The sequence below is a fragment of the Streptomyces sp. NPDC006798 genome (genome assembly GCF_040635975.1).
Taxonomy (GTDB): Bacteria; Actinomycetota; Actinomycetes; order Streptomycetales; family Streptomycetaceae; genus Streptomyces.
Genome location: NZ_JBEYIS010000016.1, coordinates 57,347 through 138,231 on the forward strand (window position 1 = coordinate 57,347; position 80,885 = coordinate 138,231).

General features: G+C 72.3%; 73 protein-coding genes and 1 pseudogene. 31 read left to right on the forward strand and 43 right to left on the reverse strand.

Features of this window, described 5'->3' with window-relative positions:
• Positions 1 to 132 precede the first annotated feature (132 nt).
• The 3 genes from folB (at position 133) to ABZ714_RS13685 (ending at position 1,646) form a co-directional block, all read left to right on the forward strand.
• The gene (gene folB, locus ABZ714_RS13675) at positions 133 to 492 is read left to right on the forward strand and encodes a dihydroneopterin aldolase (protein WP_358825378.1); all 360 of its coding nucleotides are present in this window, start codon (positions 133 to 135) and stop codon (positions 490 to 492) included.
• Complete coding sequence (folK, locus tag ABZ714_RS13680; protein ID WP_358825379.1) at positions 489 to 1,076, forward strand: 2-amino-4-hydroxy-6-hydroxymethyldihydropteridine diphosphokinase; 588 nt, start codon at positions 489 to 491, stop codon at positions 1,074 to 1,076. Before folB ends, folK begins: the two co-directional genes overlap by 4 nt.
• An 84-nt stretch (positions 1,077 to 1,160) precedes the next feature.
• Complete coding sequence (locus tag ABZ714_RS13685; protein WP_358825380.1) at positions 1,161 to 1,646, forward strand: DUF3180 domain-containing protein; 486 nt, start codon at positions 1,161 to 1,163, stop codon at positions 1,644 to 1,646.
• 454 nt (positions 1,647 to 2,100) lie between these two features.
• Here the strand turns inward: ABZ714_RS13685 and folE are convergent, their stop codons facing one another.
• The 6 genes from folE to dacB all read right to left on the reverse strand — a co-directional run bounded on the left by folE (position 2,101) and on the right by dacB (position 10,268).
• Positions 2,101 to 2,703 (reverse strand): GTP cyclohydrolase I FolE, encoded by a 603-nt coding sequence (gene folE, locus ABZ714_RS13690; protein WP_358825381.1) that lies wholly within the window; start codon positions 2,701 to 2,703, stop codon positions 2,101 to 2,103.
• A gap of 136 nt (positions 2,704 to 2,839) precedes the next feature.
• Positions 2,840 to 4,879 carry an ATP-dependent zinc metalloprotease FtsH gene (gene ftsH / locus ABZ714_RS13695; protein WP_358825382.1) on the reverse strand — a complete coding sequence of 680 codons (2,040 nt, stop codon included), beginning with the start codon at positions 4,877 to 4,879 and terminating at the stop codon, positions 2,840 to 2,842.
• Positions 4,880 to 5,197: 318 nt separating this feature from the next.
• Positions 5,198 to 5,737 carry a hypoxanthine phosphoribosyltransferase gene (hpt, locus tag ABZ714_RS13700; RefSeq protein WP_006347516.1) on the reverse strand — a complete coding sequence of 180 codons (540 nt, stop codon included), beginning with the start codon at positions 5,735 to 5,737 and terminating at the stop codon, positions 5,198 to 5,200.
• A gap of 87 nt (positions 5,738 to 5,824) precedes the next feature.
• On the reverse strand, positions 5,825 to 7,153 hold the full coding sequence (tilS, locus tag ABZ714_RS13705) for a tRNA lysidine(34) synthetase TilS (RefSeq protein ID WP_358825383.1): 1,329 nt from the start codon (positions 7,151 to 7,153) through the stop codon (positions 5,825 to 5,827).
• 236 nt (positions 7,154 to 7,389) lie between these two features.
• Positions 7,390 to 8,517 (reverse strand): zinc-dependent metalloprotease, encoded by a 1,128-nt coding sequence (locus ABZ714_RS13710; RefSeq protein ID WP_358825384.1) that lies wholly within the window; start codon positions 8,515 to 8,517, stop codon positions 7,390 to 7,392.
• A 311-nt stretch (positions 8,518 to 8,828) separates the two neighbouring features.
• Positions 8,829 to 10,268 carry a D-alanyl-D-alanine carboxypeptidase/D-alanyl-D-alanine-endopeptidase gene (dacB, locus tag ABZ714_RS13715; protein ID WP_358825385.1) on the reverse strand — a complete coding sequence of 480 codons (1,440 nt, stop codon included), beginning with the start codon at positions 10,266 to 10,268 and terminating at the stop codon, positions 8,829 to 8,831.
• A 202-nt stretch (positions 10,269 to 10,470) separates the two neighbouring features.
• On the opposite strand from dacB, the gene ABZ714_RS13720 reads away from it, so the two are divergent.
• Both ABZ714_RS13720 and ABZ714_RS13725 read left to right on the forward strand, forming a co-directional pair.
• Positions 10,471 to 10,962, forward strand: a complete 492-nt coding sequence (locus tag ABZ714_RS13720) for an inorganic diphosphatase (RefSeq protein ID WP_006347521.1) — start codon at positions 10,471 to 10,473, stop codon at positions 10,960 to 10,962.
• 649 nt (positions 10,963 to 11,611) lie between these two features.
• Positions 11,612 to 13,357, forward strand: coding sequence for a threonine/serine exporter family protein (locus tag ABZ714_RS13725; RefSeq protein ID WP_358825386.1), 1,746 nt, complete (start codon positions 11,612 to 11,614; stop codon positions 13,355 to 13,357).
• A 75-nt stretch (positions 13,358 to 13,432) separates the two neighbouring features.
• On the opposite strand, the gene ABZ714_RS13730 is transcribed toward ABZ714_RS13725, so the two are convergent.
• Positions 13,433 to 14,143 (reverse strand): VTT domain-containing protein, encoded by a 711-nt coding sequence (locus ABZ714_RS13730; protein ID WP_358825387.1) that lies wholly within the window; start codon positions 14,141 to 14,143, stop codon positions 13,433 to 13,435.
• 414 nt (positions 14,144 to 14,557) lie between these two features.
• Here ABZ714_RS13730 and ABZ714_RS13735 point away from each other — a divergent pair, with 414 nt between their 5' ends.
• Both ABZ714_RS13735 and ABZ714_RS13740 read left to right on the forward strand, forming a co-directional pair.
• Entirely contained in the window at positions 14,558 to 14,929 is a 372-nt protein-coding gene (locus ABZ714_RS13735) for a YbjQ family protein (RefSeq protein ID WP_358825388.1), read from the forward strand.
• Positions 14,930 to 14,964: 35 nt separating this feature from the next.
• On the forward strand, positions 14,965 to 16,398 hold the full coding sequence (locus ABZ714_RS13740) for a glutamate decarboxylase (RefSeq protein WP_358825389.1): 1,434 nt from the start codon (positions 14,965 to 14,967) through the stop codon (positions 16,396 to 16,398).
• Between the two features lie 470 nt (positions 16,399 to 16,868).
• On the opposite strand, the gene ABZ714_RS13745 is transcribed toward ABZ714_RS13740, so the two are convergent.
• The 4 genes from ABZ714_RS13745 to ABZ714_RS13760 form a co-directional block, all read right to left on the reverse strand.
• Positions 16,869 to 17,558 carry an SMI1/KNR4 family protein gene (locus ABZ714_RS13745; protein ID WP_358825390.1) on the reverse strand — a complete coding sequence of 230 codons (690 nt, stop codon included), beginning with the start codon at positions 17,556 to 17,558 and terminating at the stop codon, positions 16,869 to 16,871.
• Positions 17,559 to 17,668: 110 nt separating this feature from the next.
• Positions 17,669 to 18,448 carry an ABC transporter permease gene (locus ABZ714_RS13750; RefSeq protein WP_358825391.1) on the reverse strand — a complete coding sequence of 260 codons (780 nt, stop codon included), beginning with the start codon at positions 18,446 to 18,448 and terminating at the stop codon, positions 17,669 to 17,671.
• Positions 18,445 to 19,464 (reverse strand): ATP-binding cassette domain-containing protein, encoded by a 1,020-nt coding sequence (locus ABZ714_RS13755; protein ID WP_358825392.1) that lies wholly within the window; start codon positions 19,462 to 19,464, stop codon positions 18,445 to 18,447. Before ABZ714_RS13755 ends, ABZ714_RS13750 begins: the two co-directional genes overlap by 4 nt.
• A 136-nt stretch (positions 19,465 to 19,600) precedes the next feature.
• Positions 19,601 to 20,242, reverse strand: coding sequence for a PadR family transcriptional regulator (locus ABZ714_RS13760; RefSeq protein ID WP_358825393.1), 642 nt, complete (start codon positions 20,240 to 20,242; stop codon positions 19,601 to 19,603).
• Between the two features lie 84 nt (positions 20,243 to 20,326).
• On the opposite strand from ABZ714_RS13760, the gene ABZ714_RS13765 reads away from it, so the two are divergent.
• Together ABZ714_RS13765 and ABZ714_RS13770 are read left to right on the forward strand one after the other, a co-directional pair.
• Positions 20,327 to 21,043: a VOC family protein gene (locus ABZ714_RS13765; RefSeq protein WP_358825394.1), complete on the forward strand. Its 717-nt coding sequence runs from the start codon at positions 20,327 to 20,329 to the stop codon at positions 21,041 to 21,043.
• Between the two features lie 924 nt (positions 21,044 to 21,967).
• On the forward strand, positions 21,968 to 23,134 hold the full coding sequence (locus tag ABZ714_RS13770) for a hypothetical protein (protein ID WP_358825395.1): 1,167 nt from the start codon (positions 21,968 to 21,970) through the stop codon (positions 23,132 to 23,134).
• A gap of 27 nt (positions 23,135 to 23,161) precedes the next feature.
• Here ABZ714_RS13770 and ABZ714_RS13775 read toward each other — a convergent pair whose 3' ends face one another.
• Entirely contained in the window at positions 23,162 to 24,475 is a 1,314-nt protein-coding gene (locus ABZ714_RS13775) for an ABC transporter substrate-binding protein (protein ID WP_358825396.1), read from the reverse strand.
• Positions 24,476 to 24,665: 190 nt separating this feature from the next.
• On the opposite strand from ABZ714_RS13775, the gene ABZ714_RS13780 reads away from it, so the two are divergent.
• Together ABZ714_RS13780 and purU are read left to right on the forward strand one after the other, a co-directional pair.
• Positions 24,666 to 25,112, forward strand: a complete 447-nt coding sequence (locus ABZ714_RS13780) for a hypothetical protein (RefSeq protein ID WP_358825451.1) — start codon at positions 24,666 to 24,668, stop codon at positions 25,110 to 25,112.
• 138 nt (positions 25,113 to 25,250) lie between these two features.
• Positions 25,251 to 26,102, forward strand: coding sequence for a formyltetrahydrofolate deformylase (gene purU / locus ABZ714_RS13785; RefSeq protein ID WP_358825397.1), 852 nt, complete (start codon positions 25,251 to 25,253; stop codon positions 26,100 to 26,102).
• 82 nt (positions 26,103 to 26,184) lie between these two features.
• On the opposite strand, the gene ABZ714_RS13790 is transcribed toward purU, so the two are convergent.
• Both ABZ714_RS13790 and ABZ714_RS13795 read right to left on the reverse strand, forming a co-directional pair.
• Positions 26,185 to 27,531, reverse strand: coding sequence for a maleylpyruvate isomerase N-terminal domain-containing protein (locus ABZ714_RS13790; RefSeq protein ID WP_358825398.1), 1,347 nt, complete (start codon positions 27,529 to 27,531; stop codon positions 26,185 to 26,187).
• Complete coding sequence (locus tag ABZ714_RS13795; RefSeq protein ID WP_358825399.1) at positions 27,528 to 28,112, reverse strand: sigma-70 family RNA polymerase sigma factor; 585 nt, start codon at positions 28,110 to 28,112, stop codon at positions 27,528 to 27,530. Before ABZ714_RS13795 ends, ABZ714_RS13790 begins: the two co-directional genes overlap by 4 nt.
• A gap of 408 nt (positions 28,113 to 28,520) precedes the next feature.
• Between ABZ714_RS13795 and ABZ714_RS13800 the strand changes: the two genes are divergently transcribed.
• Positions 28,521 to 29,036, forward strand: coding sequence for an EF-hand domain-containing protein (locus tag ABZ714_RS13800; protein WP_358825400.1), 516 nt, complete (start codon positions 28,521 to 28,523; stop codon positions 29,034 to 29,036).
• A 69-nt stretch (positions 29,037 to 29,105) separates the two neighbouring features.
• Here ABZ714_RS13800 and ABZ714_RS13805 read toward each other — a convergent pair whose 3' ends face one another.
• Positions 29,106 to 30,281 carry an epoxide hydrolase family protein gene (locus ABZ714_RS13805; RefSeq protein ID WP_358825401.1) on the reverse strand — a complete coding sequence of 392 codons (1,176 nt, stop codon included), beginning with the start codon at positions 30,279 to 30,281 and terminating at the stop codon, positions 29,106 to 29,108.
• Between the two features lie 30 nt (positions 30,282 to 30,311).
• A complete protein-coding gene (gene fxsT / locus ABZ714_RS13810; RefSeq protein WP_358825402.1) occupies positions 30,312 to 32,369 on the reverse strand; it encodes an FxSxx-COOH system tetratricopeptide repeat protein in 2,058 nt (685 codons plus the stop codon).
• A gap of 229 nt (positions 32,370 to 32,598) precedes the next feature.
• Here fxsT and ABZ714_RS13815 point away from each other — a divergent pair, with 229 nt between their 5' ends.
• Complete coding sequence (locus tag ABZ714_RS13815) at positions 32,599 to 32,838, forward strand: hypothetical protein (RefSeq protein ID WP_358825403.1); 240 nt, start codon at positions 32,599 to 32,601, stop codon at positions 32,836 to 32,838.
• On the opposite strand, the gene ABZ714_RS13820 is transcribed toward ABZ714_RS13815, so the two are convergent.
• From ABZ714_RS13820 to ABZ714_RS13835, 4 genes are all read right to left on the reverse strand, one after another.
• Positions 32,828 to 33,028 (reverse strand): hypothetical protein, encoded by a 201-nt coding sequence (locus ABZ714_RS13820; protein WP_358825404.1) that lies wholly within the window; start codon positions 33,026 to 33,028, stop codon positions 32,828 to 32,830. The two genes, ABZ714_RS13815 and ABZ714_RS13820, sit on opposite strands and share 11 nt — an antisense overlap.
• 67 nt (positions 33,029 to 33,095) lie before the next feature.
• Positions 33,096 to 33,248 carry a hypothetical protein gene (locus ABZ714_RS13825; protein WP_358825405.1) on the reverse strand — a complete coding sequence of 51 codons (153 nt, stop codon included), beginning with the start codon at positions 33,246 to 33,248 and terminating at the stop codon, positions 33,096 to 33,098.
• Positions 33,245 to 33,490, reverse strand: coding sequence for a hypothetical protein (locus tag ABZ714_RS13830; RefSeq protein WP_358825406.1), 246 nt, complete (start codon positions 33,488 to 33,490; stop codon positions 33,245 to 33,247). Before ABZ714_RS13830 ends, ABZ714_RS13825 begins: the two co-directional genes overlap by 4 nt.
• Entirely contained in the window at positions 33,480 to 33,686 is a 207-nt protein-coding gene (locus tag ABZ714_RS13835) for a hypothetical protein (protein ID WP_358825407.1), read from the reverse strand. The genes ABZ714_RS13830 and ABZ714_RS13835 overlap by 11 nt, the downstream gene beginning before the upstream one ends.
• 105 nt (positions 33,687 to 33,791) lie before the next feature.
• Between ABZ714_RS13835 and ABZ714_RS13840 the strand changes: the two genes are divergently transcribed.
• Genes ABZ714_RS13840 through ABZ714_RS13855 form a run of 4 tightly spaced genes read left to right on the forward strand, consistent with a single transcriptional unit; the run spans position 33,792 to position 35,300 of the window.
• Entirely contained in the window at positions 33,792 to 34,628 is an 837-nt protein-coding gene (locus ABZ714_RS13840) for a helix-turn-helix transcriptional regulator (protein WP_358825408.1), read from the forward strand.
• Positions 34,625 to 34,840: a DUF397 domain-containing protein gene (locus ABZ714_RS13845; RefSeq protein WP_358825409.1), complete on the forward strand. Its 216-nt coding sequence runs from the start codon at positions 34,625 to 34,627 to the stop codon at positions 34,838 to 34,840. The genes ABZ714_RS13840 and ABZ714_RS13845 overlap by 4 nt, the downstream gene beginning before the upstream one ends.
• 50 nt (positions 34,841 to 34,890) lie before the next feature.
• Entirely contained in the window at positions 34,891 to 35,097 is a 207-nt protein-coding gene (locus ABZ714_RS13850; RefSeq protein ID WP_358825452.1) for a DUF397 domain-containing protein, read from the forward strand.
• On the forward strand, positions 35,094 to 35,300 hold the full coding sequence (locus tag ABZ714_RS13855; RefSeq protein WP_358825410.1) for a DUF397 domain-containing protein: 207 nt from the start codon (positions 35,094 to 35,096) through the stop codon (positions 35,298 to 35,300). The genes ABZ714_RS13850 and ABZ714_RS13855 overlap by 4 nt, the downstream gene beginning before the upstream one ends.
• A gap of 3 nt (positions 35,301 to 35,303) precedes the next feature.
• Here ABZ714_RS13855 and ABZ714_RS13860 read toward each other — a convergent pair whose 3' ends face one another.
• The 3 genes from ABZ714_RS13860 to ABZ714_RS13870 all read right to left on the reverse strand — a co-directional run bounded on the left by ABZ714_RS13860 (position 35,304) and on the right by ABZ714_RS13870 (position 38,376).
• Entirely contained in the window at positions 35,304 to 36,149 is an 846-nt protein-coding gene (locus ABZ714_RS13860; protein ID WP_358825411.1) for an alpha/beta fold hydrolase, read from the reverse strand.
• A 113-nt stretch (positions 36,150 to 36,262) separates the two neighbouring features.
• On the reverse strand, positions 36,263 to 37,756 hold the full coding sequence (locus tag ABZ714_RS13865; protein WP_358825412.1) for an MFS transporter: 1,494 nt from the start codon (positions 37,754 to 37,756) through the stop codon (positions 36,263 to 36,265).
• Positions 37,757 to 37,914: 158 nt separating this feature from the next.
• The gene (locus tag ABZ714_RS13870) at positions 37,915 to 38,376 is read right to left on the reverse strand and encodes an SRPBCC domain-containing protein (RefSeq protein ID WP_358825413.1); all 462 of its coding nucleotides are present in this window, start codon (positions 38,374 to 38,376) and stop codon (positions 37,915 to 37,917) included.
• A 137-nt stretch (positions 38,377 to 38,513) separates the two neighbouring features.
• Here ABZ714_RS13870 and ABZ714_RS13875 point away from each other — a divergent pair, with 137 nt between their 5' ends.
• Both ABZ714_RS13875 and ABZ714_RS13880 read left to right on the forward strand, forming a co-directional pair.
• A complete protein-coding gene (locus ABZ714_RS13875) occupies positions 38,514 to 38,837 on the forward strand; it encodes a nuclear transport factor 2 family protein (protein WP_358825414.1) in 324 nt (107 codons plus the stop codon).
• 70 nt (positions 38,838 to 38,907) lie between these two features.
• On the forward strand, positions 38,908 to 40,239 hold the full coding sequence (locus ABZ714_RS13880) for a hypothetical protein (RefSeq protein WP_358825415.1): 1,332 nt from the start codon (positions 38,908 to 38,910) through the stop codon (positions 40,237 to 40,239).
• 265 nt (positions 40,240 to 40,504) lie between these two features.
• Here the strand turns inward: ABZ714_RS13880 and ABZ714_RS13885 are convergent, their stop codons facing one another.
• Positions 40,505 to 41,701 (reverse strand): hypothetical protein, encoded by a 1,197-nt coding sequence (locus ABZ714_RS13885; RefSeq protein ID WP_358825416.1) that lies wholly within the window; start codon positions 41,699 to 41,701, stop codon positions 40,505 to 40,507.
• Positions 41,702 to 41,816: 115 nt separating this feature from the next.
• Complete coding sequence (locus ABZ714_RS13890; protein ID WP_358825417.1) at positions 41,817 to 42,869, reverse strand: WYL domain-containing protein; 1,053 nt, start codon at positions 42,867 to 42,869, stop codon at positions 41,817 to 41,819.
• 149 nt (positions 42,870 to 43,018) lie between these two features.
• Here ABZ714_RS13890 and ABZ714_RS13895 point away from each other — a divergent pair, with 149 nt between their 5' ends.
• From ABZ714_RS13895 to ABZ714_RS13905, 3 genes are all read left to right on the forward strand, one after another.
• Positions 43,019 to 43,414, forward strand: a complete 396-nt coding sequence (locus ABZ714_RS13895) for a RidA family protein (RefSeq protein ID WP_358825453.1) — start codon at positions 43,019 to 43,021, stop codon at positions 43,412 to 43,414.
• Between the two features lie 487 nt (positions 43,415 to 43,901).
• Positions 43,902 to 44,510, forward strand: a complete 609-nt coding sequence (locus ABZ714_RS13900; RefSeq protein ID WP_358825418.1) for an ATP-binding protein — start codon at positions 43,902 to 43,904, stop codon at positions 44,508 to 44,510.
• A gap of 454 nt (positions 44,511 to 44,964) precedes the next feature.
• A complete protein-coding gene (locus ABZ714_RS13905; protein WP_358825419.1) occupies positions 44,965 to 45,360 on the forward strand; it encodes a hypothetical protein in 396 nt (131 codons plus the stop codon).
• 267 nt (positions 45,361 to 45,627) lie between these two features.
• Here ABZ714_RS13905 and ABZ714_RS13910 read toward each other — a convergent pair whose 3' ends face one another.
• On the reverse strand, positions 45,628 to 46,230 hold the full coding sequence (locus ABZ714_RS13910) for an XRE family transcriptional regulator (RefSeq protein WP_358825420.1): 603 nt from the start codon (positions 46,228 to 46,230) through the stop codon (positions 45,628 to 45,630).
• An 88-nt stretch (positions 46,231 to 46,318) separates the two neighbouring features.
• Between ABZ714_RS13910 and ABZ714_RS13915 the strand changes: the two genes are divergently transcribed.
• Together ABZ714_RS13915 and ABZ714_RS13920 are read left to right on the forward strand one after the other, a co-directional pair.
• A complete protein-coding gene (locus ABZ714_RS13915) occupies positions 46,319 to 46,945 on the forward strand; it encodes a methyltransferase domain-containing protein (RefSeq protein WP_358825421.1) in 627 nt (208 codons plus the stop codon).
• Positions 46,945 to 47,445 (forward strand): DinB family protein, encoded by a 501-nt coding sequence (locus ABZ714_RS13920; RefSeq protein WP_358825422.1) that lies wholly within the window; start codon positions 46,945 to 46,947, stop codon positions 47,443 to 47,445. The genes ABZ714_RS13915 and ABZ714_RS13920 overlap by 1 nt, the downstream gene beginning before the upstream one ends.
• Before the next feature lie 445 nt (positions 47,446 to 47,890).
• On the opposite strand, the gene ABZ714_RS13925 is transcribed toward ABZ714_RS13920, so the two are convergent.
• Positions 47,891 to 48,925 (reverse strand): helix-turn-helix domain-containing protein, encoded by a 1,035-nt coding sequence (locus ABZ714_RS13925; protein ID WP_358825423.1) that lies wholly within the window; start codon positions 48,923 to 48,925, stop codon positions 47,891 to 47,893.
• 38 nt (positions 48,926 to 48,963) lie between these two features.
• Here ABZ714_RS13925 and ABZ714_RS13930 point away from each other — a divergent pair, with 38 nt between their 5' ends.
• Positions 48,964 to 50,355: an MFS transporter gene (locus ABZ714_RS13930; protein ID WP_358825424.1), complete on the forward strand. Its 1,392-nt coding sequence runs from the start codon at positions 48,964 to 48,966 to the stop codon at positions 50,353 to 50,355.
• Between the two features lie 40 nt (positions 50,356 to 50,395).
• Here the strand turns inward: ABZ714_RS13930 and ABZ714_RS13935 are convergent, their stop codons facing one another.
• Positions 50,396 to 50,920 carry an FBP domain-containing protein gene (locus ABZ714_RS13935; protein WP_358825425.1) on the reverse strand — a complete coding sequence of 175 codons (525 nt, stop codon included), beginning with the start codon at positions 50,918 to 50,920 and terminating at the stop codon, positions 50,396 to 50,398.
• A 312-nt stretch (positions 50,921 to 51,232) separates the two neighbouring features.
• Here ABZ714_RS13935 and ABZ714_RS13940 point away from each other — a divergent pair, with 312 nt between their 5' ends.
• Positions 51,233 to 51,730, forward strand: a complete 498-nt coding sequence (locus tag ABZ714_RS13940; protein ID WP_358825426.1) for a hypothetical protein — start codon at positions 51,233 to 51,235, stop codon at positions 51,728 to 51,730.
• 24 nt (positions 51,731 to 51,754) lie between these two features.
• Here the strand turns inward: ABZ714_RS13940 and ABZ714_RS13945 are convergent, their stop codons facing one another.
• A complete protein-coding gene (locus ABZ714_RS13945) occupies positions 51,755 to 53,992 on the reverse strand; it encodes an acetate--CoA ligase family protein (protein WP_358825427.1) in 2,238 nt (745 codons plus the stop codon).
• Positions 53,993 to 54,602: 610 nt separating this feature from the next.
• On the opposite strand from ABZ714_RS13945, the gene ABZ714_RS13950 reads away from it, so the two are divergent.
• The gene (locus tag ABZ714_RS13950) at positions 54,603 to 54,746 is read left to right on the forward strand and encodes a hypothetical protein (protein WP_358825428.1); all 144 of its coding nucleotides are present in this window, start codon (positions 54,603 to 54,605) and stop codon (positions 54,744 to 54,746) included.
• A 257-nt stretch (positions 54,747 to 55,003) separates the two neighbouring features.
• Here the strand turns inward: ABZ714_RS13950 and ABZ714_RS13955 are convergent, their stop codons facing one another.
• The 4 genes from ABZ714_RS13955 to ABZ714_RS13970 form a co-directional block, all read right to left on the reverse strand.
• Positions 55,004 to 56,233, reverse strand: a complete 1,230-nt coding sequence (locus tag ABZ714_RS13955; protein ID WP_358825429.1) for an NAD(P)/FAD-dependent oxidoreductase — start codon at positions 56,231 to 56,233, stop codon at positions 55,004 to 55,006.
• Between the two features lie 331 nt (positions 56,234 to 56,564).
• Complete coding sequence (locus ABZ714_RS13960; protein ID WP_358825430.1) at positions 56,565 to 57,278, reverse strand: pyridoxal 5'-phosphate synthase; 714 nt, start codon at positions 57,276 to 57,278, stop codon at positions 56,565 to 56,567.
• Positions 57,279 to 57,378: 100 nt separating this feature from the next.
• Positions 57,379 to 57,720 (reverse strand): DUF5713 family protein, encoded by a 342-nt coding sequence (locus ABZ714_RS13965; protein WP_358825431.1) that lies wholly within the window; start codon positions 57,718 to 57,720, stop codon positions 57,379 to 57,381.
• Between the two features lie 123 nt (positions 57,721 to 57,843).
• Positions 57,844 to 58,716: an aminoglycoside phosphotransferase family protein gene (locus ABZ714_RS13970; RefSeq protein ID WP_358825432.1), complete on the reverse strand. Its 873-nt coding sequence runs from the start codon at positions 58,714 to 58,716 to the stop codon at positions 57,844 to 57,846.
• Positions 58,717 to 59,057: 341 nt separating this feature from the next.
• Between ABZ714_RS13970 and ABZ714_RS13975 the strand changes: the two genes are divergently transcribed.
• Complete coding sequence (locus ABZ714_RS13975) at positions 59,058 to 64,052, forward strand: SpaA isopeptide-forming pilin-related protein (RefSeq protein ID WP_358825433.1); 4,995 nt, start codon at positions 59,058 to 59,060, stop codon at positions 64,050 to 64,052.
• A gap of 291 nt (positions 64,053 to 64,343) precedes the next feature.
• Positions 64,344 to 65,177 (forward strand): L,D-transpeptidase family protein, encoded by an 834-nt coding sequence (locus ABZ714_RS13980; RefSeq protein WP_358825434.1) that lies wholly within the window; start codon positions 64,344 to 64,346, stop codon positions 65,175 to 65,177.
• A 325-nt stretch (positions 65,178 to 65,502) separates the two neighbouring features.
• Here the strand turns inward: ABZ714_RS13980 and ABZ714_RS13985 are convergent, their stop codons facing one another.
• Both ABZ714_RS13985 and ABZ714_RS13990 read right to left on the reverse strand, forming a co-directional pair.
• Positions 65,503 to 66,150 (reverse strand): TetR family transcriptional regulator, encoded by a 648-nt coding sequence (locus ABZ714_RS13985; RefSeq protein ID WP_358825435.1) that lies wholly within the window; start codon positions 66,148 to 66,150, stop codon positions 65,503 to 65,505.
• 235 nt (positions 66,151 to 66,385) lie between these two features.
• Positions 66,386 to 66,559 (reverse strand): hypothetical protein, encoded by a 174-nt coding sequence (locus ABZ714_RS13990; protein WP_358825436.1) that lies wholly within the window; start codon positions 66,557 to 66,559, stop codon positions 66,386 to 66,388.
• 238 nt (positions 66,560 to 66,797) lie between these two features.
• Here ABZ714_RS13990 and ABZ714_RS13995 point away from each other — a divergent pair, with 238 nt between their 5' ends.
• Positions 66,798 to 69,242, forward strand: coding sequence for a PQQ-binding-like beta-propeller repeat protein (locus ABZ714_RS13995; protein ID WP_358825437.1), 2,445 nt, complete (start codon positions 66,798 to 66,800; stop codon positions 69,240 to 69,242).
• Positions 69,243 to 69,718: 476 nt separating this feature from the next.
• Entirely contained in the window at positions 69,719 to 70,885 is a 1,167-nt protein-coding gene (locus ABZ714_RS14000; RefSeq protein WP_358825438.1) for a serine hydrolase domain-containing protein, read from the forward strand.
• Positions 70,886 to 70,957: 72 nt separating this feature from the next.
• On the opposite strand, the gene ABZ714_RS14005 is transcribed toward ABZ714_RS14000, so the two are convergent.
• The 8 genes and pseudogenes from ABZ714_RS14005 to ABZ714_RS14040 all read right to left on the reverse strand — a co-directional run.
• Entirely contained in the window at positions 70,958 to 72,214 is a 1,257-nt protein-coding gene (locus tag ABZ714_RS14005; RefSeq protein ID WP_358825439.1) for a cytochrome P450, read from the reverse strand.
• Positions 72,215 to 72,312: 98 nt separating this feature from the next.
• Positions 72,313 to 73,686, reverse strand: coding sequence for a cytochrome P450 (locus ABZ714_RS14010; protein WP_358825440.1), 1,374 nt, complete (start codon positions 73,684 to 73,686; stop codon positions 72,313 to 72,315).
• The gene (locus tag ABZ714_RS14015; protein ID WP_358825441.1) at positions 73,683 to 74,432 is read right to left on the reverse strand and encodes an ATP/GTP-binding protein; all 750 of its coding nucleotides are present in this window, start codon (positions 74,430 to 74,432) and stop codon (positions 73,683 to 73,685) included. The genes ABZ714_RS14010 and ABZ714_RS14015 overlap by 4 nt, the downstream gene beginning before the upstream one ends.
• A pseudogene (locus ABZ714_RS14020) lies at positions 74,407 to 74,649 on the reverse strand (DUF742 domain-containing protein); the annotation flags it as partial. The pseudogene ABZ714_RS14020 and the gene ABZ714_RS14015, both read right to left, overlap by 26 nt.
• A 386-nt stretch (positions 74,650 to 75,035) precedes the next feature.
• Entirely contained in the window at positions 75,036 to 75,470 is a 435-nt protein-coding gene (locus tag ABZ714_RS14025; RefSeq protein WP_358825442.1) for a roadblock/LC7 domain-containing protein, read from the reverse strand.
• Positions 75,467 to 77,077 carry an ATP-binding protein gene (locus ABZ714_RS14030; RefSeq protein WP_358825443.1) on the reverse strand — a complete coding sequence of 537 codons (1,611 nt, stop codon included), beginning with the start codon at positions 77,075 to 77,077 and terminating at the stop codon, positions 75,467 to 75,469. The genes ABZ714_RS14025 and ABZ714_RS14030 overlap by 4 nt, the downstream gene beginning before the upstream one ends.
• Before the next feature lie 486 nt (positions 77,078 to 77,563).
• A complete protein-coding gene (locus ABZ714_RS14035) occupies positions 77,564 to 78,058 on the reverse strand; it encodes a hypothetical protein (RefSeq protein WP_358825444.1) in 495 nt (164 codons plus the stop codon).
• A 586-nt stretch (positions 78,059 to 78,644) separates the two neighbouring features.
• A partial coding sequence (locus ABZ714_RS14040) for a tetratricopeptide repeat protein (protein ID WP_358825445.1) occupies positions 78,645 to 80,885 on the reverse strand: 2,241 nt, incomplete at its 5' end.

The following is an 80,885-nucleotide window of genomic DNA, read 5'->3' on the forward strand; positions in this document are numbered from 1 at the left end:
CGAGACCGGAAGACCAGACGTAGAGCAGACGCAACAGACGTAGCAGCAGACGGACGACAGACCGACGGCCCCGCGGACCGCCAGCCGGACCTGGGGCCGACCGATGACTTACGGACAGCAGGAGTGATTCGCGTGGATCGTGTCGCGCTGCGCGGCCTCAAGGCCCGCGGGCACCACGGCGTCTTCCCCCGGGAGCGCGAAGAGGGCCAGACCTTCATCGTCGATCTGGTGCTCGGACTCGACACCCGGCCCGCCGCGGCCGACGACGACCTGGCGAAGACCGTCCACTACGGCCTGGTGGCCGAGGAGGTCGTGGCGATCGTCGAGGGCGACCCCGTGGACCTCATCGAGACCCTCGCCGAACGGATCTCCGCGGCCTGCCTCAAGTTCGACGGCGTCGAGGAGGTGGAGGTCGTGGTGCACAAGCCGGACGCGCCGATCACCGTGCCCTTCGACGACGTCACCATCACCATCCGCCGGAGCCGGACATGAGCGACCCCACGGTGCAGCCCGTACCTGCCTCCGTCGTCGAGCAGGTCGACGCGGCGGACACCACCCTCTCCAACCCCCGCCGCGCGATTCTCGCCCTCGGCTCCAACCTGGGGAACCGCCTGGAGACCCTCCAGGGCGCCGTCGACGCGCTGGAGGACACCCCCGGCGTCCGGGTCAAGGCGGTCTCCCCCGTCTACGAGACCGAACCGTGGGGCGTCGAGCCCGGCTCCCAGCCGTCGTACTTCAACGCGATCGTCGTCGTCCGCACCACCCTGCCGCCGAAGTCCCTGCTGGAACGGGGCCAGGCCATCGAAGAGGCGTACGAGCGGGTCCGCGACGAGCGCTGGGGCCCCCGGACCATCGACGTCGACATCGTGGCGTACGCGGACGAGGTCTCCGCCGATCCCGTTCTCACCCTGCCCCACCCGAGAGCCCATGAACGGGCCTTCGTCCTCGCGCCCTGGCACGACATCGACCCCGCCGCCGAGCTGCCCGGACACGGCGCCGTCGCCGATCTGCTGGCCGCCGTCGGACGGGACGGCGTCGCCGTCCGGGCCGACCTGGAACTCCGCCTGCCGGAATAGTCGTTAGGCTCGTGCCGACGGCCCCGCGGACGACCGCGCGCGCCGTCGGCCGACGAGACCGTACGGAAAGGACGTGGACGCCCGGTGAAGCAGCTACACCTCGGGGTGCTGGCCGGGATTTTCGTCGCGGCCGGAGTGCTGTCGTGGGCGGCGGCCCGGCTGTGGGACTCCTTCGGCACCCTGCCCGCCGTGCCGCTGGCCGCGCCGATCGTGCTCGCCGTCATCGCGGCGGTCCTCGCCGCGACGGCGCTCTCCATCCGCTCCCGCCTCAAGGCCCAACGCGAACGGCGCCCCGGCGCGAAGGGCGTCGAACCGCTGATGGCCGCGCGGGCGCTGGTCTTCGGCCAGGCGAGTGCGCTGGTGACGGCGCTGGTCAGCGGGATGTACGGCGGAGTGGGGGTCTTCCTGCTCGGCTCTCTGGACGTCCCGGCCCGCCGCGACCAGGCGATCTACGCGGGGGCGTCGGTGGTGGCGGGTATCGCGGTCATCGCGGCGGCGCTCTTCCTGGAGCGCGTCTGCAAACTCCCCGACGACCCGGAGGGCCTGGCCCCGGGCACGGCCCCGCGCTAGGGCTTCCCGGGCTTGGGAAGCGCCTCCCCTGGGGACCCTGGCACCCCCGGCTACCCGGGCCCCACCCAGTGCCTGATCTTGTTCGCGGTCTGCGAGCCGTCTGTGGCTGTTCGCGCGGTTCCCCGCGCCCCTGGTTGCCCTCCTGACCGCCCTCGAAAAGAGACCGGCCCCTCGTACCAGGGGCGGGACCCTTTCCAGGGCCAGCGCTCGGGAGAGCATTCAGGGGCGCGGGGAACTGCGCGACCAGCCACGGACGGCGCGAGGTCGCCGAACGACACCCGCCCGGCAGAGCATTCGGCGCAGATAGTCTCACCCGGAGGGCCAAGGCGCCGGGGTGCGAGGCAGCCTCCCATCGCGGCGCACCCCACAGCGGGAGGCGGCTCCGCGGCGCACCCCACAGCGGGAGGCGGCTCCGCGGCGCACCCCGCAGCGGGAGGCGACCCCGCGGGAGGGGTTACGCGATGATCAGGCTCATCGCCTCGTTGCGGGTCGCGGGGTCGCGGAGCTGGCCGCGGACCGCGGAGGTGATCGTCTTCGCGCCGGGCTTGCGGACTCCGCGCATCGTCATACACATGTGCTCGCACTCGACCACCACGATGACGCCCCTCGGTTCGAGGATCTCCATCAGGGAGTCGGCGATCTGGGTGGTGAGGCGCTCCTGGACCTGGGGGCGGCGGGCGTAGACGTCGACCAGGCGGGCCAGCTTGGAGAGCCCGGTGATCTTGCCGTCGGCGGAGGGGATGTAGCCGACGTGGGCGACGCCCACGAAGGGCACCAGGTGGTGCTCGCAGGAGCTCATCACCTCGATGTCCTTGACCAGCACCATCTCGTCGTGGCCCAGGTCGAATGTGGTGGTGAGGACGTCCTCCGGCTGCTGCCAGAGCCCGGAGAATATCTCGCGGTAGGCGCGGGCCACCCGGCCCGGGGTCTCGCGCAGGCCCTCGCGGTCGGGGTCCTCACCGACCGCGATGAGCAGCTCGCGGATCGCGTTCTCGGCGCGCTTCTCGTCGAACTCGCCGATCGGGCTCGCCCCGCTCAGGGTCACCGGGTCGGTCATCTGTGCCTCGTTCCTCTTGCTCCGCATCCGCACGGTCATGCGAATGCCGCGTCCCCCCAGGCTAGAACCTGGGGGGACGCGGCAGCCATCCCGGGACGGGTGTGACGCGGGAGACATCCCGGTCGCACCCGGGGTGTCAGCTGGTCTCGGGGCGGTCCTCCGGGGCCACCTCGAGGCCGGGGCCCTTGGTGGTGTCCGTCGGGGCCGGGGTGCCGTTGGCTCCCGTGGCGCCGTTGGTGTTCGTCAGTGCCAGCTCCTTGGGGGAGAGCACCGGCGGACGGGTGGAGGGTGTACGGCGGGAGGAGCCGGTCCACGCGGGGCGGGCCGGGCGCTTGACGATCGGGGCGAAGATCTCGGCGATCTCCTCCTTGCCGAGCGTCTCCCTCTCCAGGAGCTGGAGGACCAGGTTGTCGAGGACGTCCCGGTTCTCCACCAGGATCTCCCACGCCTCGTTGTGCGCGGTCTCGATCAGCTTCTTGACCTCTTCGTCGACGAGCGCCGCGACCTCTTCCGAGTAGTCGCGCTGGTGCGCCATCTCACGGCCGAGGAAGGGCTCCGTGTTGTCGCCGCCGAACTTGATCGCGCCGAGGCGCTCGGTCATGCCGTACTGGGTGACCATGGCCCGCGCGGTGGCGGTGGCCTTCTCGATGTCGTTGGCCGCGCCGGTGGTCGGGTCGTGGAAGACCAGCTCCTCCGCCGCGCGTCCGCCCAGCATGTAGGCCAGCTGGTCGAGCATCTCGTTGCGGGTGGTGGAGTACTTGTCCTCGTCCGGCAGGACCATCGTGTAGCCGAGGGCCCGGCCGCGCGACAGGATGGTGATCTTGTGGACCGGGTCGGAGTTCGGCGAGGCCGCCGCGACCAGGGCGTGGCCGCCCTCGTGGTACGCGGTGATCTTCTTCTCCTTGTCCGACATGATCCGGGTCCGCTTCTGCGGGCCCGCGACCACCCGGTCGATCGCCTCGTCCAGCGAGTGGTTGTCGATCAGCTTCTTGTCGCTGCGCGCGGTGAGCAGCGCGGCTTCGTTGAGCACGTTCGACAGGTCGGCGCCGGTGAAGCCGGGGGTCCGCCGGGCGACGGCACCCAGGTCGACGTCGGGCGCGACCGGCTTGCCCTTCTGGTGGACCTTGAGGATCTCCAGCCGGCCCTGCATGTCGGGGCGGTCGACGGCGATCTGCCGGTCGAAGCGGCCGGGGCGCAGCAGCGCCGGGTCGAGGATGTCGGGCCGGTTGGTGGCGGCGATCAGGATGACGCCGCCCTTGACGTCGAAGCCGTCCATCTCGACGAGGAGCTGGTTGAGGGTCTGCTCGCGCTCGTCGTGGCCGCCGCCGAGGCCCGCGCCGCGGTGCCGGCCGACGGCGTCGATCTCGTCGACGAAGACGATCGCGGGAGCGTTGGCCTTGGCCTGCTCGAAGAGGTCGCGGACCCGGGAGGCACCGACACCGACGAACATCTCGACGAAGTCGGAGCCGGAGATCGAGTAGAAGGGGACGCCCGCCTCACCGGCGACGGCACGGGCCAGCAGGGTCTTGCCGGTGCCGGGCGGGCCGTACAGCAGCACACCCTTGGGGATCTTGGCGCCGACGGCCTGGAACTTGGCCGGCTCCTGGAGGAACTCCTTGATCTCGTGGAGCTCCTCGACCGCCTCGTCGGACCCGGCCACATCGGCGAAGGTCGTCTTCGGGGTGTCCTTGGTGATCAGCTTGGCCTTGGACTTCCCGAAGTTCATCACCCGGGAGCCGCCGCCCTGCATCTGGTTCATCAGGAAGAGGAAGACCAGCACGATCAGTACGAAGGGCAGCAGCGAGAGCAGGATCGACAGGAACGGGCTCTGCTTGGAGGGCGAGACCGTGTAGCCCTTCTCGATCTCCCCGGACTCGAACTTCTGCTGCAGCTTCTCGGCGAGATCGGCGCCCTGGCTGCCGATATAGCTCGCCTGGATCTTGGAGCTGCCCTTGATCTTCTGGCCGTCCTTCAGTTCGGCCTTGATGATCTGGTCGTCGCCGGTGGTCAGCTTGACCTGTTCGACCTGGTTCTTGTCGATCGCCTGAATGACCTGGCCGGTGTCCACCGTCTTGTAGCCGCCCGAGGAGCCGACGACCTGCATCACCACGACCACGGCAAGGACGACCAGCACGATCCACATGACCGGCCCACGGAAGTATCGCTTCACGTCCATCCATACGGGGCGGTGTCGCCCCGTTCCTCCTGCCCGTAGGTAAATGCTGCTGTGGGAAAAGACTGTTCTTCGGAAGGTACCTCAGCTTGACAACCGCGACCGCACGGTACGGCGACAAACCCGCCCTCCCACGCATCAACGGCGCGAGGGGCCGGTTGGTTCCCGCCGGGATTCCACCGGTATCGGACCGATACCCGGGAACGCCCTGGGAGTACGTGCCCGAAGGCCCGGCGGCCCGTGGCCCGGGGGCCCGTACGAGAAGGCCCGGGAGGGCCCGTACGAGCCGCCCCGGGCCCCGCGCGGGGCCGCCGGAACGGTTCAGCCGCCGTAGACGTGCGGCGCCAGGGTGCCGACGAACGGCAGGTTGCGGTACTTCTCCGCGTAGTCGAGGCCGTAGCCCACGACGAACTCGTTGGGGATGTCGAAGCCGATCCACTTGACGTCGATCGAGACCTTTGCGGCATCCGGCTTACGCAGCAGGGTGCAGACCTCGATGGACGCGGGCTCGCGGGAGCCCAGGTTCGACAGCAGCCAGGAGAGGGTCAGCCCGGAGTCGATGATGTCCTCGACGATCAGGACGTGCCGTCCCTTGATGTCGGTGTCGAGGTCCTTCAGGATCCGCACCACACCGGAGGACTGGGTTCCGGCGCCGTACGACGACACGGCCATCCAGTCCATGGTGACCGGGCTGGACAGGGCGCGGGCCAGATCCGCCATCACCATCACGGCGCCCTTGAGCACCCCGACGAGCAGCAGATCCTTACCCGCGTACTCCGCGTCGATCTTCGCCGCCAGCTCGGCCAGCTTCGCGTCGATCTCTTCCTTGGTGATGAGCACCGACTGGAGGTCGGTGCCCATGTCCTTCTCGTTCACGCGGTCGCTTTCTGTCTCGCCGGGGTGAGGCGCCGGTGGCGGCGGTCTGGATCGCCGGGCGCCTCGGCCTGGTCAGCCTTGCCGGATGACAAGTCTGCCACTCTGCCGTCGCGCCTCGACGCGGCCCGGCAGATTGATGGCACCCTGGCCGCGCCAGCCGGTGATCAGCCGGTCGACCTCCTCGACATGACGGGCGAACAGCGACCCGGCGGGCGATCCGGCGTCGATCACAGCCCGGCGCAGCACCCGGCGGCGGACGGCGGGCGGCAGCGCGTACAGCTTGGCGCACTCCAGCTGCCCGGACTCGTCCCGTACGGCGGCGTCCGCGTCGGCGGCCCAGCTGTCGAGGGCGTCGGCGTCGTCACGGGAGAGCTGCGCGGTCCGGGCCAGGGCCTCCACGACGCCCTTGCCGAGCGCCTTCTCCAGCGCCGGAAGGCCCTCGTGGCGCAGCCGGGAGCGGGTGTAGGCGGGGTCGGCGTTGTGCGGGTCGTCCCAGACCGGCAGCGCCTGGACCAGGCACGCCTTACGGGCGGTCTGGCGGTCCAGCTCCAGGAAGGGGCGGCGGTAGCGGCGGTGGGCGCCCGAGACGGCGGCCATGCCGGACAGGGAGCGGATGCCGGAGCCCCTGGCCAGTCCGAGCAGGACGGTCTCGGCCTGGTCGTCGCGGGTGTGGCCGAGGAGTACGGCGACGGCGCCGTGCCGTTCGGCGGCGGCGTCGAGGGCGGCGTACCGGGCGTCGCGGGCCGCCGCCTCGGGGCCGCCGCCGCGGCCGACCCGGACGGAGACGGCCTCGACCGGGTCGAGGCCCATCGCGGCGAGCCGGTTGGCGACCTCGGCGGCACGGGATCCCGAGCCGTCCTGGAGGCCGTGGTCGACGGTGACGGCACCGGCGCGGATATCGAGCTTGCGGGCCTCGAACGCGAGGGCGGAGGCGAGTGCCATCGAGTCGGCGCCGCCGGAACAGGCGACCAGCACGAGGGGGCGGCCGGGGGCGTCGGCGGAGGCCGGGCCGGAGGCGGCGGGGGACGCGGTGGCGGACGCGACGGGGCGCGGCACGGGGGCGTCGGGGAGCCGGGAGGCGGGGGCCGGGGGGTGGCCGAGCCGTACGGGCCGCTCGGAGTGGGTGGTGCGAGCGGCGGGCGATCCCGGGGCGCCGGGGGCGGGGAAGGAGCCGGGGTTCGGGCCGTGGGGGGTGGGGTGGGGGGTGCCCGGGGTGGTGCGGGGGGTGAGGTGGCTTCCGGGGTCGGTGGCCGATCCGGCCGCCGCGATGCCGGGGCGGGCGGCGGTGGCGCCGACCTCGGTACCGGACCACTCGGGGTGTCCGGCGTATTCGGTCAGGATGTCGTGGAGTACGCGGCGGACCGCCAGGCGTATCGCCGCGACCGCTGGATGGGGACCCATATCCGGTGCCCTTCGTGAAAGAGGATGTCGGGAGGGTTGCCTCTGGGGCGCTCCGGGTGGCGTGCTGGCTCGGCGGCTCAGAAGTCGTCACTCAGAGTGCGTCGATGGTGACAGAAGCGGGCCGTTCCCCGAGCATTGCACGCCTAACCCTGGCCATACGGTCCCTCGGACGGGTGACGTGATGCCCTCCAGGGGGGCGTCTCCCGCCCCCCTGACGGCGTACGCCCCCGGCGCACTCACGGTTCCGGCCTACGGTGCACCCGCGCGACCCAGTCCGCGGGTTTGGCGATCTCCGCCTTGGTCGGGAGCGTGTTCGGCGACGTCCACACCTTGTTGAAGCCGTCCATGCCGACCTCCTCGACCACGGCCCGGACGAACCGCTCGCCGTCGCGGTACTGGCGCAGCTTCGCGTCCAGCCCCAGCAGCTTGCGCAGCGCCACGTCCAGCCTGCTCGCGCCGCGCGCCCGGCGCTGCTGGAACTTCTCCCGGATCTCGGCGACGGACGGTACGACGGAGGGGCCGACACCGTCCATCACGAAGTCCGCGTGGCCCTCCAAGAGGGACATCACCGCCGTCAGCCGGCCCAGGGTCTCCCGCTGCGCGGGCGTCTGCACCAGCTCCACGAACGACCGGCCGCCCTCGTCCTCCTCGCCCTCCGGGCGGGCGCCCGCGAGGGACTGCGCGGCCTCCCGCAGCCGCTCCAGCACGGTCATCGGATCCACGTCCGTCTGCGCGAGGAACGACTGGATCTCGCCCTCCAGATGGTCCCGCAGCCACGGGACGCCCGTGAACTGGGTCCGGTGCGTCTCCTCGTGCAGACAGACCCAGAGCCGGAAATCGTGCGGATCGACCTCCAGCTCCCGCTCCACATGAACGATGTTCGGCGCCACCAGGAGCAGCCTGCCGCCGCCGTTGCCCGCGGGCAGATCCCGGGTCGGCGGGGCGAACGTCTCGTACTGGCCCAGCACCCGGGACGCCAGGAACGACAGCAGCATCCCCAGCTCCACCCCCGTCACCTTGCCGCCGACGGCGCCCAGCACCGCGCCGGTGGGGCCGCCGGGGCGGCGGTCCTGCATCTTCTCCAGCAACGGCCGCAGCAACTGCCGGAACCCGGCGACGTTCGCCCGGACCCAGCCCGCCCGGTCCACCACGAGTACGGGGGTGTCCTCGGGCTCATGGCTCAGCGGGATCATCCGGGTGAACCCCCGGACGTGCTCCTCGGACGCCTTGGCGTGCCGGCGGAGCTCGGCGACGACGGCCCGGGCCTCGTCCCTGCTCACGTCGGGACCGGGCCGTACGAAACGGGTCGCGGTCGCCACGGCGAGGTTCCAGTCGACCATGTCGGTTCCACCGATGCGCGTCATGCGTCAACGGTACGTGCTCGCCCCGGAGCCGTCCGCCCCTGCCGGACGGGGGCGCCCTCGCCCCGCGCGGTCCCGTCGCCTCGGCCCTTGGGGGCGCCGTCCACTACCCGGGCCGCGCCCGGCGACCGCGCGTTGCCGGCGGCCCGCGGACCGCCCGTGGCCTGTCGCGCAGTTCCCCGCGCCCCCGGGTTGCCCTTCTGATCGCCCTTGAAATGAAACGGCCCCTCCTACCAGGGGTGGGGCCCTTTTCAGGGCCAGCGCTCGGGAGAGCGTTCAGGGCCGCGGGCGCAGGGGGACCGAGGGGGCCGGTGTCACGGGGTGAGGGCCGTGGCGAGGCGGTCGAGGGCCGGTTGGGCCGCGGTCGGGGACGGGGTGCCGGTCGCCAGGAACGCGAAGGCCAGCAGCCCGCCCTCCGGCGTCGCCACCGTTCCCGAGAGCGCGTTGACGCCCGACAGCGTGCCCGTCTTCGCCCGGAGCACCCCGCCCACAGGGGAGTCCCCCGTCAGCCGGGACTCCAGGGTGCCGGTGAAGCCGCCGATCGGGAGGCCGGTGAGGATCGGCCGCAGTCCGGGCCGGACGGGTTCCGCCGCCCGGGCCAGCAGCGCCGTCAGGAGCCGGGGCGCCACCCGGCCCCGCCGGTCCAGCCCGCTGCCGTCGGCGAACCGCGCCCCGGCGAGCGGTACCTTCAACGTGCCGAGCTGCCGTTTCACCGCCCGGCCCGCGCCCGCGAAGCTCGGCTCCTCCCCCAGCGCGATCGCGGTCTGCCGGGCGAGGGACTCCGCGATGTCGTTGTCGGAGCGGGTCAGCATCCGTTCCACCAGCGCCGACAGCGGCGCCGAGACCACCTCGGCGAGCGGCTTCGCCCCCTTGCCGGGCCGGCCGGGCGCCGGGTCGCCGGTGACCTCGACACCCCGGCCCTCCAGCAGCTCCCCGAACGCCCGCGCCGCCTCCCCCGCCGGGTCGGCGGTCCGGTCGCCCGGACCGCCGGACCCGGAGCCGGTCCGGCCCTGGTCGACCATGAGCGGCGTGACCCGGGCGATGTTCGGGTTCACACCGATCGGGTGCAGGTCCGGGCCGCGATAGGCGGAGGTGTCGTACGCCAGCGTCACCGCCCGTACCTTCCGGCCGCGCAGATCCCCGGCCGTACGGTCGGCGAGCGTCGCCAGCCGCTTCCGGTCGAGCGTCGCGTCACCCCCGCCGACGAGGGTCAGTTTCCGGCCGTCCGGGGACGCGCTGACCGTCGTCGGGATCCGGTGGTACGGGCCCAGCGCCGACAGCGCCGCCGCGGCCGTGGCGATCTTGACCGTGGAGGCGGGGACGACGGCCCGGCCGGGTTCGCGGCCGTACAGCTCGCGCCCGGTCGACAACTCCACCACCGACACCCCCGGCCGCTTCCCCAGGCCGGGATCGCGCAGCAGCGGTTCCAGGCGGCGGGCCAGCTCCGCATCCGCTCGTACGGCGCCACCGGCCTCCGCCGCCGCCTCGCCGCGGCCCGCTCCGGCGGACGCGCCGAGCGCCTTCAGCACGGGGAGGGCGCTGGGCGCGGGGGCGGGTGCGTGTTCGTCGCCGGGGTGCCTCCGGCCGCCGTCACCGCCGCGACCGCCTCCGGCGCGGTCCGCGGCGGCCAGGTCACGTTCCGCCGTACGCTGGCCGGATTCCCACGGTCCCGCGGCGACGACCGTCCCCGCGGCCAGAGCCAGTCCCAGGGCCGCGGCACCCGTCGCGAGCTGCCACGTTCGGATGTCGGGCACCTCGTACCAGCCCCTTTCGCGATCACACACCTGCGTGAGGGACACTTAACCACCAGAACTGCGTCTTGCCGCGAACATGGCACTCCGGACGGTGGCGACAGACGGCCGACCGGGGGTCCGGGGCTCACCCCCCCGGGAGGGCGCAGCGCCACCCTGAATACCCAAGTACCTGACATATGTGTTGATCATGGAGGAGCCACCCGTGGAGTTCGACGTCACTATCGAGATCCCGAAGGGTTCGCGGAACAAGTACGAGGTCGACCACGAGACGGGCCGCATCCGCCTGGACCGCCGACTCTTCACCTCGACCAGCTACCCGGCCGACTACGGCTTCGTCGAGAACACCCTCGGCGAGGACGGCGACCCGCTGGACGCGCTGGTCATCCTGGACGAGCCGACCTTCCCCGGCTGCCTGATCAAGTGCCGCGCGATCGGCATGTTCCGGATGACGGACGAGGCCGGCGGCGACGACAAGCTGCTCTGCGTCCCCGCGTCCGACCCGCGGGTCGAGCACCTCCGCGACATCCACCACGTCTCCGAGTTCGACCGCCTGGAGATCCAGCACTTCTTCGAGGTCTACAAGGACCTGGAGCCCGGCAAGTCCGTCGAAGGCGCGGACTGGGTCGGCCGCACGGAGGCGGAGGCGGAGATCGAGGCGTCGTACAAGCGCTTCGAGGCGCACGGCGGGCACTGACGCGGTACCGGGCCTCTTCTCGGGGCCCGCGCCCCGTCGGTACGGGCGGGACACCATGCCGGTGTCCCGCCCGTCCTGCTGCCCGGCCCGGGGGGGGCGACGGCGGTACGTCTCCGGAGGCCCGGCCCCCGGAGCGCCCTGCCCTCCGGCCGAGGCCCACGCCGTGCGCCCGGCGGGGCGGATGTTGTCGGGCGACCTCGCGCCGTCGGTGGCTTGTCGCGCAGTTCCTCCCCCTGTGCCTTCGGCGACGGGGGGACCCCCAGCGCCTTGGCCCATCGGGTGAGGCCCGCGCCATCCGCCCGGCCGGGCGGATGTTGTCGGGCGACCGCGCCCGGTGGGTGGCTGGTCGCGCAGTTCCCCGCGCCCCTAGGTTGCCCTCCTCAAAGCCCTGGGAAAGCGACCGGCCCCTTCCCAAAGACGGTGCCCATTTCCAGGGGCGGCGAGACGGAGAGCGTTTAGGGGCTCGGGAACTGCGAGACCAGCCAGCCACGGTCCGCAGACCGCGAACAAGCTCAGGGCGCCGGGCGCGGCCCGGCCCCCCTGAGACCCCGGAGGGGAAAGGCGTGGGGCTCGGGGTCGTCGGGTACGCGCTACCCGCACATACTGATCGCGACGGACGTGATCGACTCGGCAGGAAGGGAGGGGCCCGGTGTCAGGCGGCACAGGCGGTACGGGCGACGACAACGGAAGCCGCGGCGGCGCGGGCGGCAAGTCCGGCGCCGATGCCTACCGCTCCCGGCCCCCGGCCGACGCCCCGCCGCCCGCCGACGAGCACCCCTCGTCCGAGTTCGCGGTCCCCGACGGCATCGCCCCGCCCGAGGCCGTCGAGGAGGATCAGCCGACCTCCGAGTTCGCCGTCCCCGACGGGGTCGTGGAGCCCGTACAGCCGGAGCAGGAAGGTTCCGCCTTCGCGACGCCCGCGACCTATCGGGCCCGTAGTTCCCCGACCGCCTTCACCCCCTCCGACGGCGTGCCCAAGGTCGTTCTGACCAAGGACGCCCCCTGGCAGGACCGGATGCGGGCGATGCTCCGGATGCCGGTCGGGGAGCGGCCGGTACCGGAGGTCGTACAGCGGCACGACGAGGAGACGGGCCCTGCCGTGCCCCGGGTGCTCGACCTGACGCTCCGGATCGGCGAGCTGCTGCTCGCGGGCGGCGAGGGCGCCGAGGACGTCGAGGCGGCGATGTTCGCGATCTCGCGTTCGTACGGGCTCGACCGCTGCGAGCCCACCGTCACCTTCACCCTGCTGTCGATCACGTATCAGCCGTCCCTGGTGGACGATCCGGTGACGGCGAACCGGACGGTACGCCGCCGGGGTACGGACTACACCCGGCTCGCGGCCGTCTTCCGGCTGGTGCACGACATCAGTACGCCCGATACGGAGGTGTCGCTGGAGGAGGCGTACCGCAGGCTGGCGGAGATCCGCCGGAACCGGCACCCCTTCCCCGGCTGGGCGCTGACGGTGGCGGCCGGGCTGCTGGCCGGTTCCGCGTCCGTCCTGGTCGGCGGTGGGTTCCTGGTCTTCGCGGCGGCGGCGGTCTCGGCGATGCTCGGCGACCGGCTGGCCTGGCTCTGCGCGGGGCGCGGACTGCCGGAGTTCTACCAGTTCGTGGCCGCCGCGACGGCCCCGGCCGCGATGGGTGTGGCGCTCTCGCTCTCCCCGCTCGACGTCCGGGCGTCCGCGGTGATCACGGGTGGCCTGTTCGCCCTGATCCCGGGGCGGGCGCTGGTCGCGGGGGTGCAGGACGGGCTGACCGGGTTCTACATCACGGCCGCCGCCCGGCTGCTGGAGGTCGGGTATCTGGTCGTCGGGATCGTCGCGGGCGTACTGAGCGTGCTGTATCTGGGGATCGGGCTGGGCGCGGCGCTGACGCCGGAGACGGTGCTCCATCCGGTGGAGCGGCCCGAGGTGCAACTGCTGGCGGCGATGGGGCTGTCGTTCTGCTTCGCGATCCTGCTCCAGCAGGACCGCGACACCGTACTGCTGGTCACCCTGAACGGCGGGGTGGCCTGGTCGGTCTACGGGGCGCTGGCGCTGACCGCGGAGATCAATCCGGTGGCGGCGACGGCGATCGCGGCCGGGCTGGTGGGGTTGTTCGGGCAGATGCTGTCGCGGTATCAGCACGCGTCGGCGCTGCCGTACATCACGGCCGCGATCGGGCCCCTGCTCCCCGGTAGCGCCACCTACTTCGCCCTGCTGTCGATGGCGCGCGGGGAGCTGAACGCCGGGCTGGCGTCGCTGTCGAAGGCGGCGGCGCTGGCGCTGGCGATCGCGATCGGGGTGAACCTGGGCGGGGAGATCTCCCGGCTGTTCCTGCGGGTGCCGTCGGTCGCGGGCGCGCTGCCCGTACCCGCGTTCCGCCGCCGGGCGGCGAAGCGGACGAGGGGCTTCTAGGGCGCCTGGTCGCCTCCCGACGGTCGTACGGGATGTACGGGCTGTCGCGCCGGGCGGCCCCGTACCGTACGGGGGTCAGCGCTTCGCGTGGCGGCCCCGGTGCGACGACGCGTCGCCGGGTGTGCCGGGGCCGGTCTCCTGGGGCGCGTCACCCGACCGGCCGACACGGTGCTTACGGGCCCGGAGCAGCTCCACCACGATCGGCAGGACCGAGATCACCACGATCAGGATCAGGATCGCCTCGATGTTCTCGTGGACGAGCCTCACATTGCCGAGGGCCGCGCCCAGCAGCGTCACTCCGGCGCCCCAGAGGACCCCGCCGACGATGTTGTAGGTGATGAAGGAGCGGTAGTTCATCCGGCTGACGCCCGCGACGATCGGGGTGAATGTCCGCACGATGGGCACGAAGCGGGCCAGGACCAGCGACTTCGGCCCGTACTTGGCGAAGAAGTCATGCGCCTTCTCCACGTTCTCCTGTTTGAAGAACCGGGAGTCGGGGCGCTTGAAGAGCGCCGGGCCCACCTTGCGGCCGAAGAGATAGCCGACCTGGTCGCCCGCGACGGCCGCCAGCACGATCAGGGCGCAGACCGCCCACAGCGGCAGGGTGTCCAGCTTGCCGCTGGTCACCAGGAGTCCGGTGGTGAAGAGCAGGGAGTCGCCCGGCAGGAAGAAGCCGATGAGGAGGCCGGACTCGGCGAAGACGATCAGCAGCACGCCGATCAGTCCGAAGGTGCCGATCAGATAGTCCGGGTCGAGCCAGCTCGGTCCGAGCGCGAGGTTGGTCACGAGGTCCTGGCTCCTGTACGAGTCGTCGGAGGTGAGGGACGGGCGTGCGTACCGGAGCGGGCGGGCGCGGGGGCGGCGGGCGCGGTACCGGACGGGAGCCGTACCGGGACCACCCGCGCCGACACCCTCGTACGAGCCGTACAAGCTCTTACGGGCCCTGACGAGCCCTGACGGGCGAGTCCGTACCCGGTCCGGTGTTCCTGCGGCCCTCCCAGGATGCACACCTCCCGCCGCCCGGCAAAGCTGGTGTGACACGGGAGAACCATTCCGTCGAACACAGGTGGACACCGGTCGTACACCGATCGCACACCGGTACGGACTGGCCGGGCCGCCGGGTCACCGGGGCCGCCGGTCACACCACCGGCCGCGCCGCCGGAACCGACGGCCGGGTCATCGAGCGGAAGGGCTGAGCGGATGGGCATCGCGGACTACGGCGGCGGACAGACCCCCCAGTCGGACGTCCTCGTCGTGACCACGAACGACGTACCCGGCTATCGGGTACGCCAGGTCATCGGCGAGGTCTTCGGGCTGACCGTCCGCTCCCGCCATCTGGGCAGCCAGATCGGCGCCGGACTGAAGTCGATGATCGGCGGCGAGCTGAAGGGGCTGACCAAGACGCTGGTCGAGACCCGGAACCAGGCGATGGAACGGCTGGTGGAGCAGGCCAGGGCGCGGGGCGCCAACGCGGTGCTGATGTTCCGGTTCGACGTCACGGAGGCGGCGGACGTGGGGACGGAGGTCTGTGCGTACGGCACGGCCGTGATCATCGAACCCCTCGACATCTGACTCCGGCTGGATCCGAGAGAAGGCGGCGAAGACGGATGCCACTCCACCAGGGCACGGATACCCACAGCGGTGACTCGCCGAAGGAACGGCGGCGGCGCGCGCTCTCCCTCAACCCGTTCTACGGGGAGGCCAACCCGGTCAGCGGAATGGACGAGGCGCCGCCCACGCACCGGCTGCCGGACGGGCCGCTGCCGCCGACGACGGCGTACCGCCTGGTCCACGACGAGCTGATGCTCGACGGCAACTCACGGCTCAACCTCGCCACCTTCGTCACCACCTGGATGGAGCCCCAGGCGGGGGTGCTGATGGACGAGTGCCGGGACAAGAACATGATCGACAAAGACGAGTACCCGCGCACCGCCGAACTGGAACGGCGGTGCGTGGCGATGCTCGCGGACCTGTGGCACGCGCCGGACCCGGCCGCCGTCGTCGGCTGCTCCACGACGGGATCGAGCGAGGCGTGCATGCTGGCGGGGATGGCGCTGAAACGGCGCTGGGCGAAACGGAATACCGACCGCTATCCGGCCTCGGTCCGGCCCAATCTGGTGATGGGCGTCAATGTGCAGGTCTGCTGGGAGAAGTTCTGCGCCTTCTGGGAGGTCGAGCCGCGGCTCGTACCGATGGAGGGCGAGCGGTTCCATCTCGACCCGGAGGCCGCGGCCGAACTCTGCGACGAGAACACGATCGGCGTCGTCACCGTACTCGGCTCGACCTTCGACGGATCGTACGAGCCGGTGGCCGAGATCTGCGCGGCCCTCGACGAACTCCAGCGGCGGACCGGGCTCGACGTCCCCGTCCACGTCGACGGCGCGTCGGGGGCGATGGTGGCGCCGTTCCTCGACGAGGACCTGGTGTGGGACTTCCGGCTGCCGAGGGTCTCCTCCATCAACACCTCCGGACACAAATACGGGCTGGTCTATCCGGGAGTGGGCTGGGCGCTGTGGCGGTCGGCCGCCGAACTGCCGGAGGAACTGGTCTTCCGGGTCAACTACCTCGGCGGGGACATGCCGACCTTCGCCCTGAACTTCTCCCGGCCCGGCGCGCAGGTCGCGGCCCAGTACTACACCTTCCTCCGGCTGGGCCGGGACGGCTACCGCGCGGTCCAGCGCTCGGCCCGCGACATCGCCACCGGGCTGGCCGCGAGAATCGGCGCGTACGACGACTTCCGGCTGCTGACACACGGCAACGAACTGCCGGTCTTCGCGGTGACGACCGCGCCGGACGTCACCGCGTTCGACGTCTTCGACGTCGCGCGGCGGCTGCGGGAGTCCGGCTGGCTGGTACCCGCGTACACCTTCCCGAAGAACCGGGAAGACCTGTCGGTACTGCGGATCGTCTGCCGCAACGGCTTCTCGGCGGACCTGGCGGAGCTGCTGATGGAAGACCTGGACCGGCTGCTGCCGGAGCTGCGGGAGCAGTCGGGCCCGCTGACGAGGGACCAGGCGAAGGCGACGGCCTTCCACCACTAGCCTGCGGCGCCTCGCCACGTTGAGGGCCTTTCTGGGGGGGGAACCTCAGCGCCTCGGCTCTCCGGGTGAGGCCCGCGCCCTCCGCCCGGCGGGGCGAGCTTGTCGGGCGACCGCGCGCGGTCGGTGGCTTGTCGCGCGGTTCCGCCCCCTATGCCTTCGGCAATGGGGGGACCCCCAGCGCCTCGGCCCTCCGGGTGGGGCCCGCGCCCTCCGCCCAGCCGGGCGAATGTCGTCGGGCGACCGCGCTCCGTCGGTGGCTTGTCTCGCAGTTCCCCGCACCCCTGAATGCTCTCCACCCTTACCGAACCAGAGGGGGAGGCCCTCCCTTGGTAAGAGGGGCCGCCTCTTACCAAGGGCGGTCAGGAGGGCAACCAGGGGCTCGGGGAACTGCGAGACAAGCCACGGGCGGGCCGCAGGCCGCCGACAACGCCCGGCCGGCTGGGCGGAGGGTCAAGACGACACGCGCGGCGTCACCACGGGTCAGGCGGAGTCTCTCCCGCCAGCCACTCAGCGAACGTGCCCGGAGCGGCGTCCTTCTTCAGGGGGAGGATGCGGTCGCAGGTCGCGCGGGCGTCGAACCACATGGTTCCGGCCAGCGGGCCTGAGACGGCCAGCAGGGTCGAGAAGCCGCAGCCCCCGTCGCGGAGCACCACCGCGCCCGCCGTCTTGGCCGCTTCGAACGCCTCCGCCTCCCGCTCCCAGGCGATGTACGCCGTGTCGAAGGCGGCCGGGTCGGGGAAGTCGGTCTGGCGCGGCTCCCGGGCGTCGAGGGCGGCGTCCTCGGCGGTGTAGGAGTCGGGGTGCGGGAAGTCGGTGGCGAGGGAGTCGTAGGCGATCGTGTACTCGGTACGCCAGCGCCAGCCGTCCGCCGTCCGGGTCAGCGGGTTGACCGGGCCGCCTTCCTCGGGGCCGCCTTCCTTCGGCGGGTCGAGGAGGAACGCGCGGTATTCGGCCGGGAGCGCGATCCCCAGCTCCGTCTCGGCTTCGGCGAGTTGTTCCGCCGTGAGGGGCCGCTGCCGGTCCGGATGGCGGAGCCGTTCCTTCCGCCGGGTCGGGTCGCGTTCCTCGTCCGGGGTCGGTCCGACGGCCTCCCAGAGCCGTACGGCTCCCCGCGCCGCCCAGCCCGCACCGCGCGCGGCCGCCCGGTACAACTCCTCCATATCCGCCCCCATGTCCCCCGAAGGTGCCGTTCCGGGGGTCACGATAGGCCAGCCGTCCCGTATCCGCGCAGGTGGGACCCCGTGTCACCGGGGCCGCCGGAGGCCCGGGGTCAGCCGCTCAGCCCACGGAAGCGGTTCACCGCGAGCGGGAAGAAGACCGCCAGCAGGACCAGCGGCCACCCCACGGCGAGCAGTGCCGCGTGGTCCGCCGCCCAGGAGCCGCCGGTGTCGAGACCGGCCAGGTCGCGGGCGGCCGTCGCCGTCGCGGAGAGCGGGTTCCATTCCACGGCCGCGCCGAGCCAGTCCGGCATCTCCGTCGGGATCGCGAAGGCGGTGGAGAGAAAGGCGACCGGCCAGATCAGGATCTGGACCGCCGTCACCAGCTCGGTCCGCCCGGCGACCATCGCCAGGTAGATGCCGATCCAGAGCATCGAGAACCGCAGCAGCAGAAGCAGCCCGGCTGCCGCCGCGAACCCGGCCGCGCCGCCGTCCCAGCGCCAGCCGAGGGCGAGGCCGGTCCCCGTCATCACCAGCAGGGAGACGGCGGACTCCAGCAGGTCGGCGGCGCTCCGGCCGACGAGTACGGCGGAGTCGGCCATCGGCAGCGAGCGGAACCGGTCGATCACGCCCTTGTTGAGGTCCTGGGTGACCGCCGTCATCGTCGATTCCAGGCCGAACGCCATGGTCAGGGCCAGCATTCCGGGCATCAGATAGCTCAGATAGTCGCCCTCGATCCCCCGGCCGCCGCCGAGGAGATAGCCGAACATCAGCAGCAGCATCACCGGGAAGGCGATCGCGATCACGACCTTCCACGGCATCCGCGCCCAGTGGGCGAGTTCGCGGCGGGTCATCGTCCAGGCGTCGGAGAGGAAGAGGGTCGCGGTCGTCATACGGTCTCCTTCACGGTCGGGGAGTCCTGCGAGGTCCGGGGGTCCGTGCCCGGCAAAGTCCGGGTCTCCCGCGCGTCCCGCGCGGGGCCGTCACCGGTCAGATGGAGGAACACCTCGTCGAGGGTGGGGCGGCGGACGGCGATGTCCTCCGCCTCGACCGACGCCTCCCGCAGCGCCCGTACGGTCTCGGTGAGCGCGGCCATCCGGTCCGCGACGGGCGCGCTGAGCAGCCGCCGGTCCGGGTCGATGGCCGCCTCCCCGCCGAACGGCAGCAGGGGCGCGAGCCGGGCCAGGTCGGCGGCGTCGCGGAGCACGATGTCGATCCGGTCGGCGCCCAGGTCGGCCTTGAGCCGGTCGGCGCTGCCCTCGGCGACGACCCGGCCCCGGTCGACCACTGAGATCCGGTCGGCGAGCTGGTCCGCCTCCTCCAGATACTGGGTGGTCAGCAGGACCGTCGTACCGCCGCCGACGAGGGAGCGCACCGCCTCCCAGACCTCCGTACGGCCCCGGGGGTCGAGCCCGGTGGTGGGCTCGTCCAGGAAGAGCACGGCCGGTTCGGTGATCAGCGACGCGGCCAGGTCGAGCCGTCGCCGCATGCCGCCGCTGTACTTCTTCACGGCCCTCGGCCCGGTGTCGGCCAGGTCGAAGCGGGCCAGCAGTTCATCGGCCCTGGCCCGGGCGGAGCGGGCGCCGAGGTGGTGGAGACGGCCGAACATCTCCAGGTTCTGCCAGCCGCCCAACTCCTCGTCCAGCGCCGCGTGCTGGCCCAGCAGGCCGATTCTGCGGCGGACCTCGGCCGGGTCGGTCCGGACGTCGTACCCGGCCACCCTGACCTCGCCCGCGTCCGCCCTGAGCAGGGTGGACATCACCCGGACCGCGGTGGTCTTGCCCGCGCCGTTGGGCCCGAGCACGGCATGGACGGTGCCCTCGGCAACGGCCAGATCGAGACCGTCGAGCGCCGCCTTGGCGCCGTAGACCTTCCGTACGCCGTCGAGTGCGATCACGTGTTCCGGCATGCGCGGCCCCTTCCGAAGCGTGTAGTCAAAATTGACCAGCAGGAGGGAGGAAAGCACAGCCGGAGTGATTGGTCAAACTTGAATAGCATTGCCCGCGGCCACGGGGCGGGGCGCCTGGCGGCCCGGCCCGGCCCGGCTATTCGGCGTCGCCCTTGTGCGGGACGCCGGTCGCGTACGGGTTCTCCTCGCCCTCCAGCAGCACCCCCCGGAACGGCTCCCCCTCGCCCGCGAAGGTGTACGCGCCCTCCTCGATCCGGCGGATCAAATCGAGGGTCCACTCCTTGCCGAAGTCGGCCGAGGAGAGCCAGAGATGCATGATCTCGCCGATATGCCCGAACTGGGCGGGCCCCCGCTCCGGGTCGTAGTACTCGGTCACCGAGGAGCGCCAGCCCTCCATCTGGGCGATCCGCTCCCGCAGCAGAGCGACCACCTCGGCACGCTCCAGCTCGACCATGAAGCCGAGCCCGGCGGAGAGGGAGTCCATCTTCTGGTCCCAGCCGGTCAGCGACTCCCTGAGCAGGGCGAAGAACTCCGTCGAGCCCTCCTCGGTGATCTCGTACTCGACCCTCGGCGGGCCGCCCGCCGTCGACGGCGCCACCTCGTGGGCGATCAGCAGTCCCTGCTTCGCCATCTGCTTGAGCGCGTGGTAGATCGAGCCGGGCTTGGCATTGGACCACTCGTGGGCGCCCCAGTACTCCAGGTCGTTGCGGACCTGATAGCCGTGGGCCCGGCCGTGCTGGCGCACGGAGCCGAGGACGAGCAGCCGGATCGCGGACATGACGGGGCCACCTCTTTCCCGTCCCCCGCCGGACGGGAGACATCAACTTTGACTAGAGTACTCAATTTTGAATACCCTGCCATCATGACCGAGACGACCATCCCGCTCCTCCCGTGTCAAACCACCCTCATGGACGACGTCGTCGCCTTCTACGAAGCCCTGGGCTTCGAGACGACCCTCCGCCAGCGCAGCCCCTACCCCTACGCCGTGGTCGAACGCGGCACCGTCGAGCTGCAGTTCTTCGGCATGAAGGAGTACGACCCGGCCGCCTCGTACTCCGGCTGCTACGTCCTCACCGACGACGTGGAAGAACTCCACACCGCCTTCCGGACAGGCCTGAAATCGGCATACGGCCGGATACCGACCCGGGGGCTGCCCCGGATCGGGCCCCTCAAAGACATGCCCTACGGGGTACGGCAGTTCCTGATGACCGACCCCACCGGGAACAGCATCCGGATCGGACAGCTGACCGGCGCCGAAGACACCGACGGCACGATCGGGCCCGCCCCGAAAGAGACCTTCGAACGGGCGCTGCATCTCGCGATCCTCTTCGCCGACTCCAAAGAAGACCTGCCCGGCGCGGCCCGGATGGTGGACCGCGCACTCGCCCGCGACGACCGGAAACCGACCCCCGTACAACTGCTGCGGCTCCTGATCCTGCGCGGCGACATCGCCCACCGGCAGGGCGACGACGACCTGGCGCGGCGGACGCTGGCGCGGGCGGCCGAGGTGACGCTGTCGCCGGAGGAGCGGGCTTCGGTACGCGACGACTTGTCGCGCCTCGCGGACCTGACGCGGTAGCGCCTCCCGCGGGGGCGCCTCCCGCTGTGGGGTTCCTGGTGCCGGGGGCCCTTCGCGCTCGGGTTGCCTGTGCCAGGCGGGTCGCTTGGCCTCGCGCCCCGGGCGCCTGGTGCCGGGGTTGCCTGTGGCCAGGCGGGGCCGTTCGCGCCTCAGGCGCCGGCGGGGCTGAGGGAGATGTGACCGTTGCTCCAGCGGTATGCGGGCGGTCTTGTGCAGTGTCGGGAGGGTCGGTGGCCTCCGGGCTCACCTCCTCACGGACGGCGGAAGTGAGGGTCTTCTTTAGGAGCCCCGTTTCTTGTCCGCCGTCCTCCCCCAAAGCTGCCTTTGGGGGGACCCCCAGGGGGCGACCCCGCACCCCCCGACCACGCCGACTGGTCATGTCTCCTGGGGCTGGAGCCCGTCCCGGGGAGGGGAACGGTGCCGCCTGGGGTTGGTGGTCCACCCGCTGGCCGGTGGCTGGCTGGTCGCGCAGTTCCCCGCGCCCCTGACGGGGCCCGTCCTCCTTTACGAGGTCGGCGAGGGGGAGGTGGTTAGGGGCGCGGGGAACTGCGCGAACGGCCCACGACGGCGCGCGGTCGGAACACTTCCTGTGGAGGCACTACCTATCCGGCCCGGAGGGCGCCCCCATCCCGAGGGCGATGAGGAGGGCAACCAGGGGCTCGGGGAACTGCGAGACGAGCCCACGACGGCGCGCGGTCGGAACACCACCGGCGGAGGCACTACTCCCTGCCCGGAGGGCGCCCCCATCCCGAGGGCGATGAGGAGGGCAACCAGGGGCTCGGGGAACTGCGAGACAAGCCCACGACGGCGCGCGGTCGGAACTCCTCCGGGGGCGGCTCTATCCCTGCCCGGAGGGTGCCCCGCGCGGGGGCGCGATAGATTGAGGGGTTTGGAGAGACCCGCGCGGCTTGGACGGAGGTTCCGGTGACGCACAGCGCAGGCGCAGGCGGCGGCGACCGCGGAAACGGGTACGGGCCCGGATCCGGGGCGCAGCCGCCTCGTGAGGGTGACCCCTGGATACCCGATACGCCCGCGACGGGGCAGCCCTGGGGCCCGCCGCCCCCCGGCGCGCACATACCCCTGCCCCCGGAGCAGACGCCGCCCGGCGCGATGGACGCCACCACGTTCCTTCCGCCCGTCCCGACCCGAGGCCACCCGCAGGGCGACGCGGACGCCACCACCGTCCTCCCGCCCGTCCCCGCCCCCGTCCCGGAGGACCCGCCGACCACCAATCTCGGCATCACCGCGCCCCGCCAGGCTCCGCCCGGCCACGCCGATACCCGGCTCATGGCCCCCGTGCCGGGCGAGTTCGACAATCTGTTCCGGCAGGGCGAGCGCCCGGAGCGCGCGGAGGAGCGGGAGGCGCGGCGTAAGACGTCGCAGTACGCGGTGATGGGCGCCGTGATCGTCGGCTGTGCCGTACTCGGTCTGGGCCTGAGCGCCGCGATCTACGGCGGTGACGGCGACGGGGACGACAAGCCGTCGTCGCCGGTGGCCGCAGATTCCGCGAGCGGCGCGCCGGAGCGGTCGAAGGAGCCCGCGGCCTCCCCGTCCCCGAAGGAGTCCCCGTCGCCGTCCGCGTCGGCGGATCCGGACGAGGACGAGGAGGACGACGCCGAGAAGAAGAACCATCCGGCCTACCCGCAGGCCGAGGCGTTGGACAGGCTTCTCGCGGACAGCAACAGCAGCCGTGCCGCCGTGGTGCGTTCCGTGGCGAATATCCGGAAGTGTACGAATCTGGATCAGGCCGCGTCGGATCTGCGTTCCGCCGCCGAGCAGCGCCGGACGATGGTGGCCCGGTTGCAGTCCCTGCCGGTGGACAAGCTGCCGCGGAACGGGGAGTTGACGGCGTCGCTGATCCGGGCGTGGAATTCGTCGGCCGCCGCGGACGACCACTACGCGGCCTGGGCCGAGCAGGTCAAGAACGGCAAGAAGGGCTGCCAGGACGGCCGGGCCCGGTCCACGAAGCGTGCCGTGGAGGGCAATCGGGCGAGTGGTGACGCGACGGCGGCGAAGCGGCAGGCGTCGGGGATGTGGAACGCGATCGCGAAGGACTTCGATCTGACGTCGCGCCGCGCCGAGCAGCTCTGAGAACCCCCGGCGGTCCCCGGAGACGCGTCAGCGGGGTGTGTACGCCAGCACCTCCGAGACCCGCGCGGACGCCCGCTGCTGGGAGGTCAGTCTGCCGTCCCGTACGACGTGGAAGGTGACCGAGCTGTTGACGGCCCTGGGGTAGCCGGGGATGCCTTCCTGGTCGCCGTATTTCCAGCGGAGTGTGGGGGTGAGTCCCCCGGTGGAGACCGCGAGGCCGCCGTCCAGGGCCCGGATCAGCTTGCGGGACGTGATCTCGTCGGAGTCGACGGCGCGGATCGCGGAGTTCAGTACGGAGAATGCGATCCAGGTGGTCTGGACGCCCGAGTCCGTGGGGTCGATCCGGTTGTCGCCGAAGGCGTGCTCGCCGACGACCTCTTTCATGAGGTTCCACCGGCTGTCGTCGCTGCCGGGGTACCAGCCGGTGACGAACGCGCCTTCGTACGGGCCGTCCCGGCCGCCGGTGCGGTTGATCAGGGACTGGCCGACGCTGCCGGTGACCGAGGAGAACCTGATCTCGCGTCCGTCGTCGGGGAGTCGGCGGTAGGAGTCGACGAAGGTCTCGGTGCGTTCCCCGAGTGCGGCGGTGACACAGCCGGGCCGGTCGCCGTTCCCGGCCCGGGTGCCGATTCCGGTACGGGTCTCGGCGCCGACGGCCGCCCGTGCCTTCCGGGCCTCGCGGGTGTAGTCGGAGGCGTTGTCCGGCGCGAGGACGTCGGCGGGGGCGTCGTGGTCGCCGTGGGCGAGCCCCGCGCCGAGGAGCCGGGGGAGCCGGTCGCCCGCGGCGGAGTCGGGGCGGACGATGGCGACCTCGCGGCAGGCTTCGGCGAGCTGGAGGCCCTGTCCGGCGAGGAGCGCCGCCTGGCCGCCGTTGACGGGGTAGGAGACGTAGGAGGTGAACTCCTCCTCGGCGAGGCCGTAGCCGCCGATGAAGGGGATCGCGGCGGCTTCCAGGGGGGCCATGAAGGCGCCGCCGTGCTGGCTGTACGAGCCGACGACGGCGTCGACGCCCTCGTCGACGGCCCGGCGGGCGCATTCGGACGCTCCGGCGGGCGTATTGCCCTCGTTGCAGGTGATCACGCGGAGCCGGTGGCCGTCGATGCCGCCGGTGGCGTTGGCCCAGCGTTCGTACGCCTTCGCCATCGCGGGCATACCGGGCATGTTGGTCGCGTCGGTGTTCTCGGGGGCGAAGGTCATCACGGTGACCGGTTCGGGGGAGCCGCCGCCGATGCCGGGGAGCCGCCCGCAGCCGGTGACGAGCAGGGCGCCCACGACGGCCGTGATCACCGCCGAGCCGGTACGCGCGCCGCCCGGACGGGGATGTCGCCTGGTATCCGTCATGGGCCGTCACGTTTCCGCCACCGAGGTAACGGCGGTGTGTGTGGTGTCGGCCACGAGATGGCGGGCCGGTGAACTCCGCGGATCGCCCCCGCCGGGGCCCCGGGCGGCCCGATCGTCCGGTGAACGTACGATCGGAGGTGTGCAGCCCGCCCCGAATCCCCCTTCCCGTCGCACCCGTCGCTCCTCCACCATGGGCGGTATGCCGCTCAATGACATGCCCTGGTGGCGTTGGCGCAGCAACGTGCGCTCGGCGCTGCACATGCTCTCCGACCCCGCCTTCCACCAGGACACCTGGCTCGCGGGGAGGGAGGGCTTCGGCGATGTGACCGATGCCGTCTACCGGCTGGTCGAGGACACCTGGCTCGACAACTGGTCCGCCGAGAAGTACGTCGGGACGATATTCCGGGACGCCGCGGAGGCGTCGGCGGTGGATCTCGCGGTCCTGCGGGTGCTGCGGATCATGCATCAGGTCGGCCCGGACGCCCCGGTCTCCGCCTATCTGGAGCACCCCGGCTGGCCGGAGGCGGTCTACGCGGCGCGTGAGGCGCACGTACGGCTGGCGTCGAACGACGGGGAGGACCCGGACACGCCCCCGAAGTCGCTGGACGTCCTGAGGATCATGACCCGGGCCGCGTAACGGACCGGGTGGGCGCCCGGCGGGGCCTGCGGGACGGCTGTGACCTGCGTTACGGCCCTGCCGCCCGACGCCCGCCCGGCCCGTCCGGTCAGCGGACGATCACCCCTCGCGCGACCCGTGATATGGCACCCTACGAGGATGACCGAACAGTACGTCCTGACGCTCTCCTGCCCGGACAAGCAGGGCATCGTGCACGCCGTGTCGAGTTATCTCTTCATCACCGGCTGCAATATCGAGGACAGCCGGCAGTTCGGCGACCAGGACACGGGTCTCTTCTTCATGCGCGTCCAGTTCTCCGCCGAGGAGCCGGTGACCGTGGAGAAGCTGCGGGCCGGCTTCGCCGCCGTCGGCGACGCCTTCCAGATGGACTGGCAGATCCACGGGGCCTCCGAGCCCATGCGGATCGTCCTCATGGTCAGCAAGTTCGGTCACTGCCTCAACGATCTGCTCTTCCGGTCGAGGATCGGCGCCCTGCCGGTGGAGATCGTCGCCGTGGTCTCCAACCACACGGAATTCGCCGAGCTGGTGGGCTCGTACCAGATCCCCTTCCACCACATTCCGGTCACCCGGGACAACAAGGCGGAGGCCGAGGCCGAGCTGCTGGAGCTGGTCCGGCGGGAGGACGTCGACCTGGTGGTCCTGGCCCGCTATATGCAGGTCCTCTCGGACGACCTCTGCAAGCAGCTCAGCGGCCGGATCATCAATATCCACCACTCCTTCCTGCCGAGCTTCAAGGGCGCCAAGCCGTACCACCAGGCGCATGCCCGCGGGGTGAAGCTGATCGGCGCGACCGCGCACTACGTCACCGCCGACCTGGACGAGGGCCCGATCATCGAGCAGGAGGTGGAGCGGGTCGGCCACGAGGTCACCCCGGACCAGCTCGTCGCCATCGGCCGCGATGTGGAGTGCCAGGCGCTGGCGCGTGCGGTCAAGTGGCACGCGGAGCACCGGATCCTGCTCAACGGGCACCGTACGGTCGTCTTCAACTGACGGCGTGCGGATCCGTACGGGGCGTCTACGGCTCCGTGAGCGCCGCCCATCCGCCTCCGTACGCCCCCGGCTCAGAGCATGCTCAGAGCCTGCTCAGCGACGCCGCCGCGAAAAGAACGTCCCGGATCGCCTCCCGGTCGCCGTCCTGACCCGCCGCCGCTTCCTCCGGCGGTACGTGCCCGGCGACCAGCTTGCAGAACTCCGCCGCCTCCAGCACCACCTGCGCCACGGTGAGCTCGGGCGACCCCAGCGCCGCCGGGGAGTCCAGGGCGATGTACCAGTCGCCGCCGCCCGCGCCCTCCACCTCCAGATGGACCGAACGCCCGGGTGAGCCCGCCGTCACCAGCTGGCGGATCGGTCCTGCGAGTCCCGCCCTGCGCCGGTCCGCGAGCGCCGCGGGCAGCAGCCGGGCGGCCAGATCGATCATCCGGTTGAGATGCGCGCCGCGCGGCGGATCGTACGGATACGCCACCGCGCCCGCGATGTCGTCGGCGTGGATCCAGCACTCGAACGCGCGGTCGATCATGGCGTCGCGGAGCGGGAGGGAGAAGTCGCCGTACGAGACGGACAGATCGGCGGAGCCGGGTCCGGCGAAGGAGACCGTACGGAGCAGGACATGGCTCTGGTCGCGCCAGGCCGTGTGGATCCCGCTGCCGGTGGGCCGGGACTCGGCCCGCCAGAACTTCTCGGTCCGCTCCGTCGGCATCCTCGGCGCCTCCCGGCCGACCGGGTCGTCCAGTCCCAGCGCGCCCGCCACCAGGCCGTCGACGCCCATCAGATGTCCGATGACCCGGCTGACGGTGGTGGTCTGCCCGACCGCGCGCCGCCCGTCGAACCAGCGCAGCGGTACCGGCGCGTGCCAGTCCCGTTCGCCTATGTCCCGCAGCAGCGCGTCGAGCCTGGCGGTCTCGGCGTCGTACGGAGCGGCCCAGTCCGGCAGCGGGATCCGGGGCGGGCGGCGGACCAGGCAGTTGTCCAGGACCCGGGTCCGCAGGGACGCGGGCAGGTCGAGATCGCGTTCGGTGTGGAGGAGTTCGACGGCGCCGCGCAGCCGCCGCGCCTCGTCGGCGCAGGAACCGCAGTCGGTGAGATGGGCTTCGACGGCCGCGGTCTCCCCGGCGGAGCAGACGGCCAGGGCCCAGGCGCCGAGCAGGGACCTCAGAACGTCGTGGCCGAGCGCGTCGGCGCCGCCGTCATCGGTGGGCAGGTGGGATGTGTGGGGCATATCGGCCTCGGCCGGGTGGTCGGCTGGCGGAGTGCCGTACGCGCGGTACGGGTACGGCTCCGGGCTGTCTCTCGGTCGGGGCACCGCCGTCTCGTCGGGTGCCCTGCGGCGGCCGGGCGTCTCCCCGGGCCGCCTGGGCCCGGGTATCCGCGGTGCCCCCAGTACCTCCTCGGGTTCGTCGTCGCTCTCCGCCGCCCCGGTCACAGCGAGCGTCCGTGCCCGGGGGGCGAGCCGCCGCCGTCCGCCGGGCGGGTGTGGGCGGTCGACAGCAGTTGCAGTCCGAGCCGGAGCCTGCGCCGGGCCTCGTCCTCGGTCACCCCGAGGTCGGCGGCGGTCTGACGGTAGTTCCGCCGCTCGAAGTAGGCCAGCTCCAGGGCCTGCCGGAGCGGGGCGGGCATCGAGGTGCGTATGTAGTCGGCCCTGGCCTCCGCCGACGCCCGGCGGACCCGCGCCTCCAACTCCTCCGTCGTCCCGGCCGCGCCCCGGGCCAGGGCGGCGGCCCCGGTCCTGCGCAGCCGCTCGACGGCGATCCGGTTGGTCACCCGGGCGACCCAGGAGCGCATCGAGCCCTGCCGGGGATCGAAGTCGCCGGGGTTCTCCCAGAGGTAGCCGAAGACGTCCCGGGTGGTCCGGTCGGCGGCCTCGTCGTCGGCGAGCACCCGGTGGGCCAGGCTGTGGACGAGGGTGGCGAACCTGTCGTACAGCTCACCCAGTGCCGCGGCCTCGCCGCGCGTGAGCCGCTGCTGCATTCTGCGGTCCCAGCGCGGCTGAGTCTCCTTCGCCATCGGTCCCGGCCCCCCACCTGTCCCGTTTCGTGTCCCGTACGGACTGTGTCGCTGTCGCTGTCGCTGTCGTGCCGTCGGCCGGATCCGTCGAGCCGTACCGGTCCCGCGGCTCAAAGCGGTGGCATCCGACCGGTCCGGCGGGTCGGTTCCGTCCGCGGTCGTACCCCTACCCCCGTGAGCCTCCACGAATGTAATGCGCGCACCGGCCAACGCACGCCCCTTTGCGCCAAGTGCGCCCCTGGAGGGGGGTTGAGGTGGTAATGGGGCCCTCCGCCGGGGCCTGTTTCCGCACCCCGGGGCGGCGCGATCCGTTCACCGGCCCGTCACCGGGGGTTCGTTTTCCGCCCGCGCGGGGTCAATTAGCGGGTAGTTGCACGCGTCAGCCTCCCGGGGCCTTACGCTCCCGGCATGGACAGCGCAGAGTACGAGCGCAAGATCGCGTCTCGATTCGCCGCATTCGATCAGGACGGCAACGGCTACATCGACCGTGAGGACTTCAGCGGTGCGGCGGCGCGGCTGCTCGCCGAGTTCTCCACCACTCCCCGCTGCGACAAGGGCCAGGCCCTCTACATCGGCGCGGAGGCGTTCTGGCAGGGCATGGCCGGGATCGCCGATGTCGACGGCGATCAGCGGGTCAGCCGTCAGGAGTTCGTGACGGGCGCGGTGAAGCGGCTGCGGGACAACCCGGAGCGCTTCGCCGAGATCGCCCGCCCCTTCCTGCACGCGGTGATCGCGGTCGCCGATCCCGACGGGGACGGCATCACCCCGAAGGCGGCGGAGCGGGTCATGAAGGTCCTGGGCGTGCCGCCCGAGACGGCTTCGGCGGCGGCCCACGCCCTGGACACCGACGGCGACGGCCGGATCGACGAGGACGAGGCCCTGAAGGCACTCGCCGCGTACTACGTCACGCCCGAGCATCCGTAGGCCGGGTGACCGGCCGGCCCCGGAGCCGTAGCGGTACGGCTCCGGGAACCACCCCGTTCCCGCCCGGTCTCACCCCCGGTCCTGCACCTGGTACGCGGAGAAGAAGTCCCGGATGTCCGCCAGCAGCAGGTCCGGCGCCTCCATCGCGGCGAAGTGCCCGCCCCGGTCGTGGTCGTTCCAGCGGACCACGTTGTTGATCCGCTCCTCGTCCCGGCGCAGCGCGATGTCCTGGACGGTGAAGAGGGAGACGGCGAGCGGTACGTCCGACGCCTGCTCCTCGCCCCAGGCCCGCGCCTCCTCGAAGTAGAGGGCGGCGGACGAACCGGCGGTACCGGTCAGCCAGTAGAGCGTGACATGGGTGAGGATCATGTCCCGGTCGATGGCCTCGTGCGGAAGTTCCTTCGCCAGATCGGTCATGTCGCGGAACTTGTCGACCATCCACGCGAGCTGCCCCACGGGCGAGTCGGTGAGCCCGTACGCCAGTGTCTGCGGCCGGGTCGACTGGATGGCGAGATACCCGCCCGCCTCGTTCATGAAGGTGTTCATCCGCCGCACCCGGGCCCGCTCCCGGTCGGTCAGGGTCGGATCGTCCTCGGCCGCGCTCGGATAGGTCGTCCCCCCGTTGACGTGCACCCCGACCACCCGCTCCGGCTCGGCCAGCGCCAGGGCCCGGGAGATCCCGCTGCCGAAGTCGCCGCCCTGCGCGCCGTACCGCTCGTACCCCAGCCGCCGCATCAGTTCGGCCCAGGCGGCGGCGATCCGCCCACTCGACCAGCCGGCCTCGGCCACCGGCCCGGAGAACCCGAACCCGGGGATCGACGGAATCACCAGATGGAAATCGCGCGCCAGCGGCTCGATCAGCTCCACGAACTCCACCACCGACCCGGGCCACCCGTGCGTCAGCACCAGCGGCAGCGCGTCCGCCCGCCCGGACCGGATGTGCAGGAAGTGGATGTCCAGCCCGTCGATCTCGGTGACGAACTGGGGATACGCGTTGAGCCTGGCCTCCCAGGCCCGCCAGTCGTAGCCGTCGGCCCAGTACTCCGCCAACTCCCGCAGATACCCCACGGGCACCCCCCGCTCCCACCCCTGCCCGCCGACCTCGACCGGCCACCGCGCACTCCGCAGCCGCGCCCGCAGATCATCCAACTCGGCCTGCGGGACAGCGATCCGGAAGGGTCGTACGAGGTCGGGGGCCGGGGCGGGGTCGGTGGGGTTGGTGGTGTTGTTCGTGTCCGTGTTCATGGCATCACCGTAGAAGCCATTGCGGACGGATCACGTCCTATATGTCTCGCGGGCGCGGGCGAGGAGGTCGCGGGCGAGTTCGGTGAAGTGGTGGCCAGGCCCGAAAAGTCGTACGCGATCGGCGAGGACGCGTTCATGGAGTGCGATCGCCGCGTCCGGGTCCCCGGCGAGCTGGAGGGCGTACGCCAGATTGCTCCGGGCCGTCACGGTCTCGGCGTGATCGGGGCCGTACACCCGCTGACAGGCGGCGACGGTCTCCTCGTGCAGGGGTACGGCCTGCTCCGGCTCCCCGAGTTCGCGATGGGCGGCGGCCAGATTGGCGCGGGCGTTGATGGTGTGCGGATGGTCCGGGCCGTGGAGGCGGCCCAGGTCGGAGAGGTTCCGCCGGTGCAGGTCCCGGGCCCGGGCGGGCTCTCCGCGCAGCGCGTGGAGGTACGCCAGATTCGCGCGGGCGACCAGGGTGTCCGCGTGCTGTGGCCCGAGGACCCGTTCGCAGTCGGCGAGCAGCAGTTCGTGCAGGGGCCCGGCGGTCTCCAGCTCCCCGGCGAGCCGGTGCGCGCTGGCGAGGAGGCTGCGGGCGGTGAGGGTGTCGGGGTGGTCGGCGCCGTTGATCCGGGTGTGGATGTCGACCGCGCGGTGGGCGTATCGTGCCGCCGCCGTGCCCGCGCCGTCGCCCTGGAGGAACAGGGACGCGGCCAGCAGCAGACCGGCAGTGTGGATGTCCTCCTCGCAGCGGGCCGGGTCGGCGAAGGCTACGACGTGCGGCAGCAGTTCACGCCAGCGCGGCCAGCCGGACACATTGGTCAACGGGCTCTCCGGCAACGCCCCCACCAGCAGCTCGACGGCGTGCAGCCGGGCGGCGGCGACGGCCTCGGGGGTGCGGAGGGGATCATCGGGGTCGGCGGTACGCGCCACGGCCTGGACGAGCCCGTGGACCGTCACCGTCTCCCGAGTGAGAGTGATCATGCTGTAGCCGTGGAGCGCGGCCAGCGCGTCGTCCACGGCCAGGGGGTCGTCGGCCAGTTCGGGCGGCAGATGCCGGAGCACGTCGCGCGGCAGCGGATCGGGGGCGAGCCAGGCGAGCAGCCGCAGCAGATCGCCGGCCAGCGGCTGCCGTTCCGTGATCGTCCGGAGTGATACGCGCCAGATCCGGTCGATGGTCCGCCGGTTGTCGGCGTCGTCGGCCATTTCCGCACCTCCCGCCGATACCGCCGAGGACATGGCGTACATACGTGCCGGATGGCGGCGAAGCCGCTCCCGGTAGGCGGCCGGGCCGATGGCGGTGGCCTCCATGTAGGCGGCGGCCTGCTCCAGGGCCAGCGGCAGATGTCCCAGTTCGTCGGCGAGGCGCCGTAGCTCTTCCGCCTCGTCGGCTCCGTTGTCGGGGTCGTACGGCTCGACGGCGTGTGCGAGGAACTCCGCCGAGGCGTCCGGCGGCAACGGGTTCAGCGCCAGGGGTTCGGCCAGCCGCCGCCAGCCGGTGGCGCGACGGCTGGTGATCACACAGCGCCCGGTCGCCAGCCCCAGCATGGCGGCGAGATCACGCGGCGCCCCGGCGTCGTCGAGCACGAGCAGCCAGTCGTCATGCGCCCGCAGCCAGTCGAGCGCCCACGCGGCGCGTTCCGTACCGGTGGTCGCGGAGAGGAAGTGCTGCGGGGCGAGCCGCGTCGCGAGGTCGGCCAGCGCGTGGGTGACGCTGGTGGGGGAGTCGGCCGTGACCCACCACACCGGGTTGTAGTGGTGCCGCTGCCGGTGGGCGGCCTCCAGCGCGAGGGCGCTTTTGCCGATTCCCCCGAGGCCGCATACGACCAGGGGTAATCCCGGTTCGGCTCGCCCGAGGGCGGATTCCAAGCGCATCAGGGGTTCTGTACGGCCGACGAAGTACGGATCCGCGGGTCCGGGCAGATTGTTGGTCCCCGGGGGCGCAGCAACATCGGCGGGAGGTCGGAGGGTATGGGCGGCAAACTGGGCAGTCCGCGCGTCGATTGTGGCGTAGGTGCCCGTGGACACGATGCCGGTATTGGCGCCGACAGCCGCCGCCCGGTGTCCTGACGTCTCGAACCGGGGCGTCTGATTCGCTCTGTGCATTGCGGCCGTTGCGTGGGCAGTCAAGGCAGCGGTGATGTGCGACGCCAGGTTGTCGGCCTCGTTCAAACCGTCCACAGTACTCCTCTTCATGTTCCCTATGACTGATTAAGCCGCAGCTCTCCCACGGTCTGCTGAACCGAGAGCGGGGATCCCAACAGGCGGATCAAGCGCTGCCAACCTCCACGTGATGGGCAGTTACACAGTGACAGTCGGCCAAATAAGGACAGCAGTGCTGTCTTTCGCAGGTGCGCAGGCTGTGGTGATGGAGGGTGTGACCGGGCTGGTGGCACTCGACCCGGAGGCCGCTTCCCAAGGCGCCCTGATGGCCAACCGGGCGTTCGCGGCGGGGACGGTCGCGCAGGTGCTCAAGCGCCATGGCGTCTGGCGGACGGTCGTCACCGCCGGGGGCGAGCAGATCGAGATCTCGATCGCCAAGCGCTCGTGGTGGCGACGCGGGGCTACCGGCTGACGTCTTCGTCGGGGGTGGGTCCGGCGGTGTGGCGGAGTACGCAGTGGGGGCAGGCGTAGAGCACGGTGGCCGGGCCGGTGGTGGGGTCTATGACGCCGACTTCGACGGGTGCGCAGGTTCGTTGGCCGCATTGGACGCAGGTGGCGTCGGGGGGTTCGGGGGCCTGGGCGAGCAGGGCGTCGCGGGTCATGGCGGGGTTCTCCACGGTTCCCCCGGCGGGCGGTCGGCGGGTCCGCCGGGGGAGTTCATCGTGCGGGTCAGTCCCGGGGGCGGTGGTGTTCGGCGTCCCGGTGGCGTTGGAGGAGTACGCGGCAGTCGACGGCCAGGGATTGATCCCCTGCGGCCTTCGCCTCCCGCTCCTGTCCGATCAGCTCACGGCACCGGGAGCACCCGGCGGGTTCGCCGGTCATCCGAGGTCTCCTTTGCTGGAGCGCTCGTTGGCCTCGGAGACCGCTTCGGCCAGCAGTTCGGCGGTGGTGACCGGGCGGAGGTCGGCGGCGGGGACGTCCCATTCGATGCCGCCGCCGATGGGCCGGAGCCAGTAACGGCCGTACGTACGGTCCATGATCCGGCCGACCTTGTCCCGAGACGCGTCCCGCGCGTTCCCGCCGATCTGGGGGGTCCAGTCGGGGGTGTTGTTGTCAGTGCGCATGGGTCCGTCCCCTCCGCAGCCGGGCCGTCTCGTTCTGTACGAGCCGCCGCAGGGCGGCCAGGACCGTGATCAGGGTGTCCCGGTCACGGGCGTATCCGGTACGGGGTACCCAGTCCGGCGCGAGCCCCCAGTAACCGCCCGCGACGAGCAGTGAGTTGAGCTGAGACTGAAGCGTTGAGCCGTGGACTGCGGGCATGGCCGCTCCTTTCTGTAGCGTTTCCACTACACGGAGCATCAGAGTCCCCTAGGGTTGAACCACCTTCAACGTGTCGCAAATGGAGGAAGGGGCGGTCGTTGCCTTATGAACCGCAAGGAACTCAACCCTGGTAGGAGCCCGCAGGCGGCTTTCGGTGCGCGGTTACGCAGCACCCGAGAGGCCCGTAGCTGGACACAGGAGGACCTGGCCGAACGGACTGGTTACTCCAGCAAACATATCTCGGCAGCCGAAACTGGTCGAAAGCCGCCGACCCTCCGGTTTTCGCGGAATCTCGATCTGGCGTTCGGATTCGAAGGTACGTCCGAGGCATTCGAACGTGCGTACCGCGAGCTGCGGAACGGTGTACTGCTGGAAGGGTTTCCAGAGTACGTCGAATACGAGGCGCAGGCGGTTGAAATCCGCTTGTACCAGATCGGCATCATCCCGGGCTTGCTGCAGACCCCGGAGTACGCCCAGGTGCTGGCAGACGCGGCCGTCCAACGAGGCGCTATCGAGTCAGAGCTGGCTGAGGAGCGAGTCGCGTTCGTGGCGCAGCGCCAGCACGCTATCGCCCGCCCTCGGGGGCCCATCGTGATCGTGGTCCTGGACGAGAGCTGTATCCGTCGCTTGGTTGGTGGCCGGAAGGTCATGGAGGGGCAGCTCGATAAGTTGATCGAGTTCGCCGAGCGCCCGAACACCGTGCTCCAGATCGCTCCGTTCGCGATAGGAGAGCGCCGAGCCATCAATCTTCCGGTCAACTTGCTCACGATGGCGGATCGGTCGCTGATGGCCTACGCCGAGTCTCAGATGCAAGGCCACTTCGACCGCCATATCCCGTCCGTGGTACCTCAGTTGACGGCCTACCATCAGCTACAGGCCGTTTCCGCCTCCCAAGCGGAGTCCGTGGCCATGATCCACGAGCTACGAAAGGGCACCCCGTGACGACCACGACCGAATCCCCCCTGTGGTTCACGTCCTCCTACAGCGATAACGGCGGCGATTGCGTCGAGGTCGCCGCCAACCTGGTCATATCCCGTGGCGTCGTCCCCGTCCGGGACTCCAAGAACCCCACGGGCCCGGCCCTCGCCCTCCCTGCGCAGGCGTTTTCGGCCTTCGTCACGGGCGTGAAGTCCGGTGACTTCAAGGCCGTCTGAGGCCGCCGTACGCTGGGCCGGGTAGCTCCTTGACCGCTGCGGAAGGGGTCATCGTGACCGAGCCCGAGTTCTTCACGTCCTCCTACAGCGACAACGGCGGCGTCTGCGTCGAGGTCGCCGTCAACCTGGCCCATGCGTACGACATCGTGCCCGTCCGGGACTCCAAACTCCCGGACGGGCCCACCCTGAACCTCTCCACCAGCGCCTTCACGACCTTCCTCGTGGGCGTCAAGTCCGCCGATCAGGTGCCGCGATGACGGGCGTCCCGAGCTGGTCCAAGTCCTCGTACAGCAACAACGGTGGCAACTGCGTCGAGGTGGACGCCAATCTGGTCGCCCCCGGCGGCGCCGTGTCCGTACGGGACTCCAAGGTTCCGGACGGGCCCGTGCTCGCCGTGCCCGTCGAGGCGTTCTCCGCCTTCGTCGGGGGTGTGAAGTCGGGCGGCCTCGACGCGGTCTGAGAGTTACACCGAGCCCACGGCCGCCGCGATCGCTCCGGCGAGCGCGGCGGGCTGGGACAGGAACGGAGAGTGCGAGCAGTCCAGCTCCGTGACCGTCGTCGGCGCGGTCGACACGGCGTCGATGTCCCGGACGAAGCGGCGCTGGAGCGCCACGGGTATCGCGTTGTCGCGGGCGCAGACCACATAGGAGTGCGGCACGCTGCCGTAACGCTCCCTGGTGACCGTCAGCCGCTCGCCGGGGATACCCCTGGGCGCGTCCGTGGTCAGCAGGGCGATCGTCGCGTCCACCGTAGGGTCGTCGACGTCGTGGTAGAAGGCTTCCTTCACTTCGGCGCGCCGCGTCGCGTCACCGGGGTCGATCCGGGCCGCGCGCAGGGTCTGCGGGTCGCCCACGATCAGCCGGCCGACCTTCTCGCCCGCGTTCTCCGGCAAGGTGGCGTAGTAAGAGGCTGGTTGCCCGCCGACCGGGGCGATCGCCGTGACATAGACGATTCCGGCGACGAGTTCGGGGGCGCGTTCCGCGACGGCGGTGGCGACGACCCCGCCCATGCTGTGGGCGGCCAGGACGCAGGGGCGGCCGGCGCCTATCGCCCGTATCTGCTCGATGAGGAGCGCAGCCGCCGACGACGCGGTGACATGCGCGACCGGCGACGGCGCGGTGGCGAAAGCGGCCGCGTCGAACGGCCGGGACCAGCGGGCGCTGGGCGATGGGCCGCGCAAGCCATGGCCTTCGAGATCGACCGCGACCGACGAGATGCCCCGGGCGGCCAGGCGCTCGGTGACCGGGCTCCAGCACCAGCTTCCGTGCCACGAACCGTGCAGCAGGACGACAGGCAGGGAGTTGCTCATACGTTCCTCTTACGTTGCGGGGGCGGGCAGTTGCCTTCGCAGCGTAAGCAGGCGGCAAGCGATCACGCGGTGGTACGAACGGCTGTTCTCGGCCGTTTCCGGACCGGGCCCGCTCAGTGCGCGGACGTCGCCGTGAAGCCGCGCGGGACCAGCGCCGCCACCAGGATCGTGACCGTGCCGACGATGCCGACCGACACCCATGACGTCGTCGTCAGCGCCGAGTCGAACGCCGCGCGGGCCGCCGCCAGTACCGCCGGGTCGCCCAGCTCGGCCGCCTCGCCGATGGAGTCGCGGGCCTTCGCGGGCCGGCCCGTCATATGGGCCGCGTACGCCGCCGCGTGGACCGAGCCGAGGAACGCGACGCCGAGGCCGACGCCGAGTTCGTACGAGGTCTCGGAGACGGCGCCCGCCTGACCCGCTCGCTCGGCGGGGACGGCGGAGACCAGGACGGCGGCGGCCGTGGTGATGGCGATGCCCTCGCCGAGGCCCATGGCGACGAAGATGACGGCGACGTACGGATAGGTCGTCGGCTCCGGGGAGAGCGCGAGGATCAGGAATCCGGCGGTGATCAAGGCGAGGCCGGAGGTCATCGTGGCCCGGACGCCCGCGTGCCGCATCAGCCACGGCGCCGACAGCGACCCGAGGAGTCCCGCGAGGGCGACGGGCAGGGTGCGCAGGCCCGCTTCGGACGGGGAGTAGCCGTGGACGTACTGCATCCACAGCGACAGCAGGAAGAGCGCCGCCCCGATCGCGAGCATCGCCATCAGGGTGGCGAGGGCGGCGGCGGTGAAAGCGGGCCGCCGGAAGAGACGTACGTCCAGCAGCGGATCGGCGAGGCCGAGCTGGCGGCGGGTGAAGAGGGCGATCAGGACGAGCCCGGCGGCCAGGGTCAGCAGGCCGCCGATCTCGGGGCCGTTCTTGGCGAGGTTCTTGATGCCCCAGGCGAGGGCGATGATCCCGGCGACCGAGAGCGCCGCGCCCGCCCAGTCCAGCGGGCCGTGGCCCGCGTCCTTGAACTCGGGCAGCAGGAAGACGCCCGCGATCACGGTGACCACGACGACGGGGACGTTCAGCCAGAACGCGGCCGACCAGTCGTACTTCTCGACCAGGACCCCGCCGACCAGGGGGCCGATCGCGGCGCCCGCGCCCGCGACGGCCGCCCAGACGCCGATCGCGAGGGTCCGCTCGCGGGGGTCGTGGAAGATATTGCGGATCAGGGAGAGCGTGGACGGCATCACCATCGCGCCGCCGATGCCGAGCAGTACGCGCCCGGCGATGAGCTGCGCCGACGAGTCCGCCGTGGCGGCCAGCACCGACGCCACGCCGAAGAGGACGAACCCGGCGAGGAAGAGCCGCTTTCGGCCGTAGCGGTCGCCGATCCCGCCGGTGGTGACCAGCAGGCCGCCGAGGACCAGCCCGTAGATGTCGATGATCCAGAGCTGCTGGAGGGCGTCCGGCTGGAGATCCTCGATCAGGGACGGCAGGGCGACATTGAGGATCGTGGCGTCCATGGCGACCAGCAGCAGGCTGGAGCAGAGGACCGCGAGCATGGTCCAGCGCCGCCCGCGCCCGGGTCCCCGTACCGCGTCGTCGTTCGTGTCGTGCACCTTGATACGCCCCTCGATCCCGATCGCGGTCGCGGTACCGGTCCCGGTTCGTCGGGTCCGACGGGTGCAGACTGCCGGGTACGGGCGGGCCGGGGCGCGCGGCGCCGCGCCGGGTACGCCGAACGGCGCAGCGGGCTCGCGGCGGGCGGCCCGGCCGCCTACCGCTCGACGAACGCCGCGAGGTTCGAGAGGGAGGAGGCCAGACCCTCGGCGTGGTCGGCGGCGGAGACGCCGTCGGGGACTCCCTCGGCGACGATGTCGACCCGGGTTCCCTCCTCCACGGCCGTGACGGCCCAGGTCATGGTCATCGTGCCCGCGAAGGCGGGGTCGTCGGAGACGAAGTCGACCGCCTGGACGACCCGTACGCCCGGGACGACGTCGACGAACCGGCCCTCGACCACATCCGTGCCGGGGGTGGCCTTGCCGGGCGCGCCGGACGCGTCCGGATAGGTGAGGACCAGGCGGTACGAGCCGCCCGGCCGGGCGTCGAAGTGGTCGAAGCGGCCGGTCATCCCCGCCGGGGGCAGCCAGGCGGTGAGGGCGTCGCGGTCGACGAGGGCGGCCCAGACGCGGGCGGGCGGGGCGGTGATCAGCCGGGATGCGCGGTCCGTACGGGGCATGGCCGGGACCCTAACAGGGCGGTCGCCGCCCGGGTGGCGGCGAGCGGTGGCGCGGGGCGGCGGTGTGCGGTGTGCTGGCGGGCGGGGGCGGATCCGCAGCCGTAGCCCTGGCTCTGGCCCTGGCCCCTGGAGAGATCATGACGATCGCCCTCGACAAGCTCACCGAACCGGCCGTACGCGCCTTCGTCCGCGCGCTCAACGCCGGGGACCGCGAAGCCTTCGCCGCCGCCCTGGCGCCCGGGGCCACCATGTCGGACGACGGTTCGGACCGGGACGTCGGGGACTGGACCGAGCGGGAGATCTTCACCTCCGGCGGCCATATGGACATCCAGAAGCAGACCCACGACGGGCTCGGCCTGGTCGCCGACTACCGCAACGACACCTGGGGCGAGATGCGTACGGCCTGGCGGTTCACCGTCGACGGCGGGAAGATCAGCCGCTTCGAGACGGGGCAGGCGTGAGGGCCCGGGCGGGAACGGGGGCGCGGGCGGGTGTGAGGGCCCGTACCGTCGCCGCCGGGAGCCCGGTCTCATGAGCGAGCCGCTCCGGAAAGCCGCCGAGCCGCCCCGGGAAGCCGCCGAGCCGTCCGCGCGGCCGTGGGACCGGTGGCCGATGACCGTGGCGACCGCCGCCGGACTGGCCGTGGCCGCCGTCCTGCTCCTGTGGATCGGCCGGGCGGACGTCCTGGGGGCGCCGACCTTCGCCGGTCGGCTCACCGGACTTCTCTTCGTCCTCTTCGGAGTGCTGGCGGCGGCGGGGACGGTGGCGTCCTTCGACTACTGGGACAGGCGGAGATTCCGCTACTCGGGCCCGATCGTCCTGGCCGGGGTGCTCAGCGCGTTCATCACGACCAGCCTGCTCTGTCTCCTCTGGCTTCCGAGGACGGAGTTCACCCCCCACTCCTTCGTCTTCATCCCCCTGTGGTTCTGGTCGCTCTGGGCGCTGTGGCTGCTCGGCCGCCACCGGGCCTGGGAGGGCATCCGGCACCCCAAGGGCTTCACCGCCGGTCTGACCGTCACCGCCCTGGCGACGGCGGTCAATCTGGGGTACACGACCGTCTACCAGCCGCATTTCGCGCCGGTGGCCCTCGCGGTGGACACCGCGTTCGGTACCCCCGTGGCGGATCCGGTGAAGCCCGTGATCCACCTGCCGCTGACCATCACCGTCCGGAACCCGGGTACGGTCCCCGCCTACGCGCTCGAGACCAGATACCGGGTCCTGGGCCGGACGAGCGACTTCCACTCCGATCTCCGCTCGGAGAGCCCGGAGGAGTGGCAGAGCGATCTGTCGACGACCACCGAGCGCGAGGGCTATGCCGACAGAGCCGAGTTCTACAGTGTGAACTCGGGTTCGTTCATCCCGGCCGGGGAAACGCTCCAGCCCAAGGAGAAGCGGGTCAAGGAGACGGTGGTCCAGATCTCCAGGGACGCGGATTTCAACGAGATCGTCGCCCTGGCGGAAGTGTCCCTCCTGCGCCACGACCGCGGACGGCTCGGCAGCGGCTTCTCAACCGCCCAGGCCTCATGGGCGCAGGCCGAGGGCGAGAAGGACCTGGTCGCCTGCGGCCAATGCCAGTACTTCGCGCACTACGGGACGCTGTCCCCCGCCACCTATGTCGCCGCGGTGACCCGGCACCAGCGGTATCTCACCACCTGGATCGAGCTGGACGACACCGACCAGGAGAGCCTGCGTTTCCGGATCTCCCAGGTCTCCCGGAGTTCCCAGAAGGACCTTCCGGTGGGAGGGGAGGACCTGGCGAAGCACAACATCGTGACCGCTTCGACCCGCGAGTCCGCCATCCCCTTCGCCGCCCTGCTGGCCGCCGAGTCCGGATCCGAGTCCGGGTCCGGCGCTACGGGGTGACCCGGGCCCGGGGTCTCGTACCCCGGCGGCGGTGCGTCCCGCCCCGGTCATGGGATAAGATCATCGTGTTGAGCCGGTCACCGGAACTCCCGGTAACCAGCCGCGCGTTGGTGGTCCAAGGAAAGGCGCCCCACTTCCTGTGGGGAGATGCAGGTGCAAGGCCTGCCCAGCGCTCTTGATGAGGGTGCCGCTTCGCTTCCGCGAAGCGGCACCCTCTTTTTGCCGGGCCCGGGCCCCGGGCCGTCATCTCCGGGCGTCGGAAGAATCAGAAGAAGCTGCGGACGAAGACGTCCGACTTGCCGTTGGTGTCACCGGGCACGATGTCGGTCGCCGTCGAGTGGAAGACCACGTCCCGGCCACCCGCACTGACCGCGTCCGTCCGGGCCGTCGCGGGCTGGGCCGACACGACGTCGTCGGTACCGGTCCGCAGATCGCGCAGGGTCAGCGACGGGGTGTTCGGGGCGTGTGCCGTGTACAGCAGATAGCGGCCCGTCGGATCGATGGCCACGCCCTTCACCCCGGCGACCAGTTGGGACGTGGCCGTACGTACGTCGTAGACGTAGGTGTCCGCGCCCGACAAGTAGACGACCTTGCCGCCGCCGTCGCTGATCTGGACGACCGTCGCCGGCTGGGACGCGCCCTCGATCGGGCCCGTGGTCGTACCGGCGGTCCGGTCGCGGAGGAAGACATCGCCCGCCTGGGCGTCCTGATAGGCGACATAGCGGCCGTCGCCGCTGATGGACGGCAGGGAGTACTGGGTGTGGCCGAAGGTGGCGACGGTCGTCGTGGTGTACCCGTCCTGGACCTCGACGCGCTGGCTCGGCGTCGGGGTATGGGCATAGGTGACCAGGGCGATGGAGTTCCCGTCGGCGTTGATCGACGCCTGGTTGCAGCTCCAGGCCGCGCAGTTCGAGGCGATCGAGGCGCCGGTGCTCACCTGGAACTGGCGGAGCCGGACATTGCGCATCCACTGCACCGGATAGGCGGCGTACTCCCCGTCGCCGCTGATCACCGGCGGCTGGAGCGGCGACAGGGTCCCCAGCCGCTGGGTCCGGCCGGGGCGCCGGTCGTGGACGAACGCCTGGTTGTCGCCGGTCGGCGCGTCGGCCGTGAGGTTGGTCGCCGACGAGGCGAAGACGATATGGCGGCCGTCGGGTGTGATCGAGGCGCCGGTGGAGTCGTTGTCGCCCTGGGTGCCGTCGGCGGCGACACTGATCCGGTCGACACCGGCCGTACTGACGGCGACGGCGCCCGCGCCGCCCGGTCCGGCCGCCCCGGGCCCCCGTACGGCGGTCGCTCCGTCGTTCGATCCGGCGGCAGGCCCACTGGCGGCAGCGGCGTTCGCGGCGGGCAGCGCCGAGGCCGCCCCCGGCAATAACGCCGTGACCGCGCAGATCACCACCACCGCACCCGTAGCCGCCCGGGCGCGCCGATGGGCGCCCCGGTTCGTGATTCCCCTCATTTTCTCCCCAGCCAGGTCTTTCCCCCGGTTATCTACCGGAGGACCCCCACATGCAACCGGTGACGGTGTCGTGGGGTCAATGCGTCATATGACGGATCGATCCGGGCGGCTTCGATCAGGAATTCTCATCCTCGGCGGGTCCGCCGATGCCACCGTCGGCGTAGCGGGCGGCGATCGCGGCGGCCCGGTCGCGCAGAGCCGTACGCAGCCACCGCGGGGAGAGCGCCTCGGTCTCCGCGGCGTACCGCCAGAGCGCCCATTCGGCGTGCTCCCGGTCCTGGAAGGTCAGCTCCAGCAGCGGACGGCCGTCCGGGCCCGGCTCCTCGGCGCGTACGGCGAGTGCCGTGGCCGCCAGTTCGTCGCGGCGCGCCGGATCGACCCGTACCCGGACGGCGATCTGCCGCCCGCCACCGGTCCGGAACCGGGTACCGCGATCCCGCCAGGTCTGCGCCAGATCGACCCGGTCCGGCCGGTCGGCGGGCGTGTCGGTCTCCTCGGCGGCCGACACCCGGTCCAGGCGGTAGGTGCGGTCGGCACCGGCCCTGGTGGCCAGCAGATAGCCCTGTCCGCGTACGGTGACCAGCCCGATCGGGTCCACCGTGCGCCACTCCGGGGCCCGGTCGGCGGCGACCGCGACCGGGCCCGCGGTGGCCGTTCCCCCGGCGGCGGGCGCGTACCGGATCCGCAGCTTGCGGCCGGTGAGCACGGCGCGCCGGATCTCGGCGAGCACACCGTCCGGTACGTCGTCGACGGTGGCCACCGGGCGGGAGAGGAGATCGGTCTCGGGGTCGACCAGCAGCCGCCGGGCCGCGTCGGACGAGGCCGCCCGGTAGTCGTCGGGCAGCGCGTCGACCACCTTGAGCATCGCGGACGCCAGCGCCGAGCCGAGCCCGAAGACCTGGGCGCCGCGCCGGGACCCGGCGACCAGCAGGGCCAGCGCCTCGTCATGGCTGAGCCCGGTCAGCTCGGTCCGGAAACCGGGCAGCAGGGCGAAGCCGCCGTTCCGGCCGCGTTCGGCGTAGACGGGGACGCCCGCCGACGACAGCGCCTCGATGTCGCGGAGCACGGTCCGGGTGGAGACCTCCAGCTCACGGGCGAGGGCGGCGGCCGGCATCCGCCCGCGTTGGCGCAGCAGCAGGACCAGGGAGACCAGCCGGTCGGCACGCATCCGGGAACCGTAGCCGAATACCTGACACAAGGTGTCACGTCAGTCCGGGAGTCTGGTCGTACGACCTGAAGGACGGGCGGCGGCCGCGACGGCGAACGGCGGACGCGGACGTACGCCCCGGGAAGCAAGGAGCCGAAATGACGGCGGAAGTGGTACGCGCGGCGGTCAACCCGGTGACATGGTCCGTGCCGATGGGCTTCAACCAGGGCGAGTTGGTCTCGGGCGGCACCCGCACCCTGTACGTCTCGGGCCAGGCCGCGACGAGCGCAGACGGCAAGCCGCTGCACGAAGGCGATATGGCGGCCCAGACGGCGCTCAGCCTGGACAACCTGGAGGCGGTACTCGCCGAGGCGGGCATGGACCTCACGCACCTCGTCCGTCTCAATGTCTATACGACGGACGTGGATCTGTTCTTCGAGCACTACGACGTCATGCTGTCCCGCCTGAACGCGGCGGGGGTGGCTCCGGCGTCCACCCTGCTCGGCGTGGACCGGCTGGCCCTCCCGGCCCTACTGGTCGAACTGGAGGGCACGGCGGTGTCCTGACGCGGTCGTGCGGGCGGGGTCCCGTCCGGTGCGCGGGTGGGACCCCGGCACGTCACAGGAGGTATCCGAACCACCGCGGCGCTATAGCACCATCCGGCGTCACGTTGCGTCGATATCGGGTTGTGTCCTTCGGATGACTCGTCACGGGCCGTCGTCGGCCGCTCACTCCGGTACGCTGCGTGAAATGCGAGTCGTACCGAGGCGTGACGGCCACGGTGGTGCCCCAGCGGCATCCCCGTGCCAGGTAATGCGCGCCGCTCACACCACGGGTGAGCGGGTCACGATCCCCTGTTCGACTCGCCGCGGCAGGTGTCGCACAGTGTGTACCCCGCGTCATCCTTCGCGCTGGAATATGCCCGAAGCGCTTGTTGCGGTGACTGTGCGTCAATCATGCTGTCCCGTAAGGGAGTCACGTTCCGTGACCCCGCCGGGAAAGACCCAGTCGAGGCGCGAGGCGTTGTGTCCGCCGGTTCGGATGGTGTGAGCGGTGCAGGTGCTCCAGGTTCAGTTGGAGGTCGGTCCCGATCCCGCGGAGGTGGGACGGGCCCGTAGGTGGGCGCGGTCCCGGCTCGTCGGATCCGGGATACGGCACGACGAGCCACTGGCGGAGACCCTGATCCTGCTGATCTCCGAACTGGTCACCAACGCGGTCGTCCACACCGGCTGTCCGGCCGTCCTGCGGATGCTCTTCGGGCTCGGCAAGGCCGAGGCGGGCACGGTCAGGGTCGAGGTCGCGGACCACTGCTCCCGGCCGCCCCGGCGGCGTACCGCCGAGGACGACGAGACCAACGGCCGCGGCCTGGAACTCGTCGACGGCCTCGCCGACCGGTGGGGCTGGCGGCAGGAGGGCAACGGCAAGGCCATCTGGTGCGAGGTCGACCGGGCCGTACCGCTCGGCGCCGCCTCCCGCCCCGGCGACACGCGCGGCGCGCGGCACGCCGCGGTCGTACGGGAGATCGCCGCCGCGGTATCGGCCGCCGGGGCGCGGGACGCCGGGCGCGAGGCCGTCGTCCGCGACGGCGCGCGCGGCGGGGCCGCGCGAACGGGCGCGACGGGCCTGGGCCTGGGTCTGGGGCTGGCGGCGGTTCGCCGCTGACGGACACGCGGGACGCGGGGGCGCCGACGGTCACATGCCGTCGGCGCCCGCGTCCTGTTGCGGGCCCGTCCGTGTGCCTCCGTACGGCCGTACGGCCCGGGTCGCGTGTCGCCGTCCACAGGCTGTGGACAACTTTTCCCGATTTCGGCCGGGAGAGGGGCGGCCTTCCCTCCCCCCCGGGGGGCCTCCCTGAGCTTCGAACCTTCCTGACCCGACCCGATCACTTAGTAATCGCCCGTGCCGGACACTTCGGCGAGGCGCGATTCCTCCGTAGCGAACCCGGTGTTTGGTGATAACGCCCCCGGGTATTCGCTCCTGTATTCCACCCGCTTTGCCATGGTGTCGGCGGAATCCAGGCCCGAGGCCTTTTCGGCCACGTTCCGATCCCTCATTGCCGATGGTCCCGAGCCGGGAATAGCGTCCCGAACCGTCGCCGTCGTCATCATCGAAAGGGATGGGTGAGCACCCCATGCTGAAGTCTTCTCCCCTGAAGCGCGCGGTCGTTGCCCCTGCGGTGGGCGCCCTGATGGCGGGCCTGTTCTCGCTCGGTGCCGCAGCCCCCGCATCTGCTCTGACCTCGGCTCCCGTTGCCGGTTCGGTGGGTGCCAAGGCGCATCCGACCGGCTGTTCGTACGGCATCAGCCACCGCTCGGGCTCCTGGGCCAGCTGTTCCAGCCACAACGGTGGCTCCTACCGGGCCATCACCATCTGCCAGGAGGAGCGAGGCACTCGCAAGAAGAATGTGAGCGCCACCACCTGGAAACAGAGCGGCATGTCCTACTCCTACTGCGGCGCGGGCTGGGTCCCGGATTCCGCGGGGATCGAGAGCTCGGCCTCCAACAAGTCCTGACCCCTCGAAAGTTCGAATCCCCGAGGATCCGAGAACGAAGCCATGCTCACGGTGGCTTCTGCCGGGCCATCGTCCAATGCGGGAAAGACGGTTCGGGGCCTGTCCGGGAGTTCGTCGGCAACTGGCCCCGGAGCGGCGTGTCTTACCGCGCGGCGGGCTACACCCCCGGCTCCCCGGGCGTCGAAAGCTCCTCCTGCGACAACAACTGCTCCCCCGCCTCCCCCCGGCGCCCCGTCGACCACCGGCGGGGCGTCGTGGCGTCGTGGGTCAGGTCTCGTTGTGGTGGGCGGGGGTGTGCGGGGTCGTGCGGAGGTGGGCGCGGGTGCCCTGAGGGCCGAAGAGGATGAGGAGTTCGACCGTCGCGCCGTCCCGGCTGCCCAGCCAGTGGGGGATCGAGGTGTCGAACTCCGCCGCCTCGCCCGCCGAGAGCGTCAGGTCGCGGTCGCCGACGACCAGGCGGAGCCGGCCGTTGAGTACGTAGAGCCATTCGACGCCCTCATGGGTCTGCGGGGTCGGCTCCAGGGGCTCCGGGCGGGCCGGGATGATCATTTTGAAGGCCTGGGTGCCGCCGGGGCGGCGGGACAGCGGGACGAAGACCATGCCGTAGCGGTGGACCGGCTTCAGATGGATCCGGGGATCCCCGGTGCGGGGCGCGCCGACTAGGTCGTCGAGGGGGACGTCGTAGGCGCGGGCCAGGGGGAGCAGCAGTTCCAGGGTCGCCCGGCGGCCGCCGCTCTCCAGGCGGGACAGGGTGCTCTCGGAGACCCCGGTCACCGTGGCCAGGTCGGCGAGGGTGATGCCGCGCGCCCGGCGCAGGGCGCGCAGCCGGGGGCCCACGGAGTCGAGGACGTCCACCGTTTCGGGGTCCATTCGGTCATCTTGCCAGAACGGCAAGATTCCGTGCCGGACGGCGTGGGCCGGTCGAGAGTGGGCCGTACCCCGACCCGAGGAGTCTTCGATGGGCAGTACCGATCCGGCCGCCTTCTGGGACGGCGTCTACGCCGACCGGCCCGCCGCCGCCGACCCCCGGCCGAACGTCCGGCTTGTGGAGCACGTCACGGGCCTGCCGCCCGGCGACGTACTCGATCTGGGCTGCGGCGAGGGCGGCGACGCGCTCTGGCTGGCCCGGCAGCGCTGGCGGGTGACCGCCGTCGACGTGTCGGACGTCGCGGTACGGCGCCTCGCCGGGCTCGCCGGGGCCCACGGGCTCGACCGGCTGATCACCGCCGAGCGGCACGATCTGGCCGCGACCTTTCCGAGTGGTGCGTACGACCTGGTCTCCGCGCAGTTCTTCCAGACCCCGCTCGCACTGGACCGGGCCGGAGTGCTGCGGACCGCCGCGTACGCGATCCGGCCCGGCGGAGTGCTGCTGGTCGTGGACCACGGGTCGGCCGCGCCCTGGTCGTGGAACCAGGACCCCGGGATCCACTACCCGACCCCGGGCGAGGTCCTCGGCGGGCTGGCCCTGGACCCGGCGGAGTGGACCGTCGAACGGGCCGATGTCCTCCGCCGGACCGCCACCGGCCCCGGCGGGGAGACCGCCGAGGTGGCCGATCACGTACTCGCCGTACGACGGGCCGTCTGATGCCGGGCCCCGGATCCACCCGGCGCCGCCGGGACACCCCGCCGCCCCGGACCGGCGGTACCGAGACCCAGGTGCTTCGCGGATTCCTCGACTATCTGCGCGACTCCGTCGCCGCGAAGGTCGAGGGCGCCCCCGAACCCGGGGTCCGTACCGCCGCGGTGCCGTCCGGGACCCAACTGCTCGGACTGCTGAACCATCTCACCCACGTCGAGCGCGCCACCTTCCTCGGCGACCGGGTCGAGGACTGGCCGGCCACTTTCCGGGCCGACCCCGGCGACGGCGTGGCCGAGGTCGTGGAGCGCTACCGGGCCGCCGTCGCGGCGGCGAACGAGGTACTCGACGGTTGTCCGGACCTCGCGGCGCCCGTACCCCGGCCCCGGCCGAACGTGACGGCGCCCACCGTCCGCTGGGCCCTGGTCCATCTGATCGAGGAGACCGGTCGGCACGCCGGTCACGCCGACATCCTCCGTGAACTGCTGGACGGTACGACGGGGCGCTGACGGGCTGTACCCGGGCCGCGCCTCGTCGTACCGTCCGGGGGGCGGGTGTTGTCGGGCGACCGCGCGCCGTCTGTGGCTTGTCGCGCAGTTCCGCCCCCTATGCCTTCGGCGATGGGGCCCCAGCGCCTTGGCCCTCCGGGGCGCCGCCCCGAACCCGGGTCTCGCCAGGCGAGCTGATGTCGTCGGCGGCCCGCGGCCCGTCTGTGGCTTGTCGCGCAGTTCCCCGCGCCCCTAAACGCTCTTCCTCGCGTCGTCCCTGAAAGGGGGCCGCCCTTGGGCAGGGGCCCGTCTCTCTCCGAGGGCGGCGAGAAAGGCACCCCAGGGGCGCGGGGAACTGCTCGACCAGCCACCCACGGTCTGCGGACCGCGAACAAGACCAGGCTGCCGGGCGCGGCCCGGGTCGTGGCGCTCGCCCGGAGGGCCCAGGCGCTGCGGCCGGACCGCGTCAGATGGCGACGCCCTCGCCGCGGAACGTGCGGCGGTACGCCGTCGGGGAGACCCCCAGCGCCGACTGGAGATGCGCTCGCATCGACTGGGCCGTGCCGAAGCCCGCGTCCCCGGCCACCTGGTCCATGGGGAGTTCGGTGGACTCCAGGAGCTGGCGGGCGCGTTCGACGCGCTGGGCCGTGAGCCACTGGCCGGGGCTGACGCCGACCTCCTCGCGGAAGCGGCGGGTGAAGGTGCGGACGCTCATCGACTCGCGGTCCGCCAGGTCGCGGAGGCGGATCGGTTCATGGAGGCGGGTCAGGGCCCAGGCGCGGGCCGCCGATGTGCCGTGGGCCCGGTCGTCGGGGACCGGGCGGTGGACGTACTGGGCCTGGCCGCCGTCGCGGTGCGGCGGGACGACACTGCGGCGGGCCGTGTCGTTGGCGACGGCCGCGCCGTGGTCCCGGCGGACGATATGGACGCAGAGGTCGATGCCCGCGGCGACCCCCGCCGAGGTGAGGACGTCGCCGTCGTCCACGTACAGCACGTCCGGATCCAGCCGGACCGAGGGGAAGAGGCGCCGGAAGTGGTCCGCCCACCACCAGTGCGTGGTGGCCGGGCGGCCGTCGAGGAGGCCCGCGGCGGCCAGGAAGAAGCTGCCGGTGCAGATGGACGCGATCCGGGTGCCGGGCCGGATCCGGGCGAAGACGTCCCGCAGTTCGTCCGGCAGCCGGCCGTCCCGGTAGACCTCCGACGGTTTGTACGCGGCCGGGACGATCACCGTGTCGGCCTGCTCCAACTCCTCGGGGCCCCGCTCGACATGGACGTCGAAGTCGCCGTTGGCCGGGACCCGGCCCGGTACGGGCGTACAGCTCACGACCTCGTACAAAGGCTCGCCCGACGGGCCGTGGGCCCGGCCGAAGATCCGGGGCGGGATGGACAGCTCGAACGGGATGACATCGGGCAGGGCGAGGACGACCACCCGGTGCCTGCCCGGGGCCGGGGTGCCGGGCTCCGGAGTGCCGGGCGCGCCCGGGGTCGCGACATCCGTCATGGCCCGATCCTAGCGAATGCTGTCCTTCGGGCCACTCGATGCGCCGCCCCGGCCGCCGGAAGCTGGTGCCCGTGACCGATGTGACGCACAGACCCGCCCCGCCCCGCTCCCGTCCCCGCCGCAGGCCGCACCGCGCCTGGTCCGTGGCCGCCGTCACCTTTGTGACGATCATCGGCGCGGCCGGTTTCGCCTCCCTGCCCGGACTGCTGATCGATCCGCTGCACCAGGAGTTCGACTGGTCGCGCGGCACCATCGGCTTCGCGGTCTCGGTCAATCTCGCCCTCTACGGGCTGACCGCGCCGTTCGCCGCCGCCCTGATGGACCGGTTCGGGATCCGCCGGGTCGTCGCCTTCGCCCTCACCGTGATCGCGGCCGGGTCGGCGCTGACCGTCACCATGACCGCCGCCTGGCAACTCGTCCTCTTCTGGGGCGTACTGGTCGGCCTGGGGTCCGGCTCCATGGCCCTCGCCTTCGCCGCGACCGTCACCAACCGCTGGTTCGTCGCCCGGCGCGGACTCGTCACCGGCGTCCTCACCGCCGCGGGCGCCTCCGGCCAGCTCGTCTTCCTGCCCCTGCTGTCCTGGCTGGTGGAGGAGCGCGGCTGGCGGCCGGCCGCGATCACCGTCGCGCTCTGCGCGCTCGCCGTCGTACCCCTGGTCTGGCTGCTGCTGCGGGACCACCCGGCGGACATCGGCGTCTCCGCGTACGGCGCCGAACACTTCACGCCCAAGCCGCCGCCGGTGAGGGGCGCGGCCCGGCGGGCGATCACGGTCCTGTTCGACGCCGCCCGTACGGGGCCCTTCTGGCTGCTCGCCGGAACCTTCGCGATCTGCGGCGCCACCACCAACGGGCTGGTGAAGACCCACTTCGTACCGGCCGCCCACGACCACGGGATGGCGATCACGGCCGCCGCGTCGCTGCTCGCCGTGATCGGGGTCTTCGACGTCATCGGGACGATCTTCTCCGGCTGGCTCACCGACCGCTACGAGGCCCGGCGGCTGCTCGCCGTCTACTACGCCCTGCGCGGTGTGAGTCTGATGTTTCTGCCGATGCTGCTGGGGCCCAGCGTCGAACCGCCGATGATCTTCTTCATCGTCTTCTACGGACTGGACTGGGTGGCCACCGTCCCGCCGACGATCGCGCTCTGCCGCGCGTACTACGGCGACGACAGCGCGATCGTGTTCGGCTGGGTACTGGCATCGCACCAGGTCGGCGCGGGAGTCGTGGCCTTCGCGGGCGGTTTGGCGCGGGACGCCTTCGGCTCGTACGACGTCGTCTGGTACGCCTCCGGGGCGCTCTGCGCGGTGGCCGCCCTGATGGCTCTCGTCTTCCGGCGCCACCGGCCGGACGAGCCGTCGGCGGAGCTGGAGCCGGAGCCGGTGGCTGAGGCGGAGGCCGCCGGGCCGGGAGAGCGGGCGCCTGCGGGCTGAGACCCGGGGCGCGGGAGGCCCCGGGGCGCGGCGGCGCGGCTCAGTCGGCCAGGACCTTCTCCACGAACGCGGCGAGATTCCCCGACATCCGGGCCGCCTTCTCCTCCGTCGTCAGGCTCTCCTCGTGCTGCCGGGTCCGCAGCTTCGGCTGCCGCTTGCCGCGGATGTAGAGGGAGCAGGCCAGATCGGCGCAGAAGTAGATACCGACCGTGCTGCCCTCCCGGCCGCGCGGGCCCGCGAGCGGCGCGACGAGCAGGGAGACCCCGGAGGACGCATGGCCGGTCAGACAGATATTGCAGAGGCTCGACTTGAACGCGCTGGTATTGCTGCTGCCCGGCACCCGCAGGCTCAGTCCGAGCGGGGCCGGGTCGTCCCGGCCCGGGAGCAGCTCGCCGGGGACGACGAGATAGGCGCGCTGGGGCGCGCCCGGGTCGATCCAGCCCAGGAAGTCGAGGTCCGCCCAGGGGGTGTCGCCGAACTCCGCCGGAAGCCGGAGCCGCTTCGCCTCCCCCTTCGTACAGTTCACGAAGGACGAGCGGATCTGTTGATCGGTGAGCGGTTCCATGAGACCGACGATAGGCAGCCGGGGCGCCCCGGGCATCCCGATTTCCGGTGGACCGTCTCCCCGGCCACCGGGAACGGCCACCGGAAACGGCCGTCGGAAGCGGGTGGGGAGGGCACCCGAGGGGGGCCGATCCGTGCGGCGTATTGTCCGGAGTGACGGGGTCCGGTCAAGGACTCCCGGCGTACGAGGGGTCGTCGTCCTGTGTCCGTCTGCCTGCTCTCACGGCTTACTTCGGTCTCTGCGGCTCCGACGGCTTCGTTCCCGTATCTCCGGCGTTATCTGCGCCCGGCGACCACGGGCTACGCCTCCGCCGTGGCCCAGCTCGCCGTAGTGGTCGTCGCCGGATCCCTCATGGCCGCCGGGCAGGAGGGCAGCCCGGCGCTCGCGGTGGTGCTGGCCCTGGCCGCCGTGGTCTACCTCCCCGTCGTCGCCCTGATCGGCGGGGCCCTGGTCGCCCTGGCCTACGTACTGCCCGTACTCGCCTTCGCCGAGTGGGCCGCCGGCCACCGGGGCGGATCCGTACCGGCCTGGCGGGCCGGGGCGGTACTGGGGCTCGGGGCGCTCTACGCCGTACCGTTCGGCGTCGGGGACCCCTCCGGCTACCTCCTGACCTGGGCGCTGGTCTGCCTCTCCGCCGTACTGCCGCTGACCGTCGCGGACCGGACGGACCGGACGGACCGGGCCGGAGGTACGGCCGGGGGCGGGACCGGGCGGGCCGGACGCCTTCGGCTCGCCCCCTGGGTCTGGGGCTTCGCCCTGTTCTGGCTGGCCGGTGTCGTCATCGGCTGTGCGGCGCTCCTGGCGCCCTGATCCGGGGCGCCGTTCTGGCGGGGCTCACCGGCAGACCGCCAGGGCGTCCAGCGCCACCGCGCCCTGACCGCGCGGCAGCACCATCAGCGGGTTGATCTCCAGCTCGGAGAGGTGATCCCCCAGCTCCAGGGCCATCCGCTGGACCCGCAGCACCACCTCCACCAGGGCGTCCACATCCATCGGAGGGCCGCCGCGCACCCCGTCCAGCAGGGCCCGGCCGCGCAGTTCGGCCAGCATGGCACGGGCCTGGGCCTCGCCGAACGGCGGTACGCGGACGGCCGTTTCCCGCAACACCTCGGCCAGCGCCCCGCCCGGTCCGACGGTGACCGTGGGGCCGAAGACATCGTCCCGGCCGACGCCGACGACCAGCTCCGCGCCCCGCTCCACCAGTTGGCAGACCAGAACACCGTCCAGGTCGGAGCCCTCGTGCCGGGCGATGTCCGTCAGCTCCCGGTAGGCGTCCCTGACCTGGCTCGCCGCGGTCAGCCCGATCTTCACCAGACCCAGCTCGGTCCGGTACGCCAGGCCGCTGCCCGATGCCTTCATCACCACCGGGTAGCCGACCTGTCCGGCCGCCCGGACCGCGGCCGCCGCGCTGGTCACCAACTGCTCGCGGGGGACCCGTATCCCATAGGCCCGGAGCAGCTGCTTCGCCGCGTGCACACTCAGCCGGGCGCCGGGTCTCAGCAGTTCCCGCGCCTTGCGGAACGAGGGCGACGGGGTGCGGGGCGCCTCGTCGAACGGGGAGCGGTAGCACGCGCTGAACCGGTGGTGGTCGAGATAGGCGCGGACGGCGGTCACACAGTTGGCGAAGGTACGGAAGGTGGCCACCCGGGAGGAGCCCAGCAGGGTCTCCCGATAGGCCGCTTCGGTGCCCACGGGGGAGCCCCAGACCACACAGACCAGCTTCTCCGTCGTCTCCGCCGCCGCCACCAGATCCCGCGCCAGCCGGTCGCTCACCGGCGGGCAGGGGCCGGGGACCGGGCAGATCAGTACCCCGACGTCCGGGTCGGCCAGAAGCGCGTCGATCGTCTTCCGGCCGTCGCCCCGGCCGTCCGTCCGGCGGTCGGCGTCGTCCGCCGGATCGGCCGCCCCCGCGGACTCCGGGACCCATAGGCGCGGCTCGGGCTCTCCCCCCGACGTGAGCGAAGACAGCCGCAGCCCGGCGGCGGCGGCCAGACCGGCGAAGTGCGCGCCGGTGCCGCCGGAGACCGAGTGGACCGCGATACCGTCGGCGAGCGGCGGCCGGGCCCGGGCCAGCAGGGCCGAGACGTCCTGGAGTTCGTCGGGTCCTTCGACCCGGATCACCCCGAACTGCCGCATCGCCGCGTCCACGACCCGCTCGGCACCGGGCGGCTTCCCCGGCCGCGAGGCTGCCGTCCCGGCGCCGGGCTCCGTACCGCCCACCCGGACCGCGACCACCGGGACCCCGCGCCGGGCGGCCCGGTCGGCGGCGAGCAGAAAGGACCGGCCGTCCCCGAGCCCTTCCACCTGGCAGGCGATGGCGCCGACCTCCGGCCGCTCCGCGAAGTAGGAGATGAAGTCGGCCGTCTCCAGATCCGCTTCATCGCCCGTGGTCGCCCAGTGGGAGACCCGGATGCCCAGCTCTTGCAGGGCGAGGACGGGCCGCCCCTCGGGCCCGCACCGGGTGACCAGGGCCACGGCCGGACCTTCGAGGTCGTCGCGGAACTCCTCGAAGGCACCGAGACCGGCGCCGGGGCCGAGCAGCCGGATCCCCGCCCGCCGCACCGCGTCCGCCGGCCGGGCCCGGGCCGCCGCGCCCTCCTCGCCGGTCTCCGCGTACCCCGGGGCGGGGGCGGGGACGACCGCGAACCGGACTCCGGCCCCGGCCAGTTCGCCGACGAGCGGCAGCGGATCGCCGGCCAGCAGCACCGCGACGTCGACCGGCTCCGGCAACTCGCCGACCCGGGGGACGCAGGGCAGACCGAAGACCTCGGCCCGCTCCGGATGTACGGGATGGAGCCGGGCGCCCGAACGCGCCGCCCAGTCGATCAGCCGGCGGGTGATCGCGGCATTCGGCCCGCCCTCGGCGTCGGACGCCCCGACGACGGCGATCGCGGCCGGGCGGAAGAAGCGGTCGAGATCGGGCACGGGCGCGTGCAGCGGGCGACCGCCGGCATCCGTCTCCCCGGCCGACGCGGCGCCGGGGCCGGTGTCGGGTACGGCGCCGCCGTGTTCCCCACAGGCGACGACGCGTGCGCGGAGATCGGAGGTGAGGGTGCCATGAGTGGATCCAAGCATCGGTGAGCCCCGCTCCTGCTCGTTGTTCCGACCCGTTGCCGGGCCGGAAGGGGTCGGGTAGGACCGGGTCGTCGGGTGCGCGCCGGGCGCACGTGCTTCGGAATCTCGCCGACCCTTTGCTGACTCGAAGTCAGATCAACGGCCCGACGCCGTGCCGGAAACAGGCGTACAGGGAAAGGGCGGTGCCATCGTGCTCGTCATGACCCTTGCCAATTCTTTACCCTCCGGACCTGTTCTCAGCCGCCGATATTCGGACGGAGTGTTCTGCGCCCCATCCGCCCCGTGCCTGCGGACCCGTCGATCACCAGCGGTGGGGCCGGGTCCGGCAATGGCCGGAACCCGACCTCCCGTACTCCGGCGCGGTGGCGGACCGCCCCCGGCCCCCGGGGGTGGAGCCTCGCCCGCCCCGGGCCCGGCGTCCGCACGCCGGTGCCGGGGCCGGAGCCGGGCGCCCGGACCGGCCCCTCCGAACCGGCGGCGCTGAGCTGCGCCGTAATAGGGGAGAGATGATGAATCGCTCTCACGTACGATGCCCAGGCTGACAACAACGGGGTGGGGGCCGCCGGATGGCGCATGGTCACACCCTTGCGATGAATCCGGAGGAAACGCAATGAGTGTGTTCAAACGACCGCTGGGCCCGCCCCTGGCCGGAAAGGGTGGGAACGAGGTCTTCCCGGCCTCGGTGGACCCCGAATGGGAGCCCGGTACGGCCTCCGCCGACCCCGAATGGGAGCCCGGCAACCACTCGTCGTGAGCCACGGCGACCGTAGTTGACGTACCGCCGCGCCCCGCGCGGTAAGGCAGAGAACCGGTGACCGGACGCGGCCGGCGCCGGATACTCAGCCTCTACGTCCCGCGGCCCGCCCAGGCGGGGAGATGTTCCGGAAGACGCGCGGTGAGGGCGAACCCGCGCGCACGGGAACACGACGCGGAAGAAGTACGAGTACGACCGCTCGGGCGCATCGCGCGACGGGCGAAGCAGCGGTGACTCGGCGCCGGTTCAGTACCGGTTCAGCGGCGCGCGACGGCCTTGGCGATCTTCGGGGCGTCCAGGGCGATCTCCCGCAGCATGCCCGAGATCGGGTTGGTGAAACCGGTGAAGTAGAGACCGGGTGCCTCCGCCGGAGACCGGCTGCCCCGAACCCGCGGTCCGCCCCGGCCGTCCAGTACGCCGAGATGGCCCAGCATCTTCCCGAGACCCCGCTCGTACCCCGTCGCCGCGATCACCGTGTCCGGCGTCAGCCGCGTACCGTCCGCGAGGACCACCGCGTCCCCGTCGAACGACTCCACCGCCGCCACGGGCCGCACCCTCCCCTTCCGTACCGCCCGCACCAGACCTGTGTCCTGGACCGGGATCGCCCCCTGCCCCGCCCGGGTGTAGAGCCCCTCCGCCGGGCGCGGCAGCCCGTACGCGGACAGATCGGGGACGGCGATCGCGGCCTGGAGCCGGGCCAGCCGGTCGACCAGGAACACCGGCAGCCGCCGGGCCGCGATCGCGCTCCGCTGCGACGGCCAGCCCAAGGTGGTGCGGCGCACGATGTGCGGGGGTGTGCGGACCGCGAGCCCGACCCGGGCCGCGCCGCCGTCGGCCAGGTCCACCGCGATCTCCGCGCCCGTGTTGCCGACCCCGACGACCAGTACGTCCTGGTCCGCGTAGGGCGCCGGGTCGCGGTAGTCGCCGGCGTGGATCAGGTTCCCGGTGTACGAGGCCGCGCCCGGCCACTCCGGCAGCCTCGGGGTGTGGTTGTAGCCGGTCGCCACGACGACCGCGCGGCCCGTGAGCCGCCGTCCGCCGGTCGCGTGCAGCAGCCAGCCGGGCCGCTCCGCGCCCTTGCGCCCGCGTCTCCCGGGGGGTCTCCGCTTCTCGGCGGGCTTCTCCTGTCCCCCGGTCGCGTCGCCGCCCGTCGGCGGCAGCGGATCGACCCGGGTGACCTCGACGCCCGTCACCACTTCCAACTCGTGGAAGTCGGTGTACTTCTCCAGATAGCGGACCATGTCGGCCCGCGAGACCCAGCGCCCGAAGGCCCGGGGGAGCGGCAGCCCCGGCAGCCCCGAGAGCCGTCGCGGGGTGTGCAGCCGCAGCCGGTCGTAGTGCCCGCGCCAGGACGCCCCGACCGCCGGGGACTTCTCCAGCACCACCGCCCGGACGCCGTGCGCGCGCAGTGCCGCGGCCGTCGCCAGTCCGGCGGGGCCGCCCCCGATGACATAGACGGGCAGGTCCGCGGTGCGGTCGATGTCCATAACGCGTGAGCGTAATCGCGCGGTCACTTGATGGGTCTCAGTCAAGAAGGGAATCGATTGCGAATTGATCACGCGGGATCGCGGGTGTTCGTTTTCGTTCGAGTGGCCTTGATTTCTGTTCGGTCGGGCGGTGGTTCGCCGTCCTGGCCTCGGTCTCCCCGTACGCGCGCGGGGCGGGGCGATCCGGATCCGTACGCGCGGCCTCGTCCCCCTCGGCGACGCCCCGCCGCTCGCGGACACCGTCCACACGCACGCCCGTTGGCACGGCATACCGCTGGAGATCCGGGGGCGGGCCCGGCCGTCCGGAGCAGGACGGGGCGGTGGTCCGTGATCAGGGCCAGAGGAGGGTACGGGTCCACGCGGGGGCCGGGCCCTCGTAACGGAGCCGGACATGGCGGCGGGCCGCGTCCCCCTGGAAGAACTCGACCTCCTCCGGCGTCAGCGCGTACCGCGTCCAGGTCGGGACCGGCGCGTCCGGGTGCGACTCGGCCCGCAGCCGGGCCGCCCGGCTCGCCTCGGCGAGGGCTGCCAGATCGGGCAGGGGGGCGCTCTGGCGGCCGGTGAGCGCCGCCGCGAGCGCGCCCGTCGACCGGGCGTGCAGATCCGCCAGGCTCTCCGTGGCGCCCAGGGCCTCCACCCGGCCGCGGATCCGGATCTGCCGGGCCCGCGTCGGCCAGTAGAAGCAGAGCGCCGCCTCGGGCCGGGCCGCGAGCTGGCGTCCCTTGGTACTGGTGGAGTGCGTGGCGAAGTGCCAGCCGCGTTCGTCGGCGTCGTGCAGCATCACGATCCGTACGTCGGGCGCTCCGTCGCCCTCGCCCGCCGTCGCCAGCGACATCGTGTGCGGCTCCGGCTGCCCCGCCGCCACGGCCTCCGCGAACCAGCGGTGGAACAGCGGCAGCGGCGCGTCCGGCGCCCCCGCCGGGTCGAAGGAGGGCAGCGGATGGGCCCAGACGCGCTGCGCGTGCAGCAGCGCGCGGAACTCCTCCTGCGACGGGGTGGGTTCCGGGGCAGGGTCGGGGCCGGGTGCGGCGGGCGGCACGGTCATCGTCCGATCGTCCCAGACGGGGGCTCCGGTCCGGAGGACGGTCGCGTCCGCGGGGTGCGGCTGTCGGGCCCGGCTGCCGCCGGCCCGCCCCCTGGCGGGCCTACCAGTCGCGGGCTTCCACCAGGTCTTCCATGTCCGCCGAGGGGAAGCCGTACGCCTTCGCCACGAAGTAGAAGTCCGTGGCTATCTCGTCCCGCGCGACCGTCTCGATCTCGCTGTCCGCCGCCCACAGCTCTTCCTGGAGCGCGTTGAACCGCTCCGTCGCCTGCTCCGTCAGGGCGTAGAGCGCCGGGAGGTCCGCCGGGCGTTCCCGCTCGATCCGGACGCAGAGGTCCTGGAGGATCACGGCGCCCTTCTCGATCAGACGCAGCGGGTAGTACGTGTCTCCGCGCAGGGCCTTGAGGAAGATGTGCCCGGCTACCTGCTCGTTGGTGATCGTCATCGTGTCGTCGTCCCGCCCTCGCCGTGCGTATGCCGTTCGGCCGGCCTCTGTCGTCCGTTCCGTTTTTTCGCCGTCCGTTCCGATGGTGCACCACGGCACTGACAACGGGCCCCGCCGCCGGGTTCAGAGGTCGAGCGGGGTGAGCTGCCAGGCCCGGCGGCGCTGGGCGCGGAGCAGGTCGAGCGGGCTGTCGTCGGAGCCGTAGAGCCGGTCCGCGAGCCGGGTCAGGGTGTCGCAGCGGGCCAGCCAGACGCCCCGCAGGCAGACGTCCGGGCCGTACGAGGCGAGCGCCGACGCCCGGACGGCCGCCGGCGCGCCGATGGAGATCGCGAGCCCGGCGATGTCCTCGGCCGGGTCGCCGAGCGCCGCGTCGGTCCAGTCCAGAACGCCGGTGATACCGCCGTCGTCGCCGGTGAGCAGATGCTCGCCCTTGAGGTCGTTGTGGAGGAGGACGGCCGAGTCCGGCGCGGCGGGCTGCGGGGCGTCGGTCAGGCGGCGGTGGACGAGCCCGGTGTCCAGGGAGTGGTCCGCCGCCAGCCGCCGGGCCGCGACGAGCGCCCGTTCCCCCACTTCGGCCGGGTCGCGGACGGGTTCGGGCGGCAGGGCGGGGCCGGTGGCGTCCCCGGGGTCGTAGGCGCGCAGGGCCGCCAGCAGCCCGGAGAGGTCCAGTTCGCCCGCGCCGGAGACCGGCCGTTCCTCGGCGGAGCGGCCGGGGAGCCGGTTGTCGACGGTGTACGAGAGCCCGGGCGCCCATTCGCCCGTCGCCAGGCTGCCGGGGACGGGGACCGGCAGCCGGGGGCGCAGGGCGTCCCGCAGGGCGACCTCCCGGCGCTGACGGACGGTCACCTCCTCGTCGCCCGCCAGCCGGAGGACCCGGTCGTCGCCGATCAGCCAGGTCGCGTGCTCGCTTCCTTCCGCGACCGGGTGGACGGGGGTCCCGTCGAGGGCGAGCAGGCGTCGTACGGCATCGGCGTCGAGGGCCGCGGGCTGGCGCATGAGGAGTCGTTCCCGGTCGGATCGTGGGCGGGGCGGGGCGGGGCGAGGGTGGTGGCGGCGGTGGCGGCGGTGGAACGGGGGATGCGCCGCCGCCCGGTCACGGCCGAGCCTGCCCCCCGGTGTCCGGCGGCGCCAACGAATATCCACCGTTCCGTCACGTCCGGAGCGACCGCCCCGCTACCGCCACTGAGTCCAGTGCCGTTCCCACGGGGGGGTGATTGTCCGATCTCTCCGGGCGACGCCCGAAGAGTGTCGCCGATACCCCGGTGACCCCCCTGATGAGCCTGTACGGCGGAGGTCCGTAACGGGACATTCCATACCTAACGAGAGAAGTCGATGTGATGAGAGCAGTTCTCGCGCGGCTGCGACAACGCTCCTGGACCACGGGCGTCGCCTGTGCGGTCCTGGCGGCGTCCGCGCCCGCGCTCGCGCTGGGGCCGGGTATGGCCTCGGCGGCGCTCGCGGCACCGGCCCCGGAAACGACGGTCACGTCGGCCGGGGCCGGTACGGCTGAGGAGGGCGGCCGGAGCGACGGCGCCCGCGGTGCGAAATCAGCCAAGGGAACCAAGGGAGCGAAGGGAGCGAAGGGGGCAAAGGGCGATGCCGCCGGGAAGTCCGGGGCCCGTGCCCTCAAGCCCCTGAACCTGCACAAGACCCAGCAGCTCCGGGCCCCGCTGCCCAGCGGACTCGGGCCCTGCATCCCGGGCACCCCGCCCTGTCCCGACCCGTATCCCCCGATCAACAACGGACCCATCGCGGGCCGCGACAACAACATCAACATCTTCGCGGGCGGCAACTTCAACGTCCGCGAGCGGGCGGCGGAGGCCGAGGGCAAGGTCGTCGTTCTGGGGAACTTCGACCAGGACAAGGTCGCGGGCGCCAGTTCGATCTACAACATCGGCATCGTCGGTGTGGGATCGCGGGTCCCCCCGGACGACGGCACCGACTTCCTCACCACGGGCGGGAACGTCACCGTCGCGGCGGGCGAGAGCCTGCTCGCCGACGGCGGCAACGTACGGTACGCGGGCACCCTCACCGGGACCGTCACCGGCACTCTCATCCAGGACCCGGACGCGGCGGCGCCCTACACGGCGCTGCGCGACGAGCTGACCAGCGCCAGCCAGTGCTACGCGCGGACCGAGGACGGCGCCGACCGTCCGGCCACCGGCACCGCCGTCAACGAGGGCGGCCAGACCACCTTCACCGGTGACGGCACCTCGGCGCTCCAGGTCTTCAACGTCGACTTCGACATGCAGACGAACACCGGCGGACAGCAGGGGCTCGTCTTCAACAACATCCCGGCCAACGCCACCGTCCTGGTGAACGTGCTGGGAGCCAACCGCACCATCAACACCTACAGCGGCAGCCCCTTCGACACGGACCCGCTGAACCAGCTCCGTGAGCGGCTGCTGTGGAACTTCCCCGACGCCGCCACGGTCGGCCTGCGGGGCACCGGCCAGTTCCAGGGCAGTGTCCTGATCGGCAACCAGTCGTCGAACACGACCGTCACCCTGCCGGGTACCAACGGCCGGTTCTTCTCCACCGGCAACATCACCCACACCAGTGTCGTGGGCGGCGGTGGCGGCCAGGAGTTCCACGCCTACCCCTTCGAGGGCGATCTGCCCGACTGCTCCGTCGTGGTCCCGACCGCGCCGGTGACGGTCGTGAAGGAGGACGCGACGACGGGCGCGCCGCTGGCCGGCGCGACCTTCCAGCTCTGGGAGGAGACCAACGGCGTCGCCGGACTCCAGACCACCGGCGTCTCGCCCGACTCCCAGATCGGTTCCCCCTGTGTGACCGGGGCGAACGGGCAGTGCTCCCAGACCGTCCAGCCCGGTACGTATTACTGGCAGGAGACGGCGGCCCCGCCCGGGTACGACCTCCCGGCCAACCCGGTCTTCCCGGTCGTGCTGACCGCCGCCGACGTTCCGGCGGGTGTCACCGTCACCGCCGACAACAGCCGGACCCCGGTCACCGGTGAGGTCTCGGTCGTGAAGACCGACTCCGAGACCGGCGAGCCGCTGGCCGGCGCGATCTTCGAGCTGTGGCAGGAGACGAACGGTGTCGCCGGTCTCCAGACCTCGGGCGCCGACCCGGACGCCCAGTCGCTGCCGGACTGCACCACGGACATCTCGGGCGAGTGCGCCAGGATCGTGCCCACGGGTACGTACTACTGGCGCGAGGTCGCGGCACCGCCCGGGTACGACCTGCCCGCCGTCACGGTCTTCCCGCTCACCCTGACCGAGGAGAACGCGGCGCAGGGCGTGACCGTCACCGTCGAGAACGACCGGACCCCGGTACCGCCGGGCGAGGGCCCGGTGACCGTGGTCAAGGTGGACTCGGAGACGGGCGCGCCGCTGGCGGGCGCCGTCTTCCAGTTCTGGCAGGAGACCAACGGCGTCGCCGGACTCCAGACGTCCGGTGCCACACCCGACACCATCGTTCCGCCGGACTGCACCACCGACGCCCAGGGGCACTGCACCCGGGAGGTGGTCGCCGGAACGTACTACTGGCGCGAGATCACCCCGCCGCCCGGCTACCAGCTCCCGGCCAACCCGGTCTCCACCCTCACCCTCACCGAGGGCGACATCCCCGACGGGGTGTCGGTGACGGCGGAGAACGTGGCGATCCCGGAGCCCCCGGTCACGGGTGATGTCACGGTCGTCAAGGAGGACGCCGCGACCGGCGCCCTGCTGGCGGGCGCGGTGTTCCAGCTGTGGGCCGAGACCAACGGGATGCCCGGTCTCCAGACCACGGGCGCCGACCCGGACCTCATCCTCGGCGCGCCCTGTACGACGGGTGCCGACGGCGAGTGCACCGCCACCGTCGAGACCGGCCAGTACTACTGGCAGGAGACGGCGGCCCCGCCCGGGTACGACCTTCCGGCGAACCCGGTCTTCGGTCCGCTGGTGCTGACCGAGGAGAACGCGGCCGACGGAGTCACGGTCACCGCCGAGAACACGGCGACCCCGCCGGTCCGCGGTGATGTCTCCGTGGTCAAGGAGGACTCGGTGACGGGCGCCCCGCTCGCGGGTGCGGTGTTCCAGCTCTGGGAGGAGACCAACGGGATTCCCGGTCTCCAGACCATCGGCATCAACCCGGACACCACGATCGGCGCCCCGTGCACCACGCCCGCCAACGGCACGTGCACGGAGACCGTCGAGGTCGGCCAGTACTACTGGCAGGAGACGGCGGCCCCGCCCGGGTACCAGCTCCCGATGAACCCGGTCTACCCGATCACCCTGACGGCCGAGAACGCCCAGCAGGGCGTGAGCATCACCGCCGAGAACACGGCGATCCCGCCGGTCACCGGCGATGTCACCGTGGTCAAGGAGGACTCGGTGACGGGCGCCCTGCTCGCGGGCGCGGTGTTCCAGCTGTGGGAGGAGACCAACGGGATCCCCGGTCTCCAGATCGGCGGCGCCGACCCCGACACCACCGTCGGCTCCCCGTGCACCACGGGTGTCGCCGGTGAGTGCACCGCCACCGTCGAGGTCGGCCAGTACTACTGGCAGGAGACGGCGGCCCCGCCCGGCTACGACCTTCCGGCGAACCCGGTCTTCCCGGTCACCCTGACCGAGGAGAACGCTCCGCAGGGCGTCACTGTGACGGCCGAGAACACCAGGACGCCTCCGGGTGAGGCGCCGGTCACGGTGATCAAGGTCGATGAGGAGTCGGGTGACCCGCTGGCGGGTGCGGTGTTCGAGCTGTGGGAGGAGACCAATGGCGTCGCCGGTCTTCAGACCACGGGGATGAACCCGGACACGCTGCTGCCGCCGTCGTGCACCACCGCCGTGAACGGCCGGTGCAGCCGGGATGTGGTTCCGGGGACGTACTACTGGCGTGAGACCCAGGCCCCGGCGGGTTATGACCTGCCCGCGAACCCGGTGTTCCCGATCATCCTGACCGAGAACGAGATCCCGGGCGGCGTCACCGTCACCGCCGAGAACACGGCGACCCCGCCGGTCACCGGCGACGTGTCGGTGGTCAAGGAGGACTCGGAGACCGGTGCCCCGCTGGCCGGCGCGGTGTTCGAGCTGTGGCAGGAGACCAACGGCGTCGCCGGTCTCCAGACCTCGGGTGCCGACCCGGACACCTCGATCGGCGCCCCGTGCACCACGCCCGCCAACGGCACGTGCACGGAGACCGTCGAGGTCGGCCAGTACTACTGGCTGGAGACCCAGGCCCCCACGGGCTACGACCTTCCGGCGAACCCGGTCTTCCCGGTGACGCTGACGGAGCAGAACGCTCCGCAGGGCGTCACTGTGACGGCCGAGAACACCAGGACGCCTCCGGGTGAGGCGCCGGTCACGGTGATCAAGGTCGATGAGGAGTCGGGTGACCCGCTGGCGGGTGCGGTGTTCGAGCTGTGGGAGGAGACGAACGGCGTCGCCGGTCTTCAGACCACGGGGATGAACCCGGACACGCTGCTGCCGCCGTCGTGCACCACCGCCGTGAACGGCCGGTGCAGCCGGGATGTGGTTTCGGGGACGTACTACTGGCGTGAGACCCAGGCCCCGGCGGGTTATGACCTGCCCGCGAACCCGGTGTTCCCGATCATCCTGACCGAGAACGAGATCCCGGGCGGCGTCACCGTCACCGCCGAGAACACCCGGACGGCCCCCGTCCGCGGTGATGTCTCCGTCGTCAAGGAGGACTCGGAGACCGGTGCCCCGCTCGCGGGCGCGGTGTTCCAGCTGTGGAAGGAGACCAACGGGATTCCCGGTCTCCAGACCATCGGCATCAACCCGGACACCACGATCGGCGCCCCGTGCACCACGCCCGCCAACGGCACGTGCACGGAGACCGTCGAGGTCGGCCAGTACTACTGGCAGGAGACGCAGGCGCCGTCGGGGTACGACCTCCCGGCCAACCCGGTCTTCCCGATCACCCTGACGGAGGGCAACGCCCAGCAGGGCGTGACCGTCACCGCCGAGAACACCAAGACCGCGACCCCGCCCACCGGCGAGATCGAGGTCCACAAGACCGACGCCAAGAACGGCAAGGACCTGGAAGGCGCCGTATTCGAGCTGTGGGAGGAGACCAACGGCGTCGCCGGTCTCCAGACCAGGGCCACGAACGGCACCCCCGCCGACACCCGGATCGGCCAGGGCTGCGCCACGGACAACGAGGGCAGCTGTGTCTTCGACGAGTTGGCGCTCGGTACGTACTACCTGCTGGAGACCGACGTACCCGAGGGCTACGTCCTTCCGGCGAACCCGGTGAAGGGCCCCTTCACCATCACGGCGGACAACGCCGACCAGCCCGTCCTCGTCGAGGTCGCCAACAAGCGCGGCGAGCCCGGCAAGGGCAAGGGCGGCAAGGGCAAGAAGTGACAACCGAAGTGACAACCGCATAGCGGGGCGGCGTACGGCCGGGCCACCGGCCGGAGCCGTACGCCACCCGCACCGATCGGAGACGCGGACGCGCCGGACACCACCGGCCGTCCGCGTCTTCGTGTGTCTTCGTGTGTCTTCGTTCGGCTTCGTTTGTCGTACTTACCGCGCCAGATGCCCTTCGCGGCGCCGTTCTTCACCTTTTCGGACCGCCTCCCGGGCGCGCCCCGGCCACCGCTGATAACTGTGGTCTGGGGACATAGGGGGGTAGCCACGAGGACGGAGCGCCGCATGCGACGCAAGCAGATACGGCAGCAGCCCGGTCGGCCGGACGGCCCGCACCCGGACATAGTCCGGAAGGCGGCGACCGCCGGAACCGGTACCCGTGGAGCGGTGGCCCGCCGGGGCGCCCGGGGCCGGGGGCCGGTCGGTACGGGCGCCGCGGGGATCGCCGTCGCCGCCCTGCTCGCGGGCGCGGGCGCGGTCGCCCCCGCCGCCGCGGCCACCGGCACCGCCGGGGGCCGCGCGGCCGAGTGCACCGCCGGTACGGGGCCGTACCAGCGGGCCCTGGAGGAGTATCTGAAGCGGCCCGTGGACGGCGCCCAGTCCGCCGAGGACTGCGCGGCCATCCGCGGCTTCCAGGCCGCCAACGGCATCGACCCGGCGGACGGCTACGCCGATCTGGAGACGTACCGCACGATGGTCGCCGTCAAGGCCCGGGCCAACCCGAACGCGGCGGGCAAGTGCCCCGTCCGCACCTACCGGGTCACCTGCGTCGACCTCGACCGGCAGCTCCTGTGGGTGCAGAAGAACAAGAAGGTCGTCTTCGACCCGGTACCGATAAGGACCGGCCGCGACTCCGAGGAGACCCGGCTCGGCTGGCACACCATCTACTGGCGCAGCCGCGACCACGTCTCCACCATCTACGACGACGCGCCCATGCCGTACGCCCAGTTCTTCGACGGCGGCCAGGCGCTCCACGGCCGGCTCGACAATCTCTACGACGGCGGCGGCTCGGCGGGCTGCGTCAATCTGCGGCTGGCGGACGCGGCCGAACTGTGGGACCTGCTGGCCGTCGACGACTCCCTGTACATCTGGGGTACGAAGCCGGGCACCGCGGGCTGACGGGCTGACGGGCCGGGGCGGCTGAGGGCCGGGGGGGCTCCGGCACCGACCGTGACAGCGGGGCGCCCGAAGGCGGCGCGGCGGCGCGGCGGCGCGGGCGAGCGCGCCGGGTCCGGGGCCGGGCAGGCAAAGGCAGGGGGGGAAGCGGGGGAGCGGTGGGGAGCCCCGTAGAGATACCGGCGGTGAACGGGTGCCGGTGCGCGGGGGACGCGCGGGGGGATACGCGCGAAGACGTGAGCCGCGCGAGGATGAGGAAGAGGTGTGGGGGGTGGGCCGTACGGGTGATGGAGCGACGGGCGGCGCGCTGCCGTACGCCGTGCCGTCGCTACTTCAGCGGCTTCTTGCCCGTGATGCCCAGATGTACCAGCAGCGCCAGGTTCGGCCGCAGCTCCGCCTGCTTCACACCCCAGGTGGTGAAGCCCTTCTGATGCGACGCCACCGCCGCCAGCATGACCACCAGGGATCCCGCCACCGCCGCCGGACTGACGTCCTTGTCGATCCGGCCCTTCGCCTGGAGCTCCTTCACGGCCTCCGTGAGGGAGTTCGTGACCGAGTTCAGGATCTTCATACGGATCTTGTAGAACCGCTTGTCGCCCTCGGCGGCGCCCAGGTCCACGACCCGCAGGATCGCGTCGTTGCGGCGCCAGAAGTCGAGGAAGCCGTCGACCAGTTCCTCCGCCGACTGCCAGGCGGCCTTGCCGGTCCAGGAGCGGCCCGCGACCAGTCCGGTCAGGGCCGCGCCCTCCTTGGCCATCTCCTCCGCGATCTCCAGTACGGCACCCTCGACATCGGGGAAGTACTGGTAGAAGGTCGCGGGGGAGGTGCCCGCCTTCCGGGCGACGTCGATCACCTTGACGTCCCGGTACGGCGACGAGCTGAGCATCTCGCCGAGGCAGTCCAGCAGCTTCTGCCGCGTCGCCTGGCCGCGTCGTCCGGCCACTCGGCCGTCGACAGTGCGTACTTGTCCTGTCATGCCGTCAGCTTACCGAGGGGTGATCAGCGCGCGATTCGGCCGACTGCAAATGGGGTGTCCGGCCTGCCGGGAGCGCCCCGAAGACCCTTTCCGTACCCCTTCCGTATCCTCTCCGCCGCCCGCCGGGACCCCTGGGGGAACCTTCGTTCGATTCCGAAAGGCGCAGGTGGGCCGCTGTTCCTCCGGGACGGCTCACCCCCTTGCCCCATTTCTGCGTCAAGGATCGTGGAACCCGTCACTCCGCCCGGCCGTCCGAGAGCTGTCGCAGAGCCGTCCGGGCGCCGTACGGGAACCGCCGGGGGAGCCGCCCGGGGCCCGCCGCGAGCACCCGGCGGACCCGTTCCGGCCAGGACGAATCGTCGTACTCACCGACAATCGGGATGCGGACCGGCGGAGCGGGGTACGACATCGGCGGTAGGAGCCGGAACGAGGAGGGGTGCGGAAATGCGGGAAGCGACGGCTCCGGCCTGTCCGACCTGCCCGGATCCGGGTGAGACACCCCGATCCGCCCCCGGGTTCGCCACCGTCGCCTCCGGCAGGAAGAATCGGCGGTGCGCGACCGCAGCGGGGCTCGGCGGTGGAACGCCGCACAGGGCCGGGAAGGACGGGCCCGCAGGAGCCGGGGCCCGTACGGGGAGGTGGCAGGGATGGAGCAGCTGACGCAGCACGACCCGAGACGGATCGGTCCGTTCGAGGTGCTGGGCCGGCTCGGCGCAGGCGGCATGGGGCTCGTCTATCTCGCCCGGTCGGCGTCCGGCCGCCGGGTGGCGATCAAGACCGTCCGTACCGAACTCGCCGAGGACCAGCTCTTCCGGGTCCGCTTCACCCGCGAGGTCGAGGCAGCCCGCGCCGTCAGCGGCTTCTACACCGCCGCCGTGGTCGACGCCGACCCCAGGGCCGCCGTGCCGTGGCTCGCCACCGCCTACGTACCGGCGCCGTCGCTGGAAGAGATAGTGAACGAGTGCGGCCCGCTGCCCGCCCGCGCCGTCCGCTGGCTGGCGGCGGGCATCGCGGAGGCCCTCCAGTCCATCCACGGCGCCGGGCTCGTCCACCGCGACCTCAAGCCCTCCAACGTCCTCGTCGTCGAGGACGGGCCCCGGGTGATCGACTTCGGGATCGCGTCCGGGGTCTCCAACACCCGGCTCACCATGACCAACGTCGCCGTCGGCACCCCCGCCTACATGTCGCCCGAGCAGGCCCGCGACTCCCGCAGCGTCACCGGCGCCAGCGATGTCTTCTCCCTCGGCTCCACCCTCGTCTTCGCCGCCACCGGACACGCCCCCTTCCACGGCGCCAACCCGGTCGAGACCGTCTTCATGCTGCTCCGCGAAGGGCCCGACCTCGAAGGGCTGCCGGCGGAGCTGCGCCCCCTGATCGAGTCCTGTATGGGAATGGACGCGGCGGGCCGCCCCTCCCCCGAGGACCTCCAGGCCCAGCTCGCCCCGCACCTCTTCGCCTCCGGCGGCGACGACAGCGGAACCGCCTCGGCCTGGCTGCCCGGCCGGTCCGTCGCCATGATCGAGGCGCGCCGCGGAGTGGGCCGTACGGTGTCCCCGGTGGCACCGGCCGCCGCCCCGCACGCCGCCGCTCCGCCCGTGCCGCCGCCGGGCGTCCACCAGGGCCCGGCGCTGCCGCCGCCGCCCGCGCGCCCGCCCCGGCGCGACCCGGGATGGGCCCGGGGGAACAGCGCCGCCGACCCGCGGACCGGGGCCGTCGCCCCGGCCGCCGCCGGGGCCTCCGTCCAGCTCCCCGGGGTCGCCGCCCCCATCGGCCCCGGGCTGCGGATCGCGGACGCGCGGGGGCCGCTGCCCGGCTCCCCGCCCGGTACCGGCTGGGTCCGCCCGCCCGGCGACCGGACCAACGGCACGGCCGCCCCCGCCGCTCCCTCTGCCGCCGCTGTCGTACCGGCGGCGCCCGCCCGGCCGCCCACCCCCTCGTCGCCGTCGCTGCTGCCCGACGGCACGGGCCGCTGGCGGCCCTGGCGGTTCCGGATGTCCAACGACGTCTGGGGCACGCCCGTGGTCGCGGACGGACTCCTCTACGTCACCTCCTTCGAGGTCCACGCCCTCGACACCGGCACCGGCCGCCGCCAGTTCAAGACCCGCGACGTCGCCTGGTCCATGACCCTCGACGGCGGCCGCATCCACGCCTCCGACGGGCCCACCCTCTACGCCCTCGACGCCGCCGACGGCCGCGAACGGTGGCGGCTCTCCACCGAGTCCTGGGTCTACTCCCTCCAGGCCGACCGGGGCACCGTCCTCACCGGCACCCGGGGCGGCGGCGTCCAGGCCTGGGAGGCGGCCACCGGCAACCGGCTCTGGGAGCTGGCCGGCGCCCAGGCAGAGTTCGAGACCGCCCAGGCCGGTCCGGTGATCTCCGGCGACACCGTGTACGTCTGGAAGGAGGCCAGGCTGCGGGCCCTGGAGGCCAGGACCGGCAACGAACGCTGGTCGTACCCCGTCGGCGACGCGGCCTCCTGCGGCAACGTCCCGGTCCGGGTCCACCCCGCGTCCGACGGCTTCGTCTACGTCTGTGCCGGGACCCGGGTCATCGCCCTCGACATCGCCACCGGACGGGTCCGCTGGCACTTCGAGTCCCCCGCCGTCTTCCTCTCCCCGCCCGCCTTCGCGCCCGGACCCGCCGTCGCGGGCGGCGGCGTCTACCTCGCCGACTACCTCGGCACGGTCTACGCCCTCGACGCCACCACCGGCAAAGACCGCTGGCGGATCGCCACCGAGGCCCGGCAGTCCGTCGAACCCGTCCTCGTCACCGGCGGCAACGTCCATGTCGGCAGCGGCTCGGCGCTCTACACCCTCGACGCGGTCGCCGGAACCCCGCTGTGGCGCTTCGCCGCGGGCGGCGAGGTCGTCGGCGCCCCCGTCGCCGCCGACGGCCGGGTCCACTTCGGCTCGGCGGACCATGTGCTGTACACCCTCGACGCGACGGGCGGCCAGCTCCGCTGGAAGCTCGCCACGGGCGGCGAGATCACCGGCTCGCCGGTGGTCCGCGACGGAGTGGTGTACGCGTGCAGCAAGGACCGCTGCGTGTACGCGCTGGACGCGACGAAGGGGACGGCGACGGGGCGTCGCTGACGCGGAGTGGTCGGGGGCGGGGCGGGTCGCGTCCGCGGGGGTCCGCTTGCCGGCCGACCGCCCGCCGGTGGGTGGTTGCTCGCGCGGTTCCGCCCCCTGTGCCTTCGGCGATGGGGGGACCCCCCAGCGCCTCGGCCCTCCGGGTGAGGCCCACGCCTCCCGCCCAGCCGGGCTGGATGTCGTCGGGCGACCGCGCGCCGTCGTGGGCCGTTCGCGCAGTTCCCCGCGCCCCTCAACGCTCTCCCCTGCACCGCCCCTGGTAAGGAGGGCCCGCCTTTTGGAAGGGGCGGTCAGAAGGGCAACCCAGGGGCTCGGGGAACTGCGAGACAAGCCACAGGCGGCGCGCGGTCGCCCGACGACATCAGGCCGCCGGGCGCGGCCCGGGTAATGAGGCGGCGACCCGGAGGGCGTAGCTGGCAAGCTGGGGGCGCCCGAGTGACCAGGGGCATTCCGAGAGGCGGAGAGGCGGAAAGACGATGAACAGCAGCACCGGCGCCGGGCTTCAGCGGCTGCTCGACGCGGCGGTACGGGGCGGGGAGGTGACCGGGGCCGTCGCACTCGTCGACCGGCCCGGTGGCACCGAGGTCGCCGCCGCCGGGAGCCGGACCCTCGCCGGTCCGGCGGACATCACCACCGACAGCGTCTTCCGGATCGCGTCCGTCACCAAGATCGTGACCGCCGCCGCCGTCATGCTGCTCGTGGACGACGGGCGGCTCACCCTCGACGCGCCCGTCGCGCCCTGGCTGCCCGAGCTGGCCGAACTCAAGGCCGTACGGACCCCGGACGCGCCCGTTGACGATCTCGTACCGGCGAACCGCCCCATCACCGTCCGGGATCTGCTCACCTCGACCGCCGGGTACGGCTACCCCGACGACTTCTCGCTCCCGGCCGCCCGCGCGCTCGCCGGTGGGCTGCGGCAGACCCCGCCGGAGCCGGAGGGCGTCCCGGCCCCGGACGAGTGGCTGGCCGACCTGGCCCGGATCCCGCTGCTGGCCCAGCCCGGCGAGCGATTCCTCTACAACACCACCTCGGACATTCAGGGTGTCCTGGTCGAGCGGGTCGCGGGCGTCCCGTTCGCGGAGTTCCTGGCCGAGCGGCTGTTCGCCCCGCTGGGTATGGCCGATACCGGGTTCAGCGTTCCGCCGGACCGGGTCGACCGCCTCACCGGCCTCTACCGCCGCAAGAGCGACGGAGAACTGCTGCTCTGGGACGCCCCGGACGGCATGTGGAGCCGCGAACCGGAGTTCGCGTCCGGCGCGGGCGGCCTGGTCTCGACGGCCGGTGATCTGCTGGCCTTCCTGCGGATGCTGCGCGCCGACGGCACGGCCCCCGACGGCCGCCGGATCCTCGCCGCCGACTCCGTCCACCGGATGCGTACGGATCAACTGACCCCGGCCCAGCGGGCCTCCGGAGCGGCCTTCCTGGACGGCCAGGGCTGGGGCTTCGGCGGCTCGGTCGACACCGTCCCGGCCGAGCCGTGGCACGTACCCGGCCGTTACGGCTGGATCGGCGGTACGGGCACGGCGGCGCATCTGGTCCCGTCGAACGGCACGATCGCGGTCCTCCTTACTACGGTCGCCCTCCTGGGCCCGGAAGCGCCCCCGGTGCTGCGCGACTTCTGGCGGTACGCGGCCGCACTCTGACCCGCCCGGCGCGCGCGGAGCCCGGAACCGGTGATCCGCCCCGGACTCCGCGCCGCCTTCCGCCCCGTACGCCTACCGCAGGACGACCGGGATCTCCTGCCAGCCGTACGCGATGAACGACGGCACCTGGCTCAGCTCCGCCGGGTCCACCGCGAGCCGCATGTCCGGGAAGCGTTCGAAGAGGCGGGGGAGGGCCGTCAGGGCCTCCACCTTCGCCAGGGGCGCGCCGATGCAGCGGTGGACGCCGATGCCGAACGAGAGATGGTCGTCGGCGCCGCGCCCGGGGTCGAACTCGGCCGCGTCGTCGCCGTAGTGCCCCGGGTCGTACGACGCCGCCGCGTACGTCGTCAGGATCGCGTCGCCCGCCGGGACGGTGACCCCCGCGATATCGATGTCGGAGACCGCGAACCGCAGCGGCAGACTGGCGATCGACGGATAGACCCGCAGCACCTCGTCGACCACCGCCTCCCAACCGATCTCGCCCGCCCGGACCGCCGCCAGCTGCTCGGGGTGGCGCAGCAGGCCCACCACCGTGTTCCCGATCAGATTGACGGTGGTCTCGAAGCCCGCGCCGATCACCAGCAGCAGGGTGTAGACCAACTCCTCGTCGCTGAGCCGGTCGCCGTCCTCGTCGTGGACCCGGATCAGCTCGGTGGTCATATCGTCGCCGGGGTGCTCGGCCTTGTAGGCGATCAGGGCCGGCAGGACCGTACCGATCTGCCGCTGGACCGAGGCCGCGTGCTCGGGACTGGTGTCCGAGGTGTCGATGATCGCCGTGACCAGCCGCCGTACGTCCGGCACCAGATGGTCCGGGACGCCGAACAGCTCACAGATGATCCGCATCGGGACCGGGTTGGCGTATGTGCCCCGCAGATCCACCGGGCCGCCGTTCGCGGCCTCCTCCAGGGCGTCCAGCAGCTCCTCCGTGACGGCCTCCACCCGGGGCCGCATGGCCTCGGTCCTGCGGGCGGTGAAGCTGGGGGCGACCAGCTTCCGCAGCCGGGTGTGGTCCGTCCCGTACGTCGACAGCATGTTGATCACGCCGACCCAGCCGAGGATCCAGGCCCACGACGGGTTGCCCGGGACCTCGGCGAACCGGGACCAGTGCTTACGGGGGTCCTTGCTGACCCGGGGATCGAGGATGAGCGTTCTGAGGACGTCGTACGTCGTCGGCGCCCAGGCCGGGATGCCGCCCGGCAGTTCGACGGGGACGAGCGGTCCGAGGGCGCGCAGCCGGGCGCTCTCGGCCCGGATGTCGGCGCCGAAGGGGTCGATGGCGACGGGGAGCGGTTCGGCCGGGCTCGCGGGCCCGGTCTCGGTCGCGGTCATCCGCTGACTCCTGACTGGTGGGGTGATCGTCGGTGGGTGGCTCCGGCCCGGCCCGGCCGGGAAACCGGCTCCGGGGCGGCCAGATCAAAGCGGCCGGTTCAGGGGTGTTCGGCCCTGGAGTGGTCGGACCCGGGGTGTTCGGCCCCGGGGTGTTCGGACCCCGGTACCCGGGCGCGGGTGATCCGCAGGGTGCGTTCCTGCTCGATATCGGGGAGGAGGGGGGTGAAGCGGACCGGCAGGGCCGTGAGGGAGCGGTGGAAGGGGCCGGGCCGCCAGGTCAGACGGTCCCGGGGGAGTCGGGGTGAGAGGTCCGGGAGCCACTGGGTCAGCCGCTCGATCGCCTCGGTGGCGATCAGTAGCGTGTGCTGTTTCACGGGGCAGGCGTGCTCGCCCGCCGACCAGGACAGATGGGACGCGTCATGGGGGTGGTGGCCGCCCCCGTCCCGCTCCGCGAAGTGCGCCAGCGCGCCGTAGGACACGACGACGGGTACCGCCGCCCGTACCCATACCCCGTGGAAGCTCAGCGATTCCCGGGCGTAGTGGACCCCGTAGTTGTCGAGCGGGGTCTCGTACCGCAGCACCTCCATGACCGCGTCCATCACGGGCCGGGAACCGCTGGTCAGGGTGTGGTAGTAGGCGGGGTTGCCGAGGATTCGGGAGAGCGCGTTGGAGACCAGGTTGGACGTCGGCTCGTGGCCCGCGCCCAGCGACAGGAAGACCTGCCAGGTCACCTCGTCGGGGCTGAGCCCCAGCGGATGGTCCAGCAGCCAGCTGGTCAGGTCGTCGCCGCGTTCGGCGGTCTTGCGGGCGATCAGGTCGAGGACGTAACGGCCGTACTCGGCCTCGCCCTCCAGGGACCGTTCGCCGCCCTCCATCAGCTTGCCGAGCGACTCGTGGAGCAGATCGCTCGCGCTCTCCGGCATACCGAAGAGGTCGTTGAAGATCAGCGACATCAGTGGGCGGGCGAACTCCGTCACCAGGTCGGCCCGGCCCGCCGGACCGACTCTTGACACGAGTACGTCGACGGCGTGATGGACCCGTTCGCGCAGATCGTGCGGCTCGACCATGCCGAACGCGTCCAGCAGGGTCTGCCGGTAGCGGATATGCGTGGCCCCGTCGGCGAAGAGGGTGTTCGGCCGCCAGCGCAGCATGCCGAGGATCGGCGAGTCCTCGGAGACCGTGGCCTCCCAGGGGCGCGGATCACGGGACCAGGTCTCGTTGTCGTGCAGCAGATCGAGCGCCGCCCGGCGGTCGGTGACGACGTACGCGAGGATGCCGGGGCCGAGTTCGGCCCAGCCGACCGGGCCCTGGGCGCGCAGCGCCTCGTAATAGGAGTGGGGGTCGACGGCGAAGCCGTCCTCCCAGAGCCGGACGGGTGCCTGGCGGGCGAAGGCGTCCGAGGGCGCGGGGTAGGAAGACCCGGCGGGTGAGGGCGACGGGGGCGGTGAGGGAGGGGTCGAGGGGGAGTTCACCGGGGCTGGATCTCCGTCCACGGAGGGCTGGCGATAAGGGTGTTCGGGTCCTGCTGCGACGTTTCGAGCTGCTCCGATATCGGTCCGCCCGGGCCGTTGGGCGGTTCGGGCGGCGGGGCCGGGGGACCGGCGGGCTCGGGCAGCGGCGGCGCCAGTGTCAGCAGATGCTCGACCAGGGCCAGCAGCGCGTCGATCGAGGAGTTGCGGTCCCGGGCGTCGCAGAGCACCATCGGCGTCGCCGGTTCCAGATCGAGCGATCTGCGCAACTGCTCCTCCGTGTAACCACGGGCGTCGGGGAAGGTGTTGAGCGCCACGGCGTACGGCAGTCCGCTCTCCTCCACCATGCCGAGCACCTCGAACGAGGCGTCGATCCGGCGGGTGTCGACCAGGACGAGCGCGCCCAGCGCCCCGTAGGCGATATCCGCCCACAGGGCCCGGAACCGCTCCTGGCCGGGGGTGCCGAAGAGATAGAGCACGATGCCGCCGTTGAGCGAGATCCGCCCGAAGTCGATGGCGACCGTCGTGGTCGTCTTGTCGCGGACGCCCGCGAGGTCGTCCACGGCGACCGACGCCTCCGTGAGCCGTTCCTCGGTGTGCAGGGGGCGGATCTCGGAGACCGAGTCGATCAGGGTCGTCTTGCCGACTCCGAACGGGCCGACCACCAGGATCTTCACCAGCTCACGGGTGCTGTCCGGCAGATGCAGGCCGCTGGAGCCGTGGCTAGAGCTTGAGGGCGCGGAGGCCATCGGCGACTCTCTCCAACAGGTCGGGTGCGGGGGGAACGGCGTCGGGGATGGGCGGTCTGGCCCGGACAAGGCCCCGGTCGATCAGATGGGCGGCGAGCACCCGGACGGCGGATACGGGCAGTTCGAGCAGGGCCGCGGTCTCCACGACGGTGAGGGATCCGCCGTCGAGGACGTCCAGCAGGGCGAGCTGGGCGGCGGGCAGACCGGGCGGCGGATCGAGCGGCTGACCGAGTGGCGGTACGGCGCCGGGCGCGCCGCCCGGACCGGTCCGGAACGGGTCACCGTGGGCCGCCGCCGGGTCCGGAGCCGTACGAGCCGTAGGAATGGGGTCGCCGACCGCGGTGGGGGACACGGCCGTACGGGCCCCCGGGCCCGGCTGGGCCGGGATGCGGCCGACCGCGCCCGGCGGAACGGACCCGTCCGGTCCCGGGGGCGGCGGTAAGGGGACACCGTCCGCGGAGACACCGGAGACACCCGGCGCCCGGCCGGGTACGGCCAGCCCGGTCAGGATCGAGAGCCGTTCCAGATTGCCCGTACTGGGCCTGGTCTGCCCACCCGTCGAGAGATACGCCGGGACCAGGGGCCGGCCGCCCCTGCGGGCGGTCATGCCGGAGCGACGTCGCCATCGGTACCGCGGGGCGCGGCGGACATGGCCTTCTCGCCGAGCCGCGCCACCTGGGAGTGCACTCTGTGGGCGAGCAGGTCGAGCCGTACCTCCGGGTCGCCGTAGGCGGCGACACAGGTGCCGTGCCGGGTGGGCGCGACCAGGATGTAGCCGTGGTCGGACTCGATGACGACCTGGCGCACCTCGGCGTTGTCCTGGTCGGCGAAGGTCGCGGCGGCGCTCCGGCAGGCGCCCTGCACGGTGCTGATGATGGCGGCGGTGCGCTCCGCCGACGGCCGGGACAGCCGGTCGGAGTAGCCGGAGACCAGGCCGTCCAGGGTCAGCAGGACGGCGGCCCGTACATGCGGGATCTCCAGGATCGGGTCGAGCACCCAAGCGGTGTCGCCGGTCTCGCGGGAGGTACGGGAGGTCATCGGGGGTCTTTCCCTTCGGTGTGGTCGGCGCCGTAGTCGTGGGCGCCGTGGTCGTGGGCGCCGGGTTCGGGCGCGGCGTTGCGTGCGGCGGCGGTACCGGCCTGGAGCGCCCCGAGGGCGGCGGCGGCCTCCTCCGGGGTACGCACGGGGGGCCGGGGGCGGGCGGGGGCCGCCCCGGTCGGGGCGGGGCCGTCCGGCCGGACCCGGCGGCGCCGCCGGGGCAGCGCGTCGCCGTCGGCCGGGGCGGCGGTGGCCGGGGTGCCGTACGGCGGTCCGGCGGGTTCCGGCGCGGGCGGTACGGCTCCGGAGACCGCTCCGGGTCCGGGTACGGGGCCCGGTACGGTCTCGCGCGCGGCGGCCCGCCCCGGGGGCGGTGGATCTGTATGCGGATGCGGATGCGGGTGCGACGCGCGCGGCGGGTGCGCGGACGGATCCCGCCGTACGGGCAGTTGGTGCGGATGGGGCAGGAGATGGCGGCCCGAGTCCTCCTGCGCGGCCGCCTCGGCGGCACCGCCCCGGGTGGAGCGGGGCGCGCTGGCCGCCGGGGGCCGCTCGGCCGGGTCGATCCGGCTCAGCAGATGCCCCTTGATCAGCAGCACGGCCCGGACACCGCCGTACGGCGACGGCGACGACAGGTCGACCGAGAGGTCGAACTGCCGGGTGAGCTGGCCGATCGCGGCGAGACCCATCCTGGGCGGGTCGCCCAGCTCGGAGAGCAGGATCGGTTCTCTGCCCGCGACCATCCGCTGCGCCCAGGCGCGTTCGGCGGCGGCCATGCCGACGCCCGCGTCGTCCACGGTGACGGTGACGCCGTGGTGGGCCCGCTCCAGATTGACCACGACCCGGGTATCGGACGAGGAGTGGCGCAGGGCGTTGTCGAGGAGTTCGGCGACGATGATGGCGACGGGCTCGACGGCGTGCGAGACGAGCGCCGTACCGTCCTCCAGATGGTTGCCGACCCGCACCCGGTGGTAGCCCACGAGCCGGGACTGGCCGCCGGTGACCGCGTCGACCAGATGGGACTCCTCGCGGGCCAGCCCGACCCAGGCGCCGCAGACCACGGCGGCGACCTGGGCGCGGCGCAGGGACTGCTCGTTCTCGTGGTCGAGGGCGTAGAGGGTCTGGGCCAGTTCGGGGTCGTCGTACCGCTGCTGGAGTCCGCGCAGCACGTCCTGGAGCCGGTAGAGGCCCGCCTGGATCTCCCGGGTGGCGCCGCGCATTCCGGCCCTGGCGGCTGCGTCGACCCGCTTGCGCTCCTGGGCGAGTGCCGTGGTCAGCCCGGTCAGTACGCCGTCGAGCGCGTCGCCCAGTTCACCACCGGCCACCTCGGGGCGCAGGGCGCCGGGGACCCGCAGATGGGGGTGGGCGGTGGCGGTGGCGGCGGCCGGGAGACGCTTCTCCGCGAGATGCGCGACCTCGGCGGCGCAGGCCCCGGCGGTACGGTCGGCCTCCTCGCGGGCGACCCCGAGATGGGTCCGCAGGGTCTCGATCTCCGCCGTCTGCCGGTTCCGCAGCCGCTTCGACCGCAGCAGCCCGCCTCCCAGGGCGAGAGCCGACAGGGTCCCGGCGGCCAGACCGGCGGCGGCCAGCTCCGGTATCTCGATCATCGAAACCTCGGGGGGAGGGCGGTGGTTCTGGTGCCGTCGTCGGACGACCGCTCAAGTACACACCGTCATTGATCGATTGCGGGAGGGGGGCCGGGAAGAAATTGTGAACTTGTTTTAATGATCGGCCACTTATGTCCAATAATCTTGCTCTTTGGTGCGTCAGTGGTCTCAATGGGTCGTAAGTGGTCTCAAGTGACCTCTGGGGCTGTGGTGGTGAGTGTTTTTCCTGGTGAACAGGGTGGCGCGACGGCTCGGCGACGACTCCGGTGACGGCTCCGGTGGGCGCCGCGAACGGGACCGCGGCGGGGCCGGGCGGGCGAAACCGGCCGGCCGAACCGGGCGGAAAGGCCCCGGGCATGGGAGAACCCGGTCCCGGGCCTGTGCGGTGGCCCGGGACCGGGCGGATGGAAGTGGTACGGCCGCGACGCTCCCCCTTGACCGTCGCGGCCGTACCCGTGCGGCCGGTCTCCCCGGCCCCCGAGGGGCTCAGTCCCGGGGGCGCGGCGGGGCCGGCGTATGGCGCTCCATCGTGACGATCTCCTCGTCCGCGGAGGGCTCGGACGAAGAAGTGGGCGGCGTGGCAGCGCCGTCCGTCGTCGGAGCACCGCCGTCGCCCGCGGTGGTGCCCACGGGTGCCCCCGTGGTGGTGTCCACAGGTGTCACGGGCGGCGTCGTGGGCGGCTGGGCGGGCGCGGTCGGTGCCGACGGCGAGGGCGTGTGGCGCTCGCGCGGCGGGGCCGGGGTGTGCCGCTCGCGCGGCACGATGCCCTCGGCGGGCGGGACCGGCGCCTGCTGCTCGCTACGGCCTTCGGCCGTCGGATCCGCGGTCACCGGCGGTACGGTCGGCCGGTGACCGCCCGGGGCGGTGCCGGACTCGGCCGGGGCCGGGGGCGCGGGGGTGTGGCGCTCCCGGGGCAGAATGCCTTCGACGGTGGCCTGCGCGGCCCCGCGGATGAATTCGTTCGAACTGTTCTGAGTCATCTTTCCTGTCCCCCTTGGATTGGTGCGGGCGGAACGTAGGTGGCCTTCCGGCCGGGGACTCCCCCGAGGGTCCCCGGACGGAAGGCCGGGGGACCTGTTCCCCTCACCCCCCGGAGAGGAGAAAAGGTCCCGGTGTGATCCGTCTGCCCCCCGTTGCGACGGATCGACTGCAAGAGAGCATGCCGAAACGGCATAAACATTCGATGAACGTCCTGCTAGAAAGCGGTCACAACGCCGCCGACCTGGAGGAACGCCGACTCTGTGGCGTTCGGTGCCGAGGGGGGAATCGAAAGTGCGCCCTTCGTGCCCCTCGGTACGCGCCGTCACGCCCCCTGCGCCGGGGGTGGCGGTGACTCGGTTGCTCGGTGATTCGGCGGTTCAGTAGTTCAGTGGTTCCGCGTCTGTAGTCATATACGCACAGACGGTCGACGAGGGTTCATCGCCACGAGGTGATGTGGCGACCGTCACAGCAACCCTCTGGGTACGGCGACTATGCCCGAATGGTCCGGACCTATGCATTCCGGGGCCGGAACCGGGACTTCCGGGCCCGGACCCCCTGGTTCCGGGGCCCGGACCCGTTGCTTCCTCAGAGGGTGCTCAGCGGCGCCAGCAGCCCGCGTACCTCTTCCGCTTCCGGCGCCCCGGCGGCCTCCAGCAGGGACTTGGCCTCCAGCCAGCAGGCCCGGGCCCGGCCCGCCTGGCCGAGGGCCGAGAGCGCCCGGCCGAGGGTGATCAGGACGATGCCGCGGATCCGGTCGCCGCCGATGCAGCCGATGGCGAGGGCCTGTTCGCAGTGCTGGGCGGCCCGGGCGGCACGCCGGGCGGAGAGATGGACCTGGGCGATCCGGAAGTGGGCGGTGCCCTCCCAGAGCCGCTGCCGGTTGGCCTCGAACAACTCCAAGGCCTCGGAGAGCTGTTCCAGGGCGTCCGCGTGCCGCCCGGCCTGGGTGAGGGCGACCCCCAGGGCGTAACGGGCGTTGGCGAGGCGGAGGGTGTGCCCGATCCGCTCGTAGATCCCGACGCCCTGCTGGGCGAGGTCTATGGCCTCGGGCACCCGGTCGAGGGCGAGCTGGGTCCTGGAGAGGTTGCAGAGCGCGCTGGCCTCGGTGGAATCGCTGTCGTCCCGGCGGGCGCCCTCGGCGGCCCGGCGCAGGAACTCCTCCGCCGCTTCGTACCGGCCCTGGTTGAAGGCGATGATGCCGCGGTCGTTGTCCGCCCAGTAGACGGGGGCGGGGTCGTCGACGGAGACGGCGAGTTCGGCGGCGATCCGGGCCTCGTCGTCGGCGTCCTCGTACCGTCCGGCGACCAGATGGACATTGGTCATCGAGGTCCGGGCCCTGGCCTCGGCCCTGGCGTCGCCGCAGGACCGCGCCGCGTCCCGGACGGCCAGCGCCGCGATCTCGTACAGCTTGGAGTTGGCGCCGGACTCGGCCAGTCCCTGGGCGGCCCAGAGCAGATCGGCGGCGAGCCGGAGCCGTCTGCCGCCGGTGGCCTGCCGGGCCCCGGCCAGCAGGCAGTTCGCCTCCGCGTAGAGCCAGTCCTGGGCGCGGCGGCGGTCCTGGAAGACGACGCCCTCCAGGGTCGTCGGGCCCAGGTGGTGGACCAGCCGGTCGCCGGGGCGCTCGATCCCGTACACCCGGGAGGCGGTGGCGAGATAGAAGTCGAGCAGCCGGGCGAGGGCGGCCTCGCCCTCCTCGGGCCGCTGGTCCCGTTCGGCGCAGGCCCGGGCGTAGAGCCTGACCAGGTCGTGGAAGCGGTACCGGCCGGGGGCCGCGGACTCCACCAGCGATGTGTCGACCAGGGCTTCGAGGAGGTCCTCGGTCTCCTGCTCGGGGTGGCCGAGTACGGCCGCGGCGGCGGCGAGGGAGATATCGGGGCCGTCGGCGAGGCCGAGCATCCGGAAGGCGTGGGCCTGGGCGGGCTCCAGCTGGCCGTAGCCCAGTTCGAAGGTGGCCTTCACAGCCAGGTCGCCCGCCTGGAGTTCGTCCAGGCGGCGGCGCTCGTCGGCCAGCTTCTCCGCCAGCACCGAGACCGTCCAGGTGCGCCTCGCGGCCAGCCGGGAGGCGGCGATCCGGATCGCCAGCGGCAGGAAACCGCAGGCCGCGACCACATCGAGGGCGGACTGCCGCTCCGCCGAGACCCGTTCCAGACCGACGATCCGGGTGAAGAGCTGAAGCGCCTCCTCCGGCGACATGACGTCGAGGTCCACGAGATGGGCCCCGGCGAGATCGACCATCCGCACCCGGCTGGTGACCAGGGCGGCGCAGCCCGCCGTACCCGGCAGCAGGGGGCGGATCTGGGCCGCGTCCCTGGCGTTGTCCAGCAGCACCAGGACCCGGCGGCCCGCGAGGGTCGACCGGTAGAGCGCCGACCGCTCGTCCAGCGTCTCGGGTACGGACGCCTCGGGGTGGCCGAGGGCGCGCAGAAACGCGCCCAGCACGGCTTCCGGTTCGGTGGCCCGGTTGCTGGTGCCCTGGAGGTCGACATAGAGCTGACCGTCGGGGAACCGCGGCCGGGCCTCGTGCGCGACATGGACGGCGAGGGTCGTCTTGCCGACGCCGCCGATCCCGGCGAGCGCCGAGACCGCCATCACGGACCCCTCGGCGGTCGCCAGCTGCTCGCCCAGCTCGCGGACGAAGGACGCCCGGCCGGTGAAGTCGGGGACCGTCGCCGGGAGCTGCGCGGGCTGCGCCACCGGCGGCGGCGCCGTATGCAGCTCGGTGGGCGCCGCCAGGGTGTCGTCGGCGCGGAGGATGCGTTCCTGGAGGCGGGAGAGTTCGGGGTTGGGGTCGACGCCGAGTTCGTCGGCGAGGAGGCGGCGGGTGTC

Bases quoted from the DNA above. Each gene is read 5' to 3' on its own strand.
- ABZ714_RS13980 (WP_358825434.1), top strand. From the start codon at position 64,344: ATGCGACGCAAGCAGATACGGCAGCAGCCCGGTCGGCCGGACGGCCCG.
- ABZ714_RS13945 (WP_358825427.1), bottom strand. From the start codon at position 53,992: ATGCTTGGATCCACTCATGGCACCCTCACCTCCGATCTCCGCGCACGC.
- ABZ714_RS13805 (WP_358825401.1), bottom strand. From the start codon at position 30,281: ATGAACACGGACACGAACAACACCACCAACCCCACCGACCCCGCCCCG.
- ABZ714_RS13885 (WP_358825416.1), bottom strand. From the start codon at position 41,701: ATGAGGGGAATCACGAACCGGGGCGCCCATCGGCGCGCCCGGGCGGCT.
- ABZ714_RS13855 (WP_358825410.1), top strand. From the start codon at position 35,094: ATGACGGGCGTCCCGAGCTGGTCCAAGTCCTCGTACAGCAACAACGGT.
- ABZ714_RS13840 (WP_358825408.1), top strand. From the start codon at position 33,792: ATGAACCGCAAGGAACTCAACCCTGGTAGGAGCCCGCAGGCGGCTTTC.
- ABZ714_RS13970 (WP_358825432.1), bottom strand. From the start codon at position 58,716: ATGCGCCAGCCCGCGGCCCTCGACGCCGATGCCGTACGACGCCTGCTC.
- ABZ714_RS14025 (WP_358825442.1), bottom strand. From the start codon at position 75,470: ATGACCTCCCGTACCTCCCGCGAGACCGGCGACACCGCTTGGGTGCTC.
- folK (WP_358825379.1), top strand. From the start codon at position 489: ATGAGCGACCCCACGGTGCAGCCCGTACCTGCCTCCGTCGTCGAGCAG.
- ABZ714_RS13960 (WP_358825430.1), bottom strand. From the start codon at position 57,278: ATGACCGTGCCGCCCGCCGCACCCGGCCCCGACCCTGCCCCGGAACCC.
- ABZ714_RS13740 (WP_358825389.1), top strand. From the start codon at position 14,965: ATGCCACTCCACCAGGGCACGGATACCCACAGCGGTGACTCGCCGAAG.
- ABZ714_RS13755 (WP_358825392.1), bottom strand. From the start codon at position 19,464: ATGCCGGAACACGTGATCGCACTCGACGGCGTACGGAAGGTCTACGGC.
- ABZ714_RS13930 (WP_358825424.1), top strand. From the start codon at position 48,964: ATGCGCCGCCCCGGCCGCCGGAAGCTGGTGCCCGTGACCGATGTGACG.
- ABZ714_RS13935 (WP_358825425.1), bottom strand. From the start codon at position 50,920: ATGGAACCGCTCACCGATCAACAGATCCGCTCGTCCTTCGTGAACTGT.
- ABZ714_RS14030 (WP_358825443.1), bottom strand. From the start codon at position 77,077: ATGATCGAGATACCGGAGCTGGCCGCCGCCGGTCTGGCCGCCGGGACC.
- ABZ714_RS13835 (WP_358825407.1), bottom strand. From the start codon at position 33,686: ATGCCCGCAGTCCACGGCTCAACGCTTCAGTCTCAGCTCAACTCACTG.
- ABZ714_RS13710 (WP_358825384.1), bottom strand. From the start codon at position 8,517: ATGACGCGCATCGGTGGAACCGACATGGTCGACTGGAACCTCGCCGTG.
- fxsT (WP_358825402.1), bottom strand. From the start codon at position 32,369: ATGCACAGAGCGAATCAGACGCCCCGGTTCGAGACGTCAGGACACCGG.
- ABZ714_RS13800 (WP_358825400.1), top strand. From the start codon at position 28,521: ATGGACAGCGCAGAGTACGAGCGCAAGATCGCGTCTCGATTCGCCGCA.
- ABZ714_RS13765 (WP_358825394.1), top strand. From the start codon at position 20,327: ATGACCGAGACGACCATCCCGCTCCTCCCGTGTCAAACCACCCTCATG.
- ABZ714_RS13860 (WP_358825411.1), bottom strand. From the start codon at position 36,149: ATGAGCAACTCCCTGCCTGTCGTCCTGCTGCACGGTTCGTGGCACGGA.
- ABZ714_RS14035 (WP_358825444.1), bottom strand. From the start codon at position 78,058: ATGACTCAGAACAGTTCGAACGAATTCATCCGCGGGGCCGCGCAGGCC.
- ABZ714_RS13760 (WP_358825393.1), bottom strand. From the start codon at position 20,242: ATGTCCGCGATCCGGCTGCTCGTCCTCGGCTCCGTGCGCCAGCACGGC.
- ABZ714_RS13735 (WP_358825388.1), top strand. From the start codon at position 14,558: ATGGGCATCGCGGACTACGGCGGCGGACAGACCCCCCAGTCGGACGTC.
- ABZ714_RS13975 (WP_358825433.1), top strand. From the start codon at position 59,058: ATGAGAGCAGTTCTCGCGCGGCTGCGACAACGCTCCTGGACCACGGGC.
- folE (WP_358825381.1), bottom strand. From the start codon at position 2,703: ATGACCGACCCGGTGACCCTGAGCGGGGCGAGCCCGATCGGCGAGTTC.
- hpt (WP_006347516.1), bottom strand. From the start codon at position 5,737: ATGGGCACCGACCTCCAGTCGGTGCTCATCACCAAGGAAGAGATCGAC.
- ABZ714_RS14015 (WP_358825441.1), bottom strand. From the start codon at position 74,432: ATGGCCTCCGCGCCCTCAAGCTCTAGCCACGGCTCCAGCGGCCTGCAT.
- ABZ714_RS13955 (WP_358825429.1), bottom strand. From the start codon at position 56,233: ATGGACATCGACCGCACCGCGGACCTGCCCGTCTATGTCATCGGGGGC.
- ABZ714_RS13820 (WP_358825404.1), bottom strand. From the start codon at position 33,028: ATGACCCGCGACGCCCTGCTCGCCCAGGCCCCCGAACCCCCCGACGCC.
- ABZ714_RS13915 (WP_358825421.1), top strand. From the start codon at position 46,319: ATGGGCAGTACCGATCCGGCCGCCTTCTGGGACGGCGTCTACGCCGAC.
- ABZ714_RS13905 (WP_358825419.1), top strand. From the start codon at position 44,965: ATGGGTGAGCACCCCATGCTGAAGTCTTCTCCCCTGAAGCGCGCGGTC.
- ABZ714_RS13830 (WP_358825406.1), bottom strand. From the start codon at position 33,490: ATGCGCACTGACAACAACACCCCCGACTGGACCCCCCAGATCGGCGGG.
- ABZ714_RS14000 (WP_358825438.1), top strand. From the start codon at position 69,719: ATGAACAGCAGCACCGGCGCCGGGCTTCAGCGGCTGCTCGACGCGGCG.
- ABZ714_RS14005 (WP_358825439.1), bottom strand. From the start codon at position 72,214: ATGACCGCGACCGAGACCGGGCCCGCGAGCCCGGCCGAACCGCTCCCC.
- ABZ714_RS13875 (WP_358825414.1), top strand. From the start codon at position 38,514: ATGACGATCGCCCTCGACAAGCTCACCGAACCGGCCGTACGCGCCTTC.
- ABZ714_RS13920 (WP_358825422.1), top strand. From the start codon at position 46,945: ATGCCGGGCCCCGGATCCACCCGGCGCCGCCGGGACACCCCGCCGCCC.
- ABZ714_RS13745 (WP_358825390.1), bottom strand. From the start codon at position 17,558: ATGGAGGAGTTGTACCGGGCGGCCGCGCGCGGTGCGGGCTGGGCGGCG.
- ABZ714_RS13985 (WP_358825435.1), bottom strand. From the start codon at position 66,150: ATGACAGGACAAGTACGCACTGTCGACGGCCGAGTGGCCGGACGACGC.
- ABZ714_RS13880 (WP_358825415.1), top strand. From the start codon at position 38,908: ATGAGCGAGCCGCTCCGGAAAGCCGCCGAGCCGCCCCGGGAAGCCGCC.
- ABZ714_RS13825 (WP_358825405.1), bottom strand. From the start codon at position 33,248: ATGACCGGCGAACCCGCCGGGTGCTCCCGGTGCCGTGAGCTGATCGGA.
- ABZ714_RS13890 (WP_358825417.1), bottom strand. From the start codon at position 42,869: ATGCGTGCCGACCGGCTGGTCTCCCTGGTCCTGCTGCTGCGCCAACGC.
- ABZ714_RS13965 (WP_358825431.1), bottom strand. From the start codon at position 57,720: ATGACGATCACCAACGAGCAGGTAGCCGGGCACATCTTCCTCAAGGCC.
- purU (WP_358825397.1), top strand. From the start codon at position 25,251: ATGACCGAACAGTACGTCCTGACGCTCTCCTGCCCGGACAAGCAGGGC.
- ABZ714_RS13775 (WP_358825396.1), bottom strand. From the start codon at position 24,475: ATGACGGATACCAGGCGACATCCCCGTCCGGGCGGCGCGCGTACCGGC.
- ABZ714_RS13910 (WP_358825420.1), bottom strand. From the start codon at position 46,230: ATGGACCCCGAAACGGTGGACGTCCTCGACTCCGTGGGCCCCCGGCTG.
- ABZ714_RS13925 (WP_358825423.1), bottom strand. From the start codon at position 48,925: ATGACGGATGTCGCGACCCCGGGCGCGCCCGGCACTCCGGAGCCCGGC.
- ABZ714_RS13780 (WP_358825451.1), top strand. From the start codon at position 24,666: ATGGGCGGTATGCCGCTCAATGACATGCCCTGGTGGCGTTGGCGCAGC.
- ABZ714_RS13950 (WP_358825428.1), top strand. From the start codon at position 54,603: ATGAGTGTGTTCAAACGACCGCTGGGCCCGCCCCTGGCCGGAAAGGGT.
- ABZ714_RS13795 (WP_358825399.1), bottom strand. From the start codon at position 28,112: ATGGCGAAGGAGACTCAGCCGCGCTGGGACCGCAGAATGCAGCAGCGG.
- ftsH (WP_358825382.1), bottom strand. From the start codon at position 4,879: ATGGACGTGAAGCGATACTTCCGTGGGCCGGTCATGTGGATCGTGCTG.
- tilS (WP_358825383.1), bottom strand. From the start codon at position 7,153: ATGGGTCCCCATCCAGCGGTCGCGGCGATACGCCTGGCGGTCCGCCGC.
- ABZ714_RS13750 (WP_358825391.1), bottom strand. From the start codon at position 18,448: ATGACGACCGCGACCCTCTTCCTCTCCGACGCCTGGACGATGACCCGC.
- ABZ714_RS13990 (WP_358825436.1), bottom strand. From the start codon at position 66,559: ATGTCGTACCCCGCTCCGCCGGTCCGCATCCCGATTGTCGGTGAGTAC.
- ABZ714_RS13995 (WP_358825437.1), top strand. From the start codon at position 66,798: ATGGAGCAGCTGACGCAGCACGACCCGAGACGGATCGGTCCGTTCGAG.
- ABZ714_RS13870 (WP_358825413.1), bottom strand. From the start codon at position 38,376: ATGCCCCGTACGGACCGCGCATCCCGGCTGATCACCGCCCCGCCCGCC.